The 113214-nt window shown below is 69.9% G+C and carries 109 protein-coding genes, 3 tRNA genes and 1 other RNA gene (1 of these 113 only partly in view); 74 read left to right on the top strand and 39 right to left on the bottom strand.

Annotation, left to right across the window (positions count from 1 at the left end):
* Together dnaJ and ACFQW8_RS00560 are read left to right on the top strand one after the other, a co-directional pair.
* Positions 1-885, top strand: partial view of a molecular chaperone DnaJ gene (gene dnaJ, locus ACFQW8_RS00565; protein WP_380085028.1) — the 3' portion only. It extends 246 nt beyond the left edge of the window; the window shows 885 of its 1131 coding nt (coding positions 247-1131); the start codon falls outside the window, past its left edge; it ends in the stop codon at positions 883-885.
* A 111-nt stretch (positions 886-996) separates the two neighbouring features.
* The gene (locus ACFQW8_RS00560; protein ID WP_380085027.1) at positions 997-1740 is read left to right on the top strand and encodes a 16S rRNA (uracil(1498)-N(3))-methyltransferase; all 744 of its coding nucleotides are present in this window, start codon (positions 997-999) and stop codon (positions 1738-1740) included.
* Here ACFQW8_RS00560 and ACFQW8_RS00555 read toward each other — a convergent pair.
* Together ACFQW8_RS00555 and ACFQW8_RS00550 are read right to left on the bottom strand one after the other, a co-directional pair.
* The gene (locus ACFQW8_RS00555; protein WP_380085026.1) at positions 1737-2777 is read right to left on the bottom strand and encodes a Gmad2 immunoglobulin-like domain-containing protein; all 1041 of its coding nucleotides are present in this window, start codon (positions 2775-2777) and stop codon (positions 1737-1739) included. The genes ACFQW8_RS00560 and ACFQW8_RS00555 overlap by 4 nt on opposite strands.
* Complete coding sequence (locus ACFQW8_RS00550; RefSeq protein WP_380088543.1) at positions 2774-3310, bottom strand: SigE family RNA polymerase sigma factor; 537 nt, start codon at positions 3308-3310, stop codon at positions 2774-2776. Before ACFQW8_RS00550 ends, ACFQW8_RS00555 begins: the two co-directional genes overlap by 4 nt.
* Before the next feature lie 50 nt (positions 3311-3360).
* Between ACFQW8_RS00550 and ACFQW8_RS00545 the strand changes: the two genes are divergently transcribed.
* The 7 genes from ACFQW8_RS00545 (at position 3361) to ACFQW8_RS00515 (ending at position 10770) form a co-directional block, all read left to right on the top strand.
* On the top strand, positions 3361-3708 hold the full coding sequence (locus ACFQW8_RS00545; protein WP_380085025.1) for a histidine triad nucleotide-binding protein: 348 nt from the start codon (positions 3361-3363) through the stop codon (positions 3706-3708).
* 25 nt (positions 3709-3733) lie between these two features.
* Positions 3734-4849 (top strand): PhoH family protein, encoded by a 1116-nt coding sequence (locus ACFQW8_RS00540; RefSeq protein WP_380085024.1) that lies wholly within the window; start codon positions 3734-3736, stop codon positions 4847-4849.
* Positions 4846-5313, top strand: a complete 468-nt coding sequence (ybeY, locus tag ACFQW8_RS00535; RefSeq protein WP_380085023.1) for an rRNA maturation RNase YbeY — start codon at positions 4846-4848, stop codon at positions 5311-5313. Before ACFQW8_RS00540 ends, ybeY begins: the two co-directional genes overlap by 4 nt.
* A 51-nt stretch (positions 5314-5364) precedes the next feature.
* A complete protein-coding gene (locus ACFQW8_RS00530) occupies positions 5365-6666 on the top strand; it encodes a hemolysin family protein (RefSeq protein ID WP_380085022.1) in 1302 nt (433 codons plus the stop codon).
* Positions 6659-7612, top strand: coding sequence for a GTPase Era (gene era / locus ACFQW8_RS00525; RefSeq protein ID WP_380085021.1), 954 nt, complete (start codon positions 6659-6661; stop codon positions 7610-7612). The genes ACFQW8_RS00530 and era overlap by 8 nt, the downstream gene beginning before the upstream one ends.
* Positions 7613-7826: 214 nt before the next feature.
* Positions 7827-9692, top strand: a complete 1866-nt coding sequence (locus ACFQW8_RS00520) for a BCCT family transporter (protein WP_380085020.1) — start codon at positions 7827-7829, stop codon at positions 9690-9692.
* A 43-nt stretch (positions 9693-9735) separates the two neighbouring features.
* The gene (locus ACFQW8_RS00515) at positions 9736-10770 is read left to right on the top strand and encodes an aspartate-semialdehyde dehydrogenase (RefSeq protein WP_380085019.1); all 1035 of its coding nucleotides are present in this window, start codon (positions 9736-9738) and stop codon (positions 10768-10770) included.
* Positions 10771-10789: 19 nt separating this feature from the next.
* Here the strand turns inward: ACFQW8_RS00515 and ACFQW8_RS00510 are convergent, their stop codons facing one another.
* Positions 10790-11686 (bottom strand): GNAT family N-acetyltransferase, encoded by an 897-nt coding sequence (locus tag ACFQW8_RS00510; protein ID WP_380085018.1) that lies wholly within the window; start codon positions 11684-11686, stop codon positions 10790-10792.
* Between the two features lie 75 nt (positions 11687-11761).
* Between ACFQW8_RS00510 and ddaH the strand changes: the two genes are divergently transcribed.
* Entirely contained in the window at positions 11762-12529 is a 768-nt protein-coding gene (gene ddaH, locus ACFQW8_RS00505) for a dimethylargininase (RefSeq protein WP_380085017.1), read from the top strand.
* Positions 12530-12534: 5 nt separating this feature from the next.
* On the opposite strand, the gene ACFQW8_RS00500 is transcribed toward ddaH, so the two are convergent.
* Complete coding sequence (locus tag ACFQW8_RS00500; protein ID WP_380085016.1) at positions 12535-13329, bottom strand: hypothetical protein; 795 nt, start codon at positions 13327-13329, stop codon at positions 12535-12537.
* A 253-nt stretch (positions 13330-13582) separates the two neighbouring features.
* Between ACFQW8_RS00500 and leuA the strand changes: the two genes are divergently transcribed.
* Positions 13583-15322, top strand: a complete 1740-nt coding sequence (leuA, locus tag ACFQW8_RS00495; protein WP_380085015.1) for a 2-isopropylmalate synthase — start codon at positions 13583-13585, stop codon at positions 15320-15322.
* Positions 15323-15385: 63 nt separating this feature from the next.
* Here the strand turns inward: leuA and ACFQW8_RS00490 are convergent, their stop codons facing one another.
* Together ACFQW8_RS00490 and ACFQW8_RS00485 are read right to left on the bottom strand one after the other, a co-directional pair.
* A complete protein-coding gene (locus ACFQW8_RS00490; protein WP_380085014.1) occupies positions 15386-18841 on the bottom strand; it encodes a phosphodiester glycosidase family protein in 3456 nt (1151 codons plus the stop codon).
* A gap of 163 nt (positions 18842-19004) precedes the next feature.
* Positions 19005-19826, bottom strand: coding sequence for a MerR family transcriptional regulator (locus ACFQW8_RS00485; RefSeq protein WP_380085013.1), 822 nt, complete (start codon positions 19824-19826; stop codon positions 19005-19007).
* 80 nt (positions 19827-19906) lie between these two features.
* Between ACFQW8_RS00485 and ACFQW8_RS00480 the strand changes: the two genes are divergently transcribed.
* Positions 19907-20263, top strand: a complete 357-nt coding sequence (locus ACFQW8_RS00480) for a hypothetical protein (protein ID WP_380085012.1) — start codon at positions 19907-19909, stop codon at positions 20261-20263.
* Positions 20264-20275: 12 nt separating this feature from the next.
* Here the strand turns inward: ACFQW8_RS00480 and ACFQW8_RS00475 are convergent, their stop codons facing one another.
* The 5 genes from ACFQW8_RS00475 to ACFQW8_RS00455 all read right to left on the bottom strand — a co-directional run bounded on the left by ACFQW8_RS00475 (position 20276) and on the right by ACFQW8_RS00455 (position 24722).
* Complete coding sequence (locus tag ACFQW8_RS00475; RefSeq protein WP_380085011.1) at positions 20276-21301, bottom strand: 1-aminocyclopropane-1-carboxylate deaminase; 1026 nt, start codon at positions 21299-21301, stop codon at positions 20276-20278.
* Positions 21302-21383: 82 nt separating this feature from the next.
* A complete protein-coding gene (locus ACFQW8_RS00470; RefSeq protein WP_380085010.1) occupies positions 21384-22037 on the bottom strand; it encodes a GntR family transcriptional regulator in 654 nt (217 codons plus the stop codon).
* 67 nt (positions 22038-22104) lie between these two features.
* A complete protein-coding gene (locus ACFQW8_RS00465; RefSeq protein ID WP_380085009.1) occupies positions 22105-22815 on the bottom strand; it encodes an alpha/beta fold hydrolase in 711 nt (236 codons plus the stop codon).
* 97 nt (positions 22816-22912) lie between these two features.
* Positions 22913-23536: an alpha-ketoglutarate-dependent dioxygenase AlkB gene (locus ACFQW8_RS00460; RefSeq protein ID WP_380085008.1), complete on the bottom strand. Its 624-nt coding sequence runs from the start codon at positions 23534-23536 to the stop codon at positions 22913-22915.
* Positions 23537-23696: 160 nt separating this feature from the next.
* Positions 23697-24722: a peptidoglycan-binding protein gene (locus tag ACFQW8_RS00455; RefSeq protein ID WP_380085007.1), complete on the bottom strand. Its 1026-nt coding sequence runs from the start codon at positions 24720-24722 to the stop codon at positions 23697-23699.
* 177 nt (positions 24723-24899) lie between these two features.
* Here ACFQW8_RS00455 and recO point away from each other — a divergent pair, with 177 nt between their 5' ends.
* From recO to ACFQW8_RS00435, 4 genes are read left to right on the top strand one after another with little or no spacing between them, the layout of a single operon-like run.
* The gene (gene recO / locus ACFQW8_RS00450) at positions 24900-25625 is read left to right on the top strand and encodes a DNA repair protein RecO (protein WP_380085006.1); all 726 of its coding nucleotides are present in this window, start codon (positions 24900-24902) and stop codon (positions 25623-25625) included.
* A complete protein-coding gene (locus ACFQW8_RS00445; RefSeq protein ID WP_380085005.1) occupies positions 25577-26419 on the top strand; it encodes an isoprenyl transferase in 843 nt (280 codons plus the stop codon). Before recO ends, ACFQW8_RS00445 begins: the two co-directional genes overlap by 49 nt.
* The gene (locus tag ACFQW8_RS00440) at positions 26416-27510 is read left to right on the top strand and encodes a permease (protein ID WP_380085004.1); all 1095 of its coding nucleotides are present in this window, start codon (positions 26416-26418) and stop codon (positions 27508-27510) included. The genes ACFQW8_RS00445 and ACFQW8_RS00440 overlap by 4 nt, the downstream gene beginning before the upstream one ends.
* 34 nt (positions 27511-27544) lie before the next feature.
* On the top strand, positions 27545-28294 hold the full coding sequence (locus tag ACFQW8_RS00435; protein WP_380085003.1) for a TIGR03943 family putative permease subunit: 750 nt from the start codon (positions 27545-27547) through the stop codon (positions 28292-28294).
* A gap of 120 nt (positions 28295-28414) precedes the next feature.
* Here the strand turns inward: ACFQW8_RS00435 and ACFQW8_RS00430 are convergent, their stop codons facing one another.
* Genes ACFQW8_RS00430 through ACFQW8_RS00410 form a run of 5 tightly spaced genes read right to left on the bottom strand, consistent with a single transcriptional unit; the run spans position 28415 to position 32051 of the window.
* Positions 28415-28867, bottom strand: a complete 453-nt coding sequence (locus ACFQW8_RS00430) for a Fur family transcriptional regulator (RefSeq protein ID WP_380088541.1) — start codon at positions 28865-28867, stop codon at positions 28415-28417.
* A 35-nt stretch (positions 28868-28902) separates the two neighbouring features.
* Positions 28903-29946 carry a metal ABC transporter permease gene (locus tag ACFQW8_RS00425; protein WP_380085002.1) on the bottom strand — a complete coding sequence of 348 codons (1044 nt, stop codon included), beginning with the start codon at positions 29944-29946 and terminating at the stop codon, positions 28903-28905.
* A complete protein-coding gene (locus ACFQW8_RS00420) occupies positions 29939-30754 on the bottom strand; it encodes a metal ABC transporter ATP-binding protein (RefSeq protein WP_380085001.1) in 816 nt (271 codons plus the stop codon). The genes ACFQW8_RS00425 and ACFQW8_RS00420 overlap by 8 nt, the downstream gene beginning before the upstream one ends.
* A complete protein-coding gene (locus ACFQW8_RS00415) occupies positions 30751-31713 on the bottom strand; it encodes a metal ABC transporter substrate-binding protein (RefSeq protein ID WP_380085000.1) in 963 nt (320 codons plus the stop codon). The genes ACFQW8_RS00420 and ACFQW8_RS00415 overlap by 4 nt, the downstream gene beginning before the upstream one ends.
* A gap of 56 nt (positions 31714-31769) precedes the next feature.
* Positions 31770-32051, bottom strand: coding sequence for a DUF6703 family protein (locus ACFQW8_RS00410; RefSeq protein WP_380084999.1), 282 nt, complete (start codon positions 32049-32051; stop codon positions 31770-31772).
* A 119-nt stretch (positions 32052-32170) separates the two neighbouring features.
* Here ACFQW8_RS00410 and ACFQW8_RS00405 point away from each other — a divergent pair, with 119 nt between their 5' ends.
* The 5 genes from ACFQW8_RS00405 to ACFQW8_RS00385 all read left to right on the top strand — a co-directional run bounded on the left by ACFQW8_RS00405 (position 32171) and on the right by ACFQW8_RS00385 (position 38105).
* Positions 32171-33586, top strand: a complete 1416-nt coding sequence (locus tag ACFQW8_RS00405) for a glycine--tRNA ligase (protein WP_380084998.1) — start codon at positions 32171-32173, stop codon at positions 33584-33586.
* Positions 33587-33601: 15 nt separating this feature from the next.
* Complete coding sequence (locus tag ACFQW8_RS00400; protein ID WP_380084997.1) at positions 33602-34447, top strand: hypothetical protein; 846 nt, start codon at positions 33602-33604, stop codon at positions 34445-34447.
* Between the two features lie 179 nt (positions 34448-34626).
* Complete coding sequence (locus ACFQW8_RS00395; protein WP_380084996.1) at positions 34627-35712, top strand: LLM class flavin-dependent oxidoreductase; 1086 nt, start codon at positions 34627-34629, stop codon at positions 35710-35712.
* 1 nt (position 35713) lies between these two features.
* A complete protein-coding gene (locus ACFQW8_RS00390; protein ID WP_380084995.1) occupies positions 35714-36373 on the top strand; it encodes an FMN reductase in 660 nt (219 codons plus the stop codon).
* 25 nt (positions 36374-36398) lie between these two features.
* Positions 36399-38105 (top strand): sigma factor-like helix-turn-helix DNA-binding protein, encoded by a 1707-nt coding sequence (locus ACFQW8_RS00385; RefSeq protein ID WP_380084994.1) that lies wholly within the window; start codon positions 36399-36401, stop codon positions 38103-38105.
* Here ACFQW8_RS00385 and ACFQW8_RS00380 read toward each other — a convergent pair.
* Positions 38094-38921, bottom strand: coding sequence for a sulfurtransferase (locus tag ACFQW8_RS00380; protein ID WP_380084993.1), 828 nt, complete (start codon positions 38919-38921; stop codon positions 38094-38096). The genes ACFQW8_RS00385 and ACFQW8_RS00380 overlap by 12 nt on opposite strands.
* A 35-nt stretch (positions 38922-38956) precedes the next feature.
* Here ACFQW8_RS00380 and dusB point away from each other — a divergent pair, with 35 nt between their 5' ends.
* Complete coding sequence (dusB, locus tag ACFQW8_RS00375; RefSeq protein WP_380084992.1) at positions 38957-40180, top strand: tRNA dihydrouridine synthase DusB; 1224 nt, start codon at positions 38957-38959, stop codon at positions 40178-40180.
* 12 nt (positions 40181-40192) lie between these two features.
* On the top strand, positions 40193-40864 hold the full coding sequence (locus ACFQW8_RS00370; RefSeq protein WP_380084991.1) for a YdeI/OmpD-associated family protein: 672 nt from the start codon (positions 40193-40195) through the stop codon (positions 40862-40864).
* Here ACFQW8_RS00370 and ACFQW8_RS00365 read toward each other — a convergent pair.
* Complete coding sequence (locus tag ACFQW8_RS00365; protein ID WP_380084990.1) at positions 40861-41571, bottom strand: hypothetical protein; 711 nt, start codon at positions 41569-41571, stop codon at positions 40861-40863. The genes ACFQW8_RS00370 and ACFQW8_RS00365 overlap by 4 nt on opposite strands.
* A gap of 92 nt (positions 41572-41663) precedes the next feature.
* On the opposite strand from ACFQW8_RS00365, the gene ACFQW8_RS00360 reads away from it, so the two are divergent.
* Entirely contained in the window at positions 41664-42890 is a 1227-nt protein-coding gene (locus tag ACFQW8_RS00360) for a deoxyguanosinetriphosphate triphosphohydrolase (RefSeq protein WP_380084989.1), read from the top strand.
* A 9-nt stretch (positions 42891-42899) separates the two neighbouring features.
* Here ACFQW8_RS00360 and ACFQW8_RS00355 read toward each other — a convergent pair whose 3' ends face one another.
* Positions 42900-43436, bottom strand: a complete 537-nt coding sequence (locus ACFQW8_RS00355; protein WP_380084988.1) for a dihydrofolate reductase family protein — start codon at positions 43434-43436, stop codon at positions 42900-42902.
* Between the two features lie 192 nt (positions 43437-43628).
* Here ACFQW8_RS00355 and dnaG point away from each other — a divergent pair, with 192 nt between their 5' ends.
* The 3 genes from dnaG to ACFQW8_RS00340 all read left to right on the top strand — a co-directional run bounded on the left by dnaG (position 43629) and on the right by ACFQW8_RS00340 (position 46300).
* Positions 43629-45578: a DNA primase gene (gene dnaG, locus ACFQW8_RS00350; RefSeq protein ID WP_380088539.1), complete on the top strand. Its 1950-nt coding sequence runs from the start codon at positions 43629-43631 to the stop codon at positions 45576-45578.
* Positions 45575-46093: a hypothetical protein gene (locus ACFQW8_RS00345; protein WP_380084987.1), complete on the top strand. Its 519-nt coding sequence runs from the start codon at positions 45575-45577 to the stop codon at positions 46091-46093. The genes dnaG and ACFQW8_RS00345 overlap by 4 nt, the downstream gene beginning before the upstream one ends.
* A 134-nt stretch (positions 46094-46227) precedes the next feature.
* Positions 46228-46300, top strand: a tRNA-Asn gene (locus ACFQW8_RS00340).
* Positions 46301-46354: 54 nt separating this feature from the next.
* Here the strand turns inward: ACFQW8_RS00340 and ACFQW8_RS00335 are convergent.
* The 4 genes from ACFQW8_RS00335 to ACFQW8_RS00320 form a co-directional block, all read right to left on the bottom strand.
* Positions 46355-47296, bottom strand: a complete 942-nt coding sequence (locus ACFQW8_RS00335; RefSeq protein WP_380084986.1) for an amino acid ABC transporter permease — start codon at positions 47294-47296, stop codon at positions 46355-46357.
* Positions 47293-47955: an amino acid ABC transporter permease gene (locus ACFQW8_RS00330; RefSeq protein ID WP_380084985.1), complete on the bottom strand. Its 663-nt coding sequence runs from the start codon at positions 47953-47955 to the stop codon at positions 47293-47295. Before ACFQW8_RS00330 ends, ACFQW8_RS00335 begins: the two co-directional genes overlap by 4 nt.
* 90 nt (positions 47956-48045) lie before the next feature.
* Positions 48046-48903 carry a glutamate ABC transporter substrate-binding protein gene (locus tag ACFQW8_RS00325; RefSeq protein WP_380084984.1) on the bottom strand — a complete coding sequence of 286 codons (858 nt, stop codon included), beginning with the start codon at positions 48901-48903 and terminating at the stop codon, positions 48046-48048.
* Positions 48904-48927: 24 nt separating this feature from the next.
* Entirely contained in the window at positions 48928-49668 is a 741-nt protein-coding gene (locus ACFQW8_RS00320) for an amino acid ABC transporter ATP-binding protein (protein ID WP_380084983.1), read from the bottom strand.
* Between the two features lie 140 nt (positions 49669-49808).
* Here ACFQW8_RS00320 and ACFQW8_RS00315 point away from each other — a divergent pair.
* Positions 49809-49882, top strand: a tRNA-Ile gene (locus tag ACFQW8_RS00315).
* A gap of 68 nt (positions 49883-49950) precedes the next feature.
* Here ACFQW8_RS00315 and ACFQW8_RS00310 read toward each other — a convergent pair.
* A complete protein-coding gene (locus ACFQW8_RS00310) occupies positions 49951-51129 on the bottom strand; it encodes a hypothetical protein (protein WP_380084982.1) in 1179 nt (392 codons plus the stop codon).
* A 409-nt stretch (positions 51130-51538) separates the two neighbouring features.
* Between ACFQW8_RS00310 and ACFQW8_RS00305 the strand changes: the two genes are divergently transcribed.
* Positions 51539-52054 carry a DUF3145 domain-containing protein gene (locus ACFQW8_RS00305; RefSeq protein ID WP_380084981.1) on the top strand — a complete coding sequence of 172 codons (516 nt, stop codon included), beginning with the start codon at positions 51539-51541 and terminating at the stop codon, positions 52052-52054.
* Between the two features lie 164 nt (positions 52055-52218).
* Here ACFQW8_RS00305 and ACFQW8_RS00300 read toward each other — a convergent pair whose 3' ends face one another.
* The 8 genes from ACFQW8_RS00300 to argG all read right to left on the bottom strand — a co-directional run bounded on the left by ACFQW8_RS00300 (position 52219) and on the right by argG (position 60629).
* Positions 52219-53667, bottom strand: a complete 1449-nt coding sequence (locus ACFQW8_RS00300) for an acyl-CoA carboxylase subunit beta (RefSeq protein WP_380084980.1) — start codon at positions 53665-53667, stop codon at positions 52219-52221.
* Positions 53667-54911, bottom strand: coding sequence for a beta-ketoacyl-ACP synthase II (gene fabF, locus ACFQW8_RS00295; protein WP_380084979.1), 1245 nt, complete (start codon positions 54909-54911; stop codon positions 53667-53669). The genes ACFQW8_RS00300 and fabF overlap by 1 nt, the downstream gene beginning before the upstream one ends.
* A gap of 79 nt (positions 54912-54990) precedes the next feature.
* Positions 54991-55239 (bottom strand): acyl carrier protein, encoded by a 249-nt coding sequence (locus tag ACFQW8_RS00290; RefSeq protein ID WP_380084978.1) that lies wholly within the window; start codon positions 55237-55239, stop codon positions 54991-54993.
* Between the two features lie 106 nt (positions 55240-55345).
* Positions 55346-56347, bottom strand: coding sequence for a beta-ketoacyl-ACP synthase III (locus ACFQW8_RS00285; protein WP_380084977.1), 1002 nt, complete (start codon positions 56345-56347; stop codon positions 55346-55348).
* Positions 56348-56353: 6 nt separating this feature from the next.
* Complete coding sequence (locus ACFQW8_RS00280; RefSeq protein WP_380084976.1) at positions 56354-57532, bottom strand: acyltransferase domain-containing protein; 1179 nt, start codon at positions 57530-57532, stop codon at positions 56354-56356.
* A gap of 78 nt (positions 57533-57610) precedes the next feature.
* On the bottom strand, positions 57611-58825 hold the full coding sequence (locus ACFQW8_RS00275) for a PucR family transcriptional regulator (RefSeq protein ID WP_380084975.1): 1215 nt from the start codon (positions 58823-58825) through the stop codon (positions 57611-57613).
* A 66-nt stretch (positions 58826-58891) separates the two neighbouring features.
* On the bottom strand, positions 58892-59161 hold the full coding sequence (locus ACFQW8_RS00270; RefSeq protein ID WP_380084974.1) for a hypothetical protein: 270 nt from the start codon (positions 59159-59161) through the stop codon (positions 58892-58894).
* A gap of 40 nt (positions 59162-59201) precedes the next feature.
* Positions 59202-60629, bottom strand: coding sequence for an argininosuccinate synthase (gene argG / locus ACFQW8_RS00265; RefSeq protein ID WP_380084973.1), 1428 nt, complete (start codon positions 60627-60629; stop codon positions 59202-59204).
* A gap of 133 nt (positions 60630-60762) precedes the next feature.
* Between argG and ACFQW8_RS00260 the strand changes: the two genes are divergently transcribed.
* Complete coding sequence (locus ACFQW8_RS00260) at positions 60763-61890, top strand: glycerophosphodiester phosphodiesterase (RefSeq protein ID WP_380084972.1); 1128 nt, start codon at positions 60763-60765, stop codon at positions 61888-61890.
* 262 nt (positions 61891-62152) lie between these two features.
* Here ACFQW8_RS00260 and aceE read toward each other — a convergent pair whose 3' ends face one another.
* Positions 62153-64918, bottom strand: coding sequence for a pyruvate dehydrogenase (acetyl-transferring), homodimeric type (gene aceE, locus ACFQW8_RS00255; RefSeq protein WP_380084971.1), 2766 nt, complete (start codon positions 64916-64918; stop codon positions 62153-62155).
* 128 nt (positions 64919-65046) lie between these two features.
* Between aceE and ACFQW8_RS00250 the strand changes: the two genes are divergently transcribed.
* The 9 genes from ACFQW8_RS00250 to ACFQW8_RS00210 all read left to right on the top strand — a co-directional run bounded on the left by ACFQW8_RS00250 (position 65047) and on the right by ACFQW8_RS00210 (position 71443).
* The gene (locus tag ACFQW8_RS00250) at positions 65047-65562 is read left to right on the top strand and encodes a PH domain-containing protein (RefSeq protein ID WP_380084970.1); all 516 of its coding nucleotides are present in this window, start codon (positions 65047-65049) and stop codon (positions 65560-65562) included.
* On the top strand, positions 65559-67124 hold the full coding sequence (locus tag ACFQW8_RS00245; protein WP_380084969.1) for a PH domain-containing protein: 1566 nt from the start codon (positions 65559-65561) through the stop codon (positions 67122-67124). Before ACFQW8_RS00250 ends, ACFQW8_RS00245 begins: the two co-directional genes overlap by 4 nt.
* Before the next feature lie 7 nt (positions 67125-67131).
* Positions 67132-67572 (top strand): DUF3052 domain-containing protein, encoded by a 441-nt coding sequence (locus ACFQW8_RS00240; protein ID WP_380084968.1) that lies wholly within the window; start codon positions 67132-67134, stop codon positions 67570-67572.
* A 24-nt stretch (positions 67573-67596) separates the two neighbouring features.
* Positions 67597-68070: a peroxiredoxin gene (locus ACFQW8_RS00235; RefSeq protein ID WP_380084967.1), complete on the top strand. Its 474-nt coding sequence runs from the start codon at positions 67597-67599 to the stop codon at positions 68068-68070.
* Positions 68071-68143: 73 nt separating this feature from the next.
* A tRNA-Val gene (locus tag ACFQW8_RS00230) sits at positions 68144-68216 on the top strand.
* Between the two features lies 1 nt (position 68217).
* Complete coding sequence (locus tag ACFQW8_RS00225) at positions 68218-69045, top strand: Nif3-like dinuclear metal center hexameric protein (RefSeq protein WP_380084966.1); 828 nt, start codon at positions 68218-68220, stop codon at positions 69043-69045.
* Positions 69042-69779, top strand: coding sequence for a zinc ribbon domain-containing protein (locus ACFQW8_RS00220; RefSeq protein WP_380084965.1), 738 nt, complete (start codon positions 69042-69044; stop codon positions 69777-69779). The genes ACFQW8_RS00225 and ACFQW8_RS00220 overlap by 4 nt, the downstream gene beginning before the upstream one ends.
* Before the next feature lie 43 nt (positions 69780-69822).
* The gene (locus ACFQW8_RS00215; protein ID WP_380084964.1) at positions 69823-70233 is read left to right on the top strand and encodes a rhodanese-like domain-containing protein; all 411 of its coding nucleotides are present in this window, start codon (positions 69823-69825) and stop codon (positions 70231-70233) included.
* Between the two features lies 1 nt (position 70234).
* Positions 70235-71443, top strand: coding sequence for an O-succinylhomoserine sulfhydrylase (locus ACFQW8_RS00210; RefSeq protein ID WP_380084963.1), 1209 nt, complete (start codon positions 70235-70237; stop codon positions 71441-71443).
* A 35-nt stretch (positions 71444-71478) separates the two neighbouring features.
* On the opposite strand, the gene ACFQW8_RS00205 is transcribed toward ACFQW8_RS00210, so the two are convergent.
* Positions 71479-72225 carry a YaaA family protein gene (locus ACFQW8_RS00205; protein ID WP_380084962.1) on the bottom strand — a complete coding sequence of 249 codons (747 nt, stop codon included), beginning with the start codon at positions 72223-72225 and terminating at the stop codon, positions 71479-71481.
* A 42-nt stretch (positions 72226-72267) separates the two neighbouring features.
* On the opposite strand from ACFQW8_RS00205, the gene ACFQW8_RS00200 reads away from it, so the two are divergent.
* The 5 genes from ACFQW8_RS00200 to ACFQW8_RS00180 all read left to right on the top strand — a co-directional run bounded on the left by ACFQW8_RS00200 (position 72268) and on the right by ACFQW8_RS00180 (position 75682).
* Entirely contained in the window at positions 72268-73713 is a 1446-nt protein-coding gene (locus ACFQW8_RS00200; RefSeq protein ID WP_380084961.1) for an RNB domain-containing ribonuclease, read from the top strand.
* Between the two features lie 34 nt (positions 73714-73747).
* Positions 73748-74134: RNase P RNA component class A (gene rnpB / locus ACFQW8_RS00195), an RNA gene on the top strand.
* A gap of 94 nt (positions 74135-74228) precedes the next feature.
* A complete protein-coding gene (locus tag ACFQW8_RS00190; protein ID WP_380084960.1) occupies positions 74229-74882 on the top strand; it encodes an MBL fold metallo-hydrolase in 654 nt (217 codons plus the stop codon).
* A 55-nt stretch (positions 74883-74937) separates the two neighbouring features.
* Positions 74938-75387 (top strand): hypothetical protein, encoded by a 450-nt coding sequence (locus ACFQW8_RS00185; RefSeq protein WP_380084959.1) that lies wholly within the window; start codon positions 74938-74940, stop codon positions 75385-75387.
* Positions 75388-75496: 109 nt separating this feature from the next.
* The gene (locus tag ACFQW8_RS00180) at positions 75497-75682 is read left to right on the top strand and encodes a hypothetical protein (RefSeq protein ID WP_380084958.1); all 186 of its coding nucleotides are present in this window, start codon (positions 75497-75499) and stop codon (positions 75680-75682) included.
* Positions 75683-75720: 38 nt separating this feature from the next.
* On the opposite strand, the gene ppgK is transcribed toward ACFQW8_RS00180, so the two are convergent.
* Together ppgK and map are read right to left on the bottom strand one after the other, a co-directional pair.
* Positions 75721-76491 (bottom strand): polyphosphate--glucose phosphotransferase, encoded by a 771-nt coding sequence (ppgK, locus tag ACFQW8_RS00175; protein ID WP_380084957.1) that lies wholly within the window; start codon positions 76489-76491, stop codon positions 75721-75723.
* A gap of 33 nt (positions 76492-76524) precedes the next feature.
* Positions 76525-77388 (bottom strand): type I methionyl aminopeptidase, encoded by an 864-nt coding sequence (map, locus tag ACFQW8_RS00170; RefSeq protein WP_380084955.1) that lies wholly within the window; start codon positions 77386-77388, stop codon positions 76525-76527.
* A 48-nt stretch (positions 77389-77436) separates the two neighbouring features.
* On the opposite strand from map, the gene ACFQW8_RS00165 reads away from it, so the two are divergent.
* Complete coding sequence (locus ACFQW8_RS00165) at positions 77437-77628, top strand: methionine aminopeptidase (protein ID WP_380084954.1); 192 nt, start codon at positions 77437-77439, stop codon at positions 77626-77628.
* Between the two features lie 88 nt (positions 77629-77716).
* Here ACFQW8_RS00165 and panB read toward each other — a convergent pair whose 3' ends face one another.
* A complete protein-coding gene (gene panB, locus ACFQW8_RS00160; RefSeq protein WP_380084953.1) occupies positions 77717-78586 on the bottom strand; it encodes a 3-methyl-2-oxobutanoate hydroxymethyltransferase in 870 nt (289 codons plus the stop codon).
* Positions 78587-78746: 160 nt separating this feature from the next.
* On the opposite strand from panB, the gene ACFQW8_RS00155 reads away from it, so the two are divergent.
* From ACFQW8_RS00155 to ACFQW8_RS00020, 28 genes are all read left to right on the top strand, one after another.
* Positions 78747-81056, top strand: coding sequence for an immune inhibitor A domain-containing protein (locus tag ACFQW8_RS00155; protein ID WP_380084952.1), 2310 nt, complete (start codon positions 78747-78749; stop codon positions 81054-81056).
* A 91-nt stretch (positions 81057-81147) separates the two neighbouring features.
* Complete coding sequence (locus tag ACFQW8_RS00150; protein WP_380084951.1) at positions 81148-82485, top strand: glutamine synthetase family protein; 1338 nt, start codon at positions 81148-81150, stop codon at positions 82483-82485.
* Positions 82486-82507: 22 nt separating this feature from the next.
* A complete protein-coding gene (locus tag ACFQW8_RS00145; RefSeq protein ID WP_380088537.1) occupies positions 82508-85504 on the top strand; it encodes a bifunctional [glutamine synthetase] adenylyltransferase/[glutamine synthetase]-adenylyl-L-tyrosine phosphorylase in 2997 nt (998 codons plus the stop codon).
* A gap of 10 nt (positions 85505-85514) precedes the next feature.
* Positions 85515-86831: a histidinol dehydrogenase gene (gene hisD / locus ACFQW8_RS00140; RefSeq protein ID WP_380084950.1), complete on the top strand. Its 1317-nt coding sequence runs from the start codon at positions 85515-85517 to the stop codon at positions 86829-86831.
* On the top strand, positions 86828-87961 hold the full coding sequence (locus ACFQW8_RS00135; protein ID WP_380084949.1) for a histidinol-phosphate transaminase: 1134 nt from the start codon (positions 86828-86830) through the stop codon (positions 87959-87961). The genes hisD and ACFQW8_RS00135 overlap by 4 nt, the downstream gene beginning before the upstream one ends.
* Positions 87958-88563, top strand: coding sequence for an imidazoleglycerol-phosphate dehydratase HisB (hisB, locus tag ACFQW8_RS00130; RefSeq protein WP_380084948.1), 606 nt, complete (start codon positions 87958-87960; stop codon positions 88561-88563). Before ACFQW8_RS00135 ends, hisB begins: the two co-directional genes overlap by 4 nt.
* A gap of 3 nt (positions 88564-88566) precedes the next feature.
* Complete coding sequence (locus ACFQW8_RS00125; protein WP_380084947.1) at positions 88567-89193, top strand: hypothetical protein; 627 nt, start codon at positions 88567-88569, stop codon at positions 89191-89193.
* A complete protein-coding gene (gene hisH, locus ACFQW8_RS00120) occupies positions 89190-89834 on the top strand; it encodes an imidazole glycerol phosphate synthase subunit HisH (protein WP_380084946.1) in 645 nt (214 codons plus the stop codon). The genes ACFQW8_RS00125 and hisH overlap by 4 nt, the downstream gene beginning before the upstream one ends.
* Positions 89835-89872: 38 nt before the next feature.
* The gene (priA, locus tag ACFQW8_RS00115; RefSeq protein ID WP_380084945.1) at positions 89873-90607 is read left to right on the top strand and encodes a bifunctional 1-(5-phosphoribosyl)-5-((5-phosphoribosylamino)methylideneamino)imidazole-4-carboxamide isomerase/phosphoribosylanthranilate isomerase PriA; all 735 of its coding nucleotides are present in this window, start codon (positions 89873-89875) and stop codon (positions 90605-90607) included.
* A complete protein-coding gene (locus tag ACFQW8_RS00110) occupies positions 90604-91290 on the top strand; it encodes an SseB family protein (protein ID WP_380084944.1) in 687 nt (228 codons plus the stop codon). Before priA ends, ACFQW8_RS00110 begins: the two co-directional genes overlap by 4 nt.
* 231 nt (positions 91291-91521) lie before the next feature.
* The gene (infC, locus tag ACFQW8_RS00105) at positions 91522-92535 is read left to right on the top strand and encodes a translation initiation factor IF-3 (protein WP_380084943.1); all 1014 of its coding nucleotides are present in this window, start codon (positions 91522-91524) and stop codon (positions 92533-92535) included.
* A 78-nt stretch (positions 92536-92613) separates the two neighbouring features.
* A complete protein-coding gene (gene rpmI / locus ACFQW8_RS00100) occupies positions 92614-92808 on the top strand; it encodes a 50S ribosomal protein L35 (protein ID WP_009775194.1) in 195 nt (64 codons plus the stop codon).
* A gap of 42 nt (positions 92809-92850) precedes the next feature.
* Positions 92851-93237 carry a 50S ribosomal protein L20 gene (rplT, locus tag ACFQW8_RS00095; protein WP_380084942.1) on the top strand — a complete coding sequence of 129 codons (387 nt, stop codon included), beginning with the start codon at positions 92851-92853 and terminating at the stop codon, positions 93235-93237.
* A gap of 46 nt (positions 93238-93283) precedes the next feature.
* The gene (locus tag ACFQW8_RS00090) at positions 93284-94078 is read left to right on the top strand and encodes a TrmH family RNA methyltransferase (protein ID WP_380084941.1); all 795 of its coding nucleotides are present in this window, start codon (positions 93284-93286) and stop codon (positions 94076-94078) included.
* Positions 94079-94095: 17 nt separating this feature from the next.
* The gene (locus ACFQW8_RS00085) at positions 94096-95178 is read left to right on the top strand and encodes a PAS domain-containing sensor histidine kinase (protein ID WP_380084940.1); all 1083 of its coding nucleotides are present in this window, start codon (positions 94096-94098) and stop codon (positions 95176-95178) included.
* Positions 95179-95317: 139 nt separating this feature from the next.
* Positions 95318-96508, top strand: a complete 1191-nt coding sequence (locus tag ACFQW8_RS00080) for an MFS transporter (RefSeq protein ID WP_380084939.1) — start codon at positions 95318-95320, stop codon at positions 96506-96508.
* Between the two features lie 242 nt (positions 96509-96750).
* On the top strand, positions 96751-97857 hold the full coding sequence (pheS, locus tag ACFQW8_RS00075; protein WP_380084938.1) for a phenylalanine--tRNA ligase subunit alpha: 1107 nt from the start codon (positions 96751-96753) through the stop codon (positions 97855-97857).
* On the top strand, positions 97857-100394 hold the full coding sequence (gene pheT / locus ACFQW8_RS00070) for a phenylalanine--tRNA ligase subunit beta (RefSeq protein ID WP_380084937.1): 2538 nt from the start codon (positions 97857-97859) through the stop codon (positions 100392-100394). Before pheS ends, pheT begins: the two co-directional genes overlap by 1 nt.
* The gene (locus ACFQW8_RS00065) at positions 100391-101122 is read left to right on the top strand and encodes an SDR family NAD(P)-dependent oxidoreductase (protein WP_380084936.1); all 732 of its coding nucleotides are present in this window, start codon (positions 100391-100393) and stop codon (positions 101120-101122) included. The genes pheT and ACFQW8_RS00065 overlap by 4 nt, the downstream gene beginning before the upstream one ends.
* 115 nt (positions 101123-101237) lie before the next feature.
* Positions 101238-102281 carry an N-acetyl-gamma-glutamyl-phosphate reductase gene (argC, locus tag ACFQW8_RS00060; RefSeq protein ID WP_380084935.1) on the top strand — a complete coding sequence of 348 codons (1044 nt, stop codon included), beginning with the start codon at positions 101238-101240 and terminating at the stop codon, positions 102279-102281.
* 5 nt (positions 102282-102286) lie between these two features.
* The gene (locus ACFQW8_RS00055) at positions 102287-102694 is read left to right on the top strand and encodes an ACT domain-containing protein (protein WP_380088535.1); all 408 of its coding nucleotides are present in this window, start codon (positions 102287-102289) and stop codon (positions 102692-102694) included.
* Positions 102691-103842, top strand: coding sequence for a bifunctional glutamate N-acetyltransferase/amino-acid acetyltransferase ArgJ (gene argJ, locus ACFQW8_RS00050; protein ID WP_380084934.1), 1152 nt, complete (start codon positions 102691-102693; stop codon positions 103840-103842). The genes ACFQW8_RS00055 and argJ overlap by 4 nt, the downstream gene beginning before the upstream one ends.
* Before the next feature lie 10 nt (positions 103843-103852).
* Complete coding sequence (gene argB / locus ACFQW8_RS00045; RefSeq protein ID WP_380084933.1) at positions 103853-104737, top strand: acetylglutamate kinase; 885 nt, start codon at positions 103853-103855, stop codon at positions 104735-104737.
* Positions 104738-104816: 79 nt separating this feature from the next.
* On the top strand, positions 104817-106028 hold the full coding sequence (locus ACFQW8_RS00040) for an acetylornithine transaminase (RefSeq protein ID WP_380084932.1): 1212 nt from the start codon (positions 104817-104819) through the stop codon (positions 106026-106028).
* On the top strand, positions 106025-106981 hold the full coding sequence (gene argF, locus ACFQW8_RS00035) for an ornithine carbamoyltransferase (RefSeq protein WP_380084931.1): 957 nt from the start codon (positions 106025-106027) through the stop codon (positions 106979-106981). Before ACFQW8_RS00040 ends, argF begins: the two co-directional genes overlap by 4 nt.
* Positions 106978-107481, top strand: coding sequence for an arginine repressor (locus ACFQW8_RS00030; RefSeq protein ID WP_380084930.1), 504 nt, complete (start codon positions 106978-106980; stop codon positions 107479-107481). The genes argF and ACFQW8_RS00030 overlap by 4 nt, the downstream gene beginning before the upstream one ends.
* Entirely contained in the window at positions 107478-108938 is a 1461-nt protein-coding gene (argH, locus tag ACFQW8_RS00025) for an argininosuccinate lyase (RefSeq protein ID WP_380084929.1), read from the top strand. The genes ACFQW8_RS00030 and argH overlap by 4 nt, the downstream gene beginning before the upstream one ends.
* Positions 108935-109552 (top strand): DNA-3-methyladenine glycosylase, encoded by a 618-nt coding sequence (locus tag ACFQW8_RS00020; RefSeq protein WP_380084928.1) that lies wholly within the window; start codon positions 108935-108937, stop codon positions 109550-109552. Before argH ends, ACFQW8_RS00020 begins: the two co-directional genes overlap by 4 nt.
* Here ACFQW8_RS00020 and ACFQW8_RS00015 read toward each other — a convergent pair.
* Positions 109530-110546: an adenosine deaminase gene (locus ACFQW8_RS00015; RefSeq protein WP_380084927.1), complete on the bottom strand. Its 1017-nt coding sequence runs from the start codon at positions 110544-110546 to the stop codon at positions 109530-109532. The two genes, ACFQW8_RS00020 and ACFQW8_RS00015, sit on opposite strands and share 23 nt — an antisense overlap.
* A gap of 16 nt (positions 110547-110562) precedes the next feature.
* On the bottom strand, positions 110563-111327 hold the full coding sequence (locus tag ACFQW8_RS00010) for a metallophosphoesterase family protein (RefSeq protein WP_380084926.1): 765 nt from the start codon (positions 111325-111327) through the stop codon (positions 110563-110565).
* A gap of 231 nt (positions 111328-111558) precedes the next feature.
* Here ACFQW8_RS00010 and tyrS point away from each other — a divergent pair, with 231 nt between their 5' ends.
* Positions 111559-112818: a tyrosine--tRNA ligase gene (gene tyrS, locus ACFQW8_RS00005; RefSeq protein ID WP_380084925.1), complete on the top strand. Its 1260-nt coding sequence runs from the start codon at positions 111559-111561 to the stop codon at positions 112816-112818.
* The last annotated feature ends 396 nt before the right edge of the window (positions 112819-113214 follow it).

Here is a 113214-nt window from a genome sequence, read left to right as displayed (position 1 = left end):
TTCAGCGACGTCATGGACGCGTTCTTCGGGCAGGGGGCCGGTCAGGGTCAGGGACAGGGACCGCGATCACGCCAGGCCCGGGGTCAGGACGCCCTCGTCCGTCTCGACCTCGACCTCGTCGACGCGGTCTTCGGCGCCGAGAAGGAGCTTGTCGTCGACACGGCCGTGGGGTGCTCCACGTGCCACGGCGCAGGCACCCAGCCGGGCACCGGCACCCGCACGTGCGACGTGTGCCGAGGGCAGGGTTCGATCCAGCAGGTTCAGCGCAGCTTCCTCGGCCAGGTGATGACGTCGCGCCCGTGCGTGAACTGCTCTGCCACCGGTCAGGTGATCGAGGCACCGTGCTACGAGTGCTCCGGTGACGGACGCGTGCGCACCCGCCGCAGCCTGACGATCCGGGTTCCTGCTGGCGTCGACACGGGCACGCGGATCCAGCTCGCCGGCGAGGGTGAGGTCGGCCCCGGCGCCGGTCCTGCCGGAGACCTGTACGTCGAGGTCGCCGTGCGCCGCGACAAGCGCTTCCAGCGCCAGGGCGATGACCTCCACGCCACGCTCGAGCTCCCGATGACCGCAGCCGCGCTGGGTGCCACGGTGCCGTTCGAGACGTTCGACGGCGTGAGCGACCTCGAGGTGCACCCCGGCATCCAGTCCGGCGAACAGATCCTCCTGCGCGGCCTGGGTGTCACCCACCTGCGTGGGTCGGGACGTGGCGACATCATCATCCACGCCATGGTCCAGACGCCGACCCGGCTCAGCCACGAGCAGGAGGGCCTGCTCCGCGACCTGGCCCGGCTCCGTGACGAGGAGAAGCCGACCGGTCGCATCGCCAACCCCGCCGAGGGTTCGCTCTTCGGCAAGCTCCGCGACGCCTTCAAGGCCCGCTGATCCCATGTCCCACACCCCGCCGAGTGGTATGTGGCAAGGCACGCTCGATTGCTCCTTCGTCGCAAACGCGTCCCTTGCCACACGCCACTCGTCGGTCGATGGGATGGCGGTGTGAGCCTCCACCTCTACCTCGTGGCTCCGGGCTCGCTCGACGCGACTCGGGCTGGGGATGTCGTCGTGCTCGACGGGCCGGAGGGGCGGCATGCGGCGATGGTCAAGCGGACCCAGCCCGGCGAGGGTCTCCGGCTCTCCGACGGCGCCGGTCGAGTGGTCACCGGTGTGGTCGAGTCGGCCGGGCGCGACCGCCTCACCGTGCGCGCCGACACGGTCGACGACGTGCCCGAGCCGAGCCCTCGACTCGTCCTCGTGCAGGCACTGGCCAAGGGCGACCGTGACGACCAGGCGATCGAGGCCGCGACCGAGCTGGGGGTCGACGAGGTCGTCCCGTGGCAGGCCAGCCGCAGCATCGTCCAGTGGCGCGGCGACAGGGGCGCCAAGGCGTGGGCCAAGTGGGACGCCGTCCTCGTCGCCGCGACCAAGCAGTCCCGTCGACCTCGACGACCCGTGCTCGCACCGGCGGCCACCACGGCCGCAGTGGCGGGGCGGATCGCTGCCGGTGCCACGGCATACGTGCTCCACGAGGACGCCGACGATCCGCTGGCCACCCTGACCCTTCCAAGCGAGGGTGACGTGCTCGTCGTCGTCGGCCCCGAGGGCGGCATCGCGCCCGCCGAGCTCGACGCCTTCCGCGAGGCGGGAGCCCACATCGTCCGCCTGGGCGACACCGTCCTTCGCTCATCCAGCGCCGGACCGGCGGCGCTCGCGGTGCTCAGCGCCGCGTCCCGCTGGCGCTAGCCGACGGTGAAGGTCACGAGTCTCTCGGCGACCGCCTGCTGACCGTCCTCCGCCGAGGACACGAACGTGCGGATGGTCCACGTCCCGGCCTCGAGGCGCCCGAGGTCGATGGTGAAGGTCCCTCGTGCCGGAGCGCCCATCGACGCCGTGACGAAGCCGTCACGCACCGTCGTCGTCCCACGCCGCAGCTCCCACTCGACGTTGGCCTCGAAGGCGACCGCCTGACCCCGGACACTCACCGCCCTGGCCAGGGGCAGGGTGGCACCGGGAGAGGGGTCATCGACCCAGATGTCGCACAAGGCTTCTGGTGGGGTGGCCGCTCGGGTGAAGCGGGTGGACGACTCCAGGTGTCCGAGCAGCTCGCCTCCACTCGCCGGCCGGATCGACACCGGCACGTCACCCCGACCCACGGCTCCCTGCGCCGTCCACACCAGCGACGAGATGGCCAGCCGGGCCCGCTCGGCATCTGGTGCGCGGTCGCCGGATGCGCTGAGCCGCAACGTGATGACGTCGTCCGACACCAGGGCGCGATCCAGCGTCACCCCTTGCCAGAGCTCGGATCGCCGCAGGGACTCGCCGACGGCTGCGCTGACCCGGGCCGACTCCGAGGCGGACACGCCCACCCCGGAGGTCCAGAACTCCCGAACGAGGCCGGGCCGGTTGTCGGTGCCGCCGTTGGTGCCGACGCGATAGATGGCCAGGGCAGCACCGGCCGAGGTCGGCGGCGTCGAGGCGGTCGACGGAGAGAGGGACGGCGCCGGGAGCGTCGGTGAGGTGACCGACGGGGGACCGACGGGCTGACCCGGCAACCGCTCGGGTGCCGGTCCTGCTGCCCACACGACGCCGGCGACCGCTGCTGCTGCGGCAGCGACCCCCAGACCGGTGACCCAGCGGCTCCGGACAGGAGAAGGCGCCGGCTCGGACGCCTCCCGCAGGATCTCGTCGAGGCGGTCGGCCGGCCGGATGCCACGGGCCCGTGCCGCAAGCACCTCGCGCAGCACCCGCTCGGTGTCGGACGGATCCAGCTGGGTCGTCATCGCTCCTCCATCTGGGTGCGCAGGGCCGCGAGGCCCCGGTGGGCGTGGGCCTTGACCGATCCGGGGGCGATGCCGAGGGCGTCGGCGATCTGGGCCTCGCTGAGGTCGAGGTAGTAGCGCAGGACGAGCACCTCCCGCTGCCGGGCGGGCAGGCGCTGCAGCCGCGCGAAGAGATCGGCGGCCCTGTCCGCCGACATCGCCTCGTCCTCTGCGCTCGCCACCCGCAGGCGGGTGCCGGCCCGGGTGGAGTCGAGATAGCGCTGCTCGACCTTGTGGTGACGGAGCGCGGAGCGCGCACCGTTGACGACGCTCTGCCGCAGGTATGCCGCACCGCGCCCTTCGCGGACGTCGTCCCACTTGCGATGGAGTGAGACGAAGGCGTCCTGCGCGATCTCCTCGGCGAGGAGGTCGTCGTGCACGAACAGCCAGGCGAGGCGGACCATGGGACGCCAGTGCACGGCATACAGGCTCGAGACGCCGTCATCGGCGGCTGCGCGCGCTGCTGCGTCACGTCGTGTGCCCACGAGGGTCATTGTCACGGTGGTAGGACGCGCGGGTGGCGCGATCGGTTTACTGTCGGAGCATGTCTTCCGCCGACTGCCTGTTCTGCAAGTTCGTCTCCCGCGACGTCGAACCGGACGTCGTGGCCGAGACCGAGCACAGTCTCGCCTTCCGTGACATCAACCCGCAGGCGCCGACGCACGTCCTCGTCGTCCCCAAGCGGCACGTCGCCAATGCCGGTGAGCTGGCCGGAGCCTCGGCCGACGAGCTGGCCGACGTGGTGCTCCTCGCGCGGTCGGTCGCGGAGTCGGAAGGGCTGGGCGGCGACTACCGCCTCGTCCTCAACACGGGTGCCGGTGCGGGGCAGAGCGTCTTCCATGCGCACCTGCACCTGCTGGGCGGTCGGGCCATGCAATGGCCTCCCGGCTGAACCAAACCGTAGACTCAGGGGTGACATGACAGACGCACCCCACCCGTCCACGCCCACCGAGGCGTCGGCGCACCTCCCCGTCCACACGGTCACCATCCCTGCCGAGGTGCAGATGGTGGCGCTCCTCGGGCCGAGGGACGAGCTGCTCCGCACGATCGAGCGCCTCTTCCCGCTCACCGCCATCCACGTGCGCGGCAACGAGTTCCACATCTCCGGCCCCAGTGCGGAGGTGGCCCTCGTCGAGCGCGTCATCGACGAGCTGCTGGCCGTGATCGACGGTGGCCAGCCGCTCAACCGTGACGCCGTCGAACGCTCCATCGGCATGCTCCGCGCGCAGACCAGCGAGCGCCCCGCCGACGTCCTCACGATGAACATCGTGAGCTCCCGGGGTCGCACCATCCGACCCAAGACCCTGGGGCAGAAGCACTACGTCGACTCGATCGACAAGCACACCATCACCTTCGGCATCGGTCCGGCCGGCACGGGCAAGACCTACCTCGCGATGGCCAAGGCGGTGGCCGCGCTCCAGGCCAAGCAGGTCAACCGGATCATCCTCACCCGTCCTGCCGTCGAGGCGGGGGAGCGGCTGGGCTTCCTCCCGGGCACGCTCAACGACAAGATCGACCCCTACCTGCGCCCGCTCTACGACGCGCTCCACGACATGGTCGACCCCGACTCGATCCCTCGCCTCATGGCGGCCGGGACCATCGAGGTCGCGCCTCTCGCCTTCATGCGAGGTCGCTCGATCAACGACTCGTTCGTCATCCTCGACGAGGCGCAGAATACGACCCCCGAGCAGATGAAGATGTTCCTCACCCGTCTGGGGTTCGGCTCCAAGATGGTCGTGACCGGTGACATCACGCAGGTCGACCTCCCGGGTGGCACGACGAGCGGTCTGCGCATCGTGCGCGACATCCTGACCGACCTCGAGGACATCCACTTCGCCGAGCTCACGGCCCTCGACGTCGTGCGCCACCGTCTCGTGGGTGAGATCGTCAACGCCTACGGCCGGTGGGACGCCGACCAGGAGGGACGGTCGACCCACACCCGATCGCGCCGCGGACCCCGACCCGCCGACCGAGCGGATCGCGGCGATCACGCCGATCGTGCCGATCAAGCGGACCGGGACGGAGACGCGTGAGCATCGACGTCCTCAACGAGACCGAGTTCGCGCTGGACGAGCTCGAGCTCGTCGCGTGCGCGCGCTACGTCCTGGGCGAGATGAAGGTCCACCCCCAGGCGGACCTCTGCCTGCGCCTCGTCGACGAGGCAGCGATGGAGACCCTCCACGTCCAGTGGATGGACCTGCCCGGACCGACCGACGTCATGAGCTTCCCCATGGACGAGCTGCGCCCGGGCAGCGACGACGACGACCTCGAGGAGGGCGTGCTCGGTGACATCGTCCTCTGCCCGAGCGTCGCCGAGAAGCAGGCGGCCGAGGCGGGTCACGCCACCGAGGAGGAGCTGCTCCTCCTCACGACCCACGGAATCCTCCACCTGCTCGGCTACGACCACGCCGAGCCGGAGGAAGAGCGAGAGATGTTCGAGCTGCAGCGTCAGCTCCTCCTCACCTTCCTCGCGACGAGGGGTCGACACGGTGCCTGACCCAGCCAGTCCCGACGCCCGCTCGGCGTCGGGAACCCCGGCGGTGGCCCCATGACCAGGCTCGTCGTCATCAGCGTCCTCGGGCTCGTCCTCGCCTTCGCGCTGTCAGCCGCAGAGGCCGCCCTCTCGAGGATGTCGCGTGTGCGAGCGCAGGAGCTGCACGACGAGGGACGGGCCGGCTCGCAGGCTCTCGCCGTGGTCGTCGCCGACAGCGCGGCATACCTGTCGGTCTTCTCTTTCGTGCGCGTCATCGCCGAGATGACCACGGCGGTCCTCGTCACCGTGGCGGTCCACCGTGTCGTCGACGGCTCGTGGACCCCGCTGCTCACGGCGATCGCGATCATGGCCGTCGTGTCGTTCGCCCTCGTCGGGGTGTCCCCGCGCACTCTCGGCGGGCAGAACGCCACCCAGGTGTCGCTCCTCGCGGCGCCTGTGGCGATCTGGCTGCGCCGGCTGCTCGGTCCGCTCTCTCGACTGCTCGTCCAGTTCGCCAACGCGGTCACCCCGGGTCGCGGCTATCGCGACGGCCCGTTCGACAGCGAGTCCGAGCTGCGCGACCTCGTCGACATGGCCGGCGAGTCCTCGCTCATCGAGGCCGGCGAGCGCCAGATGATCCACTCGGTCTTCGAGCTCGGCGACACCCTCGCCCGCGAGGTCATGGTCCCCCGCACGGACATGGTGACGATCGGCTCCGACCGCGAGGCCCGCAAGGCGATGAACCTGTTCCTCCGCAGCGGCTACTCGCGCATCCCCGTGACGGGCGAGGACTCCGACGACGTGCTCGGCCTCCTCTACTTCAAGGACGTCGTGCGCCGGATCACGGCCGACCCGGCCAGTGCGAAGGCGCCGGTCATCGACCTCATGCGACCGATGCCGTTCATTCCGGAGTCCAAGCCCGTCGATGCCCTGCTGCGCGAGATGCAGCGTGACCAGACCCACTTCGCGCTCGTCGTCGACGAGTGGGGAGGCACGGCCGGTCTGGTGACCATCGAGGACATCATCGAGGAGATCGTGGGTGAGATCGCCGACGAGTACGACCGCGAGACACCCGACCTGGAGCAGCTGGCAGAGGGACGCTGGCGGGTCGACGCGACGATGGACATCGACGACCTCGCCGAGGAGCTCGGTGTCACGATCGAGGAGGACGAGGTCGACACCGTCGGAGGACTCATCGGCAAGACCATCGGACGCGTCCCCATCCTGGGGTCCACCTGCGAGGTGGCCGGGCTGCGCCTCACCGCCGAGCGCATGGCGGGGCGCCGGCACCGCATCGCCACCGTCATCGTCGAGCGCGTCACGGCAGCCAACCGCGAGATGATGCATCCAGCCGAGTTCGGGAGCTCCCATGAGTGAAGACGTCAGCGCCGAGTCCGGCCCCACCGCGAAGCCGGGCTATGTCGCCGGCTTCGCCTGTCTCATCGGCCGTCCCAACGCCGGGAAGTCCACGTTGACCAACGCCCTCGTCGGCGAGAAGGTCGCCATCACGTCGAGCAAGCCGCAGACGACGCGGCACACGATCCGCGGCATCGTCACGTCCCCGACGAGCCAGATCGTCCTTGTCGACACACCAGGACTGCACAAGCCGCGCACCCTCCTGGGGGAGCGGCTCAACGACCTCGTCCGCGAGACGCTGCTGAATGTCGACGTCGTCGGATTCTGCCTGCCGGCCGACCAGCGCATCGGCCCCGGAGACCAGTGGATCGCCCGGGAGCTGGCCGAGCTGCGGCAGGCCAAGCGCACGCCGATCATCGCCCTGGCCACGAAGTCCGACAAGGTCGACCGTCAGCGCCTGGCCGAGCACCTCATCTCCATCGACCAGCTCGGCGAGTGGTCCGAGATCGTGCCGTGCTCGGCGACGAAGGGTGACCAGGTCGACACCGTGGCCTCGGTCATCGCCAAGCACCTCCCGCCGTCCCCGGGGCCGCTCTATCCCGATGACGTCCTCACCGACGAGCCGCACGCGATCATGATCGCCGAGCTGGTGCGCGAGGCCGCCCTCGAAGGCGTGCGCGACGAGCTCCCGCACTCGCTGGCCGTCGTCGTCGAGGAGATGCTGCCGCGGGAGGACCGGCCCGAGGGCAAGCCGATGATGGACGTGCGCGTCAACGTGTTCGTCGAGCGTTCGTCGCAGAAGGCGATCATCATCGGCCGCGGAGGCTCGCGCCTGCGCGAGGTCGGGACCAACGCCCGCGTCGGCATCGAGAAGCTCCTTGGCCAGCGGGTCCACCTCGATCTCCACGTCAAGGTCGCCAAGGACTGGCAGCGCGACCCCAAACAGCTCCAACGACTGGGTTTCTGACGCCGCGAGGGTGCGCACCCGGCATACCCGGGTGGTGTGGGGCAGTGGACCACCCCATGCGACGACCGGGGCACTCTCGCGCCCTCGCCAGTTTGTCATCGCGGTCTGCGTTCGGCATGGTGGGCCGCTTGCACGAACCCGAGACCGAGCGGCAGCGGAGCCGCGTACGCGACTGACGAGAACAACGAAGGAGCGGCGTCCGCGCCGATCACCAGTGAACCTGAAACTCACGAACTCCGGCCCCACAGCCCCGGCGGACGCCGCGGGGGAGCGCGAGATCCTCGACGGACCGCTCCAGGACAGCCCCCACCCCGCGCTCGACCACACGATCGAGGAGCACCGGGCAGACGCCCCGCAGAAGCTCGACACCGTCGTCTTCGGTGTCACCGCGGTGATCGCGATCGGCTTCGTGCTGTGGGGTTTCGTCAGCACCGAGACCCTCGGGTCCGCTTCGGACAGCGGCCTGTCGTGGGTCGTCCACAACATGGGTTGGCTCTTCTCGCTCGTGGCCTCCGGCTTCGTGCTCTTCGTCATCTGGCTCGCGGCCGGCAAGTTCGGCCGCATCCCGCTCGGGCGAGACGACGAACAGCCCGAGTTCCGGACCGTCTCGTGGATCGCGATGATGTTCTCCGCGGGCATGGGCATCGGCCTGATGTTCTACGGCGTCTCCGAGCCCGTGGCGCACCTCGTCGAGCCGCCCCCCGGCACGGGCGCGGTCGGCAACCCCGAGGCGGTCCAGACCGCCATGGCGACGACCCTGTTCCACTGGACGCTCCACCCGTGGGCGATCTATGCGGTCGTGGGTCTGGCGGTGGCCTACGGCGTCTTCCGTCGCGGTCGTTCGCTGCTCATCAGCTCGGCCTTCGCGCCGCTCATCGGCGAGCGCCGGGCCAACGGCCCGGTCGGTCGCGTCATCGACATCCTCGCCATCTTTGCCACGCTCTTCGGATCGGCCGCATCCCTCGGACTCGGTGCGCTGCAGATCGGCTCCGGTCTCGAGCTCGTCGCGGGCATCGGTCGCGCCGGCAACGGTGTCCTCGTCGCGATCATCACGGTGCTGACCCTGTGCTTCGTCCTGTCGGCGGTCTCCGGTGTCTCCAAGGGCATCCAGTGGCTCTCGAACACCAACATGGTGCTTGCCCTCGTGCTTGCCGTCTTCGTCTTCGTCGTCGGCCCGACGGTCTTCATCCTCAACCTCGTCCCCACGGCCGTGGGGTCCTACTTCCAGGACCTCGCGATGATGTCAGCACGCACCGACGCCGCCGGTGGCGACGCCATGCAGACCTGGCTCTCGGGCTGGACGATCTTCTACTGGGCCTGGTGGGTCTCGTGGACCCCGTTCGTCGGCATGTTCATCGCCCGCATCTCGCGCGGCCGCACCGTCCGCCAGTTCGTCACCGGTGTCCTCCTCGTCCCGAGCCTGGTGTCGCTCGTGTGGTTCGCCGTCTTCGGTGGGGCCGGCATCGCGACCCAGCAGGGCGGGACCGACCTCGCCGGCGCAGACTCTCCCGAGGCGACCCTGTTCAGCATGCTCCAGACGATGCCGCTGTCGACGCTGACCTCAGTCGTCGTCATGCTGCTCGTCGCGATCTTCTTCGTCTCCGGCGCCGACGCGGCGTCGATCGTCATGGGCACGCTGTCGGAGCGAGGCACCCTCTCCCCGAGCCGTCCGACGGTGATCTTCTGGGGAGCGGCCACGGGCGCCGTCGCTGCGGTGATGCTCGTCGTGGGTGGTGAGGACGCCCTGTCCGGTCTGCAGAACATCACGATCGTCGCGGCCCTGCCCTTCCTCCTCGTCATGGTCGGGCTGGCGGTCGCCCTCGTGAAGGACCTCTCCAGCGACCCGCTCGTCGTCCGCCGGGCGTATGCCGTGGCGGCCGTCGAGCAGGCCATCGTCGCGGGAGTGACGCAGCACGGTGACGACTTCACCCTCACCTACGAGCAGGCCGCACCCGGTGAGGGTGTCGGCGACCTCGTCACCCTGGCCGGTCCGAACGTGACGGCTGATGAGAGCGTCCACCGCGAGGACGACCACGGGGACCACCACAAGGACGAGGTGCTCACCGCGCCCACGTCCTGAGCGCCCGAAGCGCCCCGACTCGCATGGCTCCTAGACTGGGTCCATGCGAGTCGGTGTCTTCGGTGCGACCGGTCAGGTCGGCAATGTCATGCGCGCTCTCCTCGTCGAGCGGGACTTCCCGGTCGAGGAGATGCGCTACTTCGCGTCCGCCCGGTCAGCCGGGACGACGCTTCCGTGGAAGGACGGCGAGGTCACCGTCGAGGACACGGCGACCGCCGACTTCTCGGGCCTCGACATCGCGCTCTTCTCCAACGGCGGCTCGACGTCCAAGGAGTGGGCCCCGCGCGTCGCTGCCGCCGGCGCCGTCGTCGTCGACAACTCCTCGGCCTGGCGCCGTGACCCCGACGTCCCCCTCGTCGTCGCGGAGGTCAATCCTCACGACCTCGACACCATCCCCAAGGGCATCGTCGCGAACCCCAACTGCACGACGATGGCCGCGATGCCGGCCCTCAAGCCGCTGCACGACGTGGCCGGGCTCGTCGCCCTGCGGGTCGCTTCCTACCAGGCCGTCTCCGGCTCCGGTGGCAAGGGAGTCCAGGAGCTGGACGGTCAGCTGCGCGGTGGGTATGCCGCAGGTCAGCCTGCTGACCTTGCCCTCGATGGTCGTGCGGTCACCCTGCCCGAACCGAACGTGTATGCCGTGCCCGTCGGCTTCAACGTCATCCCGCTCGCGGGGTCGATCGTGGACGACGGTTCGCTCGAGACCGACGAGGAGCAGAAGCTCCGTCACGAGTCGCGCAAGATCCTGCACATCCCCGAGCTGCGCGTCTCGGGCACGTGTGTGCGTGTGCCGGTCTTCACCGGCCACTCGCTCGCCATCCACGCCGAGTTCGCCGACGACATCACGCCCGAGCACGCGCTCGAGCTGCTCGGCAAGGCGCCCGGTGTCATCGTCACGGACGTCCCGAACCCGCTCGAGGCAGCCGGCCGAGACGAGGTGTTCGTCGGACGCGTGCGCGTCGACCAGGCTGCGCCGGCGGGCAGGGGGCTGACGCTCTTCGTCGTCGGTGACAACCTGCGCAAGGGTGCTGCCCTCAACGCCGTCCAGGTGGCCGAGGAGCTGCTCGCTCGCCGCTGACCCCGCTTCAGAGCGGGTGTCAGAGGTCGGTCATCCAGTGGCGCCAGGTCTTGCTGACGTGCATACCCACGTGCTCATAGAGGCCGAGCGCCCCCGTGCGTGAGTCGGTCGAGAGCTCGCTGACACGGGCTCCATGCTCGCGCGCCCGAGCGAAGGCATCGGCGAGCAGGGCTCGGGCGAGGCCCTGTCCGCGTTGGTCCGCGCGCACCGCCAGAGCATCGACGTAGCCCGTCTCGCCGGCATGGATCGTGTAGCAGACCCCGACCTCGGTGTCGGCGTCGTCGGTGACGAACCGGATCTGCCACGGCTGGAAGCCCGGGCGCAGTGGTCCGCGCGGTGCCCAGTCGGCATAGCTTGACGGGTCGCGGTCAGGCCATTCGTTGAACGCGTCCTCGATGAGCTGGAAGGCCGTGCGCCCGTCCTGGCCCCCCGCGAACTCGCGCAGTGCGTAGCCGCGAGGGAGCGGTTGGGGCCCGATGGTTGAGTTCCGCGGGAGCTGCAGCACCCACGACGTCCAGCCCTGCCGATAGCCACGGGCCTCGAGGAACGCCTCGGCGTTGCTGCCGCCGGGCACGGTCTGACCCACGAGCACCGAGCCCGAGCTGCGAGCGCACTCCTCGACCCAACCCGCCAGCCACGAGCCCAGCCCGCGTCCGCGGTGCTCCGGGTGGACCCCTGCATCCGCCCGGCGCCCCTTGAAGACCTCGCCCGACGCGACGAGGCGGTCGCCCTCCCAGACGCCGATGCTCTCGGTCTCGAGGTCGAAGCTGCCTCGGGCCCAGTCGCCCTGGATGTCCTCGACCTCGATGGCCACCTCGCCGGCGTCGACGAGCTCGGTGGCCGCCACGAGGTCGCAGACGGCCTGCGCATCGGCAGGCACGTGCGGCCTCGCGCTGTAGCCCGCAGGAAGGTCCATGAGGGGAGAGTGCCTCACGAGGCGGCGCCCTGTCCTGTGAATTCCGGGCTGGGTCAGGGGCATAGGGTCGTTTCCGTGACCCGCCGAACCGCCCTCATCCGCCGCCCCGGCCCGCGCCTCGCCGACGGGCTCGTCACCCACCTCGAGAAGTCACCCATCGACCTCGATCTCGCGATCGAGCAGTGGGAGGCGTATGCCGCGTGCCTGAGGTCCGCAGGCTGGGAGACTCTCGAGGTCCCTCCTGCTGACGACTGCCCCGACGCGGTGTTCGTCGAGGACGCGGTCGTGGTCAGCGGCGAGATGGCCGTCCTGACCAATCCCGGTGCAGCAGAGCGCAAGCCGGAGGTTGCCGGAGTCGAGGCCGTGGTGCGGGACCTGGGCTACCGGGTCGTGCGGATCGAGGACCCGGGCACGCTCGACGGGGGAGACGTCCTCAAGATCGGGGACACGGCATACGTCGGTCTGGGTGGACGCACGAACGGTGCGGGGGTCCAACAGCTCTCCGCCCATCTGGCCACGGTCGGCATGAAGACCCAGGCCGTCACGGTCGAGCGCGTCCTCCACCTCAAGTCGGCCGTGACCGCCCTGCCTGACGGCACTGTCATCGGCTGGGACCCCGTCGTGGACTGGCCCGGGGCGTTCCCCTCCTACGAAGGGATGCCCGAGGAGCCCGGCGCCCACGTCGTGCTGCTCGACGACAACGTGCTGCTCATGGCGGCCAGTGCCCCGAGGACCGCCGAGCTGCTGCGTGGTCGCGGCCACGAGGTCGTCACCGTCGACATCAGCGAGTTCGAGAAGCTCGAGGGCTGTGTCACCTGCCTGTCGGTGCGTTGCCGAGGCTGACGCCTTCAGCCGGAGAAGGCCCAGCCCCGGTCAGCAAGCGCGTCTCGGAGGAGTCGCACCGCCACCGGCCCGACACCGTGCAGCCCGGTGAGCCGGGCCTCGCTGAGGTCGCGGACCTGCTCGAGCGTCCAGATGCCCTGGGCGCGCAGAGCACGGGTGGCGGGTGCTCCGATGCGGGGCAGGGGCGGGCCGGTGGGCGCGGCCTCGCGGTCGAGCCGCGGCGCGCCGGACTCGGCATCGACGACGGCGGCACCACGTGGCGAGAGGCGGTAGCCGATGTCGAGGGACTCGGTGAGCCCCATCTCCTTGAGCTTGCGCACGTCCCTCTTGAAGCTCGGCGTGTCCCGGCCCAGCTCCGCGGCCAGGTCCGGCGCTCGCACGGTGGGCGACCGGTCGATGATCGCCAGCGTCGCGCGCGTCCACGGGCCGATCGACGAGGCAGCGTCCAGCCGGTTGAGGCGGGCCCTGATGGTGCCCACCTCGACCGCGTCGGGTGCGGTGGCGCGCAGGGTTTCTCGCGGGTCCGCGCCGGCATACCTGAGGGTGACCCGCCACGCCGGTCGCTCGGCCTTGGCATCGAGCATCCGACGCAGCTCCACGACCGAGCCGGCGCCCGCTCGCTTCGCCTCGGCGGCCGTGATCCGGCTGGGCGCGACCTGCTCCACCCCGGTGACCTCGATGAGGCCGACGCGCGTGCGCAGGCGGGTGCCTACCAGCACTCGAGGCCGGTCCCACCGCCGGAAGGCGAGGTCGACCTCACCCGCCTTGATCGCAGCCAAGGTGTCGGGGCGGATCATCATGCACGGCAACCTACCGCTGGGGCTGCGCCTGCGGATGCGGATGTTGCAGGGACCATCAGCGCAGACACGACGGGTGAGAAGGTGACCACGAGGCGGACCGGCCGTCGACGGATCGGTGCGCACACGGCATACTCCATGTCGTGCAGCACCGCCTCCTCCTTCTCTGCCGCGGCGAGGCCTGAATCGGCCCTCCTCGTCGCGGAGTTCGCTGTGCCCGGCTGAGCACACGACGAGTAGTGAGTAGAGGCGCAAGATGATCCACCCCCAGCAGTCGTCCGGCATGCCGACGACGAAGTATGCCCCGTTCCAGGACCAGATCGAGGTCCACCTTCCCGACCGCACCTGGCCCGACAAGGTCATGTCCAAGGCGCCGCGCTGGTGTGCGGTCGACCTGCGCGACGGCAACCAGGCCCTGATCGACCCGATGGACTCCGAGCGCAAGATGCGGATGTTCAAGCTCCTGGTGCGGATGGGCTACAAGGAGATCGAGGTCGGCTTCCCGAGTGCGAGCCAGACCGACTTCGACTTCTGCCGAGAGCTCATCGACGGCGGGCACATCCCCGACGACGTGACGATCCAGGTGCTCACGCAGTGCCGGGACCACCTGGTCGAGCGGACCTTCGACGCGATCCGGGGAAGCAAGCAGGCCATCGTCCACTTCTACAACTCCACCTCGGTGCTGCAGCGGCGCGTCGTCTTCGACCTGCCCAAGGAGGGCATCATCGACATCGCCCTCCAGGGCGCGCGCCTGTGTCGCAAGCTCGAGGAGACGGTCGCCGACACCGACGTCTACTACGAGTACTCGCCGGAGTCCTACACCGGCACCGAGCTGGAGTTCGCGGTCGAGATCTGCAACGCCGTCATCGAGGTCATCGACCCGACGCCCGACCACAAGATGATCATCAACCTCCCCGCGACCGTCGAGATGGCGACGCCCAACGCCTATGCGGACTCGATCGAGTGGATGGTGCGTCACCTCGACCGTCGCGAATCCGTTGTCGTGAGCCTGCATCCGCACAATGACCGCGGTGAGGGGGTGGCCGCCGCCGAGCTCGGCTACCTCGCCGGTGCCGACCGGATCGAGGGGTGCCTCTTCGGCAACGGCGAGCGCACCGGCAACGTCTGCCTCGTCACCCTCGGCATGAACCTCTACAGCCAGGGCATCGACCCGCAGATCGACTTCTCCGACATGGCCGAGATCCGCCGGACGGTCGAGTACTGCAACCAGCTGCCCGTGCACGAACGGCACCCCTGGGGTGGCGACCTCGTCTACACCGCCTTCTCCGGGTCGCACCAGGATGCGATCAAGAAGGGCCTCGACGACATGGAGCGCCGCGGCAAGGCGGCGGGCAAGACGATCAACGAGCTCGACTGGGGCGTGCCCTACCTGCCCATCGACCCGCACGACATCGGCCGCTCCTACGAGGCCGTCGTCCGCGTGAACAGCCAGTCCGGCAAGGGCGGTGTCTCCTACCTGCTCAAGGCCGAGCACGGTCTCGACCTGCCGCGCCGGCTCCAGGTGGAGTTCAGCGGGGTGGTGCAGAAGCGCACCGACGCCGAGGGCGGCGAGCTCACTGCCGGCGAGATCTGGCAGATGTTCTCGGACGAGTACCTCCACGCCGACACCGCCGAGGAGCGTTGGGGCCGGTTCACCCCGGTGCGCTCGACCATCAGCGGTGACGAGGACGGGACGGACGTCATCGAGGCCACCGTCCTCGACGGCGGAAGCGAGGTCGACATCATCGGCCGCGGCAACGGGCCGATCGCTGCATTCATCGACGCGTTGTCGAGGATCGACGTCGACGTGCGGGTCCTCGACTACGCCGAGCACGCGTTGTCGGCCGGTGGCGACGCACGCGCGGCGGCCTACGTCGAGTGCGCCGTGGGCGACCGGGTGCTGTGGGGAGTCGGCCTGCACGAGTCGATCGTCAAGGCGTCGATGCGCGCTGTCCTCTCGGCCGTCAACCGGGCCGAGCGCGACGCCGAGGCCTGACCCCACGACCACGTGTGCCTGAGCGCAACCTCGGGGTCGCGCTCAGGCACACGAGGCAGCTGGTCAGCCGACGGTGACCGTGGCTTCCTGGCTCACGCCGTTGACGGTGACCGTGAGCGTGCCCGTCCCGGGTCGCAGGCCGGTCAGCTTCCCGGTCGCCGGATCGTATGCCGCAACCGCGCTTCCGGGGACGTTCGCGGTGCCGATGTGGACGCCTCTCCCGCTCCATGCTGCGCTCACCGGGTAGGCGAGCGGGAACGTGCGGGTGCCCTGGGTGATCGTCGTGGTCACCGGGACCCTCGCTCCGACGACGACGGTCGGGGCGTTGACCGTCAGCCGGTCCACGTGCGGACGGATCTGGACACGTGCCCACGGGTGCGGACCGGGCTCCGAGGGGTCGACCCGGTAGAGCTTGGGCGCAGGGACCCGAGGCGCCTCCGGATCGATGCGGACCGTCGTCCATCCGGAGAAGCCGCCCTCGTCGGGTGAGGTCGACGGTGCCTTGCCAGAGTTGCCGTTGACGACGTAGGGCACGGAGTCGACCCGTCCGGCCGAGAAGGCCCCGACGTGACCACCGACGAACAGGGCGCCCTTGCCGGTGCGCAGGCGGAAGTCCGAGAGCCACCCCTCGACGGTCTCGGCCTCGACCCGGTCGGTCATCTGCGACCCCTTCACCGGGCTCGGGTCGCGCGGCGGGTGGTGCCAGCCCACGACCACGCCGTTGACCGCGTCGTTGCGTGAGGCGTCGTCGAGGGCCGAGCGCAGCATCTGCCACTGGTCGAAGCCGCCACCTCGCAGGGTGCCGGTGGAGGAGTCGAGCAGCACGAAGCGGGTGCCCCTGTGGACGAAGCTGTGGTGCGTGGCGCCGAAGACGGCGCTGAAGTTGCTCGTCGAACCGGGGCCGTAGATCTCGTGGTTGCCCGGCAGGTAGTACCACTTCACGCCCTTGGCAGTGAGCTCCTCGTCGATCACCTTCTTGGCCAGCGCGAAGTCCGCGGGATAGCCCGTGTCGACGAGGTCACCGGTGATGACGACGAAGTCCGGTGTGCTGGCGACGATCTCGCGCAAGGTGCGGCGAACCGCCGGCACGAGCGACTGGTTGTCGGCAGTGAACTGACCATCCGACATCACGGCGTACGAGAACTGTTCGCCCGTGGTGCTGAGCGCGGTGTGCTGCTGCACGACCGGGTCGGCGACGACCGGAGCGTCGGGGGCGCTCACCGGTGGAGCCGTCTTGACGACGAGGTCGTCGAACACGACGGCCCCGGTGTAGGAGCGGGACGCCCCTGTCTCGATGGCAGCCACGAAGTTGAGGGTGATCGGCCCCGGGAGGGTCTGCGGGACGGGCACCTCCATGTACTTCCATCCGGTCCAGGTGATGTAGGGCCCGTAGAGCGAGGCGGCCTTGCCCTCGCCGTCGCTGATGCCGAACGACGTCCAGGCGCCCTTGCCGTCGCCGAGGACCCACACGCCCAGCGCGAGGGGCTGGCCCTGGGTGATCGTGATCGGCGTGGCCGGGCGGGCGTAGCCGACCCTGGTGGCCGTCGACTGGGTGAAGTCGTAGGTCATCCTGAGGCCGGTGCCGCCCTCGCGACCTGCCGTGGGCTCGACCGAGCCGGCCGCGCGGGCCTGCGTGAAGCGCCAGGTCGACGCGTCGTCGAACGTGCTCAGGGTCGTGCTGACCGACCCGATCGCGACAGGGATGTGGGTGACCACTCCCTTGGCGGTGGCCTTGATGACCACGGCGCCGGTCGTGACGCCGGGCCTGGCCCGGACGGTGAAGTCCACCCCGCTGCGGGTGACGTCGACGAGCGCCGGGTCGTGGTCGAGCGTGACGTCGCCGGTCTCGAGAGGGGTCTCGAACCCGTTGGCATCGGCACCGACGATCCGGAAGGTCGACGGCTGCGCGGGGTCGAGGATCGAGACCTTGTCGACGCTGGGCCGCAGGCTCTTGAGCGACCCGAGCACGGTCAGGGGGAGGTCTTCCTTCAGGCCGCCGATCTGGGCGCTGGCGACGACGTCTCCGGGAGCGCTCGCACGCAGGAGTCCTGTTCCGGAGATGGTGGCGTTGCCCTGTGCCCGGTATGCCGGTGAGGCCGCCACGGGTGCGTAGGTCTCGTCGTGTCCCAGGGCAGTGAGCTGCCGGGTGAGGCCGGGGAAGACCCGCAGCAGGTCGACGTTCTCCTCGTCAGACGTGGTGACGAGCCGCAGACCGCGGACCTCCCCGGAGCCGGCCGCAGCGAAGAGCCCGACACCATCGGGCACCGAGCGCAGCCCGCCGTCGGAGGGCTGGTTCTCGACGTCGAGGTCGGATTCACCGGCCTCGCGCGCGAGCATCGTCGAGGAGCCGCCACCGTCGAGGTTGATCCCGGTGGTGGCGCCGGCCTCCTTGAGGAAGGCGCCGGTCTCGGCATAGGTCATCCCGCGGGACGCGGCCGTGCGCCCGTCGACGGTGAGGACGAACATCGTCGACCCGTCGGCGTCGAAGCCGATGGCCGTGCGGGGGTGGATGGCCTTGTCGGTCTGCGGGAGGACGGCGCCGCCCTTGAGCAGCATGGTGTTGCCCGAGATGGCCATCTTGAGGTTGGCGCCCTCGTTGCGCAGGGCGTAGTCGACCGAGACCTTGTCACCGACCTTGAGCGCTCCCAGCTTGTCGGCGCCGGCCCCACGGCCGACGACGGCCACCTGGTCCTGGTCCAGCTGGCCGGCTCCGGCCACCGTGGCAACCGACTCCACGACGCCGCCGCGGGTCACGACCTCGCGGACCTTGGTCGCGCCTCCGGTGACCCGGCTGCGGGTGTAGTCGCCCCAGAGGGGCGTGAAGACGGTGACGCCGTCCGCGGGGATCGCGGCCTGGTTGAGGCCGTCCAGTGCGATGGCGCCGGTGGGCAGGGTGATGCTGCCCTGCAGGAACATCGAGGTGATGCGGCCGAGGTTGTCATCGCCCACGCCCACGGCGTAGTTGTGTCCCGGGTTGGGTCCCTTGACGACGGTCCCGTCCAGCTGCTTCGCCCCGCCCTGGGGGGCGTTGGAGTTGTTGATGTCGAAGTAGTCACCGTTGACGGCGGCGACCGCTCGACGCGGCTCCGCCTGCTCCATGAGCGGGCTGGCCGATGCGACCTTGCCGTTGTTGATGTAGTCCGGCTTGACCGACCCGGCGGCAAGGTCGACCTTGAGCAGGTCTCCTCGCATGAACCCGGCAGCGTCGAGCCACTCGAAGGACCGCAGTGAGACGGCGGGGGCCACGGGTCGGGTGACGTCGCTGAGCCAGAGGCGGTCGTCGATCTGGTTGGCCTGCGCCGCAAGGACTCTGGGCTCGCTGACGTCCGAGCTGCCCGCGGCCACGCGACTGGCTGCGGGGTTGAGGTCGAGCGTGACCGGGGCGCGGTCGTCGGTGTCGGGACCATGGGTGGAGGCCTGCGCCGCAGTGGGAGCAAGGAGGCCGAGGGGAAGGGCGACCGTCGCCGCGACGAGGGCCTTCCGGGTGCGGGAGCGAGTCGAGCGCGAGGAGGCGGGCATGTCGAGGATTCCACCGCGGCGGCATGACGTGGAAACATTTCCCCGATGAATGGCCGGCAAACGTAACTTGTTCACATGGGGATTCTGGCACCGATCGGGGCGGTCCGCGCGGCGAGAGCCGGGCGGCGCCCCGGAGGGAGGGCGGGGCGTGCGGCCTTTCGCGTCAGGTCGTGCGCGTCACCGCGAAGACGGGCCAACCGATCTCGGTGCGCCACTGCGACGGGTCCGGGGTGTCGCGTGGTCCCGTCAGGTAGGTCTCGCGCACCGGTCCGGCGACAGCGAGGGCGTTGGCGACGACCCACGCACCCATCTCGCCGTAGGTGACGTCGATGTCGTCGTGGTCGCCGACGTGGGTCGCCACCGCCAGCTCGACGGCGGGCAGCTCGACCGGATGGACGCGCCCCCTGGTGGGAGGGTCGGCGCAGGGTCGGTGGACGAGCACGTGGCCACGGCCCCCCTCGAAGAGCGCGTTGTCGTAGACCCCACCCGCAGGGCCACTGCTGTCCCTGGCGGAGCCGACCAGGGTCGCGTCCAGCTCGGCCATGGCGCCGGCATACCAGCTGAGCACGTCGTCGAGGGCCACCTCGCCCTCGATCGCGGCGACCGTCGCGGAGGGCAGGGAGCGCACCTCCACCTGCACCGGGGCCGGCTCGGGCGCGAGCAGGCGTCGCAGCGACCGCACGGCGGCACGCGTGCGATCGAGCTCGGACTCGAGGCGGTGGAGGTGCTCGCCGACGAGATGGGAGCGGGCGCCAGGATCGTTGGTCTCGAGGATGCGCCGCACCACCGCGAGCGGGACGTCGAGGTCACGTAGCCGATGGATGACCTGGGCGTTCGGGATCTGGTCGGCCGCGTAGTAGCGGTAGCCGGTGAGTTCGTCGACGTCGGCGGGAGCGAGCAGTCCGGCCTCGTGGTAGCGCCGGAGGGTGCGCACGCTCAGGTGGGTGAGGCGGGAGAACTCTCCGATGCTCAGACGTCCGTCCACGCGCCGTATTCTGCCCCCTCTCCCAGGGGGAGGATCCAGTGCTTGACCCTCCGTGCGGGGCAGGCGGCACGCTCGTCCGCATGATCAACCCCACCGAGACCAGCATCCCGCCCACCGAGCTGCCCACGACGATCCAGAAGTTCCTTGCGGCCCACGCGGCACGCGAGGCCGACGCCGCGGTGCGCAGCTTCACCGAGGACGCCGTCGTCGTCGACCAGGACGAGAGGTATGCCGGTTCCGCCCAGGTGCTCGACTTCCTCCAGCGCGCGGGAAGCGAGTTCACTTACACGACCGAGCTCGTGACGGCTCGCCGGATCGACGCGAGCCAGTGGGCGGTGGTGAACCGGATCGAGGGCGACTTCCCCGGTCACGTCGCCGACCTCACCTACCGGTTCACGCTCAGCGGGGACCTCATCCGCGCGCTGACCATCCGCTGACAGGCGCTGCGGCTACTGGCCGGGCCAGAGGGAGTGGTAGGCGTTGATGGCAGGCTGCCCGCCGAGGTGGGCGTAGAGGACCGTGGACGTGCTCAGGATCTCGCCGCCGGAGACCAGGTCGATCAGGCCCGCCAGTGACTTCCCTTCGTAGACCGGGTCCGTGATCATCGCCTCGAGCTCGGCACCCAGCCGCATCGCCTCCATCGTGGAGTCGACGGGTATGCCGTAGAGGTCGCCGGCCCAGCCCCCGAGGACGGTGATCTCGTCGTCACGGAGGTCTCGACCGAGCTCGATGAGCTCAGCGGTGTGCCGTGCGATCCGGCCGACCTGGTCGGTCGTCTGGGCCAGGGTGGCCGACGCGTCGATGCCGAGGACACGGCGGCGCACTCCCGTGAGGTCCTCGAGTGCAGCGAAGCCCGCGACCATGCCCGCGTGGGTCGATCCGGTGACCGTGCAGACGACGATCGTGTCGAAGTGGACGCCCAGCCGCTCCTCCTGCTCGGCCACCTCGAAGGCCCAGTTGGCGAAGCCGAGACCACCCAGTCGATGCTCACTGGCCCCAGCGGGAATGGCGTACGGAGTGCCGCCGGATTGCTCGACCTCGCGGAGCGCGTCCTGCCACGAGGGTCGGATGGCGATGTCGAAGCCGGCCGTGTCGAGCCGGACGTCGGCGCCCATCATCCGGCTGAGCAGGATGTTGCCGACCTTGTCGTTGACCGGGTCGTCCCACGGCACCCACTTCTCCTGCACCAGACGGACCTTGAGCCCGAGGTGCGCAGCGACGGCCGCGACCTGGCGGGTGTGGTTGGACTGGACGCCGCCGATGGACACCAGGGTGTCAGCGCCGGATGCCAGGACGTCGGGGACGATGTACTCGAGCTTGCGGATCTTGTTCCCGCCGTAGGCCAGCCCGCTGTTGACGTCCTCGCGCTTGGCCCAGACCTCGGCGCCGCCAAGGTGGGCGGTGAGGCGGTCGAGGCGGTGGACCGGGCTCGGGCCGAACGTCAGCGGGTGGCGCGGGAACTCGTGCAGCTTCACGACAACTCCTGGGTGGAGGGCGGTTGGTGATGTGCCTGGCGTGCCGGCTCGGCCGGAACGGGACCGTGGGGAGAGCCGACGGTCAGGCCCCGTCGGCCGTGGACAGCGAGTGGAAGGTGGTGAAGACGACAGCCGCGGCGCCGTCCGCGTCACCCTTCGAGCACAGTCGGATCAGCTCCTGGTGCCGGACGATCGAGTCGTGCCCCTTCGCTGAAGCGAACTGGAGCCGCTCAGCCCGGCGGAGCACCGGTGTGAACTGCTCGAGGACGACGGCCAGGGACCGGTTGCCGCAGACCTTCACGGGCACGCCGTGGAACGCGTCGTCCGCTGCGAGGGCGGCCTCGACATCTCCGGCCACGACCGCCTCCTCGAACCTCTCGTTGGCCTCGCTCATGAGGCGTAGGTCGTCGGCGGTCAGGCTGGGCACGGACTCGCGGACCGCAAGCTGGTGCATGGCCGCCACGACGTCCCGTGCCTCGTGCAGAGGCCGAGAGTCGATCGTGCTGACCATGGTCGAGCGCCCCGGCCGGGCCACGACGAGGCCGCTCTGGCCCAGCCGGAGCAGGGCCTCCCTGACGGGGGTGCGGCTGACCCCGAGCCAGGTGGCGAGATCGCCATCCCGCAGCTGCTCACCCGGCTCGAACGTCCCGTCGATGATGGCTTCGCGCAGCCGGCCGTAGACGTCGTCGCGCAGGAGGGCCCGGCTCGAAGGGGTGGACGTCCCGGGGATCGGCATGCAACGTATTGCACCTTGCATCACGGGGAGAGTCAAAGCGCCGTGCGGTCCGGGTGCGGCACGGGGTTCAGGCCGCCACCGGAGCTTCCTCGGCCGCCGCGATGATGACGTCGGAGACCGCGTCGGCCTGCGTGAGGTAGACGGCGTGGCTCCCCGGAACGGTGGTGATGTCCGCCCCTGCCCGCTTCGCCATGTGCTGCAGCATGGCCTGGTCGAAGGCCTTGTCCTCGGTCCCGAACACGGCCCAGCTGGGCCTCTGACGCCAGGCGGCCTCGGAGACCGTCTGGGCAAAGACCGACATGTTGACCGGCACCTGCGCGTCGCGCATCAGGTCGGCGTCGGCGTCGTTGGCATCGGCGGCGAAACCCTTCATGAACTGTTCGGGGTCGAGGAACCCGAACCCGTCGTCGCCGACGTCGATGACGAAGTCAGGAGTCGCGGCGAAGCCTTCGTACTGCTGCCCCGAGTTCTCGCCGCTGTCGGGGATCAGGGCGGCGACGTAGACCAGGCCGGCGACCTTCTCGTGGAGGCCGGCCTCGGTGATGACGGTGCCGCCCCAGGAGTGGCCGACGAGGATGGTCGGTCCGTCCTGTCGGTCGAGCACCCGCGTGGTGGCGGCGACGTCGTCCTCGAGCGAGGTGAGCGGGTTCTGCACGATCGAGACCCGGTAGCCCCGAGCCGTCAGGCGCTCGTGGACCCCACGCCAGCCCGAGCCGTCGGCGAAGGCGCCGTGCACCAGCACGACGTTCCTGATCGATCCATCCGTGGTGGTGCTCATGGCATTCCTTCTCTCATGTCGGTGGATAGCTTCTCATATGCAATATATTGCAAAGAAATGAATGGGTCAAGGGGCTGATGGTGCGTGAAGCCGGGGGTCAGCGGATGCCGCGCGGTCGGAACTGGATGGAGATCCGCGGCCCGACGGGCTTGCTGGTCTTGGGGATGGCGTGATCCCACGTGCGCTGGCAGGAGCCACCCATGACGACGAGGTCACCGTGCCCGAGAGAGAAGCCGATCGATCGCCCGCCTCCGCGCGGTCGGAGCATGAGCGACCGAGCGGAGCCGACGGAGAGGATGGCGACCATCGTGTCCTGGTCCCTCGCCCTTCCGATCCGGTCGCCGTGCCACGCCACGGAGTCACGGCCGTCTCGGTAGAGGCACAGGCCGGCGGAGACGAACGGCTCACCCAGCTCACCGGCATACCTGTGGGACAACGCTTCTCGGGCTTGGTCGAGGGCAGGGTGGGGGAGGGCCTCGTCGGACTCGTAGAACTTCAGCAGGCGCGGCACGTCGACGACGCGTTCGTACATCTCTCGGCGCTCGGCCTTCCACGGCACGTCGTGGTGCAGGGCGTCGAAGAGGAGGTCGGCGCCGGTGAGCCAACTCGGCTGGTAGTCGACCCAGGCGCCGCGGTCGAGAAGCGTGCGCGTGGGCGCGAGGGCGCCGAGGTCGATGGCGTCACCGGTGTCGAAGAGCGAGTGCTGCAACGCTGCGGCCATGCTGCCGAGCATACCCGAAATCGAACGTGTGTTCTAGCCCAGAACTCGGCCCCAGCCGACGCATGATCAGGTGGCCCCAGTTCGGCCCGCTCGACCCGACTTGGCAACTCGGGTCGAGCGGGCAATTATCGGGTCATCCGATAATGCGGCTCGTGAAGGGTCAGAAGGTGAGCTTGGCCCAGGTCGCGGGCCCGACGATGCCGTCGGCGACGAGACCACGGCTGCTTTGGAAGGCCTTGGCCTGGGAGGTCGTGGTCGCACCGAAGATGCCGTCGGCCGTGCATGCGTACCCGCGGGCCGTGAGCGTCTTCTGGGCAGCGACGACCGCCTCACCCGAGGAGCCCGACTTCACCGTGACCACGAGGGCAGACCAGGTATTGGGTCCGACGACCCCATCGGCGGCGAGGCCGCGCGAGGTCTGGAAGGCCCTGACCCTGCTCACGGTGATGTCACCGAAGACACCATCCACGGTCAGCGACTGACCCCGGGCCCGGAGGAGGTGCTGGATCGCCACCACCCGGAAGCCAGTGGCTCCCGAGCTCACCGTGGACCAGGTGGTCGTCGGAGGTGGGGGAGTTGTGCCACCGATCTTGGAGACCAGCGGGGCAATGCGGGAGTCACCGGGAGCGACGTTGATCTCGAAGTGCATCTCGTCCTTGCGGCTCGAGTAGTCGCCGCCCCAGCGCACGACGCCGTTGCAGTAGGTCAGGATCGAGCGGATGCGACTCACCTGGGTCGAGGAGAACGTGCCGGACGCCCCGAGCGGGTGCCGGGGCGCGTTGCAGTCGATGGCCGTGCCCGACGCGTGGTTGGACAGGCTCGTGCTCCCCGAGATCTCGCGGTAGTTGTAGCCCCAGCACCCGGGGGTGACGAGGGCCTCGACCTCGTTGTTGAAGCGCTGAGCGACGTAGCCGAGGATCGTGTGGACCTGACCGCCGCGCACGCCGGCGGGGAAGCTGTGCCCTGACACGGAGAGCGCCGTGATGCCGATGGCACTCGGGCTGCTGCTGGCGGGCCAGCCGTTCTGGGACGTGGCCGCATGGGCGGCGCTCGCACCCGCGACGACCAGCCCGCCACCGAGGATGAGTCCGCCGGCGCCACGCAGGAGGTGACGACGTCCGACGTCAGGCTGCGAGGTCACAGCGTCGTGGTCGTGGAGCCCTTGGTGGTCGTGAAGTTCACACATGGTCCTACCCCTGTCGGATGCACGGAAATGGTCTGGGCCTTCCGAACCTATGGGCGCCCGAGGGGGTCGTCCATGGGAGGAGCTCCCTGTCATGGCTGCTGGTCCTCATCGGTATAACCCCCGGCCGTGGGCGGCACGGCATACCCGCTTTGTCAGGGTGCGGGGAGACAATGGGGCGTGCCGCTCTACCGAGACCAGGGGATCGTCCTGCGCACCCACAAGCTGGGTGAGGCGGACCGGATCATCACGGTCCTCACGCGCAGCCTCGGCAAGGTCCGAACGGTCGGCAAGGGCGTGCGCCGCACCCGGTCCCGCTTCGGCGCCCGGCTCGAGCCTGGGATGCTCGTCGACCTCCAGTGCTACGAGGGTCGCAACCTCGACACCGTGACGCAGGCCGAGACGCTCGAGTCGTGGGGTGACGTCGTCTCGCGCGACTACGACGCGTGGACCGCCGCCAACGCGGTGCTCGAGACGTGTGACCGCCTCACCGAGGAGCGCGAGCCGGCGCTGCAGCAGTACCTCCTCGTGACCGGCGCCCTGCGTTCGCTCGCGGGCAAGGAGCACGACCCCAACCTCGTCCTCGACGCCTACCTCCTGCGCGCGCTGGCGATCGCCGGCTGGGCGCCGAGCTTCCACGACTGCGCGAAGTGCGGAGCAGAGGGGCCTCACCGCGCGTTCCACATCGTCTCCGGTGGTGCGGTCTGCTCCTCGTGCCGTCCGCCGGGTTCCGCCGCCCCCGCCCCCGAGACTCTCCGACTGCTCGCGGCGCTCCTCGCGGGCGACTGGTTCATCGCCGATGCCTCCGAGCTGCGCCACCGGCGGGAGGGAAGTGGGCTGACGACGGCGTTCCTCCAATGGCACCTCGAGCACGGAGTGCGCTCGCTCCGTATGGTGGAGCGGTGACCAGCCGGCCCTTCGCCCACCCCAGCGGCGCGCAGCCGCCGACTCTGGCCCCGGCACTGATTCCGGGCCACGTCGCCATCGTCATGGACGGCAACGGACGCTGGGCCAACCAGCGCGGACTGCCCCGGACCAAGGGTCACGAAGCCGGTGAGGGCGCCCTCCTCGATGTCGTCGCGGGCGCGATCGAGGCCGGCGTGACGCACCTGTCGACCTACGCCTTCTCCACCGAGAACTGGAAGCGCTCACCCGACGAGGTGCGCTTCCTCATGGGCTTCAACCGCGACGTCATCCGTCGTCGGCGCGACCAGCTCAATGACTGGGGTGTGCGCATGCGCTGGGTCGGTCGCCGACCGCGACTGTGGGGCTCGGTCATCAAGGAGCTCGAGGTCGCCCAGGAGCTCACTCAGGACAACACAGGGCTGACCCTCTACTTCTGCGTCAACTACGGCGGGCGGGCCGAGCTCGGCGATGCCGCTCGAGCGCTGGCCCAGGATGTCGCGGACGGCCGGATCAAGGCCAAGAACGTCGACGAGCGGACACTGGCCCGCTATCTCCCTGAGCCGACCATGCCGGACGTCGACCTCTTCATCCGCTCGTCGGGCGAGCAGCGGACGAGCAACTTCCTGCTGTGGCAGAGCGCCTACGCCGAGATGGTCTTCCTCGACACGCTCTGGCCGGACTTCGACCGTCGCGACCTGTGGCGAGCCGTCGAGATCTATGCCGATCGTGACCGCCGCTACGGTGGCGCCGTCGACCTGCCCAGCTCGTCGATCGATGGCGGAAGTGGCCAGTGAGTTCCGACCAGCCGCACGTCGAGGCCCCGCCCCTGACGCCCTCCGATGACAGCCCTGACCTCGCCCAGGAAGGTGAGGGGCGTACCCGGCGTGCGGCACGGCACACGCGTCACCATGGGCACGACGCCGAGGCGCAGCCGGAGACGGGCGGATACGCGGTCTGGGTCCTGGCCGCCCTCATGCTCGCCCTCGCACTCGCCCGACCGCGGCTCACCGGCCTGCTCGAGGACCACGAGGCGGTGCAGGCGTGGCTCACCGTGTTCGTCTCCATCGCGCTCCAGGCGCTCCCGTTCCTCGCCCTCGGCGTGGCGCTGTCAGCGGCTGTGGCGGTGCTCGTCCCGCCCGAGGTGCTGAGCCGGTGGTTGCCGAAGTCCCCGGCCGCGGCGGTGCCGGTCGCAGGGTTGTCGGGGATGGCACTTCCCGGGTGCGAGTGCGCCAGTGTGCCGATCGCCGGCGCGTTGGTGTCCCGCGGCATCCAGCCCGCCGTCGCGCTCACCTTCCTGTTGGCTGCGCCGGCCATCAACCCCATCGTGCTCGCGTCGACGGCGGTGGCGTTCGCCGGCGACTGGCGTGTCGTGCTGGCGCGGTTCATCGCGTCGCTCGTCACCGCCGTCGTCGTGGGATGGGTCTGGCTCCGCCTCGGCAAGGACTCCGTGATCCGTATGCCGCGCCGCGCGCGTGCCGGCGGTTCTCGCCTTGCCCGGTTCGTCGACGAGGTGCGGCACGACGTGCTCCACGCCGGTGGCTACCTCGTCGTGGGGGCCGCCGTCGCAGCAACCGTCAACGTCGTCGTGCCCCGCGAGTGGATCGACACCCTGGCCGGCAACCTGCTCGTCTCCGTCATCGTGCTCGCCCTCTTCGCCGTCATCGTCGCGATCTGCTCCGAGGCCGATGCCTTCGTCGCCGCGAGCATGTCGGCCTTCCCGATGACCGCCCGGCTCGTGTTCATGGTCGTCGGACCGGTCCTCGACGTGAAGCTGTTCGCGCTCCAGGTCGCGACGTTCGGGAGGCGTTTCGCCATGCTCTTCGCCCCGCTCACCTTCGTCGTCGCGGTGCTTGTGGCGACCGCGACGGGGATGGTGCTCGTCTGATGACCGCTCTTCCCAGGATCGTGGAGGTCCTCGCATGAACAAGTCGATGCAGAGCACCGCGCTGTCGGTCATCGGGGTGATCTCGGTGGTCGCGGCATTGGGTGGGCTCTACCTCAACTTCGTCAAGCCGGTCATGCGCTGGCCGATCGTCGCGGCCGCCGTGCTCCTCATCGTCGTGGCCATCATCGGTCTGGGTTCGCGAGGGCGCGCGGACGATGGTGGCGAGCTCGACCCGGTCGCGCCCTACGAGATCATGGACGAGGCGGACCACGGGCACGACCACGGGCGAGGGCCGCGCATCGGCTGGCTGCTCCTCGTCCCCTTCCTGCTCCTGGGTGTCGTCACTCCGGGCCCCCTGGGTGCGTTCTCGGCAGAGCGAGACTCGGGTCGCATCGTGACCGACGGTGAGGCGCCGCTTTTCGAGCCGATCGCCGACAGTGACGGCGAGGTGGCCCTGGCAGTCGGCGAGTACTCGATGAGGGCGCTCTATGACGATCCCGAGAACCTCGAGGGCAAGACCTTCTCGCTCACCGGCTTCGCGTCCACCCTCCCGTCCGGTGACGGCTGGGCGCTCACCCGCATGTCACTCAACTGCTGTGCCGGCGATGCGCAGGCCATCAAGGTGCGCGTGCTCGGCGCGCCGGCGCCGGTGGACAACGACTGGGTGACGCTCACCGGCAGCTGGAGGCAGGTCTCGACCTCGGTCGACGACCCGACCACCCTGCCCGTCATCGAGGCGCGCAACGTGCAGCAGGTCGACGTCCCCACCAACCCCTACGAGTGAGGTCTGTGTGCGGTTGGCGCCCACCGCGCAGAGGCTGATGAACCGCGCAGCCATCGGAGCGCGGCCAGTCAGGTAGTGCGCGGGTGGTGCGAGCCGCGCAGGCGTTGGCCGCTGGGTCGGTCAGTGGGAGGTGCAGGTCCCGAAGAGCTCGATGGTGTGGGTGACGTCGGTGAAGCCGTTGCGGCTCGCGACATCGGTGGCCCATCTCTCCACGGCAGGGCCCTCGACCTCGACCGTGCGCCCGCACTCGCGACACACGAGGTGGTGGTGGTGCGCGTCGGTCGCGCAGGAGCGATAGACGCACTCACCGTCGTCGGTCCTCAGCACGTCGACGTCGCCGTCGGCAGCCATGGCCTGCAGGTTGCGATAGACCGTCGCCAGGCCGACCTGGTCACCGCGCGACTGCAGCTTGGAGTGCAGGTCCTGCGCCGACAGGAACTCTGATGTCGCGGACATGAGCTCGGCGAGGGCGGCGCGCTGGCGGGTGGGTCGCCGCGAGGCGCTGGGCGTGGTGCCCGCAGCGCCCGCAGTGCCTGCCGTGCTTGCAGGGCCTGGGTCGGCCGCGGTGCCGATGCCGGTCGCGCTGCCCGGCCCGGTGGACGAAGCAGTCATCGAGAGATCTCCTCGGTGTCCTCGTGGGTGGTGTGACCGCGGCCCTCTGCGGGACCGGCGTGCTCGTGGTGGCCAGCGTCCTCGTGCTCGTCGTAGTGGTCACGGTGCGGGGCGTGGCGGTGGCCGTCGTGAAGGTAGTCGACGTGGTTGTCGTGCGGGACCGCGGGGTGGCCGCACACCGGACCGTGCTCGTGGTCGTGTCGCTCGGCCCGCTCGTGGGCCGCGCGCCGGGCCCGCGTCACCAGGGCGCTGACGACGCTCACGACGAGGAAGGTCCCGATCGCCAGCAGCACGATGGTGCCGCCGGACGGGGTCTCGGCATAGAAGGAGACGATGACGCCGCTGACGCTGGACGCGACGCCGATGAGGGAGGCCCAGGCGAGGCTGCTCCGGAAGCTGCGTGAGACGAGCTGGGCCGTGGCGTTGGGGATGATCATGAGGGCCGTGATGAGGAGCAGTCCGACGACCCGCATCGAGACGACGACGGTGACGGCGGTGAGCACCGACAGGGCGATGTTGTAGCCCATGACGGGCAGCCCGACGGCGCGGGCGTACTCCTCGTCGTTCGCGACGGCGAAGAACCGGTGTCGCAGCAGCCACGTCACCGTGACGACGACGACGGCGAGCGCGGCGAACACGACGATGTCGGTGCGACTCGTCGTGAGGATCGCTCCGAAGAGATAGCCGGTGAGGTTGCCGGGCGAGGTGGACGTCGACTTCGAGATGAGGACGACGCCCAGGGCGATGCCGCCATAGAACATGACGGCGAGCGCGATGTCGCCACTCGTGCGGCCGGCAGCACGGATGACCTCGACGCCGATCGCAGCAGCCACGGCGGCAACCAACGCAGTCAACACCGGCATCGACTCGGTGAGGATGCCGACGGCGACCCCGGCGAGCGCGACGTGGCCTATGCCGTCACCGATGAGCGACATGCGCCGCTGCACGAGGAAGGCACCGACGAGTGGTGCGGCCAGGCCGACGAGGACGGCCGCGATGAGTGCCTGTCGCATGAAGTCGAGGGCCAGCAGCTCACTCATGGCGCAGCCCTCGCGGCGGCATCGCGTCGGTGACGATCGCCGCCAGCCCGGAGCGCCGGTCGTCGACGACGGGGGAGTCGTGGTGGTGGCCGTCGCCGAGCTCGTGGCCGCGATGACCGGCGGCGTATGCGCTCGGGTCACCGTCGAAGTCGACGTGGCCGTTGTTCATGCAGACGATCCGCGTGACGACGTCACGCAGCGACGCCAGCTCGTGGGTGACGATGAGCATCGACGTCCCGCGCGCCGCCAGGGTCGACAGGACCTCGGCGAGGATGCGCTGGTTGGCGATGTCGACACCAGCGGTCGGCTCGTCCATGACGAGGACATCGGGCTGGGCGACCAGCGCACGGGCGATGAGCACCCGCCGCTGCTGGCCCCCACTGAGCGCGGCCACGTCCTCGCGCTCGCGGTCGCGCAGGCCGACGGCGTCGAGGGCCTGGTCGACGACAGAGGAGTCCGTGGCGTTGGCCGGGCGCCACCAGGGGCGCAGTGGCAGGCGGCCGGTCTCGACGATCTCGCGGACCGTCGCGCGCACCGACGCCGAGAGTGAGTGGCGTTGCGGCACGTAGCCGATGCGCGGCTTCTCGTGGAACCGGGCCAGGGGCGTCCCGAAGAGCAGCACCTCGCCGCCGAGGTGCTCGGAGAGCCCGAGGAGGCCCTTGACGAAAGTCGTCTTGCCGGAGCCGTTCGGGCCCAGCAGGGCGATGACCTCACCGGCCCCCTGCGAGAGGGTCACGCCGTCGACAACCGTGCGGTCGGCATACCCGAAGGACGCCGACCGCAGGGAGATCAGGGGCGGACTGCTCACGTGCAGCCTTGCCCCTTCTTGAGGGTCGCGAGGTTGGAGCGCATGACCTCAAGGTAGTTCTTCCCGGCGGATGCGTCAGTCAGACCTTCGATGGGATCGAGGACTGCGACGGCTGCCCCGGTGTCGCGGGCGATGGTCTCGGTGAGGTCCTTGCTCACGAGCGTCTCGGCATACACGGTGCTCACCTTGTGCTCCTTGACGTGCTCGATGACCTCCTTCATCGCGGCAGCGTCGGGCTCGGCGTCGGGGGAGAGCCCGGAGATGCCCTCCTGGTGCAGGTCGTAGCGGTCGGCGAGGTAGGCGAACGCCGCGTGCCCGGTGACCAGGTCGCGGTTGGTGCAGGTCTTGAGCCCGGCGGTGAACTCGGCGTCGAGCGCGGTCAGCTCCGCGACGAACGTGTCGGCGTTCTTGGCGTATGCCGCTGCGTTGGCCTGGTCGACCTCGCCCAGCTTGGTGGAGATGGCCTTGACGGCGCTGGCGTAGCGGGTCGGGTCGAGCCAGAAGTGCGGGTCGACGCCGGGAGTCTCCTCGTCGGCGTGCTCCTCGCCCTCGGCCTCGTGCTCGTGTCCGTCCTCCGTCGCCTTGATCGTCAGGTCCACGGCTGTGGAGATGTCGATGGCCCTGGCCGCGTCGACCTGCTTGACGGCGTCGTCGACGGCGGGCTGGAACCCCTTCTCGTAGACCACGAGGGACGACGAACCCAGGGACGCCACGTCCTTGGGCGTGAGCTCCACGTCGTGGGGCTCGGCACCGGGCTTGGTCAGGCTCGACACCGTCACATGGTCCCCACCGACGCGCTCCACGGCATAAGCCAACGGATAGAAGGCCGCGGTGACGGGCAGGGTCTTGCTCCCGCTGGCCCCGCCCTGAGACCCGGCGTCCGAGTCGGACGAGCCACCGCCGCAGGCGCTCAGGGCGAGGGCGCCGACGACCGGCAGGACGAGGAGTGCGCGCTTCATGACAACCATTCTCAACTCAGATGAGAATGGTTGTCAAATGCCGGACCGGTGGGGAGTCAGTTCGGGAAGGCCTGGGTGACGGTGACGGCGAACGCGATCGCGACGACGGCGACCCGCATGAGCCGCTCCGGCACCGACAGGCGGGGCCACCCGAGCAGCAGCAGCCACAACAGGAAGAGCGTCACGACGGCGACGAGGATCCAGCCCCACCCGGGGATGACGACGCCCGCGACCATGAGTGCGAGGACGAGGAGGAAGGGGACGGCGCGGGGCAGCCCGGCCAACGTCTGGAGCAAGGGCGCACTCGTGCGCTCGAAGGATTCGCGAAGGGGTGACACGAGCGAGCAGCCTACGCGAGCAGTCGGCACACCCGGCTGCCTGACCGGAGCCGGAGCGTCGGTCGCAGCCGGCCAAACCGGTGCGGGGAGGGCGCTCTCCGGCCAGTAACCTTGCGCGCATGGCCAAGGAGACTTCCACCGTCGATACCGTCGTCAACCTCTGCAAGCGTCGGGGGTTCGTCTTCCCCAGCGGAGAGATCTACGGTGGCACGCGGTCGGCGTGGGACTACGGGCCCCTGGGCGTCGAGCTCAAGGAGAACATCCGCCGCCAGTGGTGGAAGTCCATGGTCATCGGCCGTGACGACGTCGTGGGCCTGGACTCCTCGATCATCCTGCCGCGCGAGACCTGGGTCGCCTCCGGCCACGTCGGGACCTTCACCGACCCGCTCACCGAGTGCCTCAGCTGTCACAAGCGCTTCCGTGTCGACCACATGCAGGAAGCCATCGCCGACAAGCAGAACAAGCGCGCAGCGGCAGACGCACAGGTTGACCCCGACTCGATCCAGCTGGCCGACATCGCCTGCCCGAACTGCGGCACCCGCGGTCAGTGGACCGAGGCGCGTGAGTTCAACATGATGCTCAAGACCCACCTCGGGGTCATCGAGGACGAGGGGGGCCTGCACTACCTGCGGCCCGAGACGGCTCAGGGCATCTTCGTCAACTTCCTCAACGTCATGCAGACGTCGCGCAAGAAGCCGCCGTTCGGCATCGCCCAGACCGGCAAGAGCTTCCGCAACGAGATCACGCCGGGCAACTTCATCTTCCGCACCCGCGAGTTCGAGCAGATGGAGATGGAGTTCTTCGTCAAGCCCGGCGACGACACCGAGTGGCACCAGTACTGGATCGACGAGCGCACCCGCTGGTACGTCGACCTCGGCATCAACCCCGACAACCTGCGCCACTTCGAGCACCCCGCCGACAAGCTGAGCCACTACTCCACGCGCACCGTCGACATCGAGTACCGGTTCAACTTCGCCGGCAGCGAGTGGGGCGAGCTCGAGGGCATCGCCAACCGCACCGACTTCGACCTGTCGACGCACAGCAAGCATTCGGGCACGGACCTCGTCTACTTCGACCAGACCTCGGGCGAGAAGTACACGCCCTACGTCATCGAGCCGGCGGCCGGGCTCTCGCGCAGCCTCATGACCTTCCTCGTCGACGCCTACGCCGAGGACGAGGCGCCCAACACCAAGGGTGGGGTCGACAAGCGGGTCGTCCTGAAGCTCGACCGTCGCCTCGCGCCGGTCAAGGCCGCGGTGCTGCCGTTGTCGCGCAACGCCGACCTCTCGCCGAAGGCCCGCGACCTCGCGGCGACCCTGCGCAAGAGCTGGAACGTCGACTTCGACGACGCCGGCGCCATCGGCAAGCGCTACCGCCGCCAGGACGAGATCGGCACGCCGTTCTGCATCACCGTCGACTTCGACACCCTCGAGGACCAGGCCGTGACGATCCGCGAGCGCGACACGATGGCGCAGGAGCGGGTGGCGCTCGACCAGGTCGAGGGCTACCTCGCTGGGCGCCTCCTCGGCTGCTGAGAGCAGGGCGGCGCGGTGAGTGACGAGGTCGTTGCCGCTGCCGCGGCGAGCCTGTATGCCGTCCCGCTGGCTGAGTTCATCGCCTCGCGGAAGGCGTTGGCCGCCTCCGCCAAGGCCGACGGGCACGCCGCCTCGGCCAAGGAGATCCTCGCGCTGCGCAAGCCGACAGTGACGGCGTGGGCGATGAACCTCGCCTGCCGCGACGACTCGGGCGTGATCGCCGACCTCGTGGGGCTCGGCGCCCGGATGCGTGCCGCCCAGGCCCGTCTGGACGCCAAGGTCCTCACGTCGGTGAGGGGCGAGCGGGACGCGAGCGTGGCGGCATACGTCGAACGCGTCGCAGAGGTGGCCACGGCGGCAGGTGCCGCCCTCAGCGCGAGTGGCCGCGACGAGGTGCGGGCAACGGCGATCGCCGCGCTCGCGGATGAGAGCGCCTCCGACGCGCTGGCCTCGGGGCAGCTGACTCGGGCACTGAGCTACAGCGGGTTCGGCGAGGTCGACCTGTCCGGTGCCGTCGGGGTCACGAGCTCGGGCTCGATCATGTCGGTCATCAAGGGTGGCAAGCCGCAGGTCGACCCTGAGTCGGAGGCTGAGTCCGAGCCCGCGGAGGAGCAGCCCGACGACGACGACGACGACGAGCTGACGGACGAGGAGCTCGCCCGGGCGGTGGCCGACGCCAAGGCGGCCAAGGCCGCGGCCAGGGTGCGGCGTCAGGCCGAGGCAGAGGTCGCCGAGGCGGAAGCGGAGATGAAGGCCGCCCAGGCCGAGCTCCAGTCCGCCGAGGACGCTGCTCGCGCCGCCCGCAAAGCCGTGGTCGCCGTCCAGAAGCGCCTCGACGCCGCTCGTTCCGCGCTGCGCTGAAGTGACCATAGGGCACGTAAACGCCTGCCCGGTGTCGGAGATCCGGGCTGTCAGGTCCGAGTGAAGGCCCAGATCTCCGACCCTCGACTTATGGGCTGGTGCCCGGCACGCGGAATGTCCGCGCGTGCGCGCCGGTTATGTTAGATGAATGTTCAACGACCTAGCAAGGAGTGGCTGAGATGGAGTTCGGTATCTTCACCGTCGGTGACGTCACCGTGGACCCGACGACCGGCCGGGCGCCCAGCGAGAAGGAGCGCATCAAGGCGACCCTCGCCATCGCCCAGAAGGCGGAGGAGGTGGGACTCGACGTCTTCGCGACGGGGGAGCACCACAACCCGCCCTTCACCGCGCCCGCCAACCCGACCGTCCTCCTCGCCCACGTCGCCGCCCAGACCGAGCGCCTCGTCCTGTCGACGTCGACGACCCTCATCACGACGAACGACCCGGTGCGGCTCGCCGAGGACTACGCCTACCTGCAGCACCTCTCCGACGGGCGCATGGACCTCATGCTGGGCCGCGGCAACACCGGCCCGGTCTACCCGTGGTTCGGCAAGGACATCCGCGACGGTCTCGACCTCGCCATCGAGAACTACGCGCTGCTGCACCGCCTCTGGACCGAGGAGAACGTCACCTGGCAGGGCAGGTTCCGCACCCCGCTCCAGGGGTTCACATCCACGCCTCGCCCGCTCGACGGCATACCCCCGTTCGTCTGGCACGGCTCGATCCGCAGTCCCGAGATCGCCGAGCAGGCCGCGTTCTACGGGGACGGGTTCTTCCACAACAACATCTTCTGGCCGCTGTCGCACACCAAGCAGATGGTCAACCTCTATCGCCGTCGCTACCAGCACCACGGCCACGGCAAGCACGACCAGGCCATCGTCGGGCTGGGGGGTCAGGTCTTCATGCGCGCCAACAGCCAGGACGCCGTGCGTGAGTTCCGTCCCTACTTCGACAATGCGCCGGTCTACGGCCACGGCCCCTCGCTCGAGGACTTCTCCCGTGAGACGCCGCTCACCGTGGGCTCGCCGCAGCAGGTCATCGAGCGCTACGGCGCGATGGCCGACCACGTCGGGAACTACCAGCGGCAGCTGTTCCTCATCGACCACGCCGGCCTTCCGCTCAAGACCGTCCTCGAGCAGCTCGACATCCTCGGCGGCGAGGTCGTGCCCGAGCTGCGCAGGATCGCGGATGCCCGCCGACCCGCCCACGTCCCGGCGACCGCACCCCGTCACGCCGACCGTCTCAACACACCTGTGGAGGTCTGACATGACCCGTCGCATCGTCGCCGTCACCGCTGGCCTGTCCGAGCCGAGCTCGACCCGGCTGCTCACCGACCGGCTCGTCGAGGCCGTCGACCGCCACGTGACCGCTCACGGCGAGGAGGCGAGCGTCGAGGTCATCGAGCTCCGTCCGCTCGCACGGCTCATCGCCGACCAGATGCTCACCCGCTTCCCCAGCGGGGAGCTCACCGCGGCCATCGAGCTGGTCACCGGGGCGGACGCGCTCATCGCCGTCACGCCGGTCTTCTCGGGCTCCTACAGCGGGTTGTTCAAGGCCTTCTTCGACAACCTCGACGTCGGCGTGCTCGACGGCAAGCCAGTCCTCCTCGGGGCGACCGGCGGGTCGGCTCGGCACTCGCTCATGCTCGACCACGCCATGCGCCCGCTCTTCAGCTATCTGCACGCGTCGGTCGTGCCCACCGGTGTCATGGCAGCGACCGACGACTTCGGCACGGTCGGCCTCGACCGTCGGATCGACCGCGCCGCGGCCGAGCTGGTCGTGACGCTGCTGGGTGCCACAGCCGGTGCGGCGTCGGCTCATTCGGGCTTCCTGCCCGCACGGGACGAAGAGCGTGAGGCCGGCTTCACGGAGCGCTTCGACGAGGTCACCGACTTCACGGAGCTGCTGCGCCGCGCCTCCGGCTGATGCGGATGAGGTGGACACTGACGGGGTGACCCGGGCGCAGAACGAAGTCGAGGACGAGTTCGCCGACTTCGTCCGCGCGCGCCAGCACCAGCTGCTCCGTGCGGCATACCTCGTCTTAGGGGACGTGAGCATCGCGAAGGATCTCGTGGAGGCAGCGTTCAGCGCGCTCGCCCTGCACTGGTCCAAGGTCAAGGACGACAGTCCGGACACGTTCGTGCGATCACAGATGTATCGTGCCGCGATCTCGGCGCGACGCAGCCCACCGACGTCCCTGCCGCGCTCGGCCGGCCGCGCCGCACCCCACCACGGCCTCGTGCTCGACCGCCTCCCGCCGAGACAACGCGCTGTCACCGTCCTGCGGTTCTTCGAGCACCGGAGCGAGCGGGAGACAGCAGACATCCTGGGCACCACGCTCGGCAGCGTCCGGAGCCAGGCCCGCGCGGGCGAGGCGCTCGCCGGGCTGCTGGCTGACGCAGCCGAGTCGGTGGCCGAGAGCGACTTCGTCGATGCCGCACGGGCGGGGGCGGCGGCGCGTCGTCACCGGCGCCGCCGTGTCGCAGCCGGGGTCGTCCTCGGTGCGGCCGGCATCATGGCCGTCGCCCTCGTCCTCCCGAACGACGCCGACCGGGGTTCCGCGCTCCCGGCCCCCGCCCCCTCGACGTCCATCACGGCGTCGCGGGACACGCCGTGGGACCCGCGAGCGTTCAGCCTGCTCGAGGTCACGAGCCAGGTGGGTCCCGACCCGGCCCAGATCGGCACCCTGCCCAAGATCGACGACCTCACGAGACGGCAGCTCGCGCTGCCCGAGGTGCTGGCCTTCAGCCCCGTCCTGCAGATGCCCACGCTGAGCGAGGTGGGCGGCAACGGAGCACCCGTGCGGGCCGTGCTGCTGCGCTACTCGGCCGAGGGGTTGCGGCCGGTGCTCGTGCGCCCCACGCTGAGCAACCCCTTCATGCTCGTGGACACGATCACGCTCGTGCCGAACGTGGACGAGGGCGGCACCACGTCGGAGCCACTGGAGGTCACGGCGATCGCCGGCGACCGGCGTCACGTGCTCTTCCTCCAGTCGGGCAAGGTCCTCGTGCTCGATGCCTTCACGGGTGAGACGCAGACGTTCGCCGTCCCGGACCAGCACCTCGAGAGTGGCGGGTGGACCTCGAACGGGGCATCGATCATCGCTTCGTCGCGGACCTCTCACTGGCGGATCACCCTCCACACGGGGGTGGTGCAGCGACTGGGTCCGGCAACTCGGCCCGGGCGCCACGAGGTCGTCGTCGCCGGGGACGACGAGCTGCGCGTTCTGAGTTTCGACGAGCAGGGCGCCTCGAGCGGAACACTCACGGGGCCACGAGTCCTCGGCGATGTCTGGGGGTCGACCTTCACCAACGCCGACAGTCGAGTCGCCACCGGGGGGTTCCTCAGCCAGGTCGCCGCGAGGGAGGCGAACACCCGGCATCCCGAGCGGCTGTTCCAGGGTGTCTTCACGGTCGACACCGAGGACATGGGTTCGGCGCGGCTCCTCATCGCTCCCGGGAGCGAGGGGGTGGCCAAGGGGTGCTGCGAGGTCCTCGGGTGGGCCTACAACGACCAGGTCCTCATCCGCTGGAACGCCAGGGACCTGCTCGCCTGGGACGTCGGCTCCGGTGGGTTGCGCCGTGTGTCGACCCTGCCCGGGTCGCAGGAGCAGGCGGTCATCGGCGCCTCCGCCGCGGCCGTGGCGCTAGCCCCCTGATCCGGTCTCCACGGGGCGCTCGGGGTCGGTGATCCAGTGGCTCCACGAGCCGATGTAGGGCGTGGCCTCGAAGCCGGCGAGGTGCAGGGCGAGGGCCGTGTGGGCCGCGGTGACACCCGACCCGCACGACGTGCCGATGTGACGTGCGTTCTCCGCGCCGAGCCCCGTGAAGTAGTCGCGCAGCTCCTCGGGGGACCTGAACCGGCCATCAGCCTGCAGCTGGTCCGCCATCGGTGCGCTGCGGGCGCCGGGGATGTGGCCGGCGACCGCGTCAATCGGCTCGGTCTCGCCCCTGAAGCGTTCTCCTGCACGTGAATCGAGGAGTATGCCGTCCTGCGCCACTCTCGCTGCCGCTTCGGCATCGAGGACGGGGACCGATCCGACGTGCACCGTCACGTCACCCGTGGCCGGGGCCGGGACGTCGGTGGTCACCGGCAGACCGGCGTCCTGCCACGCGGCAAGCCCACCGTCGAGCACCCGCACGTCCGTGAGGCCGGCCCAGCGCAGCACCCACCATGCCCGGGCCGAGCCCAAGGACGTCTGCTGGTCATAGACGACGAGACCGTCACCGTCGTGCACCCCAAGAGCTCGAAGTCCCTCCTGGAGCACATCGGGGTCGGGCAGCGGGTGTCGGCCGCCCTCGCCGGGAGGTCCTGCCAGGACCGCGTCGAGGTCGAGGTGCGGAGCGCCAGGGACGTGCGCCGCGGCATACAGGCTGGGTCCGTCCCCCGCCAACGAGTACTGCACGTCGAGCACCCGGACCTCGCCGGCGTCGACGAGGGCGGTGAGCTCGGCAGGCGTGAGGAGCGTGGACATGGGGCCCAGTCAACCAGTGGGACAATCGAGGGGTCATGAGTGCTTCCACGATCGGCCCAGCCGCCACCGCCAAGCCCGTCCTGCCCCCGTTGCAGATCGGCCGTCACACGATCCAGTCGCCCGTCGTCCTCGCGCCGATGGCCGGGATCACCAACCGGGCGTTCCGGCGACTGTGCCGTGAATACGGTTCTGCCGGATCCGTTGCCGGTGGAGCGAGCGGTGCGACGAGCCTCTATGTCAACGAGATGGTGACGTCGCGCGCCCTCGTCGAACGCACCCCCGAGACGATGCGGCTCATCAGCCATGGCCCGGAGGAGCACCCCAGGTCGGTGCAGCTCTACTCGGTCGACCCGGTGACCGCCGGGCTCGCCGCGCGCATGCTCGTCACCGAGGACCGCGCCGACCACATCGACCTCAACTTCGGCTGCCCCGTGCCCAAGGTGACCCGCAAGGGTGGGGGAGCGGCCCTGCCCTGGAAGACCGAGCTCTTCCGCGGCATCGTCAGCGCCGTGGTGCGCGAGGCCAACCCCTACGACGTGCCTGTCACGGTCAAGATGCGCATCGGCATCGACGCCGACCACATCACCTACCTCGACGCCGGGCGCATCGCCGAGGGTGAGGGCGCCGCCGCCGTGGCCCTTCACGGGAGGACTGCGGCACAGGCCTACTCGGGCCAGGCCGACTGGTCTGCCATCGCCCGGCTCAAGGAAGCCGTGACGACGGTGCCGGTCCTCGGCAACGGTGACATCTGGTCCGCCGAGGACGCGCTCGAGATGGTTCGCCAGACGGGTTGCGACGGCGTCGTCGTCGGGCGCGGATGCCTCGGGCGCCCGTGGCTCTTCACCGACCTCGCAGCAGCCTTCGCGGGCACGCCGACCCGGGTCCAGCCGGGGCTGCGTGAGGTGACGGACACGCTCCGGCGGCACACGGCATACCTCGTCGACTTCTATGACGGCGACGAGCTGCGCGCGTGCCGCGACATCCGCAAGCACATCGCCTGGTACCTCAAGGGCTTCCCGGCCGGTTCCACCGTCCGCAACCAGCTCGCCCTCGTCGACGGGCTCCAGGCGCTCGACGACCTCATCGGCACGATGGACCTCGACGCGCCCTGGCCCGGGGATCCGGCCGAGGGCCAGCGTGGACGCGCCGGCTCTCCCCGCGTCGTGGCCCTCCCCGAGAACTGGCTGCGCTCGCGCGAGCTCAACGAGGCCCAGCGCGCCCAGATCGCCCAGGCCGAGCTCTCTGTCTCAGGTGGCTGACAGACTGCGTGCATGACCCAGATCGGTGTGCCGGGCGGCTCGCCCGAGCGTCCCGCGCTCTTCTTCCGTGACGCAGCCGAGTTCCGTGCCTGGCTCGAGGCCCACCACGAGACCGCCACCGAGCTCTGGATGGGGCTGCACAAGAAGCACGTCCCTGAGCGCGGTCTCACGTGGGAGGACGCCGTCCCCGAGGCACTCTGCTTCGGCTGGATCGACAGCGTCTCGCAGCGCATCGACGAGGACAGCCGGCGCCAGCGGTGGACGCCGCGCAAGTCCTCCAGCATCTGGAGCGCCGTCAACATCGCGCACGTCGAGCGGCTGACTGCCGAGGGAAGGATGCTGCCGGCCGGCATCGCTGCCTACGAGAAGCGCAAGCCCGAGCGGAGTGGCATCTACGCCTACGAGGCGGGACGGGAGCTGACCGAGGCGCAGCGTGCGCAGCTGCTCGCCGACCCGGCTGCGGCGGCGTTCTGGGAGGTCGCGTCGGCGTCCTACCGCAAGGTGGCCGAGAACTGGGTGGCGAGCGCCAAGCGCGAGGAGACCCGTGAGAAGCGGCTCCTCCAGCTGATCGACGACTGCGCGCACGGTCGGCTCATCCCGAGCCAGCGCTACGGCACGGCACCCAGGTGGGTCGAGCGCGCCGCGACAGCCGCTGCCGAGGCGACCGGCGGCGGGACGGGCTAGTCCGCCTGGTCGACCAGGTGCTCCGGCGGCGCCATGGCCGTGATCTTCGACCCCCAGCTCATGAACACCGAGGTCGTGGTGTCCCCGCCGGACCTCACCACGACCTCGACCGGGCGCTGCTTGTCGTCCGCGCACACCTTGGCCGTGGCGTCGGTCCCCTGGTTGGCGTCCAGACCGAACGTGTGGCAGGTGGCCTCCACGCCCCTGACCGACGCCGTCGAGGCCTTCGAGACCGAGGTGGCCGCGTCGAGCACGCCGAGCAGGCCGTCGAGGGTCGCGCCCTCGAGCCGCTGCGCCGTCTCTCGCTCGCCCAGCTGCTTCCACCTGTTGTTGGACTTCTTCTCGCTCTGGTCCTTGACCCAGCCCACGCCCTCGACGACGTCGAGCGTCCAGATCTCCTCGCCGACGTGCAGGACCCGGGCTGAGGGCGGGGTGGTGAAGGCGGTCTCGATCTCCTCCTGGGTCACGTCACCGTCGGCCTCCGTCAGCGTCCGGGTGACGACGACCGAGCCTGCTGCCTTGGCGGCGGCCTTGATGGGCCCGGTCGTGTCCGTCGGGTCGGCTCTGCGGTCCGGGGTGGTCGAACCGTCGGTGGACTGCGCGCCGTCGCCACCCGAGCCACCGTCGGGGTCGCCACCCGTGCAGGCGCTCACCGAGAGCAGCAGGGCCACCGCACCCGTCACCCACGAGGCCACCCCTGTCCGCACGCGCCAGCCCCTTCGTCGCTCTCCTCGGGATGGTGTCCCGACCTGGTGCCACCCTAAGGGGCGTTGCTGCTCGACCCTCTAGGGTCGTCTGCGTGACCTACACCGCCGGCGACCGGGAGCGCTGGGTCGCCGAGGACCCGGCCCACAAGCGCGCCGACCGTGACGACTTCGCTCGCGACCGGGCGCGCCTCGTGCACTCGGCGTCCCTGCGCCGCCTCTCGGCCAAGACGCAGGTGCTCCAGCCCGGCAGCGACGACTTCATCCGCAACCGGCTCACCCACAGCCTCGAGGTGGCCCAGATCGGTCGCGAGTTCGGGGCGGCGCTCGGGTGCGACGCCGATGTCGTCGACACCGCCTGCCTGGCCCACGACCTCGGTCATCCGCCGTTCGGTCACAACGGCGAGACCGCGCTCAACGCGATCGCCTCGGAGATCGGCGGCTTCGAGGGCAACGCCCAGACCCTGCGCATCCTCACCCGGCTCGAGCCGAAGCGCTTCCACGCCGACGGGCGGCCTGCCGGGCTCAACCTCACTCGCGCCTCGCTCGACGCCACGACGAAGTACCCCTGGGCGCGCGGTGAGTCACCCTCTCCCACACCGAAGTTCGGAGTGTATGCCGGTGACCTTCCGGTCTTCGAGTGGTTCCGCGAGGGCGCCCCGGCCGGGCAGCGCGCCTTCGAGGCCGAGGTCATGGACTGGTCCGACGACGTCGCCTACTCCGTGCACGACGTCGAGGACGCCATCGCGTCCGGCCGGCTGGATCCGCGGCTGCTCCGCAGCGGCGTCGACGTCGACGCCGTGCTCGACGTGGCCACGGCGACCTATGCGACGGACCTGTCACGCGACGCCCTCGGTGAGGCGCTGGAACGGATCCTCGCCACGGACACCCTGCCCACGGCATACGCATCGACCCGTGCCGACCTGGCCCATCTCAAGGACATGACGTCACGACTCATCGGCCGCTTCGTCCAGGCCGTCGAGGTGGCCACGCGCGAGCGTCACGGCTGGGGGGAGCTCGTGCGGCACGAGGCCGACCTCGTCGTCCCCGACGCGACCCGGGCCGAGTGCGCCGTCCTCAAGGCCACGGCTGCCCACTTCGTCATGAACGTCGTCGAGCGGGTCGAGCTCATGGCGGGGGAGCGGGACGTCGTCGCGGACCTCGTCGCGGCCTACCGCCACGACCCCACGCGGCTCGATCCCGAGCTGCGAGCCGACCACGACGCGGCGGTCGACGACGGTGACGCGCTTCGGGTGGTCATCGACCAGGTCGCCTCGCTCACCGACGTGCGAGCGCTCCACCTGCACCGTCAGTGGTGCTGACGGCTCGGCTCAGCGGACGACGTCGAGGACGTTGAGCTGCACCCCGTTGCCGTATGCCGCGTGCTCGGTGAGCGTGAGGCGCTGCCGGCTGTCGCCGTCGGTCAGGAAGAGGCGCTTGCCCCTGCCGAGGACGACCGGGTAGACGAGCAGGTGGTAGCGGTCGACGAGGCCCGCCGCGGCAAGGCCCTGGGCGAGGGTGGCGCTCGCGTGGACGAGGATCGTCCCGGGCTCCTCGGACTCCTTGAGGGCGGCCACCTCGTCGAGGCTGCGCAGGACGCTGGTGTTGTTCCACTCGGGGTCGGTCAGGGTGCTGGAGACGACGTACTTCGGCATGGCGTTGTAGTCGGCGAACTCCTCCATGGTCGGCCACACCGGCGCGAACTCGTCGTAGCTCTGCCGCCCGAGGAGCAGGCAACCGGCGTCGGCCTGCTCACGGCCCTTGATCTCGTAGGCGGCGTCGTCGTGCTCGACGACCTCGAACGTCCAGTCCGGTGACTCGACGACTCCGTCGAGGGAGATGAACTCGGAGACGATGAGGGTGCGCATGGTGCTGATCCTTCCAAGAGGGGGAGCCCCGTGGGGCGGTGTCATGTCCTCCACGAACGGCGGGCTGGGGATACGACACATCCCCGCAAAGTTCGTCGCGGCATACTGAGCACCCACCCGGAGTTGAGCACAGCAACGCTCGAGCACACCAGCAGACGAGCACACCAGCAGACGAGCACGGACGGAGGACGCGTGGCGGGCCGGATCAACGCTGACGACATCCAGACCGTCAAGGAGCGCTCCTCCATCGAGGACGTCGTGCGTGACCACGTGACACTGCGACCCGGAGGCGTCGGCTCCCTCAAGGGCCTCTGCCCCTTCCACGACGAGAAGACACCGTCGTTCACCGTGCGCCCGGCGGTGGGGGCCTACCACTGCTTCGGCTGCGGGGAGGGCGGCGACGTCATCTCGTTCGTGCAGAAGGTCGAGCACCTGACGTTCTCCGAGACGATCGAGCGCCTCGCCGCCAAGATCGGCATGGAGCTGCGCTACGAGGAGGGTGGTGGTCCGCGCGAGGGCGGCATCGGCAAGCGGTCGCGGCTCATCGAGGCTCACCGCGTCGCCGAGGAGTTCTATGCATCGATCCTCGTCGACCGGCCCGACGCCCGCCCCGGTCGTGACTTCATGCGCGACCGCGGGTTCAACCGGGCGATCGCCGAGCAGTTCGGGATGGGCTTCGCGCCACGAGGTGGCGAGGACCTGACCCGGCACCTGCGTGAGAAGGGCTTCACCGAGGACGAGGTGGTCACCGCCGGCCTCTCCGGCCGAGGGAGCCGGGGACTCTACGACCGGTTCCGGGGCCGCCTCGTCTGGCCGATCCGCGACGTCACGGGCGACACGGTGGGCTTCGGTGCCCGCCGACTGCTCGACGACGACCGGATCGCCGCGAAGTACCTCAACACGTCCGAGACGCCCATCTACAAGAAGTCGCTGGTGCTCTACGGCCTCGACGCCGCCAAGAAGGCGATCGCCCGCGACCGGCAGGCCGTCATCGTCGAGGGCTACACCGACGTGATGGCCGCCCAGCTCTCCGGCGTCGAGGGCGCGGTGGCGACGTGTGGCACGGCCTTCGGCATCGACCACATCAAGATCCTGCGCCGCATCATGCGCGACGAGGCCGACGGGGCGCCCGCCAAGGTGATCTTCACGTTCGACGGCGACGCCGCCGGGCAGAAGGCCGCGATGAAGGCGTTCGGCGAGGACCAGCGCTGGGCCTCGCAGTCGTTCGTCGCCGTGGCCCCGGACGGCATGGACCCGTGCGACCTCCGGCTCGCCAAGGGAGGTGAGGCGGTCAAGGCCCTCGTCGACGACGCCGTGCCGATGTTCGAGTTCGCGGTGCGCACCACGATGAAGCGCTTCGACCTCGAGACCCCCGAAGGTCGTGTCCAGGCGATGCAGGCCGTCGCGCCCATCATCAACTCGATCCGCGACTCGTCCCTGCGCCCCGAGTACATGCGCAGCGTCGCCGGCATGCTCGGCGTCGAGGTCGAGCAGGTCCTGATCGAGGTCCAGCGCGCTGGTCGGATCAAGGCCCGTGAAGGTGCTGACGGCGCCGCATCGGGTCGGTCCGCGGACCGCACGCCCGCGTCGACCGACGACGTTCCCGAGCCCAACGCCCAGGAGGGCGCGGCCGCGCTGCCCCCGCCGAACCTGCGCGACCCGGTCGTCAACAACGAGCGGCAGCTGCTGCAGGCGCTGCTGCAGTACCCCACCCGGTTCACGACCGAGACGATCGACGCGATCCCACCCGTGGCGTTCACCGCCCCCGCGCACGCGGCGATCTTCGACGGAGTGCGCACCGTGGCCGCTCGTGCGTCGCAGCTCTCGACGGCGGGGTGGGCCGCTGCCGTCGCCGAGGCCGCGCCCCTGGCCGTCCGAGGCCTGCTTGCCGAGCTGTCCGTGGCCCCCCTGCCGACGAAGGTCGACACCACCACCGGCCTGCCGCCGCAGCGCTACCTCGAGTCCCTCGTCATCGGGGTCCACGACTCGGGCCTGAGCCGTCAGATCGCTGACGAGACCGCGGCGATCCGACGTCTGCAGAACTCGCCCGAACCCGACCAGGAGGCCCTCCGTGCCCGCTCCCGCCGACTCATCGAGCTCGAGATGAACCGTGCCCGCATGCGTGATCGGCTCACGTCATGAGGCTGGGACGCCTGGGCCGACGTGGGCCCGAGATCCCCGACGAGGTCAGCTCGACGTTGGGCGAGCGAGCCGCCGACGTCCTGTCCGTGGTGCGCGATGCGCGCACCACGGCATACCTCGTCGCGACGAAGACGCACGTGTATGCCGTCCGCGACGGTTCCGTGGAGCTCGACCGGCCGTGGCACATGGTCGACACGGGATCCTGGGACGACGAGACGGCACACCTCACGGTGAACTGGGTGGACAAGGCGCCGGCGACGGTGTGGGAGCTCGGCGACCCCGGGACGTTCCCGCAGGTGCTGCGCGAGCGGGTCCAGGCCACGGTCGTGCTCTCCGACGAGGTCGAGCTCGGCCCGAAGCGCAGGGCCCGCGTGGTCGTCCGCAAGGACCTCGCCAACGGTGCGCTGATGGGGCAGACGATTCTCGGCCGCGGCGTGCGTTCCACCGATCCCGGGGTGCGCGAGGAGACCCGAGCCGCGCTCGACCGGCTGCGCGAGCAGGTCGGTCTCGACTGACCGACGTTGCGGTAGAGGGGTCACGTGGGGCGTTTTCGTGACAGGCCCCACCCTTTGCTATCGTTGCGCAGCGCGCTGCCCGCAGCACGCCGCCTGGCGCCGACAGCACTGAATCAGTGTGGTGTGGATGTCATTCCCCTGTAGCTCAATTGGCAGAGCAGCCGACTGTTAATCGGCAGGTTGTTGGTTCGAGTCCAACCGGGGGAGCAGACGGACGAAGGGCCCGGATCATCGCGATCCGGGCCCTTCGTCGTGGTCCGGTCAGCGCGCGGTGCTGGTCGGGTCGATGTTCTGGACGTTGGAGCCACCGACTCCTTGGGCGGGCATGGTCCCTGTTCCCAGGGGTGCGCCGGGCATCGCGTTGGTCTGCGCTCCGCCGGCGGTCTTGCCGCGCCGGTTGATCCGTCGCGACACCCGTCCGGCGATGACCGTGAGGGTGTAGTTCATCAGGATGAACAGCATCGCTGCGACGAGGTAGGCCGGCACCGTGTTGGAGAAGGCGGAACCCAGGGTCTTGGACCAGTTGAGCAGCTCTGGATAGGTCACCTGGTAGCCCAGGGCCGAGTCCTTGAGGATGACGACGAACTGGCCGATGAGCGCCGGAAGCATGGCCGTGAGGGCCTGAGGGAGCTGGATCGACCGCAGGGTCTGCCACGAGGTCAGACCGATGGACAGGCCCGCCTCGGACTGGCCCTTAGGCAGCGAGTAGACGCCCGAGCGGACGAGCTCGGCGAGCACAGAGCCGTTGTAGAGCGTGAGGCCGGTGACCACGGCTGCGAGCGGTGCGGTGGAGGCCGAGAAGAGGTCGCCCCGGGCGAAGAGCCCGAAGTAGGCGAAGATCATCATGAGCAGGACGGGCACGGACCGGAAGAACTCCACGACGACTCCGCAGAACCAGCGGATCGGCGTGATCGGCGAGAGTCGGCCGATGCCGAAGACCAGCCCGAACACGGCGGCCAGGACGATCGAGATCGCGGCTGCCTTGAAGGTGCCCACGAGCCCGTTCACCAGGTAGTCACGCCACACTGCCCGGTCGGTGAGGAACGGCTTCCAGAGCGCCGGCTCGAGCTGCCCCGCCTGCTGCATCTTGCGCAGGGCGAGTCCGAGGATGGCGACGATGAGCACGATGCCGACGACCGTGAGGATGCGGTGCCTGCGCCGGGCACGAGGGCCCGGGGCGTCGAAGAGGACCGAGGTGCTCATCGCTTCACCGCCAGACGGCGCGACAGGGAGGTGAAGAGCAACCCGAGCGGCAGGGTGAGGATGACGAAGCCCAGGGCGAAGATGGCGAAGACCGTGAACGATCCGCCCTCGAACTCGATGATCCGTTGCATCAGACCCGCTGCCTCGGCCGAGACGATGACTGCTGCCACCGTCGTGTTCTTGATGAGCGCGATGAGGACTGACCCCAGTGGGGCGATCGCGCCACGGAAGGCCTGCGGGAGGATGACCTCGCGCATGCTCTGGCTGAAGGTGAGGCCGATCGCGCGAGCGGCTTCGGCCTGGCCTGCGTCCACGGTGTTGACGCCGGACCGCAGGGCCTCGCACACGAACGCTCCGTGGTAGACCGCGATGACGACGATGGCCCAGCGGATGGCGTTCTGGTTGATGTCCTCGGACAGGCTGATGCCGACGATGTAGGTCAGACCCAGCACGCTGAGCACCATGAGCAGCGTCAGCGGGGTGTTGCGGAAGATGTTGACGTAGCCCGCACCGATCATGCGCAGGACGGCCACGGGCGAGACGCGCATGACGGCCGTGATCGTGCCGATGACCAGGGCGCCGAGGGCGCCGAAGAACGACAGCTTGATCGTCCACCAGAACGCACCGAGGACGTCGTAGTTGCTGAGGATCTCACCCATGGGCGGAGTCCTTCCTCCTCACGTGTGGGTTCGCGCAGGTATGCCGTCCCCTCAAGGTGAGCGGACGGCATACCCGCGCTGTGGACGGACTCAGGAACAGGCGTCCGGCTTGGGCGGGTTGGTCGCGGTGTCGACCTTGAAGCCGGCCGGGCCGAGGTTCGCGTCCACGGCCTTCTGCCAGTCACCGGAGTCGATCATCTTCTTCAGGGCGGTGTTGATCTTCTCGCACATGGCGGTGTCGCCCTTCTTGATGCCGACGCCGTAGCGCTCCTCGGAGAACGGGGCGCCGACGACCTTGAGCTTGCCCTTGTACTGGTCCTGCGCGGCGTAGCCGGCGAGGATCGTGTTGTCGGTCGTCAGGGCGTCGATGCCCTTGGACACGAGGGCTGCGACGCACTCGGAGTAGGTCCCGAACTCCTGGAGCTGGACCCCTGGAACCTTCTTCTTGACGTTCTCGGCCGAGGTCGACCCCGTCACGGAGCAGAGCTTCTTGCCTGCGAGCGAGTCCGGGCCCGTGATCGAGCTGTCGTCGGCGCGGACGAGGAGGTCCTGGCCCGCGATGAAGTACGGCCCGGCGAAGGACACGGTGGCCTTGCGCTTGTCGGTGATCGAGTAGGTCGCGAAGATCATGTCCACCTGACCGGTGGAGAGGAGCGTCTCGCGCTGGGCAGAGGGGGCCTGGACCCAGCTGATGTCGCCCTCCGAGCTGCCGAGCTCCTTGGCGACGTACTTGGCGACATCGACGTCGAGCCCGGTGTAGCCGTTGCCCTCCTTGAGGCCAAGTCCCGGCTGGTCGAACTTGATGCCGATCTTGACGGCCTTGCCGCCGCCTTCGCTTCCACTTCCTGCGTCGGCGTTGCCGCCGGTGTCGGCGCTGTCGCCGCACGCGGCGAGACCGAGGGTGAGCACCGATGCGGCGATGACCGCGCTGAGCTGACGAACCTTCATGTGTTTCCTCCTGTTAGGGCTGGGTCAGTGGGCGAGGATCTTGGCAAGGAAGTCCTTGGCCCGGTCGCTCTTGGGGTTGGTGAAGAACTCCTCGGGGGTGTTCTCCTCGACGATCTGACCGCCGTCCATGAAGACGACGCGGTTGGCGGCCTTGCGGGCGAAGCCCATCTCGTGGGTGACCACGATCATCGTCATCCCCTCCTTGGCGAGACCGACCATGACGTCGAGCACCTCGTTGATCATCTCGGGGTCGAGCGCAGACGTCGGCTCGTCGAAGAGCATGACCTTGGGCTCCATGGCGAGCGACCGCGCGATGGCGACCCGCTGCTGCTGTCCGCCGGAGAGCTGCGCGGGGAACTTCTGCGCCTGTTGCGCGACGCCGACCCGCTCGAGCAGCTCCATGCCGCGCTTCTCGGCGGCGTCCTTCTTCTGCTTGCGGACCTTGATCGGACCCAGCGTGATGTTGTCGAGGATCGTCTTGTGGGCGAAGAGGTTGAACGACTGGAAGACCATGCCGACGTCCGCGCGGAGCTGGGCGAGCTCCTTGCCCTCCTCGGGGAGCTTGTTGCCGTCGATCGTGATCGTCCCGGACTCGATCGTCTCGAGACGGTTGATCGCCCGGCACAGCGTGGACTTGCCGGAGCCCGACGGACCGATGACGACGACGACCTCTCCCTTGCCGATCTCCATCTGGATGTCCTTGAGGACGTGGAGGTCGCCGAAGTGCTTGTTGACGTCCTTGAGGACGACCAGGGGCTCAGTCATGAGCGGCAACCTACCGTCCGGCGTCGCCCGTCACGCGAACCTGCGCCGAGGCGACACCGATTCGCAACGTGCCGTGCCTCGCGAGAACGGCGGGGTATGCCGTCCGATCGCCGTGCGCGGGTAGGCTCGGCTCCGCTTTAGGGGCGGTAGCTCAGTCGGTCAGAGCAGCGGACTCATAATCCGTCGGTCCTGGGTTCAAGCCCCAGCCGCCCCACCGTCCGGGCATCAGAGCGGGCCGACCCCGTCGGAGTCGGCCCGCTCTGGTCGGTCACGTGCCGCGGATCAGCAGGCCTTGCCCTTGCCCTTGCACGTCGTGGTCGGCGCGGTCGTCGTGGGGAGCGCGTTCACGTTGAGCCCGTCCAGCTTCACGATCGTGGCGTTCAGGCGTTGGCCGAGGTAGACCGTGCCGTTGTGCACGCCGATCGACCAGGAGAGGTCCGGCGTCTTGGCCACTCCCTTCCAGGTCATGCCGTCAGCGCTGCGGAAGACACCGTCCCCGGCGAGGGCGTAGATGTAGCCGTCACCGGGAATGTCGAAGTCGAGGACGTTCCAGCCGGTCGAGGGCAGGACCGTGGTCGCCTTCTGCCCATCGAAGGCCACGACGCCTTTGGCGTAGTTCGTGCAGATGATCTTGCCCTTGAAGACCTCGACCGCCCGCGCCTCGACCGTGTGGCAGGGGTTGAGGCCGGCCAGGGTCGACCACTTGGTGCCGTCGAAGACGCGCAGCGGTGCGCCACCTTCGACGTCGGTCGCCTGCAGGTACATCTTGCCGCCGAGGGCAGCGGCCCAGTAGTAGCGCTCACGCCCGCCCTCGATGACCGAGGTGTCCCTGGCGACCATCGACCACGTCGTCCCACCGTCGGTGGAACGGTAGGCAGCCGCGCCACCCTTGGTCGTGCCGGGATACTTGGCCGAACCCACCATCCACAGGTCGGACCCGGTGAGGGTCGCGACGTCGTAGACGTGCTCGGCCGGCGCCTTGAACTCGTTGGTCCAGGTGCCGCTGGCGTTGGTGGAGAAGCCCTGGTTGGCGCTGGCGGACCCCGTCGGATCGGTCCACGGCGCGTAGAGCTTGCCGCCCAGCTTGCGGAAGGTCGTGATCTCCTCGGTCGGAGCCGTCAGACCACTCTCCGCGAAGGTCCGGGTGGTCGGGTCGAAGGTGCTCACCTTGGTGGGCCCGGAGTTCCCGATGTAGTCCCCGTGGCCGACGTAGAACGTGCCGTTGTCCATGGTCAGGCTGCGAATCGTCTTGCCGGACGCGGTCGGCTTCGCCAGGGCGGAAGGGCTCACGCCGACCACCGAGGTCGGGTACGTCGGGAGGTTTGCGGTGGGCGGGGGTGGCGGGGTCGGCTTGGCCGCCTGCGCCGGGCCGGCCGCGAGGCCGGCGACGCAGCCGAGGCCAGTGATGGTGGCGGCCAAGACGGCCAAGAGCGGCCGACCTGACGTCTTTCGAGTGTCCATCGTGGTGCTCCTCAGGGAAAGGAAGGGAGGCCCGAAAGCGTCGGGATGGGACTGATAGTGGAGGACAACCACCCCGGCCACAACCCCTAATGGCTATTTCTTCTAGGCCGTTATGACTATGAGTCGCAATCCACCTCTGGTCAATGGGAGTGCTCATGACTAGCACTCCCGGACTGGCCCGGATCTTCGTCGCGTGCAGATGGGGTGTCGGACATGGTGTTCGTGGTGCTTCTGCGGCATCATGGGGCCCGTGGTTCACGAGTTCGCTCGTGAGGCATGCGTGGCAGGAGAGTCAACGGCACTCGGTGGGTGCCTGCATAGCGAGCAGAACGGCATACAGATCTGTTGCCTCCGAAGGACCGTGCGAAGGCGTTGGGGAAGACGTCCCTTGCACGTGAAGGAGGCCAGGATGTCTGTCGCGACGCGACGTATCTCGACCCGGGGAGTGGTGTTCATCCACTCGGCCCCGGCAGCGCTGTGCCCTCACATCACGTGGGCGCTCGAGTCCGCCACGGGCTCTCGCGTCACTTTTCCCTGGTCCCCGCAGCCCGCTGCGCCAGGCCTCATGCGTGGTGAGTGGTCCTGGATCGGCGAGCAGGGCACCGGTGCCCGCATGGCCTCGACGCTGCGCGGGTGGCAAGGGCTGCGCTACGAGGTCACCGAGGACCCGAGCGCCGGCTGCGACGGCTCCCGCTGGTCACACACCCCTAGCCTGGGCATCCACCACTCGACGACGTCCGCCAGTGGTGACGCGGTCATCAACGAGGAGCGGCTCAAGGAGATCCTCATGCTCGCGCAGGGGTCACCCGAGGCCATCCAGGAGATGGTCGAGGAGGTCCTCGGCACCGAGTGGGACAACGAGCTCGAACCCTTCCGCTACGCCGGCGACGGCGCTCCCGTCCGCTGGCTGCACAAGGTCGGCTGACCCCGCACGAGGCCACCGAACGCCGTGAGGCCCGCTCCCGTACAGGGGGAGCGGGCCTCACGCTTGCGTCAGGAGATCACAGGGCGGGGTCCTCCGGGGAGCTCTGAGCCTGCGAAGAGATCACAGGGCGGGGTCCTCCGGGGAGCTCTGAGCCTGCGAAGAGATCACAGGGGAATGTTGTTGTGGTCGCCCCGGCGTTGGGGTGCCTCAGCGATCGCCCTGGCGATGGCCGAGCGGGTCACGTTGGGCTCCACGATCTCGTCGACCACGCCGATCTCGACGGCACGGGCCAGACCACCGGACAGGGCGTCGTGCTCGTCGGCGAGCTGCTGCTCGACCGCCGCGCGGTCGGCGTCGTCGACCTCGACGAGGCGGCGACGGTGGAGGATGCGGATCGCCGCCACCGAACCCATGACCGCGACGTGGGCGGTCGGCCACGCGAAGACCCGAGTGGCGCCGAGCGAGCGCGAGTTCATCGCGATGTAGGCACCGCCGTAGGTCTTGCGGGTCACGAGAGTCACGCGCGGCACGACGGCTTCGGCGAACGCGTGGAGCAGCTTGGCCCCGCGGCGGACGACGCCGTCCCATTCCTGGCCGACTCCGGGCAGGTATCCCGGGACGTCGACGAGGACGATGAGCGGCACCCCGAAGGCGTCACACATGCGCACGAAGCGAGCAGCCTTCTCGGCCGAGGGGGAGTCGAGGCAGCCGCCGAGGCGCATGGGGTTGTTGGCGATGACGCCGACGGTGCGGCCACCGAAACGACCGAGCTGCGTGACGATGTTGGGGGCCCAACGCGGGTGCAGCTCAACGGAGTCGGCGCCCTTGTCGAGCACGTTGTCAACCACCGGATGGACGTCGTAGGCGCGCTTGGCCGACTCCGGGAAGGTCGCCTCGAGGTCGAAGTCCTCGACCTTCGAGACCTCGAGCGTCCCCTGGTCGGCGAGGAGGGAGCAGAGCTGGCGCCCCCGCTCGTAGGCCTGCTCGGTCGACTCGGTGACGACGTGGACCACGCCGCTGCGGCGTCCGTGCGGCTCCGGTCCACCGAGGCGCAGGGCGTCGACGTTCTCGCCGGTGACCGAGCGGACGACGTCGGGTCCGGTGACGAAGATCCGTCCGTCCGGGGCGAGGATGACGATGTCGGTGAGGGCGGGACCGTAGGCCGCGCCGCCTGCCGCCGCGCCGATGACGACGGAGATCTGCGGGATCTTGCCGGACGCCCGGGTCATGATCGCGAAGACCTCACCGACCGCGTGCAGGCTCACGACACCTTCGGGCAGGCGTGCGCCTCCCGAGTGCCAGATGCCGACGACCGGTATGCCGTCCGCCAGCGCCCGCTCGTAGGCCGCCACGACGACCTTGCAGCCGTCGACCCCCATCGCGCCACCCATGATGGTGGCGTCGGAGCAGAAGGCGACCGCGCGGGTGCCCTGGCAGGTGCCCACGGCGGCGAGCATGCCGGAGGTGTCCTCGGGGGTGATCAGCTCGACGGTGCCTTCGTCGAAGAAGGCCTCGAGGCGCAGCCGCGGGTTGCGCGGGTCGGTGGCCCGGTCCGGCTTGGGCTTCGTCGCTGCGGACGCAGTCGCGGAGGACTCGTTGGGCTGGCGTGACATCAGACGCTCTTCACGGTGAGGGCGACGTTGTGACCGCCGAAGCCGAAGGAGTTGTTGAGCGCCGCGATGTCACCGTCGGGGAGCGTGCGGTGCTCGCCCCGGACGACGTCGAGGGCGATGGCCGGGTCCAGGTCGTCGATGTTGATGGTCGCCGGGGCGATGCGGTGGTGCACGGAGAGGATGGTGAACAGGGCCTCGAGAGCGCCGGCCGCACCGAGGAGGTGCCCGGTCATCGACTTGGTCCCGCTGACGCACATGCCGTCGGTCGCGTCACCGAAGGCGCGACGGATGGCGTTGGCCTCGGCGACGTCACCGACAGGGGTGGACGTGGCGTGCGCGTTGATGTGGACGATGTCCATGGCCGTGAGCCCGGCCCGTTCGACGGCCTCGATCATGGCGCGGGAGGCGCCTGCACCCTCCGGCTCGGGGGCGGTGATGTGGTGGGCGTCGGAGGACATCCCGGCAGCTCCGAGCTCGGCATAGATCCGTGCGCCACGGGCCTTGGCGTGCTCCTCGGACTCGAGGACGATCACGCCCGCACCCTCGCCCATGACGAAGCCGTCACGAGCGGTGTCATAGGGGCGGGAGGCGTGTGTCGGGTCGTCGTTGCGGGTCGAGAGCGCCTGCATCTGGGTGAAGCCGGCGAAGGGCAGCGGGTGGATCGCGGCCTCGGTGCCACCGGCGACGACGATGTCGGCTCGGCCGAGACGGATCTGGTCCATCGCCAGGGCCATCGACTCGGCGCCCGATGCGCACGCGGAGACGGCGGTGTGGGCACCGGCGCGGGCGCCGAGGGCGAGCGAGACGTTGCCGCTGCTCGTGTTGGGCATGAGCATGGGGACGGCGAGCGGGAAGACGCGCCGCACGCCCTTCTCCCGCAGGTTGTCCCACTGGGTGAGGAGGGTGTGGACACCGCCGATGCCGGTGCCGATCGCCACCATGAACCGGTCCGGGTCGACTTCGGGCGAACCCGCGTCGGCCCAGGCCTCGCGCGAGGCGACCATGGCGTACTGCGCGCTGGGATCCATGCGGCGGCACTCGACCTTGGTGAGCACCTCCTCGGGGGAGGTGTGGATCGAGGCGGCGAAGGTGACGGGCAGCTCGTACTTCTCCACCCAGTCCTGGGTCAGGGGGCGAGCACCCGACGTGCCGGCGAGGATCGCTTCCCACGTCTGGGTGATCGTCCCGCCGAGCGGGGTGGTGGCTCCGAGACCCGTGACGACGACGCGACGTTCGGTGCTCATGTCGATGACTCCTTGGCGTGGGAAGGTGTCCCGGTGCCGCCCCCACGACATGGGGGCGGCACCGACGGAACAGCTGAGGTCAGCTCTGGTTGGACTTGATGAAGGTGACGGCGTCGCCGACGGTGCGGAGGTTCTTGACCTCGTCGTCGGGGATGCGCACGCCGAACTTCTCCTCGGCGTTGACGACGATGGTCATCATCGACAGCGAGTCGATGTCGAGGTCGTCGGTGAACGCCTTGTCGCTCTGGACGGTCTCGGGGTCGAGGCCGGTCTCCTCGTTGACGATCTCTGCGAGACCCGCGAGGATCTCCTGCTCGCTCTGAGCCATGTGTCCTGCTCCTTCATGGTTCGGGTCCGCCGGATGCGGACGCTCTGGGGTGCTGCGGTGGTGCTGTCGTGCTTGGTCCGTGATGACCCGCGGACCGCGGGAGTATCTATGGCAGGACGACGACCTGTCCGGCATACGACAGGCCCGCCCCGAAGCCGATCTGCAGGGCGAGGGCACCCCGCAGTTCTGGCTGCTCGCGCAGGAGGCGCTCGGTGGCGAGTGGCACGGAGGCCGCGGAGGTGTTGGCCATGTCGACGATGTCCCGGGCGACGGCCACGTGCTCGGGCATCTTGAGCTGCTTGCACATCGCGTCGATGATCCGGACGTTGGCCTGGTGTGGGATGAACGCGTCGAGCTGGTCGACCGTCACGCCGGCGGCGTCCAGCGCCTGCTGGGCCACGGGGGCCATGCTCCACACGGCCCAACGGAAGACCCGCTGACCCTGCATGCCGATCGTCGGCCACTCGAGCTTCTTCTCGTGGACGTCGATCCAGCTCTCGTTCTGCGCGATCACGTCCCACTTGTCGCCCTCGGACCCCCAGACCGTCGGCCCGATGCCCACGGTCTCGGACGGCGACACGATCGCAGCCCCGGCGCCGTCGCCGAAGATGAACGCGACCCCTCGGTCGGTGCGGCTGGTGAAGTCGGAGAGGCGCTCGACGCCGACGACGAGCACGTGCCGGGCGCTGCCGGCGCGCACCATGTCGTTCGCGAGAGAGATGCCGTGGCAGTAGCCCGCGCACGCAGCCGAGATGTCGAAGGCGGCCGGCTTGGACATGCCCATGCGGTCGGCCAGCGCCGGTGCGGCGGCAGGGGTCTGGTAGGGGAAGGTCACGGTCGCCAGGATCACGGCGTCGATGTCGGAGACGTCGAGACCGGCCATCTCGAGAGCGCCCCGGGCGGCGAACTCGGACATGTCGACGACGCTCTCGCCGTCACCGGCGAAGCGTCGGGTCTTGATGCCCGAGCGCTCCTGGATCCACTCGTCGGAGGAGTCGATCGCCTCGACGAGCTCGGAGTTGGGGACGACCCGGCGCGGTCGGTAGGCGCCGATGCCCGAGATGCGGGTGTGAGCCGCACCGGTGCGAGAGGTGATGAGTCCGGACATGGCGGCTCAGCCTTCCTGGGGGTGGAGGCGAAGGATCGGCTGGCCCGGTGAGACGGGGTCGCCGTCCTCCACGAGCCACTCGACGATGCGGCCACCGTGCGGCGCGACGACCTCATAGGTGTCGCGCAGGGTGCCGACGGTGGCGATGACGCTGCCGGTCTCGACCTCGGTCCCGAGCTCGGTCGCGGTGAAGGAGACCATGCCCTTGGCGGGGCTGATGACGAGGCGCCACGTCGGGTCCTGTGCGACGCCGGACGAGACGGCGTGCTCCTTGACCATGCGGTGCGCCTGCTCGAGGTCGTCGGGGGACTTCAGCGCCAGGATCTCGACGCCCTTGAGGGCGCGCTTGGCCAGACCGGCGAGGGTGCCGGCAGGGGGGATCTCGATGATCCCCGTGACACCGAGCTGGGCGAAGGTCTCCATCGTGCGGTCCCACCGCACCGGGTTGCTCACCTGGCTCACGAGGCGCCCGAGGACCTCGCGGCCACTGTGGACGACGGCGCCGTCGCGGTTGGACACGAGCGGCACGCGGGCGTCGTGGGTCGACATGGCCTTGGCGTAGCCGGACAGGACGTGGACGGCCGGCGCCATGTGCTCGGTGTGGAACGCCCCGGCGACCTTGAGCGGGATGACCCGGCTCTTGGCCGGGGGTTCGGCCGTGAGCGCGGCAAGCTGCTCCATCGTGCCGGCGGCGACGACCTGGCCGGCGCCGTTGATGTTGGCGGGTGTGAGGCCGTGGCGCTCGATGGCGGCGAGGACCTCGTCGGGGTCGCCGCCCATGACCGCACTCATCCCGGTCGGCTGGACGGCGCTCGCGGCCGCCATGGCCTGGCCGCGCTCGCGGACGAACACCATGGCCTGCTCGGCCGAGATCACACCCGCGGCGGACGCAGCCGTGATCTCACCGACGGAGTGGCCGGCGCCGGCCCCCACGAGGCGGAAGCCGTCAGCGGGGTGCTGGAAGAGCGCCAGGAGCGAGACGAGGCCCGAGGCGACGATGAGCGGCTGCGCGACGGCCGTGTCCTTGATGGTCTCCTCGTCCGACTCGGTCCCGTGTTTGACGAGATCCATGCCGGCGACGGCGGAGAGCCACCCCATCCGCTCGCGCAGGCCGGGGATGGCCAACCAAGGGGTGAGGAAGCCGGGGGTCTGGGAGCCCTGTCCCGGGCACACGATCACAAGCACCTCTTCAGAGTGGCGGTGACCGAGCCTGCTGGGGGCGACGGACCGAGACGATTCTCGGCCGCCAGATCTGTAGGGTTCCTACAACGGCGGTGACGGGGGCCCCGACGCCCGGGCCACGCGGGTCGACGGCTCCGGGGCCACTCGCCCATAGGCCAGGGCGAGCCGCACGGTCTGCGCGTCGTGCGGGTCGGTGAGGTCGTAGCCGATGGTGTCGGCGATCTTGCCCAGCCGATACCTCACCGTGTTGGTGTGGACGAAGAGTGCACGGGCGGTGCCCTCGAGGCCGAGACCTCCGTCGAGGTAGGCCGCGGCCGTCTCGAGGAGGTTGCCGCCACCGCTGGCGGACAGGGGCGCATAGACCCGTGAGACGAGGGCCGCCCGCGCCGGGAGGTCGCCGAGGAGGGCCCGCTCGGCGAGCAGGTCGTCGCTGAGGACCGGACGTGGGGCGGTGGGCCACGCCGGAGCGGCCGTGTGACCCGACAGTGCGGCGCGGGCGCTGCGCCCCGCGGCATACAGGTGTGGGACGACCGGACCGACGACGATCGGACCCTCGCCGAAGTGCTCGCCAAGGCGGGACGCCGTCGTCAGGGCATCGGTGACCTGTCCGACGATGCTGACGATGCGCCTGCCGTGGATCGCGACGAGCACCTCGACACCGAGACGCTTGGCGCCGCGGTGCAGCTCGTCGACCACCCGTGCGGTCCCTGTGCTCGGGGTGGACCCGACGAGGACGCACACGTCCGTGGTCGTGCCCCACCCCAGCGCGGACGCTCGGGACTGCATGGAGTCGTCGGCCTCGCCGCGGATGACGGCGTCGACGACGAGTGCCTCGAGCCGGGCGTCCCAGGCGCCGCGGGCCTCGGCCGCGTGGGCGTAGACCTCGGCGACGGAGAAGGCGATCTCACGGCTGTAGCGCAGCACCGCCTCGCGCACCTTGGTCTCGTCGCCCCGGGCCGCGAGGTTCATGGACTCCCGCTCGACCACGTCGACGACGGTGCGCATGAGGTCCAGGGTCTGGCCGAGGCTGATCGACCGGGTCAGCTCGCGCGGCGCGGTGCCGAAGACGTCGGCCGTGACGTGGGCATGGTCCTGGCTCCCGCTGAACCACTCGATGAACGACTTGATGCCGGCCTGGGCGATGAGCCCCACCCACGAGCGCTCCTCGGCGGGGAGGGCGCGATACCACTCGTGGTCGCTCTCCATCTGCTGCACCGCGGCCGCGCCGAGGTCACCTGCGGTGCGCTCGACCCGGCGGCGTGTCGCTGCCGACGGGCGGGTTCTCGAGGTGGCCACGACGGAAGTCTATTTGTATGCCGTGCACAACCTCCCGGCATACGCCGTCGTGCGTCGTGGTGCCCCTCAGGGCCGCCACCCCAGGAGCTGCTCCCCGAGGGTGAGGGTGAGCAGCCAGACCGCCGCCGCGACGACCGGGAGCAGGAGCACGAGCCAGGGTCGGCGCGTGAACCACCGCAGGGACAGCACGGCGAGCAGCGCCCAGAAGAGGAGCAGGAGCACGATTGCCCACAGCGGAGCCACCAGTCCGGACGAGACATAGATCGGCAGCGCGCCGATCAGCCCCAGCACTCCCAGAGTCGCCACGGCCCGCTCGAGAACCTGTCGCCCGTCCATGGCACCCAGCATCCTCCGGAACTGGCCGCGCAGGTCCGGTTCAGTCCCTGCCGGACTCCATGGCTGCACGGTCGAGAGCGTCGTCGCCGGAGCTGCGGTCGACCGGGCTGTCGGCGATCCGGTCGTAGCCGCCGGCCGGAAGGTCGCCGAAGAGGGTGCCGTTCTCGACGAGCAGCTGACCCTGCTCGACGGGCTGGCTCGCGTAGAGCTCGAGCTTGGCCCGGCTGTCGGCGATGTCGAGGTTGCGCATGGTCAGCTGACCGATCCGGTCCAGGGGCCCGAAGGCGGCGTTCTCGACCCGCTCCATCGACAGCTTGTCGGGGTGGTAGCTGAAGTTCTCACCCGTCGTGTTGACGATCGAGTAGTCGTCGCCGCGCCGCAGTCGCAACGTGACCTCGCCGGTGACGACCGACGCGATCCACCGCTGGATGGCCTCGCGCAGCATGAGCGACTGCGGGTCGAGCCAGCGGCCCTCGTAGAGCAGCCGACCGAGCTTGCGACCCTCTGCGTGGTAGTTCGCGATGGTGTCCTCGTTGTGGACCGCGTTGAGGAGGCGCTCGTAGGCGATGTGCAGCAACGCCATGCCCGGAGCCTCGTAGATGCCTCGCGACTTGGCTTCGATGATGCGGTTCTCGATCTGGTCGGACATGCCGAGCCCGTGCCGGCCGCCGATGGTGTTGGCGAGGTCGACGAGCGCGACCGGCTCCAGGTCCTCACCGTTGATGGCGACCGGCCGACCCTGGACGAAGCGGACCGTCACCTCCTCCGGCTCGATGACGACCGACTGGTCCCAGTGCTTGACGCCCATGATCGGCTCGACGATCTCCATGGACTCGTCGAGGTGCTCGAGGGTCTTGGCCTCGTGCGTCGCGCCCCAGATGTTGGCATCGGTCGAGTAGGCCTTCTCGGCGCTGGCCTTGTAGGGAAGGTTGCGCTCCGTGAGCCACTCGCTCATCTCGTGCCGGCCGCCGAGCTCGCCGACGAAGGCTTCGTCGAGCCACGGCTTGTAGATGCGCAGGTCCGGGTTGGCGAGGAGTCCGTAGCGGTAGAACCGCTCGATGTCGTTGCCCTTGAAGGTCGAGCCGTCCCCCCAGATCGAGACGTCGTCGGCCTGCATGGCGCGCACGAGCAGGGTGCCGGTGACGGCCCGGCCCAGGGGAGTGGTGTTGAAGTAGGTCCTGCCGCCGCTGCGGATGTTGAAGGCCCCGCAGGCGAGGGCGGACAGACCCTCCTCGACGAGGGCGCTGCGGCAGTCGACGAGTCGGGCAACCTCTGCGCCGTACTCTCCGGCGCGCTCCGGCACGGTGTCGATCTCGGGCTCGTCGTACTGCCCGAGATCGGCCGTGTAGGTGCAGGGGACTGCGCCTCGCTCGCGCATCCAGGCGACGGCGACGGAGGTGTCGAGACCTCCGGAGAAGGCGATGCCGACGCGCTGGCCGACCGGCAGGGACGTGAGTACTTTGGACACGCTGCAAGACTATACAGCCGAGCGTATAACCACAAACTGTGCGTATGCCGGTCGGCCAGGTGTCGTGGTCTTGTCACCCACTGTCCATGTCCCCGACAGGCGGTGGGACCGAGACCGCCCTACCTTGGCAGGCATGAAGCGAACCCTTGTCTCCCTCTCCCTTGCTGCCGGTCTGGCTCTGTCGACCCTGACCGCGACGGCGTCGGCCCAGGCCGACGCCCCGCCCACCTCCAACGGCCGGGCGAAGTTCACGACGCCACTCGTGCACGCGCACCGCGGGGCCTCGGGCTATCGGCCCGAGCACACGCTCGCTGCCTACCGCCTGGCCGTGCAGCAGGGTGCGGACTTCATCGAGCCGGACCTGACCCTGACCAGGGACGGCGTCCTCATCGCCCGTCATGAGCCGGAGATCAGTGGCACGACGAACGTCGCGGCCCACCCCGAGTTCGCCGACCGCAAGGTGACCAAGCGGCTGGACGGCGCAGCCGTCACGGGCTGGTGGGTGGAGGACTTCACGCTTGCCGAGCTCAAGACCCTCAGGGCTGTCGAGCGACTCGGGGCGCAGCGTCCGGAGAGCGCGAGCTTCGACGGCCAGTTCGAGGTGCCGACGTTCGAGGAGGTGCTCGACCTCCGCGAGGAGCTCAGCAGGCAGACCGGGCGCACCATCGGCGTCATCCCCGAGATCAAGCACTCCACCTTCCTCCACGACGCCGGTTTCGACCCCGAGGTCGCGGTGGTGTCTGCCCTCACCGCTCACGGCCTCAACCGCCCCAACGCCGCAGTCTTCGTGCAGAGCTTCGAGCTGACCCCCCTGATCCGGCTCGACGACGAGCTCGGCTTCAAGGCCGGTCTCGTCTTCCTCGTCAGCGGGAGCGGCCGACCCTACGACCTCGTGGACCAGGGTGACCCGCGCACCTACACCGACCTGCTCACCCCCACCAGCCTCAAGGCACTCGTCAAGGACGTCGACGGCCTCGGGGTCGACAAGAGCCGGGTCATCCCGCGCAACGCCGACGGCACGCTCGGCACGCCCACCGCACTCGTCGCCGATGCGCACAAGGCCGGGCTCGACGTCACGCCGTACACGTTCCGGGCCGAGAACTCGTTCCTGCCCGTCGACTACCGGATCGGCACCAACCCGGCGACCTACGGCCGGATGGGTGACGAGGTGACCCGCTTCTTCGAGGCCGGCGTCGACGGCGTCTTCTGCGACCAGCCGGACATCTGCGTCAAGGCGCGCACGGAGTTCCTCGCCCGCTGACCGCCCTCTCCAGTCCCTCCCGACCCGCAGGTGTGGCCCGGGGCGTGCGTGGCAACGACCTCACCCTCGACCAGGGTGGGGTCGTCGCCGTCCAGCAGGCACGCGGTCACGCCGAGGGTGATGGCGACCCGGTGTCGGTCATGCGGGCCGACGGGAGCCGCGATGGCCCCGCATCCCCGACACCCGGGCGGGACCCTCACGCCGCAGCCCCGGTCGACCCGAGGTCGACCGGGGCTGCGGACGGGTGGCGCTCCGACAACGGTCAGCTGTCGCCGCCCTCGTTGCCGCTCGTGCCGGCGCGGACGTCGAGGAGGTCGTACTTCTCGGCGGCCTTCGTCGCCAGATCCGGGGCGACCTCACCGCGAGCGGCGAGCACCTGCAGGGTGCGCACCGCGAGCGAGGGACCGTCGACGTGGAAGAAGCGTCGGGCAGCGGGCCGGGTGTCGGCGAACCCGAAGCCGTCGGTGCCGAGCGAGTGGAACTCGCCGGGGACGTACTGCGCGATCTGGTCGGGCACCGCACGCATGTAGTCGGACGTCGCGAGCACGGGACCCTCGGCGTCGGCCAGCTTCTGCGTCACGTAGGGCACGCGAACCTCGTTCTCCGGGTGGAGGAACGCGTCCTCGTCACAGGAGAGACCGTCCCTGCGCAGCTCGCCCCAGGACGTCACCGACCAGACGTCGGCGGCGACGCCCCAGTGGTCGGCGAGGAGCCGCTGGGCCTCGAGCGCCCACGGCACACCGACGCCGGATGCCAGCAGCTGGGCCCGGGCCGGGGTGTGGGTCCAGCCCGCGGTGTCGGCCTTCTCGAGGAGGTAGAGCCCGCGCACCACGCCCTCGCGGTCGAGGTTCTCCGGCTCCTTCGGCTGCACGTAGGGCTCGTTGTAGACGGTGACGTAGTAGATGACGTTCTCGGGGTCCTCGCCGTACATCCGCTCCAGGCCGTCACGCATGATGTGCGCGATCTCGTAGCCGTAGGCCGGGTCGTAGGTGATGACGCCGGGGTTGGTCGAGGCGAGCAGCGGCGAGTGTCCGTCGGCGTGCTGGGTGCCCTCACCGGTCAGCGTCGTGCGGCCGGCCGTGGCCCCGATGAGGAAGCCTCGGGAGAGCTGGTCGGCGGCGGCCCAGATGGAGTCACCAGTGCGCTGGAACCCGAACATCGAGTAGAAGACGTAGATGGGGATCATCGGCTCGCCGTGGGTCGAGTAGCTCGACCCGGCCGCGGTGAAGGCGGCGACGGACCCGGCCTCGTTGATGCCGGCGTGGAGGATCTGACCGGAGACCGACTCGCGATAGCTGAGCATGAGGTCGTGGTCGACGGGGGTGTAGTTCTGCCCGTGGGGGTTGTAGATCTTCAGCGTCGGGAAGAACGAGTCCATGCCGAAGGTGCGTGCCTCGTCGGGGATGATCGGCACGATCCGCTTGCCGAACTCCTTGTCGCGCATGAGGTCCTTGAGCAGCCGGACGAACGCCATGGTCGTCGCGATCGTCTGCTTGCCCGAGCCCTTGCGGACCTGCGTGTAGGCCTCGTCCCCGGGCAGCGAGACCTGGGTGTACTTGCTGCGGCGCTGCGGGATCGAGCCACCGAGGGCCCGACGACGCTCGAGCATGTACTCGAGCGTCGAGTCGTTCTCACCGGGGTGGAAGTAGGGCGGCTGGTAGGGGTTCTCGTCGATCTGGGCGTCCGTGATGGGCAGCCGCAGCTGGTCGCGGAAGCCCTTGAGGTCCTCGACGGACATCTTCTTCATCTGGTGGGTCGCGTTGCGACCGGCGAAGCCCTTGCCGAGGCCGTAGCCCTTGATCGTGTGGGCGAGGACGACGGTCGGCTGTCCGGTGTGGTTGACCGCCGCCTGGTAGCCGGCGAAGACCTTGCGGTAGTCGTGCCCGCCGCGCTGCAGGTCGTGCCAGATCTGGTCGTCGGTGAGGCCCTCGACCATCTTGCGGGTTCGCGGGTCGCGACCGAAGAACTCCTCGCGGACGTAGGCGCCGTCGTTGGCGCGGAAGGTCTGGTAGTCGCCATCGGTCGTGGTGTTCATGATGTGGCGCAGGGCGTGGTCGCGGTCGGCCGCGAGCAGGGGGTCCCAGCCACGGCCCCAGATGACCTTGACGACGTTCCAGCCGGCGCCACGGAAGAAGGCCTCGAGCTCCTGGATGATCTTGCCGTTGCCGCGCACCGGGCCGTCGAGCCGCTGCAGGTTGCAGTTGACGACGAAGGTGAGGTTGTCGAGCTCCTCGTTGGCCGCGAGCTGCAGGAGTCCGCGCGACTCCGGCTCGTCCATCTCGCCGTCGCCGAGGAAGGCCCAGACGCGCTGCTCGGCGGTGTCCTTGATGCCCCGGTTGTGGAGGTACTTGTTGAACTGCGCTTGGTAGATCGCGTTCATGGGGCCGATGCCCATCGACACGGTCGGGAACTGCCAGTAGTCCGGCATCATCCGCGGGTGCGGGTAGGACGACAGCGCCCGGATCTTGCCGTCGACGATGTGGCTCTTCTCCTGGCGGAAACCGTCGAGGTCGGTCTCGCCGAGGTGGCCCTCGAGGAAGCTGCGCGCATACATCCCGGGGGAGGCGTGGCCCTGGTAGAAGATCTGGTCCCCGCCGCCGGGGTGGTCCAGGCCGCGGAAGAAGTGGTTCATGCCCACCTCGTAGAGCGTGGCCGCGGAGGCGTAGGTGGAGATGTGCCCGCCGACCGAGACTCCGGGACGCTGGGCGCGGTGCACCATGACGGCGGCGTTCCACCGGATCCAGCGCCGGTACTGCCGCTCGACCTCCTCGTCACCGGGGAACCAGGGCTCCTGCTCCTGGTCGATGGTGTTCACGTAGTCGGTCGCCGTGAGCGAGGGGACACCGATCTGGCTCTCTCGCGCCCGCTCCAGGAGACGCAGCATGAGGTAGCGCGCGCGCTTCCGACCGCCCTCGTCGATCACCTGGTCGAGCGAGGCCAACCACTCCGAGGTCTCCTCGGGGTCGATGTCGGTGAGGCTGCTGGGGAGGCCATTGAGGATTGGGCCGGCTTCCTCGCGAAACGTCACGACGATGTCCCTTCTTCTGCGGTTTCGACCCGGTGGGGCCGACCCGTCCATCCTTCCACTGGGAGTGGTCACGGTCACAGTGGGGTTCACATGGCAGGCACTCGGGGGCCGAATGGCAGGCTGGGGTCATGACCACCCCGCTGGAGCCGGCCCCGGACCCGGCCGCCGTGACCCTGCGCGGTGGGGAGCTGCCGTGGCGCACCGTGAGCCCCGCGCTGCGGACGGTGCGACTCATCACCCTCGGTGGGTGGCTCGCGCCGTTCCTCGTCGCCTTCGTCGTGCTCGCGCTGCTCGTCTCACCGTGGTTCTGGATCGGTGCGGGCGCCGCTGCCGTCCTCATCGCCTGGGGAGCCTGGCTCATCGTGCGCCAGGTCTCGGCCATCACCTGGATCGAGCTCCCCGACGAGATCGTCATCCGCAAGGGGCGGCTCTTCCGTTCGCTCGTGAGCATTCCCTACGGCCGCCTGCAGTACATCGACGTCGAGTCCGGTCCGCTCATGCGCTCCCGGGGCATTGCCTCGTGCGAGTTCCACACCGCCTCGCCCGAGAGTGGTGGAACGCTGCCGGGCCTGCCCGTCGACGAGGCCGAGGCGCTGCGGGGCCGACTCGCCGCCCGTGGTGAGGCACAGCGAGCAGGCCTGTGACACAGGAGGATTCGCGACCCGGCCCGTCCGGTCGCGAGGGGCGCGACCTGGAGCTGCACGAGTGGCAGCACCTGCACCCCTTGTCGCCCGTCCTGCGTGGCGGTGTGGTCGGCATCGCGATCCTCGGGTATGCCGCGACGCAGTTCGTCGACGACATCTTCCGTGGGTGGGGTGGAGGGGGACGTGACCAGGGCGACGAGGCCACCGATGAGGGCTTCCGCGAGGGCCTGGGGTTCGTCTTCGACCACTCGCTCGTCGCCGCTGCCGTCATCCTCGTGGGCCTGCTGGTCGTGGCCCTTCTCGGCTGGCTCATGTGGCGGTTCTCGAAGTTTCGGGTCACCGGCGGGCAGATCGAGTTCCGCAAGGGGTGGCTCTTCCGCGAGCACCGACAGGTCCCCCTCGAGCGGGTGCAGGCCATCGAGATCAGCCGTCCGCTGCTCGCCCAGCTCACGGGTCTCTCGCAGGTGATCGTGCAGTCGGCCGGTGGGGGCGACGCGCAGCTCAAGCTCGCGTTCCTCAGTGCCGGTCGAGCCGACGAGGTGCGTCACGAGCTGCTCGACCTCGCCGGGCGCCGTGACGAGGCGGGCCCGTCGCGGACCGGTACGCCTGCCGACACGGGGGGCGATGAGGGGCGTGAGGTGCTGCGCGTCCCGAACTCCCGCCTCTTCGTGGCCACGATCCTGCACGGCGGGACGATCTTTTTGGGGGCCATGGCCCTGCTCGGGGGGAGCGTGGCCCTGGCCACCTACGGGTCGACGTTCGAGACGCTCACCGGCGCAGCCATCGCGCTCCCGGCGCTCGGTCCGCTGGCGTTCGGCATCGTCGTCAACCGGGTGGGGGAGCTGCTCAAGCACGGCAACTTCCGGCTCGCCGACACCGGCACCTCGGCGCGCATCCAGCACGGCCTCACCGACAAGCGGACGACGACCGTCCCGCTGCACCGCATCCAGGCGGTGGGCATGGTCCAACCCCTGTGGTGGCGGCCGCTGGGCTGGTGGCGCGTCAAGGTCAACGTGGCGGGCATCGCCCACGACCCCTCGGGCAACACCGACAACGAGACCACGGTGCTCCCGGTCGGCACCCTCGACCAGGCCCTCGATGTCCTGACCCTGCTCGACCCGGCGCTCTCCGAGGCCGACCTGCGCGCGGCCGCCGTCGAGGACGGCGAGGCCGGCGGGTGGACCCTCGTCTCACCTCGGGCGAGGCGGTTCGACCCCCTGAGCTGGCGCCGGGCGGGATACGCCGTGTCACCGCACTCGGTCATGGTGCGCGCGGGTCGCCTGTCCCGGCGGGTCTCCGTCATGCCGCACGCCCGGGTCCAGTCGCTGAGCCTTTCGCAGGGGCCGCTGGATCGCCCTCTCGACCTTGCAACCGTCACACTGGTGTCCACGCCCGGCCCGGTGGGCGTCCGCGTGCCTCATCTGGACCACGACGTCGCGGCGCGGCTGCTCATCGACGAGTCGGCCCGGGCTCGCGCAGCACGGCAAATCTCACGAAGCGCTTGCACGACCGACGATCTTCCTAGTCAACTAGTGACCCCAGCACCATCCGACGAGAGGTAGTCCCACCGTGAACACCGCTGCACCACCGCCTGCCGACTCCGGGCCTGGCGGCTCAGGTGCCGTCGAGCGCCTCGGTTTTGCCGCCGAGCAGATCGTGCAGGAGTTCGGCTGGGACGACGACGTGGACGACGACTTCCGCTTCGCCGTCGAGGACGTCATCGGCTCCGACCTTGAGGACGAGGACTACACCGGCGAGACCGACGCAGTCGTGTTCTGGTGGCGAGCCGACGACGGTGACCTCACCGATGCTCTCGTCGACCTCGTCGGCGTGCTCGCCGAGGGCGGGTTCGTCGTCGCCCTCACCCCTAAGGACAAGGCCGACGGGGCCGTCGACCCGGCCGAGATCGAGGAGGCCGCAGCGACGGCCGGCCTGCACGCGGGCGGCGCCTTCCACGCGTCACCGCACTGGCGCGCCACCAAGCTGGGTGCACCCAAGGGACGGCTCTGACCCGCCTACGGCAGACTTCACGGCATGACGGACACCATGTCGGGACTTGAGGTGGGGCAGCCTGCCCCCCATTTCGCCCTGCGTGACCAGAACGGGTCCGAGGTCTCGCTCGCTGACCACCTGGGCCGGCGCGAGGTCCTTCTCGTGTTCTACCCGTGGGCGTTCTCCGGCATCTGCACGGGCGAGCTCACCGAGATCCGGGACGACCTGGGGCGGTTCGTCAGCGAGGACGTGCAGGTGCTCACCATCTCGTGCGACGCCATGTTCTCGCTGCGCGCCTACGCGGACCGTGACGGCTACTTCTTCCCGTTGCTCTCGGACTTCTGGCCGCACGGTGAGGTCGCGAAGGCCTACGGAGTCTTCGACGCGAAGGCCGGAGTGGCGCGTCGGGGCACGTTCCTCATCGACCGTGAGGGTGTCATCCGCTGGTCGCTCGTGACGGGCCTCGGCGAGCGACGCGACTTCAGTGGCTTTCACGCCGCGACCTCGCATGCCTGACCCACTTCCGCCTGACCGAACCACGTCCAAGTCCTGACACAATGGGCGACCGATCACGGCCCTGGCCGTGTCCGGGCCTGTAGCTCAGTTGGTAGAGCACCGCGTTTACACCGCGGGTGTCGTCGGTTCGAGGCCGGCCGGGCCCACGTGACTCTTCTCCTGCGCGATGTCGTCGACGTCCTCGAACGCCTCTACCCGCCACGGACAGCGCAGTCGTGGGACCAGGTGGGGCTCGTCACCGGGGACCCGGCCCAACCGGTCGAGCGCATCCTGCTCGCGCTCGACCCGACCCTCGACGTCATCGACGAGGCCAGGAGCACGGGGGTGGACCTCCTCATCACCCACCACCCGCTGCTGATGCGCGGCATCCACTCGGTGGCGACGACGACGGCCAAGGGTGCGAGCGTCACCGGTCTCGTCGTCGCCGACATCGCCCTCTATGTCGCGCACACCAACGCCGACGTCGCGCAGTCCGGGGTCAGCGAGGCGCTTGCGGCCGCTGCCGGCCTGACGGACACCCGACCCCTGTCCCTCGTCGAGGAGCAGCCGCTCGGCCGCGTGGGGCGGCTCGCCTCACCGATGACGTTGGGCAGCTTCGCTGCGGCCCTGTATGCCGCCCTGCCGGCTGCCGCTGCCGGACTGCGCGTCTCCGGGCCGGCCGACGCGACCGTCGAGACGGTGGCCGTCCTCGGGGGAGCGGGCGACGACCAGTTCGAGGCGGTCAGGGCTTCGGGCGCCGACGTCTATGTCACGGCCGACCTGAGACACCACCCGGCGCTCGAGGCCCGCGAGGAGTCTCGCGGCGGGCCGCCCTATCTCGTCGATGCCGGCCACTGGTCGAGCGAGGCCGTGTGGCTCCCGACCCTGCGGGACGCCCTCACGTCAGCGCTTAGGGTGGACATCGACATCAGCACAGTGCGCACCGACCCGTGGACGTTCACGGTCGGAGCAACCCCAGCCGGAGGTATGCCGTGAAAGCCGATCCAGGACAACAGTCCAAGCTGCTCGACCTCCAGGCCCTCGACACCCGGCTGTCACAGATCGCCCATGCCCGCAAGACGCTGCCGCAGCTGGCCGAGATCGCCGACCTCGAGGGCAAGGCCGCCCTCCTCGATGACCAGCTCGTGCGCTCACGGACCGAGCTCAGCGACATCCAGCGCGAGGTCATCAAGGCCGACGGGGACGTGCAGCAGGTGCGCGACCGCGCCACCCGCGACCAGCAGCGCCTGGACTCGGGCACTGGCAGCGCCAAGGACCTGACCGCGATCCAGCACGAGCTCGAGTCGCTCGCCCGTCGCCAGTCCGAGCTCGAGGACGTCGAGCTCGAGGTCATGGAGCGGGCCGAGGCGGTCCAGTCCGACGTGGCCGAGCTCGAGCGGGGCCGGAGCGAGATCACCGAGCGGCTGACTGTCCTGGAGTCCGCACGCGACGCGCGGCTGGCCGAGCTCGAGGCCGACGAGGCCGAGGTGGCTGCCCCGCGCGACGGCCTGGTCAGGTCCGTCGGGGTCGAGCTGGTCGCGCTCTACGACAAGATCCGGGCGACGAGCGGCACGGGTGCCGCGGCACTGCGGCAGCGCCGTTGCGGTGGATGCCAGCTCGAGCTCAACCCGATGGCGCTCCGGGACATCAAGGCTGCCCCGCAGGACGAGGTGCACCGCTGCGAGGAGTGCCGTCGCATCCTGGTGCGCACGGCAGAGTCCGGTCTCTGAACGGGCGGATCACCCGGGGCAGGGCCGGACCTACGCTGAACCCATGACCTATGCCGGTGATGTCACCCCGTCCGAGGCCTTCGCTGCGGTGACGCAGAGCGAGGACGCCGTCCTCGTCGATGTGCGCACCCGTGCGGAGTGGACCTACGTCGGTGTCCCACAGGTCGACTCGCCGCGTCAGCCTGTCCTCGTCGAGTGGCAGCAGTACCCGGACGGACGCGTCAACGAGGCGTTCATCGACGAGCTCCGGGCTGCGGGCGTGTCCGAGCGAACCCCGCTGTACTTCCTCTGCCGCTCGGGCGTGCGGTCGGTGGCGGCAGCGGAGGCCGCCACGGCAGCGGGTCTGGGGCCGGCATACAACGTCCTCGAGGGCTTCGAAGGCCCGCACGACCCGGCAGGCCACCGCTCGGTGGCCGGCTGGAAGGTCGCCGGACTCCCGTGGAAGCAGGGCTGACATGGGCGACGCCCTGGAAGGGGCCGGACGGTCCTTCCGCCCCGAGACCCTTGCCGTGCGGGGAGGGTTGAACCGGAGCGGTTTCGACGAGACCAGTGAGGCCATGTACGTCACCTCGGGCTTCGTGTACGAGTCGGCCGAGCAGGCCGAGGCGGCCTTCAAGGACGAGATCGAGAAGTTCATCTACAGCCGCTACGGCAACCCGACGGTGAGCATGTTCGAGGAGCGTCTGCGCCTCCTCGAGGGCGCGGAGGCGTGCTACGCGACGGCGTCCGGGATGGCGGCGGTCTGGGTGACCCTGGCAGCCCTCTGCGGCAAGGGCGATCGCATCGTGTCGTCCCGTGCGCTCTTCGGGTCGTGCTTCGTCGTCATCGACGAGATCCTGCCCAGGTTCGGGGTCGAGGCGGTCTTCGTCGACGGCCCCGACCTCGCCCAGTGGGAGGAGGCCCTGTCCGTCCCGACGACCGCGGTCTTCTTCGAGACCCCCAGCAACCCGATGCAGGAGCTCGTCGACATCGCCGCGGTGTCCCGGCTGGCCCACGCCGCCGGAGCCAAGGTCGTCGTCGACAACGTCTTCGGCACCCCGGTGTTCTCCCGGCCCCTCGAGCACGGCGCCGACATCGTCGTCTACTCGGCGACCAAGCACATCGACGGGCAGGGGCGGGTGCTCGGCGGCGCCGTCCTCGGCCCGGCCGAGTTCATCGACGGCCCGGTCAAGAACCTCATGCGACACACGGGACCGTCCATGTCGCCGTTCAACGCGTGGGTCCTCGTCAAGGGTCTGGAGACCATGGCGCTGCGTGTCGGTCAGATGTCGAGCAACGCTCTCCGGCTCGGTCGGCACCTCGAGGCACGTGACGGCATCGTCAGGGTCATCCACCCGATGCTCGAGAGCCACCCGCAGCACGCGCTGGCCCAGCAGCAGATGACCGGTGGCGGCACCGTCATCACCTTCGAGGTCGAGGGCGGCAAGGACGTCGCCTTCACGGTCATGAACGCCCTCCAGCTCGTCGACATCTCCAACAACCTCGGAGACACCAAGTCGTTGGTGACGCATCCCGCCACGACGACCCACCGGCGTCTGGCCCCCGAGGCTCGGGCCTCGGTCGGCATCACCGACGGGACCATCCGCATCTCGGTCGGGCTCGAGTCGGTCGAGGACCTCATCGAGGACGTCGAGGCCGCACTCGCCGGGGCCCTCGGGGCCTGAGTCGACCCACCTCGCAGGCCGGGTCGCGAGGTGCCTCAGCGGGGGAGGACGTCGAGGATCGCCGGCTTGCCCGGTCGAGCCGGGGGAGTGAGCTCCACGTCGAAGGCCACGCCCACGATGGCGGCCAGCCCCTCGGGCGTGCGGGCGCGCTGACCGCTGACGCAGAGGTGACGGGCCACGAGCCCGCGCGTGTGCTTGGCCATGTGGCTGGCCCCGGGCACCCGGACCTGCACCCACCGGTCCGCGACGTCGCCTCGGGGAGTCCACGCGGCGGCATACGTCGAGCTCCGGCAGTCCACGACGACCTCGCGCCCGGCAGCGGGCGCGAGCACGTCGTCGAGGACCGGTCGCCACGCGGACGAGACCGGCCCGAGACCCGGAAGGTTGACGTCCATGGAGAGCCGGTATGCCGTGATCCGGTCCTTGAGCCGGACGGCGCCGTGCAGTGCGGAGACGATGACGACCCACTGGTTGGCCCGACGGCGTGCCGAGGGAGGCATGGAGTCGAGTCCGAGGGCGTCGTAGAGCACCCCGGTGTAGACCTCGGCCGCCGGCGTGGCCGGAGCGGTGTAGAGCGACAGGTTGCGAGCGACCTCGCCCGACAGGCCCGGCGAGACGCCGAGATCCGCTGTGGCAGTAGGGGACTCGCTGACCAGGCGCAAGTGCGTCGCGACCGTCTCGCGGGTCTCGGCAAGCGCGGGGAACGACCACGTGCTCGGGTCCACCGGCTTGCCACGGCGACGGTTCGACTTGGACTCCGACGGCGGCAGGACGATGAGCACGCGGACACCCTATGTGTGGGCACCCCTTGTAGGTTGGCTGGCATGCCCCAGCGCCAGATCGCCCTCGCCCCGGCCGACGCCACGACGTCCGAGACCCTTCGGGAGACCCTGCTGGCCCGCTTCGCGGCGATCCGCGCGGAGCTCGAGGTCACTGAGGAGTTCCCGCCCGAGGTGGAGGCCGAGGCCGAGGCCGTGGCCGCCGCACCGCCGGCGCTCCCCGAGCGCGACGAGACCGCGCTGGCGTTCTTCAGCATCGACCCCGCGACCTCCATGGACCTCGACCAGGCGATGCACCTCGAGCGTGACGGGCAGGGCTATCGGATCCGCTACGCCATCGCCGACGTGCCCGCGTTCGTGGCGGCAGGCGGAGCCATCGACGCCGAGGCGCGCCGGCGTGGTCAGACGATCTACTGCCCCGACAAGCGGATCCCGTTGCACCCGCCCGTCGTCAGCGAGGGTGCCGGCAGCCTCCTGCCCGGCGAGGTGCGGCCTGCCTTCGTCTGGGACATGCGCCTCGACGGCGAGGGTGAGGGAACGAGCGCAGAGGTCTACCGCGCCATGGTCAGGTCGGTCGAGCGGTTCGACTACATCGGCGTCCAGGCGGAGGTCGACGCGGGCACCACCGACGAGCGCTGGGTGCTGCTGCAGGAGATCGGCGAGAAGCGCATCCGTCAGGAGCAGCTCCGCGGCGGCGCCAGCCTCCCGATGCCCGAGCAGGAGGTGCACCTGGGCGACGACGGCAACTTCACGCTGGAGTTCCGCCCACCGCGCACGGTCGAGGAGTGGAACGCCCAGATCTCCCTGCTCACGGGGATGGCGGCGGCAGACATGATGCTCCACGCCGGTGTCGGCATCCTGCGCACGATGCCCGAGGCGGACCACAACGCCGTGGCGCGCTTCCGACGACAGGCCAACGCGCTCGGCGCGCCCTGGCCGGCCGAGCAGAGCTATGGCGACTTCCTGCGCGGCCTGGACCGCACCGACCCCAGGCACCTGGCCCTCATCTACGAGGCCACCTCACTCTTCCGGGGCGCGGCCTACACACCCTTCGACGGAGACGTGCCCGAGCAGGTCGAGCAGGCGGCCGTCGCCGACGCCTACGCCCACGTCACCGCCCCGCTGCGCCGCCTCGTCGACCGCTTCGGGCTCGTCATCTGCGAGGCCATCAGCAGTGGATCGGAGGTCCCCACCTGGGTGCGTGAGGCCCTGCCGACCATCCCGGCGATCATGAAGGAGTCCGACCGCAGGGCAGGCGCCGCCGAGCGCATGTGCGCTGACGCCGTCGAGGCGGCGGTCCTGCACCCCCGGGTCGGGCAGACCTTCTCGGCGGTCGTCGTCGACCGGGACGACAAGGGTGTCGAGATCCAGCTGCTCGACCTGCCGGTCGTCGTCAAGGCCAAGGGCCGTGGCGAGCTGGGGGCGACCGTCGACGCCCGCCTCGAGTCGGCTGACGTCCCGACCGGCCAGGTGCGCTTCGTCGTGGCCTGAGAGCCACTCGACCCGCGTATGCTGTGCGGGCGGACGAGTCAGTCCGACGGTCGCGTCGTGGGCAACCACGTCGAGGAAAGTCCGGGCTCCACAGGGCAGGGTGGTGGCCAACAGCCACCCGGGGTGACCCGCGGGACAGTGCCACAGAGAACAGACCGCCTCCTCACCCTCTCGCAAGAGCTGGTGGGGCGGTAAGGGTGAAACGGTGGTGTAAGAGACCACCAGCGGCTCCGGTGACGGAGTCGGCTAGGTAAACCCCACCCGGAGCAAGCTCAGACAGTGTGCGTTCGAGGGCGGCCCGCCCGAGCACACGGGTAGAGCGCTGGAGGCCACTGGCAACAGTGGTCCGAGATGGATGACCGTCAGTGTGACCCGGGCAACCGGCCACGCGACAGAACCCGGCTTATGACTGACTCGTCCGCCTCACGTCGATGAACCTTTGCGCAGTGGCGCCTTCGCCCACGGCGTCCCGCGGGTAGGCACACAACCCCGGCGACACGGCATACCGTGAGCAGATGCGACTGACGCACCTCGGGCACGCCTGCCTCCTCGTGGAGACCGCCGACGAACGGATCCTCATCGACCCGGGTGGCTTCACCCCGGCCTTCGAGGACCTGCGCGACCTCTCTGCCGTCGTCGTCACGCACCAGCACCCCGACCACCTCGACCAACGTCGCGTGCCGATCCTCATGCACCACAACCCGGACGCCCGGCTCCTCGCCGACCCCGGCAGCCTCGAGGTCCTGTCCGGCCTGGGCCTCGAAGCCGAGGTCGGGGGCGAGGCGACCCCTGTGGGCGCTGTGACGATCACGCCCGTCGGCGAGGTTCATGCGCTGATCCACGACGACATCCCACGCATCCCCAACGTCGGCGTGGTGCTGCGTGCCGACGGCGAGCCGAGCCTGTTCCACCCGGGGGACAGCCTTGACGGCGTCCCGGGCAGCGTGGACGTCGTCGCCTTCCCGCTCAACGCCCCGTGGCAGCGCAGCCGCGAGATGACCGGGTTCCTGCGACGGCTGAGTCCTCGGTTCGCGGTGCCGATCCACGACGGCCTGCTCAACCCGACCGGCCGCGATCTCTACCTCGGGCAGGCGGCCCAGCTCGGCGGAGCGGACACCGAGATCCGTGACCTGGCCACTCGGGGTGCGGTCGAGTTCGCGAGCCACTAGCGTCCATCGCAACGCCGGCACGAGCGTGTCGGCAACTCACGGGAGGGGTTCTGGCATGGGTGCGACGAGAGCGGTGGCGGTGGCGGCTCTGGCGGCTCTGGGGGTGTTCGCCTCCACGACCGCGGCGTACGCGGCGGGAGGCACGGGAGGCAACGGGTTCCGCGCTTCCGCGTGCCCAGGCGCGGTCATCGGCACCTACCAGCTGCACGCCTCGGGTGGAGCGACGCACCCCAGTGCCCGTGTCAAGGTCTACTACTCGACCGCCAGCGGCGGCACCAACTGCGCTGTGCTGCTCGACAACCAGGCCGGTGACCACTACATGCGCGTCACCATCGGCGGGCGACCGGAGGTTCCCGTCGACTGGGCGAGCGACTACGGCACCTTCTCGTCGTATGCCGGCGCAGTCGGGATCCGCAGCACGAACGGCCGGTGCGTCCATGTCACCGGGACCATCCGCGACAACGGGCGGGACTACGACTTCGGCCGCTACGCCTGGTGCAGCTGACGCTGAGCCGCGAGGTGCGCAGCCCGGGCCGACCCGGTCGGCGGCCGGCGACGCGCCCACCGCGTGGACGTGTTTGCGATGTAGGTATGGCTGCCCTACTGTCGATGGGGTGCCCAAGGTCTCCGCGAAGAAGAAGTGCTGCAAGGACAGGCCCCGCTGCAAGGCGTGCCCGGTGGTCCTCCTGCGCCTCTCCAAGATGGGCTACGCGGAGCAGCTGACCACGGGCAAGAAGGCGAAGTACGACCTCGACAAGAACATCCCCAAGAAGGCGATGGTCGTCGCGCGTCAGCGCTGACCGCTCGGCGGGGCACGGCGCTGGCGGCGCAGCACCGCTCACTGCGAGTCGTGGTACTCCTGTGCCAGGTGCGCCGCGCCGATGATCCCGGCCTTGTTCTCGAGCTGTGCCGGGACGATGGGCGTGCGGAGCCGGAGCAGCGGGAGGAACTCCTCGGCATCCTTGGACACCCCGCCGCCGACGACGAACAGATCGGGCCACAGCAGGTTCTCGAGGTGGCTGTAGTAGCGCTGCAGACGCTCGGCCCACTCCGGGTAGGTGAGCCCCTCGTTGTCCTTGATCGAGGAGGCCGCGCGCTTCTCGGCGTCGAACCCGTCGAGCTCGAGGTGGCCCAGCTCGGAGTTGGGGATCAGCACTCCGTTGTGGATGAGTGCGGTCCCGATCCCCGTGCCGAGGGTCGTGAGGATGACCAGACCCTGCTGCCCCTTGGCCGCGCCGTAGTGGAGCTCGGCCACACCCGCGGCGTCGGCGTCGTTGACGAGGACGATGTCGTGGCCGAGCTTCTGCTCGAGCATCGTCTCGGCCTCGAAGTCGAGCCAGGACTTGTCGATGTTGGCGGCGGTCCGCACGACGCCCTTGGTCACCACACCGGGGATGGTGATGCCGATGGGGGAGTCGCCCCGCACCTCGTCGAAGTGGTCGACGATCTGGCCGATGATGTCGCCGACCGCGTCGGGCGTGGACTTGGCCGGGGTGTCGATGCGCTTGCGCTTGCCGGAGAACTCACCCTTCTTGAGGTCGACCGGGGCACCCTTGATGCCGCTCCCGCCGACGTCGATGCCGAGGGGCAGGCCGCTCTTCTTGCTCATGGGGACTCCTTCGTCCGTCGGTGCAGGGGTGCTTCAGGGGAGGGTGAGGATCTCGTTGCCGGTGTCGGTGATGAGGATGGTGTGCTCGAACTGGGCGGAGCGCTTGCGGTCCGCGGTGACGACGGTCCAGTCGTCGTCCCACATCTCCCAGGACTCCGTGCCGAGGTTGAGCATCGGTTCGATGGTGAAGGTCATGCCGGGCTCGATCATCGTGTCGTACGACGGCGCCGCGTCGTAGTGGGGCACGACGAGTCCTGAGTGGAACGAGCGACCGATGCCGTGACCGGTGAAGTCACGCACGACCCCGTAGCCGAAACGCTTCGCGTAGCTCTCGATGACCCGCCCGATGACGTTGATCTGACGCCCGGGCACGGCGGCCTTGATGCCGCGCATCATCGCCTCGCGGGTTCGCTCGACGAGCAGCCGGGACTCCTCGTCGACATCGCCGCAGAGGTAGGTCGCGTCGGTGTCACCGTGGACGCCGCCGAGGTAGGCCGTGATGTCGATGTTGACGATGTCGCCGTCCTCGAGGCGGCGGGAGTCCGGTATGCCGTGGCACACGACCTCGTTGACCGACGTGCAGAGCGACTTGGGGAAGCCGCGGTAGCCGAGCGTCGAGGGGTAGGCGCCGTGGTCGAGGAGGAACTCGTGCCCGACGCGGTCGATCTCGTCGGTGGTCACGCCGGGCGCGATGACCGCGGCCGCCGCCTCCATCGCCTGTGCCGCAACGCGACCCGCGACACGCATGAGCTCGATCGTCTCGGCGTCCTTGATCTCCGGGGAGAGGTTCTTGTCCGGCGAGGCCTTGTCGACGTACTCGGGGCGCTCGATCGATGCCGGGACCGCTCGCCTGCTGGAGACCTCCGCGGGAGCGACACTTCCGTACGTCATCGGCATACGGTGGAGTCTAGGCAGAGCGCCTGCTCACACACTCAGGAGGACACCGTGGCGTACTGGTACAACATCGCGACCAAAGAGGTCGAGACCGACGAGAACCGCAGTCGCAACGACGACGTCATGGGCCCGTACGACACCGAGGACGACGCGCGCAACGCCCTGGCCAGTGCCGCCAGGAACACCGAGCAGTGGGACGCAGAGGACCGCGCCTGGGAGGGCGAGAAGGACCTCGAGGACTGAGCGGGTCCTCAGGCCACGACGACGACGACAGGCGCAGGTATGCCGGGTGCGCACCCGGCATACCTGCTCCCGTTGCGTCCGAGGGCCGTCAGGCCTCGAAGCTGTGCTCCGCGGCGGGGAACGTGCCGGAGGTGACCTCGGCGGCGTACTGCCTCGCGGCGTTGCCCAGGTCGGCGCGCATGTCGAGGTACTTCTTGACGAAGCGCGGGGCGCGGCCGCCACGGAGCCCGGCCATGTCCTGCCAGACGAGGACCTGCGCGTCGCAGTCCGGGCCGGCGCCGATACCGATGGTGGGGATGCGCAGCGCCTCGGTGACCCTCCTGGCAGCCGGGGCGGGCACCATCTCCATGACGATCGCGAAGCAGCCGGCGGCCTCGAGGGCGAGTGCGTCGTCGAGCAGCCGGTCGGCGCCGTCGCCGCGCCCCTGGACGCGGTAGCCGCCCAGGACGTGCTCGCTCTGCGGGGTGAAGCCGATGTGGCCCATCACCGGGATGCCTGCTCGGACGAGCAGCTCGACCTCGGGCACCATGGGCTTGCCGCCCTCGAGCTTGACCGCGTGGGCCAGGCCCTCCTTCATGAACCGAGTGGCTGTCGCAAGTGCTTGCTGCGGGCTCGCCTGGTAGGAGCCGAAGGGAAGGTCGGCGACGACCATGGCGTGCTTGGCGGCCGAGGTGACCGCGCGGCAGAGCGGGACGAGGTGGTCGACGGTGACGGGCACGGTGGTCTCGAAGCCGTAGACGTTGTTGCCCGCGGAGTCGCCGACCAGGAGGCAGGGGATGCCGGCCTCGTCGAAGATCTCGGCGGCATACATGTCGTAGGCCGTGAGCATCGCCCACTTCTCCCCGGTCTCCTTCATCTTCTGGAGGTGAGGGACGCGGATCCGCTTCTGGGGCGCGGCCTGCGCGCCGGTACCGTAGGGGTTCGTCGTCTCGACGGGAGGAGTGGGCTGTTCGCTCATGTCGGGAATCCTCTCAGAGGGCCGCTGAGCTTCGGGACTGCCGTGCTCGGAAGGTAAAAGGCAGGCAAAATAAACGCACAGAACATTGTGCAATCCAATTCCACATGTTTCTCTGCAATGGCGCGCCTACCCCTGGCGAGCGATCACACTCGGAGGAACCGTGACAAGACGACACACTCGTGCCCTGGCCGGACTGGCTGGAGCAGCGTTGGTGGTGAGCCTGGCGCCCATGGGCGCGCAGGCGAAGGACGCCGCGCCCCCTGCGGACAACAAGGCTGCCTCGGAGGCACACCGCGACCACGACCTGCCCAACCCGCTCGGTGACGCCGCGCGCGAGCTGCGCAAGGACGCCGTCAACAAGCTCATCAAGGGTGAGGCGACCACCGAGACGCGCGGCGGCCAGCGTGTCATCAAGGTCAAGGGCAACGCCAAGGCGCCCAAGGGCTCCAAGGCGGCCAAGGACCGGTTCGTCTCCTACCCGGTGAACCGCGAGGAGGACATCTTCACGATCCTCGCCGAGTTCGGGACGCAGTCGAACGCCACGACCGGCGGCACGCCCGGCCCCGTGCACAACGAGATCCCGGCGCCCGACCGCGTCTGGGACGGCAACGCCACGGATGACAACTCGACCGAGTGGCGCGCCGACTTCAACCGCGAGCACTACCAGGACCTCATGTTCGGCGAGGGCGAGTCGTTCAAGGACTTCTACCTCAAGCAGTCCAACGGCCGCTTCCTGGCCAAGGGCGACGTGTCCGACTGGGTCGAGGTGCCCTACAACGCGGCCCGCTACGGCAGCAACAAGATCAGCGATGCCGATGGCGCGTGGCCGTTCATCCAGGACTCGGCGACAGCGTGGTACGACAGCCAGAAGGCTGCCGGCAAGAGCGACGCGGAGATCAAGACCTACCTCCTGCAGTTCGACAAGGTCGACCGCTACGACTTCGACGCGGACGGCAACTTCGCCGAGGCCGATGGCTACATCGACCACTTCCAGGCCATCCACGCCGGTGCCGGCGAGGAGGCCGGTGGCGGCGCCCAGGGCGAGGACGCCATCTGGTCGCACCGCTGGTACGCCTACTCCAACCAGATCGGCAAGACCGGACCCGCCGCCAACAAGGCCGGTGGCGTGCAGCTCGGCAGCTCCGGCATCTGGATCGGTGACTACACCACCGAGCCCGAGAACGGTGGTCTCGGCGTCTTCACGCACGAGTTCGGCCACGACCTCGGCCTCCCGGACTACTACGACACCGCAGGTGGCGACAACGGCACCGGCTTCTGGACGCTCATGTCCGGTGGCTCGTGGCTCAACAACGGCACCGTCGACATCGGCTCCAAGCCGGGCTACATGGGTCCGCTCGAGAAGCTGCAGCTCGGCTGGCTCGACTACACGGTGGCTGACAAGAGCGGCAGCTACGCGCTCGGCCAGGCCGACCTCGACGGCGCCAGGACGCCCCAGGCCGTCGCCGTCCCGTTGGCTGACAAGCGGGTCGTCACGAAGTACAACACCCCTCACAGCGGTGCGGCCGAGTGGTGGAGCGGATCGGGCAACGACCTCAAGAACTCGATCACTCGTGACGTCAACCTGACCGGCAAGACCTCGGCCAGCATGTCGGCGTGGCTCGACTACGAGATCGAGTCCGGCTACGACTACCTCTATGTCCAGGCCAGCACCGACGGCGGTGCCAACTGGACCGACGTCGACGCCATCGGCGGCAAGAGCGCCGGCTGGGTCCAGAAGTCGTGGAACCTGTCGCAGTTCGCCGGGAAGCAGACCAAGGTCCGCTTCAGCTACGTCACCGACGGTGGGCTCGCGCCCAAGGGTGCCTTCATCGACGACATCGCGATCACGGTCGACGGTGCCACTGTCCTCAACGACACCGTCGAGACGGGCACCAACGGCTGGACGGCTGCCGGCTTCACGATCATCAACGGCACGATCGACAAGATGTACCCGCGGTACTACCTCGTGGAGAACCGGGTCTACTCGGGCTACGACGAGACGCTCAGGACCGGTCCCTACAACTTCGGCTGGGCCGACACCAGGCCTGACTGGGTGGAGCGCTTCCCCTACCAGAACGGCATGCTCGTCTGGTACGTCGACAGCTCGTTCGCCGACAACAACACGTCGGTGCACCCCGGTGGCGGACAGGCGCTCCCCGTCGATGCCCGACCGGCGCCCGTGAAGTGGCCCACCGGCGAGCTGCTCGGCAACCGCCGTCAGCCGTGGGACGCCACCTTCGGTCAGGAGAAGACCGACGAGGTCACCTTCCACCGCAACGGTGTCCCGGTGACGATCACGAAGCAGGCGGCGATCCCGATCTTCGACGACACCGACGCCAACAAGTACTGGACGGCGGACAACCCGTGGAACTCGGTCAAGGTCGCCGGCACGGGTACCAAGATCACGGTGGCCAGGACCACGAAGCAGGGCACCGAGATGCAGCTGGACATCACGGTCCCCGTCAAGTGATCGAGACCTGACGCGTCAACAGCGCAACAGCGAGGGCCCCGGAGCGAGATGCTCCGGGGCCCTCGTCCTGCCTCCCCATAGGATGCCGACCATGGATCGTCAGCAGGAGTTCGTTCTCCGCACCATCGAGGAGCGGGACATCCGCTTCGTCCGCCTCTGGTTCACCGACGTCCTCGGAGGGCTGAAGTCCGTCGCCGTCGCGCCGGCCGAGCTGGAGGGTGCCTTCGCCGAGGGCATCGGCTTCGACGGCTCGGTGATCGAGGGCTTCGCCAGGGTCTACGAGGCCGACATGCTGGCCAAGCCCGACCCGTCGACGTTCCAGGTGCTGCCGTGGCGCGGTGACAACCCGGGCACCGCGCGGATGTTCTGCGACATCACGCTGCCCGACGGAACCCCGAGCATGGCTGACCCGCGCCATGTGCTGCAGCGCACGCTCGCCAAGGCGGCCGACCAGGGGTTCACCTTCTACACGCACCCCGAGATCGAGTTCTTCCTCTTCGAGCGGGGCTTTGCACCGGGGGAGCCGCCGACCCCGATCGACCAGGCGGGCTACTTCGACCACGTCCCGCACGGATCGGCCCAGGACTTCCGCAGGGCTGCCATCACGATGCTCGAGTCCATGGGCATCAGCGTCGAGTTCAGCCACCACGAGGGCGCCCCCGGCCAGAACGAGATCGACCTGCGCTATGCCGACGCGCTGTCGACCGCCGACAACATCATGACCTTCCGGACGGTCATCAAGGAGGTGGCCCTCGAGCAGGGCATCTTCGCCTCCTTCATGCCCAAGCCCCTCGCCGACCACCCGGGTTCGGGCATGCACACCCACATGTCGCTCTTCGACGGCGACAGCAACGCCTTCTACGAGGCAGGTGCGCCCTACTCGTTGTCCAGGACCGGCAGGCAGTTCATCGCCGGACTCCTGCACCACGGCGCCGAGATCACCGCGGTGACCAACCAGTGGGTCAACAGCTACAAGCGGCTCTGGGGTGGGGGTGAGGCACCCGCGCACCTCACCTGGGGCCACAACAACCGCTCCGCCCTCGTGCGTGTGCCCATGTACAAGCCCAACAAGGGGCAGAGCAGCCGGGTCGAGGTCCGCTCGATCGACCCGGCCTGCAACCCCTACCTCGCGTTCTCGGTGCTGCTCGCGGCAGGACTCAAGGGCATCGAGGAGGGATACGAGCTCGCTCCGGAGACCGAGGACGACGTCTGGGGTCTCACCGACTCCGAACGCAAGGCGATGGGCATCCGACCGCTCCCGGCGAGCCTCAGCGAGGCGATCGAGGTCATGGAGGAGAGCGAGCTCGTGGCCGAGACCCTCGGCGAGCACACCTTCGACTTCTTCCTGCGCAACAAGCGCGCCGAGTGGGCGGACTACCGCGGGCAGGTCACCGCGTTCGAGCTCGAGCGGTACCTCCCGCGGTTGTGAGGAGCGCACCGTGAGCGCTCGTATGCCGTCCGTGTCCGGAGACCTGACGCGTCTCGGTTTCGCGGAGCCTCGGCGCGCCGACACCCTCCTCGCCGATCCCGCGCTGGCCCCCTTGGTCAAGGACCGCGAGCGGGTCGAGACCGACGGGCTCGCCGTGACCCTCGCCAAGGTCGCCGACCCCGACCAGGCGCTGCTCACCCTGGTCCGCCTCATGGAGTGCGTCGCCACGCCCGGGCACACGGCCCTGCGCGAGGCGCTCGTCCCCGCCCTGCGCGAGCCCGGCCGGGCCCGGGACCGGCTCTTCGCCGTCCTCGGCGCCTCGACCGCGCTCGGCGACCATCTCGTCGCCCGACCCGAGCACTGGACCTCGGTCGTCGACGCCGTGCAGCTCGAGGTCGAGGAGCGCATCGACCTGCTGACCGCGGCGGTGACCTCGCCGGAGGAGGGCACGACCGCCGAGGACGCCCTGCGCATCGAGTACCGGCGGCAGCTCCTCGGGATCGCCACGCTCGACGTCTCCCGCCCGGACCCGCAGGCCCGGCTCCCCGAGGTGGCCGCCGCCCTGGCCGACCTCGCCGAGGCCGCGTTGGAGGCAGCGCTCGTCATCGCGCGCGCTGCCATCGGCCCCGACGCCGGGCAGTGCCGCTTCGCCGTCATCGGCATGGGCAAGACCGGTGGGCGGGAGCTCAACTACATCAGCGACGTCGACGTCATCTTCGTCGCCGAGCCGGTCGACGGGGCGGACGAGGACGCGGCGGTCGCGGTCGGCACGGAGCTCGCGACCCGGCTCATCAGGATCTGCTCGAGCCAGACGGCCGCCGGGGCCCTGTGGCAGGTCGACCCGGCCCTGCGCCCCGAGGGCAAGAACGGGCCACTCGTGCGCACCCTCGACTCCCACGTCTCCTACTACGAGCGGTGGGCCAAGACCTGGGAGTTCCAGGCGCTGCTCAAGGCGCGCCCGATCGCCGGTGACCGCGCCCTCGGTCGCGCCTACGTCGACGCCGTCGCGCCCTTCGTGTGGTCAGCGGCCTCTCGCGAGAACTTCGTCGAGGACGTCCAGGCCATGCGCCGTCGCGTCGAGGACAACGTCCCCTCGGGAGAGGCCGACCGACAGCTCAAGCTCGGGCCGGGTGGCCTGCGGGACGTCGAGTTCAGCGTCCAGCTGCTCCAGCTCGTCCACGGCCGGGCCGACAGGTCCCTGCGGTCCGGCACCACCCTGACCGCGCTGGCTGCGCTCTCCCAGGGTGGCTACGTGGGGCGAGAGGACGCGCAGACCCTGCAGACGGCATACCGGCTCCTGCGCACGTTGGAGCACCGCATCCAGCTGCACCGGATGCGGCGCACGCACCTCATGCCGACTGCGCCGGGCGACCTCCGGCGTCTCGGCCGGGCGCTCGGCCACCAGCGCGACCCCGAGGACTCGGTCGTCGCGCAGTGGCGTTCGGCGGCCCGCGAGGTGCGCCGCCTGCACCAGCGCATCTTCTACCGTCCGCTGCTCTCCGCCGTCGCCCGACTCGGTCCGGACGAGGTGCGCCTCACTCCCGAGGCCGCTCGTGAACGGCTTGCCGCCCTCGGCTTCCGCGACCCTCGTGGGGCCCTGCGCCACCTCGAGGCGCTCTCCGGGGGCGTCAGTCGGCGGGCCGCCATCCAGCGCCAGCTGCTGCCGGTCATGCTCGGGTGGTTCGCCGACGAGGCGGACCCCGACGCCGGCCTTCTCGCCTTCCGCCGGATCAGCGACGAGCTCGGCACGACGCCGTGGTTCCTGCGCCTGCTGCGCGACGAGGGCAGCGCCGCCGAACGCCTGGCGCACACTCTGGGGCGGAGCCGGTATGCCGCTGAGCTCCTGGAGCAGGGACCGGAGTCGGTGCAGTTCCTGGGCGAGTCCACCGGGCTGCGCCCACGATCGCGTGAGGACGTCCAGGGGCGGATGCGGGCCGCGGCCGGACGCAAGGACGGGTCGGAGGCAGCCGTCCTCGCGGCCAGGGCGGTGCGACGCTCCGAGCTCTTCCGGCTCGCCGTGGCCTCCCTCCTGGGTCACCTGACCCTCGACGACCTCGGCACCGCCCTGGCCGACCTGAGCAGCGCGCTCATCGACGTCACCCTCGAGGTCGTCCTCGCGGCGGTCGAGGAGCAGACGGGCACACCCCCGCTGAGCCGGCACCTCGTCGTCGGCATGGGTCGGCTCGGCGGCGGCGAGGCCGGCTTCGGCAGCGACGCCGACGTGCTCTTCGTCCACGACCCCCTCGAGGGTGCGGACTCGCGCGCCGCCCAGGAGCAGGCGCTCGAGGTCGTCAAGGAGCTCATCCGCCTGCTCGCGCTCGCTGCCCCCGACCCTCGGCTCGAGGTCGACGCCGGGCTGCGCCCCGAGGGCAAGAACGGGCCGTTGACCCGCTCCCTCGACTCCTACCGCGCCTACTACGAGAGGTGGTCCCTCGTCTGGGAGTCGCAGGCCCTGCTGCGGGCGGCGCCCGTGGCCGGCGATCCGGAGCTCGGTGCCGCCTTCGTGGGGCTGATCGACCCGCTGCGCTGGCCCGAGGGCGGGATCGATGCAGGGCAGGTCCGCGAGATCCGCACCCTCAAGGCCCGGATGGAGTCCGAGCGACTGCCGCGGGGCGCCGACCGCAAGACCCACTTCAAGCTGGGGCACGGGGGCCTGAGCGACGTGGAGTGGTGTGTCCAGCTCATCCAGCTGCAGCACGCCCACGCGCACGAGGGCCTGCGGACGACGTCGACCCTCACGGCGCTGGCCGCCGCCCAGAGCGGGGGCCTCGTCGATGCCGACGACGCCCTTGCCCTGTCGCAGGCCTGGCGCCTCGCGTCGCAGATGCGCAACGCCGGACTGCTGGCGCGCGGGCGGGCCGTCGACTCCGTTCCGTCCAATCTGCGTGACGCCGACGGGATGGCTCGGATCATGGGTCTACCGGCGGGGTCCGGGCAGGAGCTGGCCAACCGCTATCGCGGTGTGGCCCGTCGTGCCCGGCATGCGGCCGAGCACGTCTTCTACGGGGACGCTACCTAGACTGGGGACCATGATCCCCGTTCTCGACCTTCGCGGCCGCGCGCCCACGGTCCGCGAGCTCAGGGGCACCCTGCCCCGTGCCGAGCTGGACGTGGAGGCGGCGCTGGCTGCTGTCCGGCCGGTGTGCGACGACGTCGCCGCCCGCGGCGCGGACGCGGTCCTCGACGCCTCGGAGAAGTTCGACGGTGTGCGCCCGGTGACGTTGCGGGTCCCGGCCACCGTCATCGCCGCGGCCCTCTCGGACCTCGACCCCCAGGTCCGCCTGGCCCTGGAGGAGTCCGTCCGGCGCGCCCGGATCGTCCACGGCGCGCAGCGACGCACGGAGAGCAGGACGCAGGTCACGAGCGGCGGCACCGTGACCGAGCGCTGGGTCCCGGTCGACCGCGTCGGCCTCTATGTCCCCGGTGGGCGCGCGGTCTATCCGAGCAGCGTCGTCATGAACGTCGTCCCTGCCCTGCTCGCCGGCGTCGGGTCGATCGCCGTCGCGAGCCCGCCCCAGAAGGACTTCGACGGGTGGCCCCACCCGACGATCCTGGCCGCCTGTGCCCTGCTGGAGGTCGAGGAGGTCTGGGCGATGGGCGGCGCGCAGGCCGTGGCAGCGTTCGCGCACGGCTTCGACGGTGACGAGGTCCTCGATCCGGTCAACCTCGTCACCGGACCCGGCAACATCTATGTGGCTGCCGCTAAGCGACTGCTCAAGGGCCTCATCGGCATCGACTCCGAGGCGGGACCCACCGAGATCGCGATCCTCGCCGACGCCACCGCCGACCCCGAGCACGTCGCCGCCGACCTCATCAGCCAGGCCGAGCACGACCCCATGGCCGCAGCCGTCCTCGTGACCGACAGCCCGGCCCTCGCCGACGCCGTCGAGGTCGCTCTCGCGCGCCGGGTCCCCGACACCAAGCACTCCGGCCGGGTCACCGAGTCGTTGACGGGCCGTCAGTCCGCCGTCGTCCTCGTCGACTCCGTGGACGTCGGCCTCGACGTCGTCAACGCCTATGCCGCCGAGCACCTCGAGATCCACACGACCGACGCCTCGGCCGTCGCATCGCGCGTCCGCAACGCGGGCGCGGTCTTCGTCGGCACCTGGTCTCCGGTCAGCCTCGGTGACTACTGCGCCGGCTCCAACCACGTCCTGCCCACCGGTGGGTGTGCCGCGCACTCGAGCGGCCTCTCCGTGCAGTCCTTCCTCCGCGGCATCCACGTCATCGAGTACTCCGAGGAAGCCCTGCGCGAGGTCGGTGGCCACGTCGTCACCCTCGCCAACGCCGAGGACCTCCCGGCTCACGGCGAGGCCGTCATGGCCCGCCTGGCCGAACCGACATGAGCGTGATCGAGCAGCTGCTGCGTGAGGACCTGCGCGGGCGCACCGCCTACGGTGCGCCCCAGCTCGACGTCCCGGTCGCCCTCAACACCAACGAGAACTCGTATGCCGTGCCCGCCGCGGTCGTCGACGAGATCGTCGCCGCCGTGGCCGAGGTGGCCTCAGGCCTGAACCGCTACCCCGATCGTGAGTTCACGGACCTGAGGGATGACCTCGCGGCATACCTCTCACGCAGCGGGACCACGGTGCGCCCGGAGCAAATCTGGGCCGGCAACGGCTCCAACGAGGTTCTCCTGCACCTGTTGCAGGCCTTCGGCGGTTCCGGGCGCACGGCGCTGGGCTTCACGCCGGCCTACTCGATGCACCCGATCATCACGGCGACCACCGGCACGAGCTGGGTCGATGGGCTGCGCGGCGTGGCGGGTGGGGGAGCGTTCGACCTCTCCGTCGAGTCGGCTGTCGCGCAGGCTCAGGCGCACGACCCGCACGTCGTCTTCCTCTGCTCGCCCAACAACCCGACAGGCACAGCGCTGACCCTCGAGGTCGTCACTGCCGTGCACGACGCCGCTCCTCGCGCGGTCATCGTCGTCGACGAGGCCTACGCCGAGTTCGCCCGACCCGGCACGCCCAGTGCGCTCACCCTGCTCCCGGGCCGTCCGCGTCTGGTCGTCACCCGCACGATGAGCAAGGCGTTCGCCTTCGCCGGCGGTCGCCTGGGCTACCTCGCGGCGGACCCCGAGCTCGTCGACGCCCTGCGGCTCGTGCGGATGCCCTACCACCTGTCATCGCCCGCGCAGGCGATCGCCCGGGCAACGCTGCTGCACGCCGACGCGATGCTCGGCACCGTCGACGTCATCAAGGCCGAGCGCGACCGCATCGTCACCGCGTTGGCCGACCTCGGCCTCGACCCGGTCCCCAGCGACGCCAACTTCGTCCTCTTCGGAGGGCTGCGCGACAGCCGTGCGACCTGGCAGGCGCTGCTCGACCGGGGGGTTCTCGTTCGAGACGTGGGCATCGCCCACTATCTTCGAGTCACCGCCGGGACGCCTGCGGAGACCACTGCCTTCCTCGACGCCGTGGCCGCACTGCCACCTGACCACCTGCGCCCAGAACACCCGGAAGGACAGTCGTGACCAGCAACCGCACCGCGACGGTGACGCGTTCCACCTCCGAGAGCAGCGTCGAGCTCAGCCTCGACCTCGACGGCACGGGCGTGGGCGAGGTGAGCACCGGCGTCCGGTTCTACGACCACATGCTCCTGTCGCTCGCGAAGCACTCGCTCATCGACCTTCGCGTCAAGGCCACCGGTGACGTCGACGTGGACGCGCACCACACCGTCGAGGACGTCGCCATCGTCCTCGGTGACGCGCTGCGCGAGGCGCTCGGCGACAAGAGCGGCATCGCCCGCTTCGGCGACGCCACGGTCCCGCTCGACGAGGCGCTCGTGCAGGCGGTCGTCGACGTGGCCGGTCGCCCCTACGTCGTGCACACCGGCGAGCCGGCCGGCCAGGAGTACGTCGTGATCGGGGGCAACTACGTCGGGTCGCTGACCCGGCACGTCCTCGAGTCGTTCGCCTTTCACGCCGGCATCGCGCTCCACGTCCGTGTCCTCTCCGGTCGCGACCCGCACCACATCGTCGAGGCACAGTTCAAGGCCGTGGCCCGCGCCCTGCGCGCGGCAGTCGCCCGCGATCCCCGGGTTGTCGGGGTCCCCAGCGCCAAGGGTGCGCTCTGAGCCGTGGCCACCCTTGACCAGACACCAGCGCTCGGCCACGGTGTCGTCCTCGTCCGAGGTGGCGGCGCCGCCTCCGCCCGGTGGGTCCGTCGCGGTCTCGTCGCCGTGCGCGTGGTTCCGCTCACCGGGTGGACCGGTATCTATCTCGCCGAGGACCGAGCCCTGTCGGCACCGCCCTATGACGTCGGTCTCGAGGTCCTGGCCGCTCGTCGCGTGCCCACCCGCCGCCGGCCCGCGATCGGTCTCTTCGTCATCGACGGGTGCGCCGTGGTGACGGTGCAGGCCCGCGGCTGGCGGCTGGAGCAGCGCTGGCTGGTGTGGGAACCAGGCGTCGGCATCCGACGGACCCCTGACCTTCCCGCGCTTCCCGCAGGGCTCGTCGTCGACGTCGCGGGCGCTCGTTCACGCACGTCCGCGGCTGCGGTGACCGCGCACTTCGCCGACCCCCAGGGGCAGCCGCTCGACCTCCTCGTCGGTCTCGTGCGGCTCCTCGGCCTGCCCGGAGAGGAGCTCCTCCTGGGTGACGCGGACGAGAGCCACGAGCGGATCGACCCGAGCCCGCGCTCGATCGCGACCTTCGACGCCCTCGTCGCCGAGGAGGCCGCACACCGGACCGGGGACGACCGATGACGCTTCGACGGGTCGTCGTGCTGGACCACGGTAGTGGCAACGTCCACAGCGCGGTGCGGGCACTGGAACGGGTCGGCGCCCACGTCGAGCTGACCGCGGACCGCCAGCGGGCACTCGATGCCCACGGACTGTTCCTCCCCGGAGTGGGCAACTTCCATGCCTGCGTCCGGGGGATGCGCGCTGCCGAGGCACCTCGCATCGTCGACGTCCGTCTGGCCGGTGGGCGCCCCGTCCTGGGAGTGTGCGTCGGTATGCAGGCGCTGTTCGAGTCCTCGACCGAGCCGAGCGGCACGACGGAGGAGGGCCTCGCCGAGTGGCCGGGCACGGTGGAGCGGCTGCAGGCACCGATCGTCCCGCACATGGGATGGACCGAGGTCGACGTGCCCTCCGGGTCGACCCTGTTCGCAGGAGTCGAGTCCGAGCGCTTCTACTTCGTCCACTCGTATGCCGTCCGCACCTGGACGCTTCCCGAACCCACCGGGGCCTTCGCCGCGGTGGCCCCCCGGGTCACGCACGCGACCCACGGTGAGCGGTTCGTCGCGGCCGTGGAGAACGGCCCGCTGTCCGCCACCCAGTTCCACCCCGAGAAGTCGGGAGACGCGGGCCTGCGCCTGCTCGAGAACTGGGTCGGCTCGCTCTGACCTCCTCGACCCCACCCGTGACCCACAGTGAAGGCGCCATGACCACCCCACGTCTCCAGCTCCTCCCCGCCGTCGACGTCGCCGATGGGCGCGCGGTCCAGCTCGTCCAGGGCGTCGCGGGGACCGGTGGCGAGTTCGGCGAACCCGTCGAGGCCGCGATGCGCTGGCAGGAGCAGGGCGCCGAGTGGCTGCACCTCGTCGACCTCGACGCCGCCTTCGGGCGCGGCGACAACGCAGAGCTGCTCGCCCAGATCGTCGGGCGGCTCGACATCGACGTGGAGATGAGCGGCGGCATCCGTGACGCCGAGACCCTGGACCGCGCGCTCGCGACCGGGTGCCGGCGGGTCAACCTCGGCACCGCCGCCCTTGAGAACCCCGAATGGACGGCCGCCGCCATCGCCGAGCACGGCGACCGCATCGCCGTGGGTCTCGACGTGCGGGGCACGACTCTGGCGGCGCGCGGCTGGACCCAGGAGGGGGGCGACCTCTGGGAGACGCTCACGCGTCTCGATGCCGAGGGATGCGCACGCTACGTCGTCACCGACGTCAACAAGGACGGCATGCTCAAGGGGCCCAACCTCGAGCTCCTCCGGGACGTCTGCGCCCGGACGGACAGGCCCGTCATCGCCTCCGGCGGAGTCTCGACCTTGGCGGACATCGAGGCCCTCCGGGTCATGGTGGGTGACGGCGTCGAGGGCGCCATCGTCGGGTCCGCTCTCTACCGCGACGCCTTCACCCTCCCCGACGCGCTCGACGTCGCCGGCCGCCCGTGACGCGTGATCTCGTCTTCACCGGCTTCGAGGGTGACGAGGGCGCGGCCGACCCGGCACTCGTCGCAGCCCTGGATGCCGAGGACCCGTCCGAGCTCATGAAGGCACTGGCGTCCGCCCGACTCCTCGTGCCGATCGTCGCCGAGCCGGTCGAGAGCGAGGTCAGGGACGGGCTGACCGTCGACAAGCAGACCGACATGGCGGCCGTGACCCTCCTCGCGCCTGACGGTGAACGAGCGTTGCCCGTGTTCACCAGCCTTGCCGCCCTCGCGGCGTGGGACCCCGGAGCCAGGCCGGTCCCTGTCACCTCGGCTCGCGCCGGACAGGCGGCGGTCGGCGAGCGGTGTGACGTCATCGTCATCGACGTCGCCGGCCCGCGCACCCAGGTTCTGCGCCCCTCCATGGTGTGGGCGCTGGCCCAGGAACGCGAGTGGGTCATCCCGCAGCTCGACCCGTTCGTCGCCAGGGCCGTGGAGAGGGCGCTGGCGGACGAGCCGGCTGTGCGCAGTCACCGGATCGAGGAAGGCAGACCGGCAGGTCGCGGCATCCTTGGTCTCGCCCTCGAGCTGTCGGAGGGCCTTGACCCCGACGAGGTCCAGCAGATCGCCACTCGGGTGGGGGAGCGGCTGGCCACCGACGGTGAGCTGAGGGCCCGCATCGACGGCCTGGCCTTCCGCATCACCTGACCGGTGTGTCGCAGGGGTTGCGGGAGAATGGGGTGAGGAACCCACGGAGGTGAGCGGGCGGCATACACGGAGTTGGTCCCAAGGCACCAGACTGCTAACCTTGCTGCCGGACCGGCTGCGTCGCCCCCCACCAGGGGAGCGACACAGTGCGCAAGTGAAGCTCGCTTCCACCCGCGTCGACCTCAGGTCGCCGGGTTCTCTCCACTCGGTCCACGGCAGAGTATTAGTGTCGTGGGTGCTGTCGTGGACGGATGTGAGGCTTCTCGTGCGCTGCGCGAGGAGCCTCTTCTCGTTCCGGTCGCAGGACAGCCTGATCTCCACCGTTCCCTTCAGAAGGAGTACGACATCAGCGAGCCTCGCATCAACGACCGCATCCGGGTTCCGGAAGTGCGGTTGGTTGGCCCCAACGGCGAGCAGGTCGGCATTGTCCGGGTCGAGGACGCACTGCGCCTCGCAGCAGAGGCAGATCTCGACCTGGTCGAGGTGGCCCCCATGGCCAAGCCGCCCGTCGCCAAGCTCATGGACTTCGGCAAGTACAAGTACGAAGCCGCCATGAAGGCCCGAGAAGCGCGCAAGAACCAGGTCAACACGGTCATCAAGGAGATCAAGCTCCGCCCGAAGATCGACCCGCACGACTACGCCACCAAGAAGGGCCACGTCGTCCGGTTCCTGGGCGGCGGTGACAAGGTCAAGGTGACCATCATGTTCCGCGGGCGCGAGCAGTCGCGTCCGGAGCTCGGCTACCGCCTCCTGCAGAAGCTGGCCGAGGACGTCATCGAGCTGGGCACCGTCGAGTCGGCGCCCAAGCAGGATGGTCGCAACATGATCATGGTGCTCGCCCCGACCAAGAAGAAGTCCGAGGCACGCGCCGAGCAGCGCCGCAAGAAGGACTCTGCGGACGTCGCCCCGGCTGCGGCTCAGTCCACGCCGACCGAGCTCGCCGACGAGGCCACCCCGGTCCGGACCGAGGAGCTCGAGGCCGAGCAGCCCGAGGTCGTCGAGACCGAGCAGCCCGAGGTCGTCGAGGCGGAGCAGCCCGAGGTCGTCGAGGCGGAGCAGCCCGAGGTCGTCGAGGCCGAGCAGCCCCAGACCGCGCAGCCCGAGGTCGTGGAGACCGCGCCGGTTGCAGAGGTCGAGCCCGCCGCCGAGCCGAAGCCCCAGGCCGCACCGAAGCCCAAGGCCGCGCCGAAGCCGAAGGCCGACAACAAGCCCAGGGCCCCCAAGAAGGCCGTCGCCGCCGAATAGGCGTCGCCACACTTTTCCCCGCAGCACCGACACACAGCAGCACCACAGCAGCACCGACAGCGAAGGAGATCGGCAGCCATGCCGAAGAACAAGACCCACAGCGGCACCAAGAAGCGCTTCCGCGTCACCGGTTCCGGCAAGGTCATGCGCGAGCAGGCCGGTCACGTCCACAAGTTCCACGAGAAGACCCCGCAGAAGGCTCGCGCCCTCAGCAAGGACGTTCTCGTGTCCAAGGCCGATGTCAAGAAGGTCAAGAAGCTTCTCGGCATCTGAGCCGGGCCCACCGAACGTCCAAGAACAGCAAGGAGTACTCACGTGGCACGCGTGAAGCGGGCAGTCAATGCCCATAAGAAGCGCCGGGTCGTCCTCGAGCGCGCGAGCGGTTATCGCGGTCAGCGGTCCCGTCTCTACCGCAAGGCCAAGGAACAGGTCACCCATTCCCTCGGCTACGCCTACCGCGACCGTCGCGCCCGCAAGGGTGACTTCCGGCGCCTGTGGATCCAGCGCATCAACGCTGCGGCCCGCGCCAACGGCATGACCTACAACCGCCTCATCCAGGGCCTCAAGATCGCCGAGATCGAGGTGGACCGTCGCATGCTTGCCGAGCTGGCCGTGAACGACGAGGCTGCCTTCGCCGCCCTGGTCGAGATCGCCAAGGCGAACGTCCCGGCCCAGCCGGTCGTCGACAAGGCTGGCGTCTGAGCCACCCAAGGGCGCACCGCGTCCCTGTCGCAGCGCCGGGAGAGCCGTGCTGACCAACGTCCGATCTGATCGGGTCAAGTCAGTGCGATCGCTCTCCCGGCGCTCCGTGCGTGAGCGGACGGGTCGTTTCGTCGTGGACGGCCCGCAGGGCGTGCGCGAGGCGATCCGGTATGCCGCCGCGCGCATCGACGACCTCTACGTCACCTCCGCCGCGATCGAGCGTCACAACGACCTCGTCGCAGCCGCTCAGGACGTCGGCCTCCACGTCCATGAGGTCGACGACGCCGTGCTCGCCGCGATGTCCGACACCGAGTCGCCGCAGGGGCTGCTCGCCGTGGTCGCGGCGCAGCCCCACACCCTCGAGGGGGTGCTCGCCGACGACCCGCGACTCGTCGTGCTGCTGAGCAACGTGCGCGACCCGGGCAACGCCGGGACGGTCATCCGTGGCGCCGACGCCTTCGGCGCGGACGCCGTGCTCGTCACCGACGGCTCCGTCGACGTCCTCTCGCCCAAGGTGGTCCGCTCCACCGCCGGATCCCTCTTCCACCTGCCCGTCGTCACGGGTCTCGACGCCCACACGACGTTGGACGCCCTGGCCGCACACGGCATACGGACTCTTGCTGCCGACGGAGTCGGCGAGACCCTGCTGCCCGACGTCGACGTGAGCCAGCCGCACGCCTGGGTCATGGGCAACGAGGCATGGGGGCTGCCGCCCGAGATCCGCGACCGCTGCACCGACGTGGTGAGGGTGCCGATCCACGAGCGCGTCGAGTCGCTGAACCTCGCCATGGCCGCGACGATCTGCCTCGCAACGTCCGCCGGGGCGACGCGGCGCCCCTGACGTGGTGGGATGTTGCCATGGATGCGTCCCCCGCCTCGGAGAATCCCTCGACCGTTCCGTCTGCGACCGTGGTGGCGGCGCAGATGCTTCCGGACGGTCTGGTCACCGCCGACGCAGACGGCACCGTGACCTCGGTCAACAGGCGCGCCGAGCAGGTCCTCGGTCGGGGGGCGGCTGAGCTGGTCGGACGGGACATCCGCACGGCCCTCCCACTCGAGACGCGCAACGGCGAGTCGTGGTGGACCCTCACCGACCCGTGGAACGGACTGCGCATCCGCACCGGCCACCGGGAGAAGCTGCTCCAGACCAGTGACGGCACGGAGCTCCTCGTCACCGCCAAGTATGAGCGGACGGGCCGGGGCGGGCCCCTCGCCGGCATCCTGCTCGGCCTGCGTGATGCCGAGGCACGTCGTCGAGCCGAGCACGACCACGCGGCGCTCATCTCGACGATCGCCCACGAGCTCCGCTCCCCGTTGACGGGAGTCAAGGGTTTCTCATCGACCCTGCTGCGCCGGTGGGACCAGTTCACCGAGCCGCAGCGACTGACGATGATCGAGGCCGTCGACTCCGACGCCGACCGCCTCACCCGACTCATCACCGACCTCCTCGACGTCTCGCGCATCGACACGGGCAAGCTGCGGATCCACGAGATCCCGGTGCCGGTGCGGGAGTTCTTCACCCGACACGTCGAGCGGGCGGTGGCAGCCGGCGGCGATGCGAGCGACTTCACCATCACGATCGAGCCCGGAGCCGAAGAGGTCTACGCCGACAGCGACCGCCTCGACCAGGTGCTCTCCAACCTCGTCGAGAACGCTGTGCGACACGGCCACGGTCGGGTGGACCTCAGCGCGTCCCCCCACGCGTCGCACGACGGGACCGGGGTGCTGATCAGCGTCAGCGATGACGGAGCAGGGATCCCGGCCGAACAACGGCGGGCCGTCTTCGGCCGGTTCTGGCACGGGCCGAGCGGGACCGGCACCGGCCTGGGCCTCTACATCGTCAAGGGCATCGTCGAGGCCCACGGTGGGTGGGCCCAGATCGACGATGGTGCTGACAGCGGTGCCGTCGTCCGCGTCTTCTTCCCCGGGGAGCCCACCTAGCCGGACACCGGCCGGACGCTTGGCGGACACCTGGCCGGACGGTTGGCGGTCACGTCGCCGTATCGGGCTTGGTCGGTGAAGCCACCCGGCATACGCTGCGAAGCGTTCTGCAGGAGCGGTTTCGAGCAAGGGGTGTCGGGTGGCGGTCGTGTCCATCGCGCCCTACCGCGTCGCCCTGGCGAGTCGAGACCTGAGGCTGGCCCTGCTCCTCGGGTCGTTCGTGCGGATCCCGGTGTTCTCCGCCGGCGTCCTCCTGACGGTGCACGTCGTCTCCACCCTCGATCGTTCGTATGCCGCCGCGGGACTGCTCGCCTCCGTCGCGACGGTCGCGATCGCGGTGAGTGGGCCGTGGCGGGGTCGTCTGCTGGACCGGATAGGACTGCGCAGGGTCGTCCTCCCGTCCACGGTGGTGGCCCTCGTCTGCTGGTCCATCGCGCCGTGGGTCGACTACCTGCCGCTGCTCGTCCTCGCGGGGGTGGCCGGGCTCTTCGTCATCCCGAGCTTCTCCATCATCCGCCAGGCCGTCATGGCCGCGGTGCCGAGCCAGGAGCGTCGCACCGCGATCTCGCTCGACTCCGTCGCCGTCGAGATCGCCTTCATCATCGGCCCGGCCACGACGATCTGGGCGGCGTCCCACTGGGACACGCGGTGGGTGCTCTTCGCCGTCCAGATGCTCGGGGTCGTCGGGGGCCTCACCCTGTGGCTCGTCAACCTGCCCCTGCGCAGCGACTCCGAGGACGACGACCCAGGGGAGCATCCGTCGCGGTCGTCGTGGCTGGGGTTGCCCTTCATCGCCGTGTGCTGCGCTGCCGCGTGCGCGACCTTCGTGCTGTCCGGGACGGACCTCGGGATCGTGGCGCGCATGCGGGAGCTGGGGTCGCCGACGTCCATCGGCATCGTCCTGGGCCTCTGGGGGCTCGGTTCGCTGTTCGGCGCCCTGGTCTACGGCGGGCTGAGCAGGTCGATCTCGACCTTCTGGTTGCTCGGTGCCCTGGCGCTGGTCACCCTGCCGATGGCACTGGCCCACGGCCTGTTCTCCCTGTCGGTCCTCGCCTTCGTCGCCGGGGTCCTGTGTGCCCCGACGATCACCGCCAGCGTGGACCAGGCGAGCCGAATCGTGCCGGCTTCGGCCCGCGGCGAGGCGATGGGGTGGCACGGTTCGTCGTTGACCCTGGGCGGCGCCATGGGCGCGCCCTTTGCCGGTCTGGCCATCGACGAGGTCGGAGCCGGTGGAGGCTTCGTGGCGCCTGCCGTCGTGGGTCTGGTCGTGGCCCTCCTCGGTGCCGCGGCCGCCCAAACCCGTCGACGCCGGCACGCGCCCGGGCGCTAGGCTGGTCGACATGTCTCCCGCCTCGGCCTCCCGCATGCCCCGTGCCGTGCGCCGATTTACCGTGCCCTCGGGCCCGGAGACGCAGGCCGCCTGAGCTCGTGCGATCGAGGCTCGGCGACCACGGCCGGCCCGGGGGCGCGTGAGGCCTCACGCATCCGATGACCCAAGCCTGCAGGGCGCTGGCGCGCAAGCGCACTGGCCCGCAAGGGCAAACCCGTTGCCCGCGACGAGAAGTGGAAGCCATGTCTGGACCCAACACGAACTTCGACCCGGTGGAGGTCGCCGTGCTCGACCCCCGAGCCATCGAGGACGCCGTGACGAGCGCACTGGGCGCCGTGGCGGCAGCGACCTCGCTCGACGAGCTCAAGTCGCTGCGGCCCACGCACACCGGGGACAGGTCGCCCCTTGCCCAGGCCAACCGCGAGATCGGCGCACTGCCTCCCAGTGCCAAGGCCGAGGCCGGCAAGCGTGTCGGTCAGGCACGCGGCCGGGTGGGCCAGGCCTTCGCCGCGCGTCAGGTCGAGCTCGAGGCCGAGCGCGACGAGCGAGTGCTCGTCGAGGAGACCCAGGACCTCACCGTCCGTGTGCCTCGTCGCCCCGTGGGGGCCCGGCACCCGGTCAACCTCGTCTCCGAGCGCGTGGAGGACATCTTCGTGTCCATGGGCTGGGAGATCGCCGAGGGGCCCGAGATCGAGTCGGAGTGGCTGAACTTCGACGCGCTCAACATCGGACCCGACCACCCGGCCCGCCAGGAGGCGGACACGTTCTACGTCGCGCCGGCCGGGTCCGGGCTGGTCCTTCGGACGCACACGTCACCCGTGCAGGTGCGCACCATGCTCGACCGTGAGCCGCCCATCTATGTCCTCTGCCCCGGCAAGACCTTCCGGACCGACGACCTGGACGCGACGCACACCCCGGTGTTCCACCAGTTCGAGGGTCTCGTCGTCGACGAGGGCGTCACCATGGCTCACCTGCGGGGCACGCTCGACGCCTTCGTGCAACGGCTCTTCGGCGACGGGATCGTCACGCGCCTGCGGCCCAACTACTTCCCGTTCACCGAGCCGAGCGCCGAGATCGACTGCCAGTGCTGGGTGTGTCGCGGCGGCTCCGACGCTGAGGTCAAGGCGTGCCGTTCCTGTGGGGGCACCGGTTGGATCGAGCTCGGTGGCTCCGGCATGGTCAACCGACGCGTCCTGCGCAGCGCCGGGATCGACCCGGACCGCTACACGGGGTTCGCCTTCGGCCTCGGCATCGAGCGCTCCCTCATGCTGCGCCACGGGATCGCTGACATGCACGACATCGTCGAGGGAGACGTTCGCTTCTCCCGCCAGTTCGGAATGGAGATCTGATGCACGCCCCCGTCTCGTGGTTGCGTGAGCTCGCCGACGTCCCGTCCGACGCCCAGGGCGTCGACATCGCGGCGGCACTCGTCCGTGTCGGTCTGGAGGAGGAGGGCCTGCACGGTGGCGACATCGCTGGTCCCCTCGTGGTCGGCCGCGTCCTCACCGTGGAGCCCGAGCCACAGAAGAACGGCAAGACGATCAACTGGTGCACGGTCGACGTGGGTGACCACGGGCAGAGGACCTCCGAGGGCAAGGCCCAGGAGATCGTCTGCGGCGCCCACAACTTCGGACCCGGGGACCTCGTGGTGGTCGTCCTGCCCGGCGGTGTCCTGCCCGGCGGGTTCGAGATCTCGGCGCGCAAGACCTACGGCCACGTCTCCAACGGGATGATCTGCTCGGCCGCCGAGCTGGGTCTGGGGGAGGACCACGACGGCATCATCGTCCTGACCGAGCTGCTCGGTGCGGACGCAGCTGCCGCCCTCGAGCCCGGAGACGACGCCATCGCCCTGCTCGGCCTCGGCGACGAGGTCGTCGAGGTCAACGTGACGCCGGATCGCGGCTACTGCTTCTCGATGCGCGGGATCGCGCGCGAGTACGCCCTGTCGACGGGCGGGACGTTCCGCGACCCTGCCCGCCTCGACGTGGCCGAGCCCAACGACGACGGGTATGCCGTGTCGCTGGCCGACGAGAGTCCGCTCGAGGGCCGTGCGGGGTGCGACCGCTACGTCGCTCGCGTCGTGCGTGGCGTCGACACGACTGCCACGAGCCCGCCGTGGATGCAGAAGCGGCTGACCCAGGTCGGCATGCGCCCCATCTCGCTCGCCGTCGACGTGACCAACTACGTCATGCTGCTGCTCGGCCAGCCGCTGCACGCCTTCGACCTCGACACCCTGTCCGGGTCGATCGGCACGCGCCGTGCCCGGGCGGGGGAGACGCTCACGACCCTCGATGACGTCGAACGCGCCCTCGACCCGGAGGACCTGCTCATCGTCGACGGATCCGACGCGCCGCTCGCGATCGCCGGAGTCATGGGCGGTGAGTCCTCCGAGGTGAGTGACTCGACCACCAACGTGCTCATCGAGGCTGCGCACTTCGACCCGGTGACGGTCGCGCGATCCGCCCGGCGCCACCGGCTCACGACCGAGGCGTCCAAGCGCTTCGAGCGGGGCGTGGACCCGGCGGTGACGGCAGCTGCCGCCCAGCTTGCGGTCGACCTGCTCGTCGAGCACGGCGGAGGCACGCCGGACCCCGGCGTCACCGATGTCGACCGCCGCAACCCGCCCACGGTCTTCGACTTCCCGGTCACGCTCCCGACGCGCTACATCGGCCTGGACTACCCACGGGCCGAGGTCCTCACCACCCTGCGTGCGATCGGCTGTGACGTCGAGGAGCGGGAGGGTGACGTCGTCTCGGTGACCCCGGCGACGTGGCGCCCCGACCTCACCGACGGTCCCGAGCTCGTCGAGGAGGTCGCCCGGGTCCGCGGCTATGACCAGATCCCGTCTGTCCTCCCCCAGCCCAAGAGCGCCGGTCGTGGCCTCACCCATGGTCAGCGGGTCCGACGCACGATCGCCGGGACCCTCGCTCATCAGGGGCTCGTCGAGGTGCTGACCTACCCGTTCATCGGCGACGCCAGGTTCGACGAGCTCGGCTACGCGTCGGACGACGAGCGTCGCTCGACGGTGCGCATCGCCAACCCTCTCTCCGACGAGGCGCCGCTCATGCGGACCTCGATCCTGGACACCCTGCTGGATGCCTTGCGCCGCAACGTCTCACGGGGTGCGCGCGATGTCGCGCTCTACGAGGTGGGCCTAGTGACGGTGGGATCGTCGGCCCCTGCGACCGCTCCCGTTCCCCCGGCCGACGCCCGTCCCGACGACGCGACGCTGGCCCGGATCCTCGGGGCGGTGCCGGCCCAGCCCCGGCACGTGGCGTTCGCCGCTGCCGGTGACATCGAACGGGGCGGCCCCTGGGGCCCGTCCCGGCGCGTCGACGCCACCGACGGCGTCGGCTGGGCCCTGGCGGTCGGCCGAGCCGTCGGTCTCGACCTGTCCGTCGTCGCGGCTCGCGACCGTGCACCGTTCCATCCGGGCAGGTGTGCGGCCATCACGCTGTCCGACGGCACGGTCGTCGGTCAGGTCGGCGAGCTGCACCCCAAGGTCGTTGCGACGCTCGACCTGCCCGCGGGCACCGTGGCCGGTGAGCTCGACGTCGATGCCCTCGTGGCGGCGAGCGGGACTCCCGTCCAGGCGCACCAGCTGTCCACCTTCCCGGCAGCGCACACCGACGTGGCCCTCATGGTCGACGACTCGGTGGCGGCGGCCGACGTCGAGTCCGCGTTGCGCGACGGCGCCGGAGAGTCGTTGGAGGCCCTGGCGCTCTTCGACATCTACCGCGGCGACCAGCTCGACTCGGGCAGGAAGTCGCTGGCCTACCGGTTGACCTTCCGGGCCGATCGCACCCTCCGGACCGAAGAGGTGTCCGCGTTGCGTGACTCCGCGGTGGCTTCGGCATCGGCGGCGACGGGAGCGGTGCAGCGATGACGCAGCCGGTCGCGATCGTCACGGGAGCGTCCCGCGGCATCGGCGCGCACATCGCCGATGCGTTGCAGGACAGCGGGTATGCCGTGGAGCGCGGTTCACGCTCCACGGCGCCGGTGACGGATCGGCTGGCCGTCGAGGCTTGGGTCGGCGACATCGTGGCTCGCCACGGCCGGATCGACCTGCTGGTCAACAACGCCGGCGTCATCGACGCCGAGGTGGCTCTCGTCGACAGTGACCCCGAGCAATGGTGGGAGACCGTCGAGACCAACGTGCGCGGCCCCTACCTCATGACTCGGGCGGTGCTCCCGCACCTCGCCCCGGAGGTCGGGAGGATCGTCAACCTCAACTCGGGCGCCGCCTACAAGAACGCCGACAACGCGACGGCATACAACCTCAGCAAGGGTGCCCTGGCGCGGCTCACGTCGCAGCTCGGTCTCGGATCGGAGCGCACCGCGCTCGTCTTCGACCTAGCGCCCGGAGTCGTCAGGACAGACATGACCGAGGCGATGGTCATGCACCGCGGTCGGGCCGAGTGGACTTCTCCGCAGGAGGTGACCGACCTGCTGCTCGCCATCGCGCGGGGCGAGCTCGACCCCTGGAGCGGGCGGATGGTGCGTGCCGGCACCGACACCGTGGAGTCGCTCAGGACTCGTGCCGCCGCTGGCCTGTCGGAGCTCGATCGCACGCTCGGACTCATCGCCTGGGGTGACGACGACCCGTTGGCCTGAGGCCGGAGACGGTCGTGGAGCTCGACGACCGTCGACATGGACCGCTCTTCGCGGACGCGGGGCAGGTAGACGGCGGAAATTGCATAGTGATGTTGTGACATGCAAGACTATGCACATGCTGAGAGTCGCAGTCGCCGGAGCAAGTGGCTACGCCGGTGGCGAGGTCCTGCGATGGCTGCTGCGTCATCCCGAGGTCGAGATCGGCGCCGTGACCGCCGGAGGCAATGCCGGTGCCCAGCTGGGCGCCCTTCACCCGCACCTGTTCTCGCTGGGCGACCGAACCCTTGCCGAGACCACGCCAGAGACGCTCGCGGGACATGACGTCGTCGTCCTCGCCCTCCCGCACGGACACTCCTCCGCCGTGGCCGAAGGGCTCGGCGACGAGACGGTCGTCATCGACTGCGGGGCGGACTTCCGCCTGAGCAGCGAGTCGGCGTGGACCGCCTTCTATGACACCCCCTATGCCGGGTCGTGGGCCTACGGACTGCCCGAGCTGACACTGTCGGGCGGAGGGCGCGGACGTGATGCACTCGCCGCGGCCCGCCGAGTGGCGGTGCCCGGTTGCTATCCGACGGCAGTGAGCCTGGCCCTGGCGCCCGGCCTCGCGGCGGGTGTCGTCGAGCCGCAGGACGTCGTCGTCGTCGCGGCCTCGGGCACCTCCGGCGCCGGCAAGGCCCTCAAGCCACACCTCCTCGGGTCCGAGGTCATGGGTTCGATGTCGCCCTACGGCGTCGGGGGAGTCCATCGGCACACGCCGGAGATCGAGCAGAACCTCGGCGCTGCCGCCGGAGCGCCAGTCACCGTCTCCTTCACCCCCACCCTGGCCCCGATGCCTCGTGGCATCCTCGCGACGTGCACGGCCAAGGTCTCGTCCGGCACCTCCGCTGCAGACGTCCGCGAGGTCTGGGACACGGCATACGAGCACGAGACGTTCGTCCACCTCCTCGCGCCCGGTGCGTGGCCGGCCACGGGTCACGTCGTCGGCAGCAACCACGTCACGGTCCAGGTCGCACTGGACGAGCGCGCGGGCCGGGTCGTGGCCGTCGCCGCCATCGACAACCTCGCCAAGGGCACGGCCGGCGCGGCCGTCCAGTGCCTCAACCTCGCCGTCGGCCTGCCCGAGTCGACCGGGCTCCTCGGATCGGGGGTGGCGCCGTGAGCGCCATGCCACTGCATCTCATGACCCATCCCGAGCTGCTCGCGGTCGCGCGCCTCGATGCCGGAGAGGTACCGACGTGGGACTGGTCGGCCGGTCCCTTCGCGTCGCTGAGCCACACCCCGCACGAGACGTCGGTCGTCGGCCTCGCCGATGCCATCCCTGCCGGTGTGCTGTCGGAAGGCCCGTTCCGGGCGGTGGAGGTCGCTGGTCCACTCGCGTTCGACGCCGTCGGGGTCATGGCCGAGATCCTCGGCCCCCTCGTGCCGGCCGGGATCAGCGTCCTCGCCCTCTCCACCTACGACACCGACTGGGTCCTCGTGCCCGCGGGGAAGGTGGACCGGGCGTGCGAGGTGTGGCGCAAGGCGGGGCTGATCATCACGCCCACCATCCTGAGCGGCCGGGGCGGCGCATGAGCATCACTGCGGCACAGGGGTTTCGGGCGGCTGGCGCGACAGCGGGCCTCAAGGCTTCGGGCTCGAGCGACGTGGCGCTGGTCGTCAATGACGGACCCGACCATCATGTCGCCGCGGTCTTCACCGCCAACCGCGTGGAGGCCGCACCCGTGACCTGGTCGCGCCAGGTCGTGAGCGACGGGCGCGCCGACGCGGTCTTCCTCAACTCCGGCGGGGCCAACGCGTGCACGGGCCCTCGAGGGTTCCAGGACGCCCACCGCAGTGCCGAGCTGGTCGCCGACACCCTCGGGTGCAGCGCCACGGACGTGGTTGTCTGCTCGACCGGGCTCATCGGGGAGTTCCTGCCGATGGACCGGATCGAGGCCGGTGTCGCCCTGACGGCCGCTGCTCTGGAGGTCGAGGGCGGATCCGCGGCTGCCCGAGCCATCATGACCACGGACTCCGTGCCCAAGGAGGCCACCTCGACGCGGGGCGGCTGGAGCGTGGGCGGCATGGCCAAGGGTGCGGGCATGCTCGCACCCGGGCTCGCCACGATGCTCTGCGTGATCACGACCGACGCGGTCGTCGACGCAGCGGTCCTCGATGGCGCGCTCAGGGCCGCGACCACCGTGACGTTCGACCGGGTCGACTCCGACGGGTGCATGTCGACCAACGACACGGTCGTGCTCATGGCGTCGGGCGCCTCCGGCGTCCCCGTCTCGAGCGCGGACCTCACGGCTGCCGTCACCGATGTCTGTGCCGCGCTCGCCCGTCAGCTCGTGGCCGACGCCGAGGGTGCAAGCCACGACATCGCCGTCGAAGTCCGCTCTGCGGCAACGGAGCCCGACGCCGTCGAGGTGGCGCGGTCCGTCACCCGGAGCAACCTGTTCAAGGCCGCGATCTTTGGCAGGGACCCCAACTGGGGGCGTGTGCTCGCGGCCGTCGGGACGACCGGTGCTGCCTTCGACCCGAGTGCCCTCGACGTCGCGATCAACGGGGTCAGGGTCTGCCGGGCGGCCACCATCGGTGACGACCGCCACCTCGTGGACCTGGCACCGCGCGAGGTGCGCGTCGTCATCGAGCTCCACGCCGGGGACGCCACCGCGACGGTGTGGACCAACGACCTCACGCACGACTACGTGCACGAGAACTCGGCCTACAGCTCATGAGGAGCGTCCGGTGATCGACGAACTGACCAGGCTCAAGGCGAGCACCCTCGTCGAGGCGCTGCCGTGGCTCGAGCGCTTTCGCGGCGCCCTCGTCGTCGTCAAGTACGGCGGCAACGCGATGGTCGACGACGAGCTCAAGCGCGCCTTCGCGCAGGACATCGCCTTCCTGCGCTACGTCGGCCTGCGGCCCGTCGTCGTGCACGGAGGCGGCCCCCAGATCAAGGCCATGCTCGACCGTCTCGGGCTCGAGAGCGAGTTCAAGGGCGGCCTGCGAGTCACCACACCCGAGGTGATGGACGTCGTGCGCATGGTCCTGACCGGCCAGGTCGGCCGCGAGCTGGTCGGACTGCTCAACCAGCACGGACCGCTTGCGGTCGGCCTCTCCGGCGAGGACGGTGCGCTCTTCGGCGCCCGCCGTCGTGGTGTCGTCGTCGACGGGGTCGAGCATGACCTGGGGCTCGTCGGTGACGTGGTCTCGGTCAACACCCAGTCCGTCATGGACCTGCTCGACGCAGGGCGGATCCCCGTGGTTTCCACGATCGCCCCCGACCTCGACCACGAAGGGCAGGTGCTCAACGTCAACGCTGACACCGCGGCGGCGGCCCTGGCCGTCGCGCTCGGGGCTCGCAAGCTCGTCGTCCTCACCGATGTCGAGGGCGTGTATGCCGCGTGGCCGGACCGCTCCTCCCTCCTCTCGTCCCTGCCCCTGAGCCAGGCGCGCGACCTGGTCAGGACCGTCGACGCCGGCATGATCCCCAAGCTCGAGGCCTGCATCCGCGCCGTCGCCGAAGGCGTGCCCCAGGCCCATGTCATCGACGGACGCGAACCACACTCCCTGCTGCTCGAGGTCTTCACGTCCGACGGCATCGGCACCCTCATCGAGGAGGACGCATGAACGCACCCACGAAGTTCTGCCCACGCAGAGCGTGGGACCCGCCCCGCTGCGCTCCTCCGATACTTCGCGGGGACCGCGCATGAGCGTCCACGACAGCGACGACCAGCAGGACGTCCTCGATCGCTACGCCCGCTCGCTCATCGGCGTCTTCGGCGCGCCCCAGCTCGTCCTCGAACGAGGTGACGGTGCCTGGGTGTGGGACGTCGACGGCAAGCGCTACCTCGACCTCGTCGGTGGGATCGCCGTCAACGCGCTCGGGCACAACCACCCTGCCCTCGTGGCGGCCGTGTCCAAGCAGGTCGGCGAGATGGCGCACATCTCGAACTTCTACACCTCTCGGGTCCAGGTCGAGCTCGCCGAGCGCGTCCTCCAGCTCGCCGCAGCCCCTGCCGGCTCAGGTGTCTTCTTCGCGAACTCCGGCACCGAGGCCATCGAGGCGGCCATCAAGCTGTCCCGCCGCACCGGGCGCATGGGCATCGTCGCGGCCGAGGGCGCCTTCCACGGGCGCACCACCGGCGCCCTCGCCCTGACGCACAAGGCTGCCTACCGCGAGCCCTTCGCCCCGCTCATCCCCGACGTCGCCCACGTCCCCTACAACGACATCGAGGCCCTGCGAGCTGCGGTCACCAAGGACACGGCAGCCGTCGTCCTCGAACCCGTCCAGGGTGAGGCAGGAGCGATCGTCGCGGACCCGGCATACCTGCAGGCCGCGCGTGAGATCACCACTGCGGCAGGGGCACTTCTCATCCTCGACGAGATACAGACAGGGGTGGGCCGCACGGGCGACTGGTTCGGCTTCCAGAGCAGCGGCATCGTCCCGGACGCCATCACGCTCGCCAAGGGTCTGGGGGGCGGTCTGCCCATCGGCGCGCTGGTGACCTTCGGTCCCGAGACCACCGGGCTGCTCACCGCCGGTCAGCACGGGACGACGTTCGGCGGGAACCCACTGGTGGCCGCTGCGGGGCTGAGCGTCCTGACCACCATCGACGCCGACGGCCTGCTGGGCCACGTGACGGCGATGGGGGAGCACATCGTGCACTCCGTGACGGCCCTGGACCATCCCGACATCGCGGGTGTGCGTGGCCGAGGCCTGCTGCGCGCGATCGTCCTGCGGTCAGACCTGTCAGCGGGGATCGCAGCGGCCGCCCGCGAGGCGGGGTTCCTCGTGAACCCGGTGGCGCCCAGTGCGATTCGCCTCGTGCCTCCACTGGTCATCAGCCGTGAGGAGCTCGACCTCTTCGTCGCCGCCCTGCCTTCTCTCATCTCCACCGCCAAGGAGTCGTCACCATGAGCGCTACCGTTCGTCACCTCCTCAGGGACGACGACGTCACCCCCGCAGAGCAGGCCGAGATCCTGGAGCGCGCCGCCGCCATCAAGGCCCGACCGTTCAGCGACCGCTGCCTCGAGGGTCCTGAGGTCGTGGCCGTCCTCTTCGACAAGCAGACGCTGCGCACCCAGGTGTCCTTCGCCGGCGCCATCGCCCACCTCGGCGGGTTCCCGCTCGTCATCGACGGCAAGCTCGCCCAGGTCGGAGTCCGGGAGTCCATCGCCGACGTCGCCCGGGTCCTCACCCGTGAGGCGCGGGCCATCGTGTGGCGCACCTACGGTCAGGAGCGCATCGAGGAGATGGCGGCGCACTCGAGCGTCCCGGTCATCAATGCCCTGACCGACGAGTTCCACCCGTGCCAGATCCTCGCCGACCTGCTGACGATCAAGGAGCACAAGGGCACCCTCGCGGGCCTGACCTTCGCCTACGTCGGGGACGGTGCCAACAACATGAGCCACAGCTACCTTCTCGGCATGGCCATGTCAGGACTGCACGTCCGGATCGGCACCCCTGCCGACTACCAGCCCAACCCCGCCGTGCTCGCCAGGGCCGTGGCGCTCGCCGGCGACCAGGGCGGCTCGGTGACGATCCTCGAGGATCCGGTCGAGGCCGTCACGGGTGCAGACGTGGTGGCGACCGACACCTGGGTGTCGATGGGCTTCGAGAAGCAGAAGGAGTCGCGGCAGGGCTCGGCCAGCCCGTTCGCGACCTATGCCGTGAGCGACGAGCTCCTGGCACGTGCCAAGCCGGACGCGATCTTCCTCCACTGCCTGCCGGCCTACCGCGGGTTCGAGGTGGACGCCTCGGTCATCGACGGGCCGCAGTCGGTGGTGTGGGACGAGTCCGAGAACCGGCTCCACGCCCAGAAGGCCGTCCTGTCGTGGCTCATCGAGAGGTCGGGCGGTGACCGGCGGTGACCGTCTCGTCCAGCCGCACCGCACGCCTGCAACGGATCAACGAGATCCTCTCGAGCCGGGCCATCCGCTCCCAGACCGAGCTCCTCGGTGTCCTCCTCGAGGACGGCATCGACGTGACGCAGGCGACGCTCTCGCGTGACCTCGTCGACGTGGGCGCCGAGAAGGTCCGTTCCGGGAAGAACCTCGTGTATGCCGTTCCCGGGCAGGGTGGTGACCGCACCGTGCGTGTCGCACTGGAGGGCCAGGAGACGACGAACCGCCTGGCGCAGCGCTGCCACGAGCTCCTCGTGTCGGCCGAGGTGTCGGCCAACCTCGTCGTCCTGCGCACGCCCCCGGGTGCCGCGAACTTCCTCGCCTCGGCGATCGACCACACCACCGTCCCGGGCATCGTCGGCACGATCGCCGGGGATGACACGATCATGGTCATCACGACCGGAGCCGCGGCGTCTCGCAAGGTCGCCGCCCGACTCATGGCCTACACCCGCAAGGAGAACGCGTGAGCGCACACGAGACCAGCGAGGCAGCGTCGGAGGGGGGAACAGGTCTGAGCCTCTGGGGAGGTCGCTTCACCGGCGGCCCCGCCGAAGCATTGGCGGAGCTGTCCCGTTCCACGCATTTCGACTGGCGCCTGGCCCTGCACGACGTGGCTGGGTCGCGCGCCCACGCCCGGGTCCTCCACGCCACGGGCCTGCTCGGTGACGACGACCTCGCCGCGATGCTCGCAGCCCTGGCGCAGCTCGCCACCGACGTCGAGTCGGGTGCGTTCCTGCCCGCCCGCGGCGACGAGGACGTCCACACGGCGCTCGAGCGCGGGCTCATCGAGCGCGCCGGCGCCGACGTCGGTGGGCGGCTGCGGGCGGGACGGTCCCGCAACGACCAGGTCGCGACGCTCGTGCGGATGTATCTGCGGGAGCACGCTCGGACCGTGGCCGGCCTCGTCCTCGACGTCGTCGACGCCCTCATCTCCCAGGCGAAGCGCCACCCCGAGGTCGCCATGCCGGGACGCACCCACCTCCAGCACGCACAGCCGGTCCTCCTGGCCCACCACCTCCTGGCCCACGCCTGGCCGCTGCTGCGTGACGTGGAGCGGCTGCGTGACTGGGATGCCCGTGCTGGCCTGAGCCCCTATGGTTCTGGCGCCCTGGCCGGCAGCTCGCTCGGGCTCGACCCCGAGGCGGTGGCGGCAGACCTCGGCTTCGACGGTGCCGTCGAGAACTCCATCGACGGCACGGCTGCGCGCGACGTCGTCGCCGAGTTCGCGTTCGTGACCGCGATGGTCTCGGTCGACCTGTCACGCCTGGCCGAGGAGGTCATCCTCTGGGCGACCAAGGAGTTCGGTTTCGTCACGCTCGACGACTCCTACTCCACGGGGTCGAGCATCATGCCGCAGAAGAAGAACCCCGACGTCGCCGAGCTCGCTCGTGGCAAGTCCGGTCGACTCGTCGGCAACCTCACCGGGCTCCTCACCACGCTCAAGGGCCTGCCACTGGCCTACAACCGTGACCTCCAGGAGGACAAGGAGCCGGTCTTCGACTCCATCGACACGCTCGAGGTCCTCCTGCCTGCCTTCAGTGGCATGGTCGGCACGATGGTCTTCGACACCGACCGGCTCGCCTCCCTTGCGCCGCAGGGCTTCTCGCTCGCCACGGACATCGCCGAGTGGCTGGTGCGTGAAGGCGTCGCCTTCCGCGTCGCCCATGAGGTCGCGGGGGAGTGCGTGCGGGTCTGTGAGGGTCGCGGCATCGAGCTCTGGGACCTGTCCGACGAGGATCTGTCGGGCATCGACGAGCACCTGACGCCTTCCGTGCGTGAGGTCCTCACCGTCGAGGGCTCACTCGCATCGCGAGACGCGAAGGGCGGCACCGCCCCCTTGCGGGTGGCCGAGCAGCTGGCCCGCGCGACGGAGCAGCGTGACGAGCTCCGCCGCTGGGCCGAGGTCCAGCCCAGCATCCGGTGAGCCGCCTTGCCAGGGACTTCTTCGCGCGGCCAGTCCTCGACGTCGCGCCGGAGCTCCTCGGCGCCCGTCTCGTCCACGGCGACGTGGTCCTCCGGCTCACCGAGGTCGAGGCGTATGCCGGGACCGCGGACCCGGGGTCGCACGCCTTCCGCGGTCCGACGCCGCGCACCGCGGTGATGTTCGGGCCGGCGGGTCACCTCTACGTCTACTTCACCTACGGAATGCACTGGTGCGCCAACGTCGTGTGCGGGGTCGAGGGCGAGGCCAGCGCCGTGCTGCTGCGCGCCGGGGAGCTCGAGGCGGGCCATGACCTGGTCGCGCAGCGCCGACCCGGGGTGACGTCCCGGGACCTGGCCCGTGGACCGGCCCGGCTCGCCAGGAGCCTGGCGTTGGACGGGACGCACACCGGGGCGGACGTGTGCGCGGACGACGCGGAGGTCCATCTCCTCGAGCCGACGACCGAGGTCGACCGGTCCCTCGTCCGCACCGGACCACGTGTCGGCGTCAGTGGCCCGGGAGGTGACGGGGCGGCATACCCCTGGCGGTTCTGGATCGATGCGGAACCGACGGTGAGCGCCTACCGGCCCGGCGTCATCCGTCGACGTGCTCGCTGATCTCGACGCGCAGGCGTTCCTTGACGGCATCGGGGGCATAGCTCGCGTCCACGGCGGTCACGGCCAGGGCACCCAGCCCACGCTCGTCGAGGTCGAGCAGGTCGGCTGCGATCTCGTACTCGCGGTTGAGCGTCGTCCCGAACATCGGCGGGTCGTCGCTGTTGACGGTGACGACGACGCCGGCGTCGCGCAGCGCCCGGATCGGGTGGTCCTCGAGCTGCTCGACACAGCGGGTCGCGAGGTTGGACGTCGGACAGACCTCGAGAGGGATGCGGTCGGCGACCAGCCGCTCGACCAGCAGCGGGTCGTCGACGGAGCGGATGCCGTGGCCGATGCGTTCGGCCCCGAGGGCATCCAGCGCATCCCAGACGGACTGGGCATCGGTGGACTCGCCGGCGTGGGGGAGTGAGCGCAGACCGGCGGCACGGGCGCGGTCGAAGTGCGGCTTGAACTGGGGGCGGGGCACCTCGGGGCCGCCCAGTCCGAACCCGATGAGTGCCTGCGGGCCGTGATCGAGCGCGTAGCCGAGCGTCGCGTCCGCGGACTCCAGCCCGGCCTCGCCCGGGATGTCGTAGATCCACTGCAGGACGATGCCGTGGTCGCGCTCAGCCGCCCGCCGAGCGTCCTCGATGGCCTCGGTGTAGGCCTCGATCGCGATGCCCATCCGCACGCTGGTGAACGGGGTCATCGTCAGCTCGGCGTAGCGAACCTGCTGTGCCGCAAGCCCTTCGGCCACCTCGTAGGTGAGCAGGTGGATGTCCTCGGGCGTCCGCAGGAGTCCTACGACCGCGAGGTAGACGTCGATGAAGTGGCCGAAGTCCGAGAACGTGTAGAAGTCGCGCAGTGCCTCGATGCCCTGGGGCACACCGGCATCCGGGTGTCGCCCGGCCAGTCGCGCCACCGTCTCCGGCCGTGCCGAGCCGACGTGGTGGACGTGCAGCTCAGCCTTCGGCAGCCCTGCGATGAACTCTGCGTATGCCGTCCGCTCACTCATGCCCGGAGTCTGCCAGTCACGCCGTGGAGGGGTTCCCGACCCTCGGCGTGAACGCCGTCAGCGCGTCGAGGTCGCTGTTGCGCGAGCGGACGTACTCGTCGGCCCAAGCCGCGCGGTCGGGGTACTCGGACTCGGCAATGATGCGGGCGCACACGGCGTCGACGTCGATCTCGGTGTGGCGCAACGAGACCTGGCCGTGGTCGAGGAGAGCCCACGCTCCGCCCGTGCGGCCGTAGGGCATGCCGACGCTTCCAGGGTTGAGGACCAGCCGGCGATCGACGAGGCGTACGAAGGGCATGTGGGTGTGCCCGCAGGCAACCGTCCCCACCTCGTCAGGCACGGTCGAGAGGGCGTTCTGCCACGCGGGGACCGGCGAGTCGACGAGCACGACCTCGTCGTCGTCGCGGGGTGACCCGTGGCAGAAGAGGACGGGGCCGAAACCGGCGATGTCGACCGTGACGGGGTGGGGTAGCCCTGCCAGGACGGCGATCTGGTCCTCCCGCAGGGCATGGGCCGCCCACAGGGACTCGGGATGCGCACTGTCCGCGCCGGACCGGATGGCGACTGCTTCGCGGTCTGCGTTGCCCCGCACGAGCACGATGCGATCGCCGAGCGAGGTGAGCGCATCGAGCGTCTCGACGGGCATGGGTCCGGCCGTGTGGTCCCCAGTGACGACGACGAGGTCCGCGCCGGCGACGTCGGGTTCGGCCAGCACCGCCTCCAGGACCGGCAGCACCCCGTGCACGTCGGACAGCACCACCACACGTTGCGCATCGACCATGGCGGCAGTCTCTCAGTCCGCCAGGGCCTGCGCCACGGCCCGGGCGCCGAGCGGCGCAAGGGCATGGGGCGGGGAGCGTGGAACCAGGCCGCCCCTTCGCGCAGGGTATCCGCGAGAGCGCGGACGGTCTCGAGACCCACGGGGGTCCCACCCTGGAAGCGTGGGCAGGACGCCATCCCACACGTAGATGCGCCCCGCGTCCACCGAGTCGTCCGTGGCAGGCTGACGCCTGTGAAAGACATCCTTGCTGAACTGCAGTGGCGCGGCCTTGTCGCCCAGACGACTGACGAGGGTGCCCTGCGGGACGCCCTCACCAACGGGCCGATCACCGCCTACTGCGGGTTCGACCCGACGGCACCCTCGCTCCACTTCGGCAACCTCGTCCAGCTCATCGTGCTGCGACACCTCCAGCGCGCTGGCCACCGGGTGATCTGCCTCGTAGGGGGGTCGACCGGCCTCATCGGCGACCCGCGCCCGAGCTCGGAGCGGGTGCTCAAGACCAAGGAACAGACGGCCGAGTGGGTTGCGGGCATCCAGGACCAGGTCCGGCCGTTCCTCGACTTCGAGGGTGACAACGCGGCAGTCATGGTCAACAACCTCGACTGGACAGCGCCGATGTCGGCGCTCGACTTCCTGCGCGACATCGGGAAGCACTTCCGCGTCAACCAGATGCTCAAGAAGGACGCGGTGGCGGCGCGGCTGGGCTCGGACGAGGGCATCTCGTACACGGAGTTCAGCTACCAGATCCTGCAGGGTCTCGACTTCCTCGAGCTCTACCGCGCCTACGGCTGCACCCTCCAGACCGGTGGGCAGGACCAGTGGGGCAACCTCACCGCCGGTTCGGACCTCATCCACAAGGTCGAGGGGGAGTCCGTCCACCTGCTGACGACCCCGCTCGTCACCGACGCTGCCGGCAACAAGTTCGGCAAGAGCGAGGGCAACGCCGTCTGGCTGTCCCCTGCGATGACGAGCCCCTACGCCTTCTACCAGTACTGGCTCAACGTCGAGGACGCCTCTGTCATCAAGCTCCTGCGGATCTTCACCGACCGCACCCAGGACGAGGTGGCCGAGCTGGAGCGTCAGCTCGCGGAGGAGCCCTTCCGGCGAGCTGCGCAGCGCACCCTCGCGGCAGACGTGACGACCCTCGTCCATGGTGCGCAGGCCACCGCCTCGGTCCAGGCGGCGTCCGAGGCCCTCTTCGGCAAGGGCGACCTCGCTGCCCTGGACCTGCGAACGCTGCAGGACGCGACGGCCGAGCTGCCCGGGGGAGAGGTGTCGTCGGGGATGACCATGACCGATGCCCTCGTGGCCGTCGGGCTGGTCGACTCCCGCAACGCCGCCCGACGCGCCATAGGCGACGGCGGAGCCTCGGTCAACGGCGAGAAGGTCAGCGACGCGGAGTTCACCCTGCGCGATGAGCACTTCCTCCACGGCTCGGTGGCGATCCTCCGGCGCGGCCGCAAGTCCATGGCTGCCGCCCGCAAGGTCTAGAACCGTTGTCCCACAACATAATCGGGTATGCCGGGTGGTCCGCGACCCGCTGACCCCGAGCCGATTTGTGTTCTGGTCCGGGAGTCATCTACTGTTCTCGATGTCAGCCCGCAAGGGAGGAACGGACACCACGGTGTGGGGCTTGAGGCCCCGTGCGAAGTAGGCCGGTCCCAAGGTTGACTCGACCAGCCCGGAACGGTGGAAACACTGGTTCGAGAGGCGCCGAGAGGCTGCTAAGGTTGGAACCCCGCGAAGATCCAAGCGCAGTCGGGTCCGGGCCGTGAAAGTGTGCGGTCGCCGGATTTGACGCCCAAGTGTGGCCGTGGGTAGGTTTTGTGAGGTTGCCCTGTTGTCTGGCCCCGTGTGTGGGTTGGGTGGTGGTGTGCGTCCGATCCT

This window comes from Knoellia altitudinis (genome assembly GCF_042666355.1).
GTDB lineage: Bacteria > Actinomycetota > Actinomycetes > Actinomycetales > Dermatophilaceae > Knoellia > Knoellia altitudinis.
Note: the sequence above shows the minus strand (reverse complement) of the source record. Positions and strands in the feature narration are given on the sequence as shown.

Excerpts from the sequence above, each read along its gene's own strand:
- ACFQW8_RS00515 (WP_380085019.1), top strand. The coding sequence starts at position 9,736 with ATGCGAGTCGGTGTCTTCGGTGCGACCGGTCAGGTCGGCAATGTCATG.
- ACFQW8_RS00150 (WP_380084951.1), top strand. The coding sequence starts at position 81,148 with ATGGATCGTCAGCAGGAGTTCGTTCTCCGCACCATCGAGGAGCGGGAC.
- ACFQW8_RS00345 (WP_380084987.1), top strand. The coding sequence starts at position 45,575 with ATGAGGCTGGGACGCCTGGGCCGACGTGGGCCCGAGATCCCCGACGAG.
- ACFQW8_RS00305 (WP_380084981.1), top strand. The coding sequence starts at position 51,539 with ATGTCTGTCGCGACGCGACGTATCTCGACCCGGGGAGTGGTGTTCATC.
- ACFQW8_RS00210 (WP_380084963.1), top strand. The coding sequence starts at position 70,235 with ATGGGCGACGCCCTGGAAGGGGCCGGACGGTCCTTCCGCCCCGAGACC.
- ACFQW8_RS00250 (WP_380084970.1), top strand. The coding sequence starts at position 65,047 with ATGACCACCCCGCTGGAGCCGGCCCCGGACCCGGCCGCCGTGACCCTG.
- ACFQW8_RS00460 (WP_380085008.1), bottom strand. The coding sequence starts at position 23,536 with ATGGCCGCAGCGTTGCAGCACTCGCTCTTCGACACCGGTGACGCCATC.
- ACFQW8_RS00010 (WP_380084926.1), bottom strand. The coding sequence starts at position 111,327 with ATGGTCGATGCGCAACGTGTGGTGGTGCTGTCCGACGTGCACGGGGTG.
- ACFQW8_RS00185 (WP_380084959.1), top strand. The coding sequence starts at position 74,938 with ATGGGTGCGACGAGAGCGGTGGCGGTGGCGGCTCTGGCGGCTCTGGGG.
- ACFQW8_RS00540 (WP_380085024.1), top strand. The coding sequence starts at position 3,734 with ATGACAGACGCACCCCACCCGTCCACGCCCACCGAGGCGTCGGCGCAC.
- ACFQW8_RS00545 (WP_380085025.1), top strand. The coding sequence starts at position 3,361 with ATGTCTTCCGCCGACTGCCTGTTCTGCAAGTTCGTCTCCCGCGACGTC.
- ACFQW8_RS00300 (WP_380084980.1), bottom strand. The coding sequence starts at position 53,667 with ATGTCACGCCAGCCCAACGAGTCCTCCGCGACTGCGTCCGCAGCGACG.
- ACFQW8_RS00445 (WP_380085005.1), top strand. The coding sequence starts at position 25,577 with ATGGCACCTCGAGCACGGAGTGCGCTCGCTCCGTATGGTGGAGCGGTG.
- dusB (WP_380084992.1), top strand. The coding sequence starts at position 38,957 with ATGAGTGCTTCCACGATCGGCCCAGCCGCCACCGCCAAGCCCGTCCTG.
- ACFQW8_RS00355 (WP_380084988.1), bottom strand. The coding sequence starts at position 43,436 with ATGCGCACCCTCATCGTCTCCGAGTTCATCTCCCTCGACGGAGTCGTC.
- pheT (WP_380084937.1), top strand. The coding sequence starts at position 97,857 with ATGCACGCCCCCGTCTCGTGGTTGCGTGAGCTCGCCGACGTCCCGTCC.
- ACFQW8_RS00290 (WP_380084978.1), bottom strand. The coding sequence starts at position 55,239 with ATGGCTCAGAGCGAGCAGGAGATCCTCGCGGGTCTCGCAGAGATCGTC.
- ACFQW8_RS00200 (WP_380084961.1), top strand. The coding sequence starts at position 72,268 with ATGCCCCAGCGCCAGATCGCCCTCGCCCCGGCCGACGCCACGACGTCC.
- ACFQW8_RS00335 (WP_380084986.1), bottom strand. The coding sequence starts at position 47,296 with ATGAGCACCTCGGTCCTCTTCGACGCCCCGGGCCCTCGTGCCCGGCGC.
- ACFQW8_RS00320 (WP_380084983.1), bottom strand. The coding sequence starts at position 49,668 with ATGACTGAGCCCCTGGTCGTCCTCAAGGACGTCAACAAGCACTTCGGC.
- pheS (WP_380084938.1), top strand. The coding sequence starts at position 96,751 with ATGTCTGGACCCAACACGAACTTCGACCCGGTGGAGGTCGCCGTGCTC.
- ACFQW8_RS00455 (WP_380085007.1), bottom strand. The coding sequence starts at position 24,722 with ATGTGTGAACTTCACGACCACCAAGGGCTCCACGACCACGACGCTGTG.
- panB (WP_380084953.1), bottom strand. The coding sequence starts at position 78,586 with ATGAGCGAACAGCCCACTCCTCCCGTCGAGACGACGAACCCCTACGGT.
- ACFQW8_RS00380 (WP_380084993.1), bottom strand. The coding sequence starts at position 38,921 with ATGTCCACGCTCCTCACGCCTGCCGAGCTCACCGCCCTCGTCGACGCC.
- ACFQW8_RS00055 (WP_380088535.1), top strand. The coding sequence starts at position 102,287 with ATGCCACTGCATCTCATGACCCATCCCGAGCTGCTCGCGGTCGCGCGC.
- ACFQW8_RS00270 (WP_380084974.1), bottom strand. The coding sequence starts at position 59,161 with ATGGACGGGCGACAGGTTCTCGAGCGGGCCGTGGCGACTCTGGGAGTG.
- era (WP_380085021.1), top strand. The coding sequence starts at position 6,659 with ATGAGTGAAGACGTCAGCGCCGAGTCCGGCCCCACCGCGAAGCCGGGC.
- ppgK (WP_380084957.1), bottom strand. The coding sequence starts at position 76,491 with ATGAGCAAGAAGAGCGGCCTGCCCCTCGGCATCGACGTCGGCGGGAGC.
- ACFQW8_RS00015 (WP_380084927.1), bottom strand. The coding sequence starts at position 110,546 with ATGAGTGAGCGGACGGCATACGCAGAGTTCATCGCAGGGCTGCCGAAG.
- ACFQW8_RS00215 (WP_380084964.1), top strand. The coding sequence starts at position 69,823 with ATGACCTATGCCGGTGATGTCACCCCGTCCGAGGCCTTCGCTGCGGTG.
- ACFQW8_RS00470 (WP_380085010.1), bottom strand. The coding sequence starts at position 22,037 with ATGCCGATCCCCGGGACGTCCACCCCTTCGAGCCGGGCCCTCCTGCGC.
- hisD (WP_380084950.1), top strand. The coding sequence starts at position 85,515 with ATGATCCCCGTTCTCGACCTTCGCGGCCGCGCGCCCACGGTCCGCGAG.
- ACFQW8_RS00085 (WP_380084940.1), top strand. The coding sequence starts at position 94,096 with ATGGATGCGTCCCCCGCCTCGGAGAATCCCTCGACCGTTCCGTCTGCG.
- hisH (WP_380084946.1), top strand. The coding sequence starts at position 89,190 with ATGACGCTTCGACGGGTCGTCGTGCTGGACCACGGTAGTGGCAACGTC.
- map (WP_380084955.1), bottom strand. The coding sequence starts at position 77,388 with ATGCCGATGACGTACGGAAGTGTCGCTCCCGCGGAGGTCTCCAGCAGG.
- ACFQW8_RS00395 (WP_380084996.1), top strand. The coding sequence starts at position 34,627 with ATGGAGTTCGGTATCTTCACCGTCGGTGACGTCACCGTGGACCCGACG.
- fabF (WP_380084979.1), bottom strand. The coding sequence starts at position 54,911 with ATGAGCACCGAACGTCGCGTCGTCGTCACGGGTCTCGGAGCCACCACC.
- ACFQW8_RS00190 (WP_380084960.1), top strand. The coding sequence starts at position 74,229 with ATGCGACTGACGCACCTCGGGCACGCCTGCCTCCTCGTGGAGACCGCC.
- ACFQW8_RS00330 (WP_380084985.1), bottom strand. The coding sequence starts at position 47,955 with ATGGGTGAGATCCTCAGCAACTACGACGTCCTCGGTGCGTTCTGGTGG.
- ACFQW8_RS00550 (WP_380088543.1), bottom strand. The coding sequence starts at position 3,310 with ATGACCCTCGTGGGCACACGACGTGACGCAGCAGCGCGCGCAGCCGCC.
- ACFQW8_RS00065 (WP_380084936.1), top strand. The coding sequence starts at position 100,391 with ATGACGCAGCCGGTCGCGATCGTCACGGGAGCGTCCCGCGGCATCGGC.
- priA (WP_380084945.1), top strand. The coding sequence starts at position 89,873 with ATGACCACCCCACGTCTCCAGCTCCTCCCCGCCGTCGACGTCGCCGAT.
- ACFQW8_RS00260 (WP_380084972.1), top strand. The coding sequence starts at position 60,763 with ATGAAGCGAACCCTTGTCTCCCTCTCCCTTGCTGCCGGTCTGGCTCTG.
- rpmI (WP_009775194.1), top strand. The coding sequence starts at position 92,614 with ATGCCGAAGAACAAGACCCACAGCGGCACCAAGAAGCGCTTCCGCGTC.
- argC (WP_380084935.1), top strand. The coding sequence starts at position 101,238 with ATGCTGAGAGTCGCAGTCGCCGGAGCAAGTGGCTACGCCGGTGGCGAG.
- ACFQW8_RS00435 (WP_380085003.1), top strand. The coding sequence starts at position 27,545 with ATGAACAAGTCGATGCAGAGCACCGCGCTGTCGGTCATCGGGGTGATC.
- ACFQW8_RS00490 (WP_380085014.1), bottom strand. The coding sequence starts at position 18,841 with ATGCCCGCCTCCTCGCGCTCGACTCGCTCCCGCACCCGGAAGGCCCTC.
- ACFQW8_RS00040 (WP_380084932.1), top strand. The coding sequence starts at position 104,817 with ATGAGCGTCCACGACAGCGACGACCAGCAGGACGTCCTCGATCGCTAC.
- ACFQW8_RS00480 (WP_380085012.1), top strand. The coding sequence starts at position 19,907 with ATGATCAACCCCACCGAGACCAGCATCCCGCCCACCGAGCTGCCCACG.
- ACFQW8_RS00555 (WP_380085026.1), bottom strand. The coding sequence starts at position 2,777 with ATGACGACCCAGCTGGATCCGTCCGACACCGAGCGGGTGCTGCGCGAG.
- ACFQW8_RS00500 (WP_380085016.1), bottom strand. The coding sequence starts at position 13,329 with ATGATGATCCGCCCCGACACCTTGGCTGCGATCAAGGCGGGTGAGGTC.
- ACFQW8_RS00310 (WP_380084982.1), bottom strand. The coding sequence starts at position 51,129 with ATGGACACTCGAAAGACGTCAGGTCGGCCGCTCTTGGCCGTCTTGGCC.
- ACFQW8_RS00405 (WP_380084998.1), top strand. The coding sequence starts at position 32,171 with ATGGCCAAGGAGACTTCCACCGTCGATACCGTCGTCAACCTCTGCAAG.
- leuA (WP_380085015.1), top strand. The coding sequence starts at position 13,583 with ATGATCCACCCCCAGCAGTCGTCCGGCATGCCGACGACGAAGTATGCC.
- ACFQW8_RS00325 (WP_380084984.1), bottom strand. The coding sequence starts at position 48,903 with ATGAAGGTTCGTCAGCTCAGCGCGGTCATCGCCGCATCGGTGCTCACC.
- ACFQW8_RS00145 (WP_380088537.1), top strand. The coding sequence starts at position 82,508 with ATGCCGTCCGTGTCCGGAGACCTGACGCGTCTCGGTTTCGCGGAGCCT.
- ACFQW8_RS00285 (WP_380084977.1), bottom strand. The coding sequence starts at position 56,347 with ATGTCCGGACTCATCACCTCTCGCACCGGTGCGGCTCACACCCGCATC.
- ACFQW8_RS00390 (WP_380084995.1), top strand. The coding sequence starts at position 35,714 with ATGACCCGTCGCATCGTCGCCGTCACCGCTGGCCTGTCCGAGCCGAGC.
- ACFQW8_RS00370 (WP_380084991.1), top strand. The coding sequence starts at position 40,193 with ATGACCCAGATCGGTGTGCCGGGCGGCTCGCCCGAGCGTCCCGCGCTC.
- ACFQW8_RS00235 (WP_380084967.1), top strand. The coding sequence starts at position 67,597 with ATGACGGACACCATGTCGGGACTTGAGGTGGGGCAGCCTGCCCCCCAT.
- argF (WP_380084931.1), top strand. The coding sequence starts at position 106,025 with ATGAGCGCTACCGTTCGTCACCTCCTCAGGGACGACGACGTCACCCCC.
- ACFQW8_RS00135 (WP_380084949.1), top strand. The coding sequence starts at position 86,828 with ATGAGCGTGATCGAGCAGCTGCTGCGTGAGGACCTGCGCGGGCGCACC.
- ACFQW8_RS00530 (WP_380085022.1), top strand. The coding sequence starts at position 5,365 with ATGACCAGGCTCGTCGTCATCAGCGTCCTCGGGCTCGTCCTCGCCTTC.
- ACFQW8_RS00425 (WP_380085002.1), bottom strand. The coding sequence starts at position 29,946 with ATGAGTGAGCTGCTGGCCCTCGACTTCATGCGACAGGCACTCATCGCG.
- ACFQW8_RS00510 (WP_380085018.1), bottom strand. The coding sequence starts at position 11,686 with ATGGACCTTCCTGCGGGCTACAGCGCGAGGCCGCACGTGCCTGCCGAT.
- ACFQW8_RS00465 (WP_380085009.1), bottom strand. The coding sequence starts at position 22,815 with ATGAGCACCACCACGGATGGATCGATCAGGAACGTCGTGCTGGTGCAC.
- argJ (WP_380084934.1), top strand. The coding sequence starts at position 102,691 with ATGAGCATCACTGCGGCACAGGGGTTTCGGGCGGCTGGCGCGACAGCG.
- ACFQW8_RS00415 (WP_380085000.1), bottom strand. The coding sequence starts at position 31,713 with ATGAAGCGCGCACTCCTCGTCCTGCCGGTCGTCGGCGCCCTCGCCCTG.